Annotated in this window: 125 protein-coding genes, 1 tRNA gene and 1 riboswitch (1 of these 127 running past the window's edge); of the genes, 44 read left to right on the top strand and 82 right to left on the bottom strand. The window is 43.6% G+C overall.

The genetic code is table 11. From position 1 onward, the window contains the following. Positions 1-289: 289 nt before the first annotated feature. From SFC66_RS10850 to SFC66_RS10875, 6 genes are all read right to left on the bottom strand, one after another. Positions 290-1,162, bottom strand: coding sequence for a nucleotidyltransferase-like protein (locus tag SFC66_RS10850; protein WP_411218745.1), 873 nt, complete (start codon positions 1,160-1,162; stop codon positions 290-292). 143 nt (positions 1,163-1,305) lie between these two features. Further along, a complete protein-coding gene (gene perR, locus SFC66_RS10855) occupies positions 1,306-1,749 on the bottom strand; it encodes a peroxide-responsive transcriptional repressor PerR (protein ID WP_411218746.1) in 444 nt (147 codons plus the stop codon). Between the two features lie 121 nt (positions 1,750-1,870). Further along, complete coding sequence (locus tag SFC66_RS10860) at positions 1,871-2,416, bottom strand: cob(I)yrinic acid a,c-diamide adenosyltransferase (RefSeq protein WP_411218747.1); 546 nt, start codon at positions 2,414-2,416, stop codon at positions 1,871-1,873. Further along, complete coding sequence (locus tag SFC66_RS10865; protein WP_411218748.1) at positions 2,416-3,372, bottom strand: D-2-hydroxyacid dehydrogenase; 957 nt, start codon at positions 3,370-3,372, stop codon at positions 2,416-2,418. Before SFC66_RS10865 ends, SFC66_RS10860 begins: the two co-directional genes overlap by 1 nt. A 279-nt stretch (positions 3,373-3,651) precedes the next feature. Next, the gene (gene bcp, locus SFC66_RS10870; RefSeq protein WP_411218749.1) at positions 3,652-4,122 is read right to left on the bottom strand and encodes a thioredoxin-dependent thiol peroxidase; all 471 of its coding nucleotides are present in this window, start codon (positions 4,120-4,122) and stop codon (positions 3,652-3,654) included. A gap of 61 nt (positions 4,123-4,183) precedes the next feature. Continuing rightward, positions 4,184-4,609, bottom strand: coding sequence for a potassium channel family protein (locus SFC66_RS10875; RefSeq protein WP_411218750.1), 426 nt, complete (start codon positions 4,607-4,609; stop codon positions 4,184-4,186). A 126-nt stretch (positions 4,610-4,735) separates the two neighbouring features. Between SFC66_RS10875 and SFC66_RS10880 the strand changes: the two genes are divergently transcribed. The 3 genes from SFC66_RS10880 (at position 4,736) to SFC66_RS10890 (ending at position 8,857) form a co-directional block, all read left to right on the top strand. Beyond that, the gene (locus SFC66_RS10880; RefSeq protein ID WP_411218751.1) at positions 4,736-6,025 is read left to right on the top strand and encodes a glutamate-1-semialdehyde 2,1-aminomutase; all 1,290 of its coding nucleotides are present in this window, start codon (positions 4,736-4,738) and stop codon (positions 6,023-6,025) included. A 141-nt stretch (positions 6,026-6,166) separates the two neighbouring features. Then, positions 6,167-7,234 carry an FUSC family protein gene (locus SFC66_RS10885; protein ID WP_411218752.1) on the top strand — a complete coding sequence of 356 codons (1,068 nt, stop codon included), beginning with the start codon at positions 6,167-6,169 and terminating at the stop codon, positions 7,232-7,234. Positions 7,235-7,444: 210 nt separating this feature from the next. Further along, positions 7,445-8,857, top strand: coding sequence for a hypothetical protein (locus SFC66_RS10890; RefSeq protein WP_411218753.1), 1,413 nt, complete (start codon positions 7,445-7,447; stop codon positions 8,855-8,857). A gap of 94 nt (positions 8,858-8,951) precedes the next feature. Here SFC66_RS10890 and SFC66_RS10895 read toward each other — a convergent pair whose 3' ends face one another. The 4 genes from SFC66_RS10895 to mutY all read right to left on the bottom strand — a co-directional run bounded on the left by SFC66_RS10895 (position 8,952) and on the right by mutY (position 12,934). Next, on the bottom strand, positions 8,952-10,730 hold the full coding sequence (locus SFC66_RS10895) for an ABC transporter ATP-binding protein (RefSeq protein ID WP_411218754.1): 1,779 nt from the start codon (positions 10,728-10,730) through the stop codon (positions 8,952-8,954). Positions 10,731-10,803: 73 nt separating this feature from the next. After that, positions 10,804-11,331 carry a nucleoside tri-diphosphate phosphatase gene (gene ntdP, locus SFC66_RS10900; RefSeq protein WP_411218755.1) on the bottom strand — a complete coding sequence of 176 codons (528 nt, stop codon included), beginning with the start codon at positions 11,329-11,331 and terminating at the stop codon, positions 10,804-10,806. 184 nt (positions 11,332-11,515) lie between these two features. After that, entirely contained in the window at positions 11,516-11,779 is a 264-nt protein-coding gene (locus SFC66_RS10905) for a gamma-type small acid-soluble spore protein (protein ID WP_411219107.1), read from the bottom strand. A 66-nt stretch (positions 11,780-11,845) separates the two neighbouring features. Continuing rightward, positions 11,846-12,934, bottom strand: coding sequence for an A/G-specific adenine glycosylase (gene mutY, locus SFC66_RS10910; protein WP_411219108.1), 1,089 nt, complete (start codon positions 12,932-12,934; stop codon positions 11,846-11,848). Positions 12,935-13,003: 69 nt separating this feature from the next. Here mutY and SFC66_RS10915 point away from each other — a divergent pair, with 69 nt between their 5' ends. Further along, the gene (locus SFC66_RS10915; RefSeq protein ID WP_411218756.1) at positions 13,004-13,999 is read left to right on the top strand and encodes a metal-dependent hydrolase; all 996 of its coding nucleotides are present in this window, start codon (positions 13,004-13,006) and stop codon (positions 13,997-13,999) included. Positions 14,000-14,030: 31 nt separating this feature from the next. Here the strand turns inward: SFC66_RS10915 and SFC66_RS10920 are convergent, their stop codons facing one another. After that, positions 14,031-14,294 (bottom strand): YfhJ family protein, encoded by a 264-nt coding sequence (locus SFC66_RS10920; RefSeq protein ID WP_411218757.1) that lies wholly within the window; start codon positions 14,292-14,294, stop codon positions 14,031-14,033. Between the two features lie 99 nt (positions 14,295-14,393). On the opposite strand from SFC66_RS10920, the gene SFC66_RS10925 reads away from it, so the two are divergent. Continuing rightward, the gene (locus tag SFC66_RS10925; RefSeq protein ID WP_411218758.1) at positions 14,394-14,558 is read left to right on the top strand and encodes a YpzG family protein; all 165 of its coding nucleotides are present in this window, start codon (positions 14,394-14,396) and stop codon (positions 14,556-14,558) included. Positions 14,559-14,588: 30 nt separating this feature from the next. Here SFC66_RS10925 and SFC66_RS10930 read toward each other — a convergent pair whose 3' ends face one another. Next, complete coding sequence (locus tag SFC66_RS10930) at positions 14,589-14,918, bottom strand: YfhH family protein (protein ID WP_411218759.1); 330 nt, start codon at positions 14,916-14,918, stop codon at positions 14,589-14,591. A gap of 20 nt (positions 14,919-14,938) precedes the next feature. Beyond that, complete coding sequence (gene recX, locus SFC66_RS10935) at positions 14,939-15,763, bottom strand: recombination regulator RecX (RefSeq protein ID WP_411218760.1); 825 nt, start codon at positions 15,761-15,763, stop codon at positions 14,939-14,941. A gap of 84 nt (positions 15,764-15,847) precedes the next feature. On the opposite strand from recX, the gene SFC66_RS10940 reads away from it, so the two are divergent. Next, positions 15,848-16,744, top strand: coding sequence for a TIGR01777 family oxidoreductase (locus tag SFC66_RS10940; protein ID WP_411218761.1), 897 nt, complete (start codon positions 15,848-15,850; stop codon positions 16,742-16,744). 317 nt (positions 16,745-17,061) lie between these two features. Then, positions 17,062-18,213, top strand: a complete 1,152-nt coding sequence (locus SFC66_RS10945) for an AI-2E family transporter (RefSeq protein ID WP_411218762.1) — start codon at positions 17,062-17,064, stop codon at positions 18,211-18,213. Between the two features lie 33 nt (positions 18,214-18,246). Here the strand turns inward: SFC66_RS10945 and SFC66_RS10950 are convergent, their stop codons facing one another. Beyond that, a complete protein-coding gene (locus tag SFC66_RS10950; RefSeq protein WP_411218763.1) occupies positions 18,247-19,386 on the bottom strand; it encodes a zinc-dependent alcohol dehydrogenase in 1,140 nt (379 codons plus the stop codon). 411 nt (positions 19,387-19,797) lie between these two features. On the opposite strand from SFC66_RS10950, the gene SFC66_RS10955 reads away from it, so the two are divergent. The 4 genes from SFC66_RS10955 (at position 19,798) to SFC66_RS10970 (ending at position 23,704) form a co-directional block, all read left to right on the top strand. Further along, entirely contained in the window at positions 19,798-19,971 is a 174-nt protein-coding gene (locus tag SFC66_RS10955) for a hypothetical protein (protein ID WP_411218764.1), read from the top strand. A gap of 71 nt (positions 19,972-20,042) precedes the next feature. Beyond that, on the top strand, positions 20,043-20,465 hold the full coding sequence (locus SFC66_RS10960; RefSeq protein WP_411218765.1) for a YkvA family protein: 423 nt from the start codon (positions 20,043-20,045) through the stop codon (positions 20,463-20,465). Between the two features lie 198 nt (positions 20,466-20,663). Then, positions 20,664-22,595 carry a lipoteichoic acid synthase gene (gene ltaS / locus SFC66_RS10965; RefSeq protein WP_411218766.1) on the top strand — a complete coding sequence of 644 codons (1,932 nt, stop codon included), beginning with the start codon at positions 20,664-20,666 and terminating at the stop codon, positions 22,593-22,595. A gap of 101 nt (positions 22,596-22,696) precedes the next feature. Next, positions 22,697-23,704 carry an AEC family transporter gene (locus SFC66_RS10970; RefSeq protein WP_411218767.1) on the top strand — a complete coding sequence of 336 codons (1,008 nt, stop codon included), beginning with the start codon at positions 22,697-22,699 and terminating at the stop codon, positions 23,702-23,704. Between the two features lie 37 nt (positions 23,705-23,741). Here the strand turns inward: SFC66_RS10970 and SFC66_RS10975 are convergent, their stop codons facing one another. From SFC66_RS10975 to SFC66_RS10990, 4 genes are read right to left on the bottom strand one after another with little or no spacing between them, the layout of a single operon-like run. Continuing rightward, positions 23,742-23,891, bottom strand: a complete 150-nt coding sequence (locus SFC66_RS10975) for a hypothetical protein (protein WP_411218768.1) — start codon at positions 23,889-23,891, stop codon at positions 23,742-23,744. A 44-nt stretch (positions 23,892-23,935) separates the two neighbouring features. Beyond that, entirely contained in the window at positions 23,936-25,693 is a 1,758-nt protein-coding gene (locus SFC66_RS10980; protein WP_411218769.1) for an ABC transporter ATP-binding protein, read from the bottom strand. Further along, a complete protein-coding gene (locus SFC66_RS10985; protein WP_411218770.1) occupies positions 25,675-26,124 on the bottom strand; it encodes a hypothetical protein in 450 nt (149 codons plus the stop codon). The genes SFC66_RS10980 and SFC66_RS10985 overlap by 19 nt, the downstream gene beginning before the upstream one ends. Positions 26,125-26,168: 44 nt before the next feature. Continuing rightward, complete coding sequence (locus tag SFC66_RS10990) at positions 26,169-27,056, bottom strand: exonuclease domain-containing protein (RefSeq protein WP_411218771.1); 888 nt, start codon at positions 27,054-27,056, stop codon at positions 26,169-26,171. A gap of 140 nt (positions 27,057-27,196) precedes the next feature. Between SFC66_RS10990 and SFC66_RS10995 the strand changes: the two genes are divergently transcribed. Next, positions 27,197-27,269, top strand: a tRNA-Ala gene (locus SFC66_RS10995). Between the two features lie 371 nt (positions 27,270-27,640). Beyond that, positions 27,641-28,999, top strand: coding sequence for an arsenic transporter (locus SFC66_RS11000; RefSeq protein ID WP_411218772.1), 1,359 nt, complete (start codon positions 27,641-27,643; stop codon positions 28,997-28,999). Positions 29,000-29,273: 274 nt separating this feature from the next. Here SFC66_RS11000 and SFC66_RS11005 read toward each other — a convergent pair whose 3' ends face one another. The 6 genes from SFC66_RS11005 to SFC66_RS11030 all read right to left on the bottom strand — a co-directional run bounded on the left by SFC66_RS11005 (position 29,274) and on the right by SFC66_RS11030 (position 34,523). After that, the gene (locus SFC66_RS11005) at positions 29,274-30,359 is read right to left on the bottom strand and encodes a M42 family metallopeptidase (protein WP_411218773.1); all 1,086 of its coding nucleotides are present in this window, start codon (positions 30,357-30,359) and stop codon (positions 29,274-29,276) included. A 383-nt stretch (positions 30,360-30,742) separates the two neighbouring features. After that, positions 30,743-31,357, bottom strand: a complete 615-nt coding sequence (gene nadD / locus SFC66_RS11010; protein WP_411218774.1) for a nicotinate (nicotinamide) nucleotide adenylyltransferase — start codon at positions 31,355-31,357, stop codon at positions 30,743-30,745. 31 nt (positions 31,358-31,388) lie between these two features. Beyond that, positions 31,389-32,819, bottom strand: coding sequence for a nicotinate phosphoribosyltransferase (locus SFC66_RS11015; RefSeq protein ID WP_411218775.1), 1,431 nt, complete (start codon positions 32,817-32,819; stop codon positions 31,389-31,391). Continuing rightward, a complete protein-coding gene (locus SFC66_RS11020) occupies positions 32,816-33,385 on the bottom strand; it encodes a cysteine hydrolase family protein (RefSeq protein ID WP_411218776.1) in 570 nt (189 codons plus the stop codon). The genes SFC66_RS11015 and SFC66_RS11020 overlap by 4 nt, the downstream gene beginning before the upstream one ends. Before the next feature lie 11 nt (positions 33,386-33,396). Further along, entirely contained in the window at positions 33,397-34,173 is a 777-nt protein-coding gene (locus SFC66_RS11025; RefSeq protein WP_411218777.1) for an NUDIX domain-containing protein, read from the bottom strand. Positions 34,174-34,286: 113 nt separating this feature from the next. Beyond that, positions 34,287-34,523, bottom strand: coding sequence for a hypothetical protein (locus SFC66_RS11030; RefSeq protein WP_411218778.1), 237 nt, complete (start codon positions 34,521-34,523; stop codon positions 34,287-34,289). Positions 34,524-34,609: 86 nt separating this feature from the next. Here SFC66_RS11030 and SFC66_RS11035 point away from each other — a divergent pair, with 86 nt between their 5' ends. Beyond that, positions 34,610-34,870 (top strand): hypothetical protein, encoded by a 261-nt coding sequence (locus tag SFC66_RS11035; protein ID WP_411218779.1) that lies wholly within the window; start codon positions 34,610-34,612, stop codon positions 34,868-34,870. On the opposite strand, the gene SFC66_RS11040 is transcribed toward SFC66_RS11035, so the two are convergent. From SFC66_RS11040 to SFC66_RS11050, 3 genes are all read right to left on the bottom strand, one after another. After that, positions 34,863-35,447, bottom strand: a complete 585-nt coding sequence (locus tag SFC66_RS11040; RefSeq protein ID WP_411218780.1) for an NAD(P)H-dependent oxidoreductase — start codon at positions 35,445-35,447, stop codon at positions 34,863-34,865. The genes SFC66_RS11035 and SFC66_RS11040 overlap by 8 nt on opposite strands. 178 nt (positions 35,448-35,625) lie before the next feature. Further along, positions 35,626-35,856, bottom strand: coding sequence for a hypothetical protein (locus SFC66_RS11045; RefSeq protein ID WP_411218781.1), 231 nt, complete (start codon positions 35,854-35,856; stop codon positions 35,626-35,628). A 114-nt stretch (positions 35,857-35,970) separates the two neighbouring features. After that, complete coding sequence (locus SFC66_RS11050) at positions 35,971-37,395, bottom strand: alanine/glycine:cation symporter family protein (RefSeq protein ID WP_411218782.1); 1,425 nt, start codon at positions 37,393-37,395, stop codon at positions 35,971-35,973. A gap of 135 nt (positions 37,396-37,530) precedes the next feature. Here SFC66_RS11050 and SFC66_RS11055 point away from each other — a divergent pair, with 135 nt between their 5' ends. Beyond that, complete coding sequence (locus tag SFC66_RS11055) at positions 37,531-37,713, top strand: hypothetical protein (protein ID WP_411218783.1); 183 nt, start codon at positions 37,531-37,533, stop codon at positions 37,711-37,713. Between the two features lie 170 nt (positions 37,714-37,883). Further along, positions 37,884-38,192, top strand: a complete 309-nt coding sequence (locus SFC66_RS11060; protein WP_411218784.1) for a DUF3243 domain-containing protein — start codon at positions 37,884-37,886, stop codon at positions 38,190-38,192. 35 nt (positions 38,193-38,227) lie between these two features. Here SFC66_RS11060 and SFC66_RS11065 read toward each other — a convergent pair whose 3' ends face one another. Then, positions 38,228-39,175, bottom strand: coding sequence for a ComEC/Rec2 family competence protein (locus SFC66_RS11065; RefSeq protein ID WP_411219109.1), 948 nt, complete (start codon positions 39,173-39,175; stop codon positions 38,228-38,230). A gap of 79 nt (positions 39,176-39,254) precedes the next feature. Here SFC66_RS11065 and SFC66_RS11070 point away from each other — a divergent pair, with 79 nt between their 5' ends. The 6 genes from SFC66_RS11070 to SFC66_RS11095 all read left to right on the top strand — a co-directional run bounded on the left by SFC66_RS11070 (position 39,255) and on the right by SFC66_RS11095 (position 43,469). Next, the gene (locus SFC66_RS11070) at positions 39,255-39,836 is read left to right on the top strand and encodes a GNAT family N-acetyltransferase (RefSeq protein ID WP_411218785.1); all 582 of its coding nucleotides are present in this window, start codon (positions 39,255-39,257) and stop codon (positions 39,834-39,836) included. Between the two features lie 90 nt (positions 39,837-39,926). After that, positions 39,927-40,784: a glycosyltransferase family 8 protein gene (locus tag SFC66_RS11075; protein ID WP_411218786.1), complete on the top strand. Its 858-nt coding sequence runs from the start codon at positions 39,927-39,929 to the stop codon at positions 40,782-40,784. 57 nt (positions 40,785-40,841) lie between these two features. Beyond that, positions 40,842-41,417: a signal peptidase I gene (lepB, locus tag SFC66_RS11080; protein WP_411218787.1), complete on the top strand. Its 576-nt coding sequence runs from the start codon at positions 40,842-40,844 to the stop codon at positions 41,415-41,417. Positions 41,418-41,560: 143 nt separating this feature from the next. Beyond that, on the top strand, positions 41,561-41,920 hold the full coding sequence (locus SFC66_RS11085; RefSeq protein WP_411218788.1) for a GntR family transcriptional regulator: 360 nt from the start codon (positions 41,561-41,563) through the stop codon (positions 41,918-41,920). Next, positions 41,917-42,777: an ABC transporter ATP-binding protein gene (locus SFC66_RS11090; protein ID WP_411218789.1), complete on the top strand. Its 861-nt coding sequence runs from the start codon at positions 41,917-41,919 to the stop codon at positions 42,775-42,777. The genes SFC66_RS11085 and SFC66_RS11090 overlap by 4 nt, the downstream gene beginning before the upstream one ends. Next, entirely contained in the window at positions 42,774-43,469 is a 696-nt protein-coding gene (locus tag SFC66_RS11095) for a hypothetical protein (RefSeq protein ID WP_411218790.1), read from the top strand. Before SFC66_RS11090 ends, SFC66_RS11095 begins: the two co-directional genes overlap by 4 nt. 40 nt (positions 43,470-43,509) lie before the next feature. Here SFC66_RS11095 and SFC66_RS11100 read toward each other — a convergent pair whose 3' ends face one another. The 8 genes from SFC66_RS11100 to SFC66_RS11135 form a co-directional block, all read right to left on the bottom strand. Beyond that, positions 43,510-45,645 carry an ATP-dependent Clp protease ATP-binding subunit gene (locus SFC66_RS11100; protein ID WP_411218791.1) on the bottom strand — a complete coding sequence of 712 codons (2,136 nt, stop codon included), beginning with the start codon at positions 45,643-45,645 and terminating at the stop codon, positions 43,510-43,512. A gap of 186 nt (positions 45,646-45,831) precedes the next feature. Next, the gene (gene mbcS / locus SFC66_RS11105; protein WP_411218792.1) at positions 45,832-47,412 is read right to left on the bottom strand and encodes an acyl-CoA synthetase MbcS; all 1,581 of its coding nucleotides are present in this window, start codon (positions 47,410-47,412) and stop codon (positions 45,832-45,834) included. 113 nt (positions 47,413-47,525) lie between these two features. After that, positions 47,526-48,398 (bottom strand): DNA-3-methyladenine glycosylase family protein, encoded by an 873-nt coding sequence (locus tag SFC66_RS11110; RefSeq protein WP_411218793.1) that lies wholly within the window; start codon positions 48,396-48,398, stop codon positions 47,526-47,528. Positions 48,399-48,410: 12 nt separating this feature from the next. Further along, positions 48,411-49,298 carry a LysR family transcriptional regulator gene (locus tag SFC66_RS11115; protein WP_411218794.1) on the bottom strand — a complete coding sequence of 296 codons (888 nt, stop codon included), beginning with the start codon at positions 49,296-49,298 and terminating at the stop codon, positions 48,411-48,413. Positions 49,299-49,525: 227 nt separating this feature from the next. Continuing rightward, positions 49,526-50,314, bottom strand: coding sequence for a delta-lactam-biosynthetic de-N-acetylase (pdaA, locus tag SFC66_RS11120; protein WP_411218795.1), 789 nt, complete (start codon positions 50,312-50,314; stop codon positions 49,526-49,528). An 88-nt stretch (positions 50,315-50,402) separates the two neighbouring features. After that, positions 50,403-50,549 carry an SE1561 family protein gene (locus SFC66_RS11125; RefSeq protein WP_411218796.1) on the bottom strand — a complete coding sequence of 49 codons (147 nt, stop codon included), beginning with the start codon at positions 50,547-50,549 and terminating at the stop codon, positions 50,403-50,405. A gap of 55 nt (positions 50,550-50,604) precedes the next feature. Beyond that, a complete protein-coding gene (locus tag SFC66_RS11130) occupies positions 50,605-51,399 on the bottom strand; it encodes a YfkD famly protein (protein ID WP_411218797.1) in 795 nt (264 codons plus the stop codon). Between the two features lie 62 nt (positions 51,400-51,461). Further along, complete coding sequence (locus SFC66_RS11135) at positions 51,462-51,854, bottom strand: OsmC family protein (protein ID WP_411218798.1); 393 nt, start codon at positions 51,852-51,854, stop codon at positions 51,462-51,464. A gap of 154 nt (positions 51,855-52,008) precedes the next feature. Between SFC66_RS11135 and SFC66_RS11140 the strand changes: the two genes are divergently transcribed. Continuing rightward, positions 52,009-53,187 (top strand): MFS transporter, encoded by a 1,179-nt coding sequence (locus SFC66_RS11140; protein WP_411218799.1) that lies wholly within the window; start codon positions 52,009-52,011, stop codon positions 53,185-53,187. A gap of 32 nt (positions 53,188-53,219) precedes the next feature. On the opposite strand, the gene SFC66_RS11145 is transcribed toward SFC66_RS11140, so the two are convergent. From SFC66_RS11145 to SFC66_RS11155, 3 genes are read right to left on the bottom strand one after another with little or no spacing between them, the layout of a single operon-like run. Then, positions 53,220-53,909 (bottom strand): amino acid ABC transporter permease, encoded by a 690-nt coding sequence (locus SFC66_RS11145; protein WP_411218800.1) that lies wholly within the window; start codon positions 53,907-53,909, stop codon positions 53,220-53,222. Then, on the bottom strand, positions 53,906-54,790 hold the full coding sequence (locus tag SFC66_RS11150) for a transporter substrate-binding domain-containing protein (RefSeq protein WP_411218801.1): 885 nt from the start codon (positions 54,788-54,790) through the stop codon (positions 53,906-53,908). Before SFC66_RS11150 ends, SFC66_RS11145 begins: the two co-directional genes overlap by 4 nt. Before the next feature lie 23 nt (positions 54,791-54,813). Further along, on the bottom strand, positions 54,814-55,695 hold the full coding sequence (locus SFC66_RS11155; protein WP_411218802.1) for a transporter substrate-binding domain-containing protein: 882 nt from the start codon (positions 55,693-55,695) through the stop codon (positions 54,814-54,816). A gap of 287 nt (positions 55,696-55,982) precedes the next feature. Here SFC66_RS11155 and SFC66_RS11160 point away from each other — a divergent pair, with 287 nt between their 5' ends. Next, a complete protein-coding gene (locus tag SFC66_RS11160; RefSeq protein WP_411218803.1) occupies positions 55,983-56,201 on the top strand; it encodes a hypothetical protein in 219 nt (72 codons plus the stop codon). 22 nt (positions 56,202-56,223) lie between these two features. On the opposite strand, the gene SFC66_RS11165 is transcribed toward SFC66_RS11160, so the two are convergent. Genes SFC66_RS11165 through SFC66_RS11175 form a run of 3 tightly spaced genes read right to left on the bottom strand, consistent with a single transcriptional unit; the run spans position 56,224 to position 57,897 of the window. Next, a complete protein-coding gene (locus SFC66_RS11165; RefSeq protein WP_411218804.1) occupies positions 56,224-57,045 on the bottom strand; it encodes a YihY/virulence factor BrkB family protein in 822 nt (273 codons plus the stop codon). A gap of 31 nt (positions 57,046-57,076) precedes the next feature. After that, complete coding sequence (locus SFC66_RS11170; protein ID WP_411218805.1) at positions 57,077-57,418, bottom strand: hypothetical protein; 342 nt, start codon at positions 57,416-57,418, stop codon at positions 57,077-57,079. Continuing rightward, entirely contained in the window at positions 57,418-57,897 is a 480-nt protein-coding gene (locus tag SFC66_RS11175; protein ID WP_411218806.1) for a low molecular weight protein-tyrosine-phosphatase, read from the bottom strand. The genes SFC66_RS11170 and SFC66_RS11175 overlap by 1 nt, the downstream gene beginning before the upstream one ends. Before the next feature lie 127 nt (positions 57,898-58,024). Between SFC66_RS11175 and SFC66_RS11180 the strand changes: the two genes are divergently transcribed. Beyond that, entirely contained in the window at positions 58,025-59,050 is a 1,026-nt protein-coding gene (locus SFC66_RS11180; RefSeq protein WP_411218807.1) for a S66 family peptidase, read from the top strand. Between the two features lie 19 nt (positions 59,051-59,069). Here the strand turns inward: SFC66_RS11180 and SFC66_RS11185 are convergent, their stop codons facing one another. The 3 genes from SFC66_RS11185 to SFC66_RS11195 all read right to left on the bottom strand — a co-directional run bounded on the left by SFC66_RS11185 (position 59,070) and on the right by SFC66_RS11195 (position 61,929). Next, complete coding sequence (locus SFC66_RS11185) at positions 59,070-60,434, bottom strand: LLM class flavin-dependent oxidoreductase (protein WP_411218808.1); 1,365 nt, start codon at positions 60,432-60,434, stop codon at positions 59,070-59,072. 80 nt (positions 60,435-60,514) lie between these two features. Further along, positions 60,515-60,616: riboswitch (SAM riboswitch) on the bottom strand. A 12-nt stretch (positions 60,617-60,628) separates the two neighbouring features. Beyond that, the gene (locus SFC66_RS11190) at positions 60,629-61,000 is read right to left on the bottom strand and encodes a DnaJ family domain-containing protein (protein ID WP_411218809.1); all 372 of its coding nucleotides are present in this window, start codon (positions 60,998-61,000) and stop codon (positions 60,629-60,631) included. 71 nt (positions 61,001-61,071) lie between these two features. Beyond that, on the bottom strand, positions 61,072-61,929 hold the full coding sequence (locus SFC66_RS11195) for a CAP domain-containing protein (RefSeq protein ID WP_411218810.1): 858 nt from the start codon (positions 61,927-61,929) through the stop codon (positions 61,072-61,074). A gap of 499 nt (positions 61,930-62,428) precedes the next feature. On the opposite strand from SFC66_RS11195, the gene mreBH reads away from it, so the two are divergent. After that, the gene (mreBH, locus tag SFC66_RS11200) at positions 62,429-63,436 is read left to right on the top strand and encodes a rod-share determining protein MreBH (RefSeq protein ID WP_411218811.1); all 1,008 of its coding nucleotides are present in this window, start codon (positions 62,429-62,431) and stop codon (positions 63,434-63,436) included. Positions 63,437-63,677: 241 nt separating this feature from the next. On the opposite strand, the gene SFC66_RS11205 is transcribed toward mreBH, so the two are convergent. The 3 genes from SFC66_RS11205 to SFC66_RS11215 are packed head-to-tail and all read right to left on the bottom strand — an operon-like array spanning position 63,678 to position 64,896. After that, complete coding sequence (locus tag SFC66_RS11205; protein ID WP_411218812.1) at positions 63,678-64,031, bottom strand: VOC family protein; 354 nt, start codon at positions 64,029-64,031, stop codon at positions 63,678-63,680. Positions 64,032-64,043: 12 nt separating this feature from the next. Next, the gene (locus SFC66_RS11210) at positions 64,044-64,685 is read right to left on the bottom strand and encodes a uracil-DNA glycosylase (RefSeq protein ID WP_411218813.1); all 642 of its coding nucleotides are present in this window, start codon (positions 64,683-64,685) and stop codon (positions 64,044-64,046) included. Continuing rightward, on the bottom strand, positions 64,678-64,896 hold the full coding sequence (locus SFC66_RS11215; protein WP_411218814.1) for a YdbC family protein: 219 nt from the start codon (positions 64,894-64,896) through the stop codon (positions 64,678-64,680). Before SFC66_RS11215 ends, SFC66_RS11210 begins: the two co-directional genes overlap by 8 nt. Positions 64,897-64,981: 85 nt before the next feature. Here SFC66_RS11215 and SFC66_RS11220 point away from each other — a divergent pair, with 85 nt between their 5' ends. Continuing rightward, positions 64,982-65,218, top strand: a complete 237-nt coding sequence (locus SFC66_RS11220; RefSeq protein WP_411218815.1) for a DUF2164 family protein — start codon at positions 64,982-64,984, stop codon at positions 65,216-65,218. 10 nt (positions 65,219-65,228) lie between these two features. Here the strand turns inward: SFC66_RS11220 and chbG are convergent, their stop codons facing one another. Continuing rightward, positions 65,229-65,957, bottom strand: coding sequence for a chitin disaccharide deacetylase (gene chbG / locus SFC66_RS11225; protein ID WP_411218816.1), 729 nt, complete (start codon positions 65,955-65,957; stop codon positions 65,229-65,231). Positions 65,958-66,116: 159 nt separating this feature from the next. Further along, a complete protein-coding gene (locus tag SFC66_RS11230; protein WP_411218817.1) occupies positions 66,117-66,467 on the bottom strand; it encodes an IDEAL domain-containing protein in 351 nt (116 codons plus the stop codon). A 280-nt stretch (positions 66,468-66,747) separates the two neighbouring features. On the opposite strand from SFC66_RS11230, the gene corA reads away from it, so the two are divergent. Continuing rightward, complete coding sequence (corA, locus tag SFC66_RS11235; protein ID WP_411218818.1) at positions 66,748-67,704, top strand: magnesium/cobalt transporter CorA; 957 nt, start codon at positions 66,748-66,750, stop codon at positions 67,702-67,704. A 33-nt stretch (positions 67,705-67,737) separates the two neighbouring features. Here the strand turns inward: corA and SFC66_RS11240 are convergent, their stop codons facing one another. The 8 genes from SFC66_RS11240 to SFC66_RS11275 all read right to left on the bottom strand — a co-directional run bounded on the left by SFC66_RS11240 (position 67,738) and on the right by SFC66_RS11275 (position 75,859). Continuing rightward, on the bottom strand, positions 67,738-68,046 hold the full coding sequence (locus SFC66_RS11240; protein WP_411218819.1) for a carboxymuconolactone decarboxylase family protein: 309 nt from the start codon (positions 68,044-68,046) through the stop codon (positions 67,738-67,740). A 126-nt stretch (positions 68,047-68,172) separates the two neighbouring features. Continuing rightward, the gene (locus SFC66_RS11245) at positions 68,173-68,721 is read right to left on the bottom strand and encodes a Rossmann-fold NAD(P)-binding domain-containing protein (RefSeq protein WP_411218820.1); all 549 of its coding nucleotides are present in this window, start codon (positions 68,719-68,721) and stop codon (positions 68,173-68,175) included. A 24-nt stretch (positions 68,722-68,745) separates the two neighbouring features. Further along, positions 68,746-70,398, bottom strand: a complete 1,653-nt coding sequence (locus SFC66_RS11250) for an SLC13 family permease (RefSeq protein ID WP_411218821.1) — start codon at positions 70,396-70,398, stop codon at positions 68,746-68,748. Between the two features lie 141 nt (positions 70,399-70,539). Continuing rightward, entirely contained in the window at positions 70,540-71,793 is a 1,254-nt protein-coding gene (locus SFC66_RS11255) for a metal-dependent hydrolase family protein (protein WP_411218822.1), read from the bottom strand. A 156-nt stretch (positions 71,794-71,949) separates the two neighbouring features. Continuing rightward, positions 71,950-73,131, bottom strand: a complete 1,182-nt coding sequence (locus SFC66_RS11260; protein WP_411218823.1) for a M20 metallopeptidase family protein — start codon at positions 73,129-73,131, stop codon at positions 71,950-71,952. A 248-nt stretch (positions 73,132-73,379) separates the two neighbouring features. Next, complete coding sequence (locus SFC66_RS11265) at positions 73,380-74,558, bottom strand: M20 metallopeptidase family protein (RefSeq protein WP_411218824.1); 1,179 nt, start codon at positions 74,556-74,558, stop codon at positions 73,380-73,382. A gap of 80 nt (positions 74,559-74,638) precedes the next feature. After that, a complete protein-coding gene (locus SFC66_RS11270; protein WP_411218825.1) occupies positions 74,639-74,839 on the bottom strand; it encodes a hypothetical protein in 201 nt (66 codons plus the stop codon). 117 nt (positions 74,840-74,956) lie between these two features. Further along, positions 74,957-75,859 carry an RluA family pseudouridine synthase gene (locus SFC66_RS11275; protein ID WP_411218826.1) on the bottom strand — a complete coding sequence of 301 codons (903 nt, stop codon included), beginning with the start codon at positions 75,857-75,859 and terminating at the stop codon, positions 74,957-74,959. Between the two features lie 180 nt (positions 75,860-76,039). On the opposite strand from SFC66_RS11275, the gene SFC66_RS11280 reads away from it, so the two are divergent. After that, a complete protein-coding gene (locus SFC66_RS11280) occupies positions 76,040-76,990 on the top strand; it encodes a LysR family transcriptional regulator (RefSeq protein ID WP_411218827.1) in 951 nt (316 codons plus the stop codon). Here SFC66_RS11280 and SFC66_RS11285 read toward each other — a convergent pair. After that, positions 76,979-78,166: a GGDEF domain-containing protein gene (locus SFC66_RS11285; RefSeq protein ID WP_411218828.1), complete on the bottom strand. Its 1,188-nt coding sequence runs from the start codon at positions 78,164-78,166 to the stop codon at positions 76,979-76,981. The two genes, SFC66_RS11280 and SFC66_RS11285, sit on opposite strands and share 12 nt — an antisense overlap. A 161-nt stretch (positions 78,167-78,327) precedes the next feature. On the opposite strand from SFC66_RS11285, the gene SFC66_RS11290 reads away from it, so the two are divergent. From SFC66_RS11290 to SFC66_RS11300, 3 genes are all read left to right on the top strand, one after another. Then, the gene (locus tag SFC66_RS11290; RefSeq protein ID WP_411218829.1) at positions 78,328-79,542 is read left to right on the top strand and encodes a hypothetical protein; all 1,215 of its coding nucleotides are present in this window, start codon (positions 78,328-78,330) and stop codon (positions 79,540-79,542) included. Positions 79,543-79,557: 15 nt separating this feature from the next. Then, positions 79,558-80,907 carry a M20/M25/M40 family metallo-hydrolase gene (locus SFC66_RS11295; RefSeq protein WP_411218830.1) on the top strand — a complete coding sequence of 450 codons (1,350 nt, stop codon included), beginning with the start codon at positions 79,558-79,560 and terminating at the stop codon, positions 80,905-80,907. Between the two features lie 190 nt (positions 80,908-81,097). Next, complete coding sequence (locus SFC66_RS11300) at positions 81,098-81,604, top strand: cupin domain-containing protein (RefSeq protein ID WP_411218831.1); 507 nt, start codon at positions 81,098-81,100, stop codon at positions 81,602-81,604. A 45-nt stretch (positions 81,605-81,649) separates the two neighbouring features. Here the strand turns inward: SFC66_RS11300 and SFC66_RS11305 are convergent, their stop codons facing one another. The 11 genes from SFC66_RS11305 to SFC66_RS11355 form a co-directional block, all read right to left on the bottom strand. Beyond that, a complete protein-coding gene (locus SFC66_RS11305) occupies positions 81,650-83,110 on the bottom strand; it encodes an aldehyde dehydrogenase family protein (protein WP_411218832.1) in 1,461 nt (486 codons plus the stop codon). A 14-nt stretch (positions 83,111-83,124) separates the two neighbouring features. Continuing rightward, positions 83,125-83,994 (bottom strand): methyl-accepting chemotaxis protein, encoded by an 870-nt coding sequence (locus SFC66_RS11310; RefSeq protein WP_411218833.1) that lies wholly within the window; start codon positions 83,992-83,994, stop codon positions 83,125-83,127. A gap of 243 nt (positions 83,995-84,237) precedes the next feature. Then, entirely contained in the window at positions 84,238-84,432 is a 195-nt protein-coding gene (locus tag SFC66_RS11315; protein ID WP_411218834.1) for a hypothetical protein, read from the bottom strand. A gap of 326 nt (positions 84,433-84,758) precedes the next feature. Beyond that, positions 84,759-84,941, bottom strand: coding sequence for a hypothetical protein (locus SFC66_RS11320; RefSeq protein WP_411218835.1), 183 nt, complete (start codon positions 84,939-84,941; stop codon positions 84,759-84,761). A gap of 326 nt (positions 84,942-85,267) precedes the next feature. Continuing rightward, on the bottom strand, positions 85,268-86,014 hold the full coding sequence (locus tag SFC66_RS11325; RefSeq protein ID WP_411218836.1) for a class I SAM-dependent methyltransferase: 747 nt from the start codon (positions 86,012-86,014) through the stop codon (positions 85,268-85,270). 147 nt (positions 86,015-86,161) lie between these two features. Continuing rightward, positions 86,162-86,575, bottom strand: a complete 414-nt coding sequence (locus SFC66_RS11330) for a helix-turn-helix domain-containing protein (protein ID WP_411218837.1) — start codon at positions 86,573-86,575, stop codon at positions 86,162-86,164. 180 nt (positions 86,576-86,755) lie between these two features. Then, entirely contained in the window at positions 86,756-87,589 is an 834-nt protein-coding gene (locus SFC66_RS11335; protein WP_411218838.1) for a chitosanase, read from the bottom strand. Between the two features lie 205 nt (positions 87,590-87,794). Beyond that, positions 87,795-88,472: a type 1 glutamine amidotransferase gene (locus tag SFC66_RS11340; protein ID WP_411218839.1), complete on the bottom strand. Its 678-nt coding sequence runs from the start codon at positions 88,470-88,472 to the stop codon at positions 87,795-87,797. Between the two features lie 21 nt (positions 88,473-88,493). After that, entirely contained in the window at positions 88,494-88,928 is a 435-nt protein-coding gene (locus SFC66_RS11345) for a GNAT family N-acetyltransferase (protein ID WP_411218840.1), read from the bottom strand. A 22-nt stretch (positions 88,929-88,950) separates the two neighbouring features. Then, complete coding sequence (locus tag SFC66_RS11350) at positions 88,951-89,547, bottom strand: YdeI/OmpD-associated family protein (RefSeq protein WP_411218841.1); 597 nt, start codon at positions 89,545-89,547, stop codon at positions 88,951-88,953. A 28-nt stretch (positions 89,548-89,575) separates the two neighbouring features. Beyond that, on the bottom strand, positions 89,576-90,331 hold the full coding sequence (locus tag SFC66_RS11355; RefSeq protein ID WP_411218842.1) for an AAA family ATPase: 756 nt from the start codon (positions 90,329-90,331) through the stop codon (positions 89,576-89,578). Between the two features lie 35 nt (positions 90,332-90,366). On the opposite strand from SFC66_RS11355, the gene SFC66_RS11360 reads away from it, so the two are divergent. After that, complete coding sequence (locus SFC66_RS11360; protein WP_411218843.1) at positions 90,367-90,765, top strand: hypothetical protein; 399 nt, start codon at positions 90,367-90,369, stop codon at positions 90,763-90,765. A gap of 689 nt (positions 90,766-91,454) precedes the next feature. Beyond that, the gene (locus SFC66_RS11365) at positions 91,455-92,036 is read left to right on the top strand and encodes a histidine phosphatase family protein (RefSeq protein WP_411218844.1); all 582 of its coding nucleotides are present in this window, start codon (positions 91,455-91,457) and stop codon (positions 92,034-92,036) included. Positions 92,037-92,084: 48 nt separating this feature from the next. Here the strand turns inward: SFC66_RS11365 and SFC66_RS11370 are convergent, their stop codons facing one another. From SFC66_RS11370 to SFC66_RS11380, 3 genes are all read right to left on the bottom strand, one after another. Continuing rightward, positions 92,085-92,507: a hypothetical protein gene (locus SFC66_RS11370; RefSeq protein ID WP_411218845.1), complete on the bottom strand. Its 423-nt coding sequence runs from the start codon at positions 92,505-92,507 to the stop codon at positions 92,085-92,087. A 71-nt stretch (positions 92,508-92,578) separates the two neighbouring features. Continuing rightward, complete coding sequence (bglA, locus tag SFC66_RS11375; RefSeq protein ID WP_411218846.1) at positions 92,579-94,018, bottom strand: 6-phospho-beta-glucosidase BglA; 1,440 nt, start codon at positions 94,016-94,018, stop codon at positions 92,579-92,581. Between the two features lie 12 nt (positions 94,019-94,030). After that, positions 94,031-95,932 (bottom strand): beta-glucoside-specific PTS transporter subunit IIABC, encoded by a 1,902-nt coding sequence (locus tag SFC66_RS11380; protein WP_411218847.1) that lies wholly within the window; start codon positions 95,930-95,932, stop codon positions 94,031-94,033. Between the two features lie 166 nt (positions 95,933-96,098). On the opposite strand from SFC66_RS11380, the gene SFC66_RS11385 reads away from it, so the two are divergent. Both SFC66_RS11385 and SFC66_RS11390 read left to right on the top strand, forming a co-directional pair. Next, positions 96,099-96,806 (top strand): GntR family transcriptional regulator, encoded by a 708-nt coding sequence (locus SFC66_RS11385; RefSeq protein WP_411218848.1) that lies wholly within the window; start codon positions 96,099-96,101, stop codon positions 96,804-96,806. Position 96,807: 1 nt separating this feature from the next. Further along, positions 96,808-96,990, top strand: a complete 183-nt coding sequence (locus SFC66_RS11390) for a hypothetical protein (protein ID WP_411218849.1) — start codon at positions 96,808-96,810, stop codon at positions 96,988-96,990. Between the two features lie 206 nt (positions 96,991-97,196). Here SFC66_RS11390 and fumC read toward each other — a convergent pair whose 3' ends face one another. Further along, a complete protein-coding gene (gene fumC, locus SFC66_RS11395) occupies positions 97,197-98,585 on the bottom strand; it encodes a class II fumarate hydratase (protein WP_411218850.1) in 1,389 nt (462 codons plus the stop codon). A gap of 126 nt (positions 98,586-98,711) precedes the next feature. Between fumC and SFC66_RS11400 the strand changes: the two genes are divergently transcribed. Further along, positions 98,712-99,602 carry a LysR family transcriptional regulator gene (locus tag SFC66_RS11400; protein WP_411218851.1) on the top strand — a complete coding sequence of 297 codons (891 nt, stop codon included), beginning with the start codon at positions 98,712-98,714 and terminating at the stop codon, positions 99,600-99,602. Between the two features lie 37 nt (positions 99,603-99,639). Here the strand turns inward: SFC66_RS11400 and SFC66_RS11405 are convergent, their stop codons facing one another. Together SFC66_RS11405 and SFC66_RS11410 are read right to left on the bottom strand one after the other, a co-directional pair. Then, complete coding sequence (locus SFC66_RS11405; protein WP_411218852.1) at positions 99,640-99,969, bottom strand: hypothetical protein; 330 nt, start codon at positions 99,967-99,969, stop codon at positions 99,640-99,642. Positions 99,970-100,009: 40 nt separating this feature from the next. Next, the gene (locus tag SFC66_RS11410; protein WP_411218853.1) at positions 100,010-101,122 is read right to left on the bottom strand and encodes a hypothetical protein; all 1,113 of its coding nucleotides are present in this window, start codon (positions 101,120-101,122) and stop codon (positions 100,010-100,012) included. Between the two features lie 265 nt (positions 101,123-101,387). On the opposite strand from SFC66_RS11410, the gene SFC66_RS11415 reads away from it, so the two are divergent. Then, positions 101,388-102,587, top strand: coding sequence for a PdaC/SigV domain-containing protein (locus SFC66_RS11415; RefSeq protein WP_411218854.1), 1,200 nt, complete (start codon positions 101,388-101,390; stop codon positions 102,585-102,587). A gap of 103 nt (positions 102,588-102,690) precedes the next feature. Here SFC66_RS11415 and sstT read toward each other — a convergent pair whose 3' ends face one another. Then, positions 102,691-103,941, bottom strand: a complete 1,251-nt coding sequence (sstT, locus tag SFC66_RS11420; protein WP_411218855.1) for a serine/threonine transporter SstT — start codon at positions 103,939-103,941, stop codon at positions 102,691-102,693. A 320-nt stretch (positions 103,942-104,261) separates the two neighbouring features. Next, positions 104,262-105,299, bottom strand: a complete 1,038-nt coding sequence (locus SFC66_RS11425; protein WP_411218856.1) for an SDR family oxidoreductase — start codon at positions 105,297-105,299, stop codon at positions 104,262-104,264. A gap of 200 nt (positions 105,300-105,499) precedes the next feature. On the opposite strand from SFC66_RS11425, the gene SFC66_RS11430 reads away from it, so the two are divergent. Both SFC66_RS11430 and SFC66_RS11435 read left to right on the top strand, forming a co-directional pair. Further along, complete coding sequence (locus SFC66_RS11430; RefSeq protein ID WP_411218857.1) at positions 105,500-105,802, top strand: aminotransferase yhxA; 303 nt, start codon at positions 105,500-105,502, stop codon at positions 105,800-105,802. Positions 105,803-105,832: 30 nt separating this feature from the next. Further along, entirely contained in the window at positions 105,833-106,228 is a 396-nt protein-coding gene (locus tag SFC66_RS11435; RefSeq protein WP_411218858.1) for a DUF350 domain-containing protein, read from the top strand. 48 nt (positions 106,229-106,276) lie between these two features. Here SFC66_RS11435 and SFC66_RS11440 read toward each other — a convergent pair whose 3' ends face one another. Next, entirely contained in the window at positions 106,277-106,741 is a 465-nt protein-coding gene (locus SFC66_RS11440) for an RNA helicase (RefSeq protein ID WP_411218859.1), read from the bottom strand. 78 nt (positions 106,742-106,819) lie between these two features. Between SFC66_RS11440 and SFC66_RS11445 the strand changes: the two genes are divergently transcribed. The 4 genes from SFC66_RS11445 to SFC66_RS11460 all read left to right on the top strand — a co-directional run bounded on the left by SFC66_RS11445 (position 106,820) and on the right by SFC66_RS11460 (position 112,661). After that, positions 106,820-108,058: a glutathionylspermidine synthase family protein gene (locus SFC66_RS11445; RefSeq protein ID WP_411218860.1), complete on the top strand. Its 1,239-nt coding sequence runs from the start codon at positions 106,820-106,822 to the stop codon at positions 108,056-108,058. A gap of 414 nt (positions 108,059-108,472) precedes the next feature. Continuing rightward, positions 108,473-110,440, top strand: a complete 1,968-nt coding sequence (locus tag SFC66_RS11450; RefSeq protein ID WP_411218861.1) for a methyl-accepting chemotaxis protein — start codon at positions 108,473-108,475, stop codon at positions 110,438-110,440. A gap of 114 nt (positions 110,441-110,554) precedes the next feature. Continuing rightward, positions 110,555-111,442 (top strand): WD40/YVTN/BNR-like repeat-containing protein, encoded by an 888-nt coding sequence (locus SFC66_RS11455; protein WP_411218862.1) that lies wholly within the window; start codon positions 110,555-110,557, stop codon positions 111,440-111,442. A 328-nt stretch (positions 111,443-111,770) separates the two neighbouring features. Continuing rightward, positions 111,771-112,661: a glycine betaine ABC transporter substrate-binding protein gene (locus tag SFC66_RS11460; protein ID WP_411218863.1), complete on the top strand. Its 891-nt coding sequence runs from the start codon at positions 111,771-111,773 to the stop codon at positions 112,659-112,661. Between the two features lie 49 nt (positions 112,662-112,710). Here SFC66_RS11460 and rlmD read toward each other — a convergent pair whose 3' ends face one another. The 3 genes from rlmD to SFC66_RS11475 form a co-directional block, all read right to left on the bottom strand. After that, positions 112,711-114,114, bottom strand: a complete 1,404-nt coding sequence (rlmD, locus tag SFC66_RS11465) for a 23S rRNA (uracil(1939)-C(5))-methyltransferase RlmD (protein WP_411218864.1) — start codon at positions 114,112-114,114, stop codon at positions 112,711-112,713. Between the two features lie 558 nt (positions 114,115-114,672). Further along, a complete protein-coding gene (locus tag SFC66_RS11470; RefSeq protein WP_411218865.1) occupies positions 114,673-115,167 on the bottom strand; it encodes a DUF3278 domain-containing protein in 495 nt (164 codons plus the stop codon). Beyond that, positions 115,148-115,343: the 3' portion of a helix-turn-helix transcriptional regulator gene (locus SFC66_RS11475; RefSeq protein WP_411218866.1), read on the bottom strand. It continues 14 nt past the right edge of the window; only the last 196 of its 210 coding nucleotides appear in the window; its start codon lies off the right edge, out of view; the stop codon is at positions 115,148-115,150. The genes SFC66_RS11470 and SFC66_RS11475 overlap by 20 nt, the downstream gene beginning before the upstream one ends.

Raw genomic sequence — 115,343 nt, forward strand, 5'->3', positions numbered from 1 at the left:
GCCGCTCATTTGGCGACTAGAACATCATATCATGTTTCAACTTTCATTGTCAACATGTTTTTTCTTTTCTTTTCGTCAGCCGTTATTGCTCTCTTGGCGACGCATATAAATATAACACGGCACAGAATCACCGTCAATAGATTTTTTATAAAAAAGTTATATCGAACTTTACCTTATAGAAAAGGCTAGAACAGCTTACCATAGATAAAATGCCAGCACCATATATAATAAAGGCTTTCAGAAGAGAATAACCGAAGCTGGACTGCAACTATCCCCCTCCGCCTTTGTATCATAATTCTTTGATTCTATATTCACGATGATACAGTGCTTTGCCTTTTGTCTCCGTCAGCTCTGCTTCTATGATTTCCTTTTCCTCCAGATAATTCAGGAGTGCACTCAAGTCACCAGCATATGCTTCCACTTCCGGTCTGTTTTTCAATTCACCGAAAGTCCATGCCTCATCTTTCATTCGCATGACACGCAGCAGATGCTCTGCTGCGGAGTGGGATCTCGCATTGATGGCTACGTTGACAGCAAGCAGCATAAGCTGCACGCGCTGATCCGTTTCTTCTTTACTTTGAATGAATTCTTCACAAAGCTTATATACTTCTGAATCTATTCTACGCACTTGATTCCAAACGGTTACTTCCGGATGATGTCCTTTTTCGATGATGGACAGTCGAGCCAGATAATGCAAACAGCGGACCATTCGAGTATACGCATCGAGATACTGCCCGCTGTCATGAAGATTCCTCGTTTCAGCATAGGCACTGATCAATTTTGCAAATTCAATCGTCATCTTCAGCTTGCGTTTCTCATAAGGAAAACCGGCCAGTTCTTTTTTTAGATTCTCGATATACTCATTACGATCGAACACGACTTTGCCTTCAAAGATCCATTCAACCGCCCGCCGATATGTACTAGTATCAATCCAATACTGAAGCAGCGACTCCTCGACGATATGCATCGCTGCAATCCTTCCTTCATAACTGTAATGTTTCGTGAACCAAGGTTCGTCAGCCTTCTTGACAATCACCAGTAAAATCACATCAAAATTATCTGTTGTCGGACTTACCGGTCCCGTCTTCTCGATCAGGATGATCCCCAATGTATTCGGCATACTAGCACGTTCTTGATAAATCGGACGAAGAATGTTCTCCAAGGCAATCCCTCCGCTGTAATTCTATATATTTTAGTAGTAATTCAACATATTTCTCCAGAATCCTTTTTTAACTGACAAAAGAAAAGCCTTCATCACAAACGTGATAAAGGCATGTTCCATCTATAGAAAAACTCCGCTCGAGGTTAATGCTTGGTTGTTTGCTGACAATCCGGGCACGTCCCGTATAATTCCAAACGATGATGTGTCACATCGAAGTTTGTAACTTGGGCAGCGAGCTTCTCTACTTCATAAAGACTTGGGTAATGGAAATCGACAATCTTCCCGCATTGATCACAAATCAAGTGATAATGCTCTTCTGTATCACAATCGAATCGGCTGGAGGAATCCCCATAAGTCAACTCCCGCACCAATCCGTTTTCACGGAACACACGAAGATTATTATAGACTGTCGCTACGCTCATATTCGGAAACTTATCCTCCAGCGCTCGATATATATCATCAGCGGTAGGATGGATCTTGGAATTCAGCAAGAACTCAAGCACCGCATGACGCTGTGGTGTAATTCTGACGCCAGATTCTTTTAGTCGCTCCACTGCTGCTTGTAATCTCTGTTCAGACACCGCCATGCACCTCGCTTTCACTTGTAAATAAAACAATCGTCTAAACGATGACTATTATTACATTATACTTCTTCTAAATTGTAAAGGGCACTCCCTGATCTTGTCAATAAAAAACACATTGTTTGCTTTAAATATCCGGGGCAAGCAGTATTTCTTCTGTCTCATGCAGGCGATTAGCAAACCTGGCAGCCACGAAAAGATGATCCGACAAACGGTTGATGAAGCGAATGATATGTTCACTCCGTGTCCCCTCTTCCATCGAAACGATCAATCTTTCGGCACGTCGTACGATTGTCCGCGCTTGATGAAGGGCAGCAGCACTCGGACAGCCTCCCGGCAAGATGAATTGTTTCAATGGGGGAAGTTCTTCTGTCCATCGGTCGACTTCCGACTCCAAGTCAGCTATATGTTTTTCCGTAAGCTTCCATCGCACTTCCTTATCTTGCGGCGTGGCAAGCTCAGCACCTGCATGAAATAACAGTGTCTGCACATGCTCAAGCGATTTACGGAAAGCAACATTTTCCACGGTCATCAGGCTGACTGCTGTCCCGATTGCTGCATTTGCTTCATCCAAAGTGCCGTACGCTTCGACCCGAGGATGGTTTTTAGGCACCCGTGTACCGTAGATAAGAGAGGTTTCACCTTTATCCCCTGTTTTTGTATAAATCTTCATTAGTATCCTCTATCCAAATCAATATTAATTATAAATTGCTTTTCAGCTGTTTCTTCTGTGTAAACGGCTAGGTTCTTGTCGAAGACTTCCATTGCACGTTCTGTGTAGTAAGGTGTATTACCTGCCATATGGGGCGTAACGATAACACGCTCATGATCCCAGAATGGATGATTTTGAGGCAGCGGTTCTTCTTCGAACACATCCAACACAGCTGCCTTGATTTTCCCTTGATTCAGCGCACCCAGCAATACCTCAGTCGCTACTGCGTCTCCCCGTCCCATATTGAGGAATACGGCGTGCTTTGGCATCAAGTCAAAATGCTTCTCTTTATAGAAGTATTTCGTTTCTCTTGTACTTGGCAGGATGGAAATCAAATAATCCGCATAAGGCAGAACCGTTTCGATATCGGTTTGTTTATACGTTTCATCAAAATGCTCTTTAGCAGAGCCGCTTCGGCTGACGCCAATTGTATGCATGCGGAAAGCCTTCCCTAAACGGGCCACTTCCTGACCGATTGCCCCAGCTCCGACGATGACAAGCTTCTTTGCTGTGATCTCATCTATCATCAAATCTTTATCCCACACATGTTCTTCTTGCTTTTTCAAATACTCACGTTCTTTACGTGCTACTGCCAGAATGGACGAGATTGCATATTCCGCCATTTGGATACGGTGAATGCCGTTTGCATTTGTCAGCATGATTCCTTTTTCCGCGATTGTTTGTAAAGGTAAATAATCTACTCCTGCAGAAATGACCATGATCCACTTCAGCTTTTTCGCTGTCTGCAGTGATGCTTCATCGGCTCCATGTCCGTCTGTAACCAATACTTCCGCTTCCTTCACCAATTCCCTTGTTTCTTCCTTGGAAGAACTGAACTGGAATGTCACACCTGGATAAGAGCTTTCGAAATGCCGTTTCAATTTCTCACTTAATTTCACCGCTACAAGGACTTGCATATGTATCCCCTCCAAAAGTGTTTGTTGGTTCTACTCCTACTATAACGTTTTTTCTTTCTCCGCGAGAAGTAACATCCTCCATAAAAAAAGCCCAGGCGTTTTACACCTGAGCCAGTATCATGTAGGGGAGGTTTCATACTGTACTATATGCGCGCAGATTCCACCGGTATATGCGCTTGTCACGATACTTCGGAATTATAAAAGGAGCATAGCTTATTCCATACCGTCCTCCGCCATAACAAAAAAACGACTCAATGCTTATACATTGAGCCGTAAACCTCACTGCAAATTTTCACGAATGAATTGCAGTGCTTCCTCTGTATGTCCGTCTACTTTCACTTTACGGAATTCTTTTTGGAGATTCCCCTCTTTGTCAATGATGAAAGTAGAGCGTTCGATGCCATGGTATTCTTTGCCGAAGTTCTTTTTCAGTTTCCAGCATTCGTAGTCCTCTGCTACAGCATGGTCCACATCTGCAAGCAATAGGAATGGAAGATCGAATTTATTGATGAATTTTTCATGGCTTTCGATTGGGTCCGGGCTGACGCCGATGATGACTGCATCCAAATCAGTGAATTTTTCATGATTATCGCGGAAACTGCATGCTTCTGTCGTGCAGCCTGGTGTATTATCTTTCGGATAAAAATAAAGCACGATGTTCTTTCCTTTGAAGTCCTGCAGCGATACGATATCACCATTTGTCGCTGGCAGGGTGAAGCTAGGTGCTGCTTTGCCAATTTCGGTTGTCATGGATAGGCCTCCTCAGGTTTCTGATATGTCCTAGCGTATCCGATTTCACACACAAGTACAACTAATCTCCTTCACCATTCATTTTCTGCCTGACCACTGTATGCTGCCATACTTTCAGTACAAGTCCGGACGGCAGCAAATAGCCGATCAGCGCCTCTATCAATGCTAGGAAACGACCGACACCAACAGGAATGATATCGCCATAACCGACAGTCAGGAGTGTCACGCCGCTGAAGTAGATGGAGTGCAGCAGCGAACCTGCCAGTGAGGAATCAATCAAGTCCCCGCCTTCTGCAAGGACAATCCCTTCAATAGAAAGGATAAAATAAATCAATCCAAAAGCGAGCATCACACTCACATATAAAAACAACAAAGATAAAAACAAATCAATGGAAAATATCGAGGAGGATTTCACCTCGTGTTTGAAAAATGAATACATACAGCCAACCAAGGCAATGAATATCGCAATCACCAATATAAACAACATGCTCATCCCTCCGCATTATCAGTTTACGAGAGGCATGTCCCAACTATGTCCAGCAAGCCGCATTTTTCGTTGGCACGCGAGCGTGTGCTATACTTAAAGAGAGAAATTAACGGAGGTTTACCTATTATGAATAAGACAAAATCAGAACAATTACATAAAGAAGCACAGGAGCATATCGTCGGTGGTGTGAATTCCCCTTCCCGTTCATTCAAAGCAGTCGGCGGCGGCTCACCTATATATATGGAGAAAGCAGAAGGAGCTTACTTCTGGGATGTGGATGGTAACAAGTACATCGACTTCCTGGCAGCATACGGACCAATCATCACAGGGCATGCGCATCCGCATATTACAGAAGCCATCACCAAAGCTGCCCAAAATGGGGTATTGTACGGAACGCCGACACGTTTGGAAAACCAGTTTGCCCAAATGCTGAAAGAAGCAATCCCTTCCTTGCATAAAGTCCGCTTCACAAACTCCGGTACAGAAGCAGTCATGACGACGATTCGTGTGGCCCGTGCCTATACTGGCCGGAATAAGCTGATCAAGTTTGCCGGTTGCTATCATGGGCATTCGGATCCCGTGCTCGTGGAAGCAGGTTCAGGTCCTTCCACACTTGGAACTCCTGACTCTGCCGGTGTCCCTGCAGCCATTGCAGCAGACATGATCACTGTTCCATTCAACGATCCGGAAGCATTGCACGACGCTTTGGAAAAATGGGGCGATCAGATAGCTGGTATCCTCGTCGAACCGATTGTCGGAAACTTTGGTATCGTAACGCCAGAGCCCGGCTTCCTTGAGAAAGTAAATGAATATGCCCATGCCAAAGGTGCACTTGTCATTTACGATGAAGTCATCACAGCTTTCCGCTTCACTTACGGCAGCGCGCAGCAGCTGCTAGGCGTCGAACCGGATTTGACAGCGATGGGCAAAATCATCGGCGGCGGTCTGCCAATCGGTGCTTATGGCGGTAAAAAAGAAATCATGGATCAAGTAGCTCCTTTAGGTCCTGCATATCAAGCTGGTACAATGGCCGGAAACCCTGCCAGCATGGCAGCAGGTATTGCTTGCCTGGAAGTATTGAAACAGCCAGGTGTGTATGATCGCTTTGAGGAACTGGGCGCTAAACTCGAAGCGGGGATCATCAAGCACGCGGCGGATGCTGGCGTGACGATCACTGTCAATCGCTTGAAAGGTGCACTTGCCGTTTACTTTACGGATGAGAAAGTAACCAATTATGCACAAGCATCTGCCTCTGATGGTGAGAAATTCGCGCAATTCTTCCAGCTGATGCTGGCTCAAGGCATCAATTTGGCTCCTTCTAAGTATGAAGCATGGTTCATCACGACCGCTCACACAGAAGAAGACATCGATCGTACACTGGAAGCGGTAAAAACAAGCTTTGAACAAATGAAATAAGGGTAACCTAAAAGGCATCAGCGTTTTTCGCTGATGCCTTTTTTCTTTTGAAATATTATTCAGTTAATACTTTATTATCTCGGTGCATTCGTGTAACATCATATAGAATAGTTTTCAAGGAAAGATCGGAGGATCCAAGAAATGAAACTTGGTGCCAGAATGCTTAAGACTGGCGTGGCAATCACGATTGCCTTATATGCAGCAACTTGGCTCAACCTGACGCCGGTATTCGCAGCAATTGGCGCTGCATTATCGATGCGGCAGTCTGTTTATCAAACTTATATCGGACTAATGGATCAAGTAAAAGGGAATGTTGTCGGTCTTGTCGTTGCCATTGCAATGTTCTACACATTCGGAACGGAACCTATCATCATCGGCGTCTCGGCTATTTTGACGATCGGGTTATGTGTGAGCTTGAAGATACGGGAAGGTGTCATTGCAATCGTCTCACTCGTTTCCGTCATGGAGAATACAAGCGGCATGGATTTCCTGCCTTTTGCCTTATTGCGATTTTCAACGCTTACATTGGGCATATTATCCGCATTCTTCGTGAACCTTTTCTTCCTTCCGCCTAAGTATGAAGTTGTACTTCTGCAGAAAATCGATCAATTCAGTACAGAGATCCTGCAATGGCTGCGTGTCGCAACCCGCAATTGGTCGGACCAGCCTGCACTGAAGGATGAAATAAGCAGGATCGAATCCGAAATCAAGAAGATTGACGAGATTTATATCCGCTTTAAAGAAGAACGAACGTACACAAAAAAACAAAAGCTGGTAAAAGCCCGCAAGTTGGTCGTCATCCGCCAGCTCATCACAACCTTGAAGCAGTCTCACGGCATACTCAAGGAAGTTTATGAGCTTGGTGAAAAAATGTCAGAGCTTCCGACACGATCAAGCGATACCTTTGTCGAGGAACTCGATAAAGCGATCATGTCACATGAAAAGCTGATTCTCAGCGCCATGGGACGAATCAAGCATCAGCAGGAAGACAGCAATATCCGCGAGACACTTGACCCAGATATACCGGCACTTGTGGACTTGCTCATCCATGTTTTTGAAAACAAAGAGAATAAGGAAAAAATGATCTTCCTTCCGCTCGCATCGCGCCTGATGGAATACCACCGGGAATTGGACAGATTGAAACGGCTATTGAATAGTTACTTGAAGTATCATAATGAAGACTCGACTGTAGTCATGCCGAAAGAATAAGTACATCACGCGCAACAGTGATGTACTTTTTTTATTATGCAGCATTAAAACAAATTCCTATCAAAAAGGATCTCCATCACCAAAGCATCATGATGGAGATCCTTTTTTATACTATTGAATTAGTTGCGCAGATTTGATTCCGTTAAGCAGCACCAGATCCTTCCCCCTTACATAGGCTATGGCACATGATCAGATGAAGGAGGAACCTGCTTGACCGACTTGACGATGGCTCATTGGATGTATCTGGCAGGAACACTTTTGATTATTTTAACAATGCTTATTCGCCAGAATGTGTTGGTACCTGCATTAGTGATGACGTTCTTAGTGGGTTGGACATACTCGGGATCACTTGTGGAGGGGCTGCAGGCAACTTTCAGCGCAAGTTTGACAGCTGCTTCGGAACTATTCAATATCTTCTTGATCATTACCATCATGACTGCACTCTTGCAGTCTTTGAAAGCAATTCAGGCTGATGAACGGATGATTCGCCCTTTCGGCTATATCATGACAAACGGTCATACGTCCTTTTGGGTACTGGCATTCATCACCTACTGTATTTCCCTATTCTTTTGGCCTACACCTGCAGTGCCGCTTGTTGGTGCAATTCTGCTCCCAGTTGCTATCAAAGCAGGGCTGCCGCCACTGGCGACTGGTGTGGCAATGGCGATTGCCGGTCAAGGGATGGCGCTTTCTGCTGACTATGTCATTAAAATCGCACCGATGCTGAGCGCTTCGGCAGCTGGTGTAGAAACTGCCGAGGTGGCAGACAAAGCGCTTATATTATCGCTTATTACTGGTATCACAGCCTTGCTGCTCGCATACTTCCGCATTCGAAAAAAAATCACTTCGCCTTCCATTGCACATCTGGAAAAATGGAATGGGAACGAAGCGTCCAGTGAAGCTCACACAGAAAAAAACACGAAGCTCAGTATCTTATTTGCGATTCTGGTGCCCGCGGTCTTTCTTGTTGTCGTCATCTACATGGCATATACAGCTTTCAGCAATACCGCGTCTCTTGAGGGCGGGGCCGGTGCTGCTTTAATCGGTGGTGCGGCTATCCTTCTCATGATCGCCGCAGCGATCGCGTACAATTGGAAACAGTCTTTGCATAATGTGAGTGAGCACTTGATAGATGGCTTCACCTTTGCTTTTCGGGCAATGGGACCAGTCATTCCGATTGCAGGTTTCTTCTTTTTGGGAAGCGGCGAGATATCAGCCCGGATATTCGGTCTGGAAGATGCTGCTGAGGCTCCTTCCTTTCTCTTTGATTTAGTTGAGGCTGGTCAGCATTATATTCCGGAGAATCCGATTTTCGCCGGATTCGGTTTACTGATAGTCGGTATGGTAACTGGGCTGGACGGTTCAGGTTTTTCCGGGCTTCCTCTCGTCGGAGCCCTCTCGGGTGCCCTCGCACCCGCTGTCGGCATGGATGCCTCAACACTTGCAGCAATCGGGCAAATGGGAGCGGTTTGGGTTGGCGGCGGCACATTGATCGCCTGGTCCTCCATTGTCGCGATTGCCGGGTTCGCACGAGTGCCGGTGATGGAATTAGTGCGGCAATGTTTTTTACCAGTCATTATCGGACTTTTGCTTTCTACTACATTTGGAATTTGGTTATTGTGATAAAAGCAGTCTCTCAATCTTCTATTTAAAGATCCATGACAAATCAAATGAGACATCACAAAAAAGGATAGATAAACAGGTCCTCCCTGTCCATCTATCCTTTTTCTGTTGTGCGCAATGTTCCAGAATCTTCATCCAAATGCTGTATCTGATACAGATTGAAGTAATTGCCTTGAAGAGCCATCAAATCGACATGCGAACCTTGTTCGACGATTTCACCATTTTGCACGACGACGATTCGGTCTGCATGCGTAATCGTTGCCAGGCGATGGGCTACGATGAAGGTCGTCCGGTCTGCTGCCAGCTTCTCGAACGCTTCCTGGATCAAATGTTCACTTTCCAAATCGAGTGCCGATGTTGCTTCATCAAGAATGAGGATCGGCGGATTTTTCAAGAAGATACGGGCAATGGCGATCCGCTGTTTTTGTCCTCCGGATAACTTGACGCCGCGTTCTCCCACAAGTGTTTCATATCCCTCCGGCAGATTCTCGATAAAGTCATGGGCGTTGGCCGCTTTGGCCGCTGCCACTACTTCTTCATGTGTAGCTTCGGGTCTGCCGAGTTTTATATTCATTTCGACGGATTCACTGAACAGGATATTATCCTGCAGCACCATCCCGATCTTATCCCGCAAAGAACGTGACTGTACATCACGGATATCGGTCCCATCAATGGTGATGCGGCCATTTGATACATCGTAGAACCGCGGAATGAGACTGACGATGGTCGACTTTCCTCCACCGCTCATTCCGACAAAAGCGATGGTCTCTCCTTGTTTGACATCAAGCGAGATGTCTTTTAGTACAAGTTCTTCTCCCTCACTGTAGCGGAAAGAAACATTTTCAAATGATACATTTCCATCTACTTTTGTCATTTTCGCTGCTGCAGGTTTATCTTCAATATCGTATTTTTCATCAATGAATTCGAAGACCCGGTCCATGGATGCGACTGCTTGCGTCAATGTTGTCGATGAATTCACCAGTCGGCGGAGCGGGCTGTACACACGATCCATGAATCCGGCAAAAGCAACCATCGTACCCAATGTCAGATTTCCTTGGATGACTTCATAAGCAGCGTACCCGATGACAAGCAGCGGAGCCAAATCAGTGATTGTATTTGTCACAGCGAATGTTTTGGCATTCCAGGTTGTGTGCTCGATGGCACTATCGAGGAAGTTGCGGTTTTGCGTATCAAACAGTTTTTGTTCATAGTCCTCCAGCGCAAAACTCCGCGTCACCGGGATGCCTTGCACCCGTTCATGCAGATGTCCTTGCACTTCTGCCAAAGCTTGCGAACGTTTCCTCGTCAAACTGCGGAGACGCTCATAAAAATACTTGATGGCCACACCATATACAGGGAACAAGACAATCGCCACCAATGTGAGCGATACATCCATTGTGAACATGATGGCGACCGCAATGGCGATCGTGGCCAAATCAAGCCACACATTCATCAGACCCGTCATGATGAAATTTTTTGTCTGTTCGACATCGTTGATCACACGGGAAATGATTTCTCCGGTTTTCGTTTGGGAATAAAAGCGAAGGCTCAGACGCTGAATGTGATCGAACAGCTGATTCCGGATGTCATAGAGCACCCGGTTCCCTGTCCATTGCGCCAAATATTGCCGGTAATATTCGATTGGCGGACGTAAAATGAGAAAGACAATCAACGAACCGCCCAGCAGCCAGAATAGCCGATGCAGCTTGTCAGCTGTAGACATATCCGCATTGACGACATGGTCGACAACATACCCTAAGATAAGCGGAATCAGCAATGGTATCGCGAATTTCACGACACCGATTATAATAGTAAAAATAATTTTCCATTTATACGGTTTCACAAAATGTAAATACCGTCTCGTACTGCTCAACACATATCACCTCTCTGTTGTGCACAATGATAAATCCCTGCCGCTTCCGGCAAGGATCCATAGCTTATGTTATTTATCTGTAGGTTAGGAACAGCTCATACCATGTATCGATGAAATCAGGGGAAAACGGCCCTTTTCCTTGTCTGATCCAACTGATCAGAATATCGACTTGACTCCATAGTATTCGTTCGATTTCGGGCGGATAATTCATTTGTCGCTTGTGTACATTGAATTCATCCTCATCCAGCAGTGTAAACGTCATATCAGGATATATCTTGATATCCAGATCATAATCGATATACTTCAGCGCCTCCCCATCATATACATACGGAGAACTGATATTGCAATAATAATAAATACCATCAGTGCGCAGCATACCGATTATATTGAACCAGTGCTTCGCATGGAAATAAACAATGGCTGGTTCTCGAGTGATCCATGTCCGACCGTCGCTTTCTGTGACCATCGTCCGGTCATTGGCACCGATCAGAACTTCTGCTGTGCTCTTCAATACCGTGCTGCTTTCCCAAACCCGATGGAGCTGGCCGTTATGTTTGTAGCTGTGTATCTGAATTTTCGTTCCTGCCTCTGGGCCAGCCATGCGAATCTTCCTTCCTTTGTTATTGTCCTATATGTAAAACGTTTCTTTTTATTATAAAGATATTTCAGACACAATGGAAATGAAAAACGCTGATTCTTGCCCAGACATCGACAAAAGAGCCCCCCAGCGTGCGCTGAAGGGCTCCGTTCGTACGAAAGTAACAATTCAGACAATATCCGTCTTTTTACTTACGGGACTGTTGGTTTTGCTGCTGAACTTGCTGTACATCCGTCTCAGAAGCAAATTCAGTTCCAAATGATTGGCTGGAACCGCCTTTTGCTTTCTGACGAGACTGCTGGTTCTGCTGTTGAACCTGCTGTACGTCTGTTTCAGAAGCAAACTCAGTTCCGAATGATTGGCCGGAACCGCCTTGACGAGACTGCTGGTTTTGTTGTTTTACGTGGTTTACATCAGTACCAGATTGAGTCTTTTTGTTCATCGTTATCACCTCCGCCACATTACTATCTCCAGAATGTGACGTTGTTATCCAAAAAAGATGAAAAAGCCTTAGACTTCAATCCTGCACATGTATTTGCTGCAAGATTTTCTGGTGCGGAACAGGGAAAGGATAGTCATTGATATCTGTCAGCGCAACGAACCGGCCATTCTCGGCTGCATCATCTTTCGTTTTGGCACGCAAGACAATCAGCTCCCAAATGATATGGGAAAAGATGTGCCGGACAGGCTGTAGCGTCTCTTCCAGCGTGATTTTCATCCCGTATTCGAGCTGAAACCAGTACGCTAACTGCTCCAGGGAAACGTCGCTTGCATCAACCATCGGAAATTGCCATAAATTCGCAAGCAGCCCTTCCTCAGGTCTTTTCTCGATGAGTACTTCGCCTTGTTCATTTTCGACGATGACAGAAAGATAAGGTATCGTCTTTTGCTTTTTGCCTTTTGACTTGATTGGCAGTTCTTCTTGCAGACCTTGCTGGTACGCAGCACAATGCTCCTGTACAGGACATAACATGCAAGCGGGCTTTTTCGGTGTGCAAATCAAGGCTCCAAGCTCCATCATGCCTTGATTGAAAGATGACGGATCATCTTTGGAAATCATTTTCCCGACTGCCGCTTCAAAGATCTTCCTCGCTTTAGGCTTGGCAATATCTTCTGTGATCAGCAGGATCCTCGATAAAACCCGCATCACATTGCCATCGACGGCTGGCTGCGGGATTCCGTAAGCAATACTTAAAATGGCGCCTTTTGTATACGGACCGACACCTTTGAGTTTTCCAAGTTGCTCTACATCATCCGGCACCTTACCAGCATGGATCTCGGCCACCTCACGGACTGCAGTTTGAAGATTTCTGGCCCGGGAATAGTATCCTAAGCCTTCCCATGCTTTTAAAACGTCTTGCTCGTCGGCTTCGGCCAATGCCTGTATGGTCGGGAATCGTTCCATGAATCGATGGAAATAAGGGATCACCGTATCCACTTTTGTCTGCTGGAGCATGATTTCCGATACCCATATCCGGTACGGATCCCGATTTTCACGCCATGGCAGCGATCGTTTTTCCTGCTGGAACCAATTAATTAAATCATTCTGAAATAAATCTATCGAAAAATGCTGAAACTTAACATGTAGATCGTCTAATTGCAAAATCACTCACACTCCGTGTTACAATATTAAATGTATTAGGTGGTTTGGTTTCATCAGAAGGAGGACACATCCATGGACACTGGTACCCATATTGTCATGGGGATAGCCCTCGGAGGGCTGGCCACACTTGATCCTGTAGTTCACCAAGATCCTGTTTTATTCAATGCCGTGCTTGCGGGCACGATCCTTGGTTCACAGGCACCCGATTTTGATACAGTACTGAAATTACGAAACAATGCTTCTTATTTACGAAATCACCGGGGAATCACGCATTCAATCCCCGCTGTCATACTGTGGGGATTGGCGATTTCCCTGCTGCTGTTTGTGCTGGAACCGCAAGTCAATTATCTGCATCTATGGCTGTGGACATTCGGCGCTGTCGTATTGCACGTATTCGTCGATGTATTCAACGCTTACGGCACACAGGCTTATCGGCCTTTCACCAGAAGATGGGTCGCATACGGGTTCATCAACACATTTGACCCCTTCATCTTTACGATGCATCTGATCGGTATCGGACTTTGGCTGATTGGCTTGGAGCCTGGTCCGACTTTCATCGTCATTTACGGTATTCTTGTCTTGTACTATCTGAAGCGTTACTGGGATAAGCGTCGGATCATAAAACAAGTGAAAGCAAAGATTCCCGACGCGCAGATCATTGCCACTTCCCCGACGATGAAGCAGGCATTCTGGCGTGTTGCCATAACGGCACCAGATCGTTTTTACGTCGGCAAAGTGGAGAACTGGCAGCTTCGCATCATCGATGAATTCGAAAGAAAGCCATTGCCTGACAGCAAGCTGATGGCAGTGGCCAGGGAAGATAAGAATATTGCGGCTTTCTTAAGCTTTTCTCCTGTGTTCACATGGGAAGTCAATTTGTATGATGATTTCACCGAGCTGCGACTGATCGATTTGCGTTATCACAACAGTGCACAGCATTATCCATTCAAGGCAGTCGTACAAATCGATGATAATCATCAAGTGATGAGCTCCTACACCGGCTGGATTTTTTCAGAACAGAAGCTGCAGCGGAAACTCGTCACCGATGACAATCCATCCGCATTATAAAACCTGGAGATATGCAGTCTCCAGGTTTTTTTCATTGTTGTCGGCGTTGCTTGAATAAATAGTGATATTTTGGATTTCGTTCCAAAAACTCATCCAGCCTCGGTCCATAATGCTGTATCCACTGGCGCACGATTGATTCTGTCATATCCTGCCCTTGATATTTACGTCCGGCCTTGGCACGGGTTGCTTCAAAATCCTCCCATAGGATTTCGACCCATGTCCGGGACTCATCCATTGTCAGACGCTCGTTTTGCTGCTGCAAAAGTGCCGCAAGCTCACGGAATTTATTTTCCATCCATTCTTCTTCCTTTCCATCATTAAACCAACATATTCTTAAATAACCTGCACAAACTAGAAATCACTGCGGAGCACTTAAACTTGAGGAGGCAGATAAATGTCCAAGTTTGATCGTTTTTCCAGAACAGGTACCATCAATTCCGTTATTCAGTCCCCCCGCGCCACTGCGAAGCATGCGAATAACCAGGTGAATGGGGAAACACAGCAAACACAGACTGATATCATCATCCGTACTCAAGCAGTCAAGAAAAACCGCAGATAAAATATACCTCGGCTTTTAAAGCCGAGGCAATTACATAGTCGACCTGCCGAGTACACTGATCGGCAAAGCTTCCAGATCCTCACCCTTTTCACTGCCTCTGCGGCGATGTCCCCAGGCAAAGACACCGTTCAAGTAATCAATCGTGAAGACATGCGATTTGTCACCTTTTATCTCATACGTCACGCCAGGCTTGAAATCATCTGGATTCATTGTATAAGCCTTGGCCATCTGCCGCTTACGCTCAAGAATCTGATATTCACTGAAATTCCCCATCTGTTCTGCTTTTTGCTGCTGGATCTTCAGCTGTCTCATCTCATTTTTCAGCTGTTCCACTGTCAAGTCACTATAACGTAGTTGCATTTCGCACCAGCTTTCCGTTTCTAAAGGTCTTTTTCTTTCGCTTCTTCTATATACTTCTGAATCAGTTCCATCGGGAAACCTTTTCGGTAAAGCCCCATTTTGACTTTTTGATATAGTTCGTAGCCTTCCGCTTTTTGTGCATATTTGCGCCAAAACTTGTCCCCTTGATATCGGACAGCGTCCAGTTCCGCATCGGAATCGGCGTCCTGTTCTGCATCCGCCAATGAGACAGCTTCCCTGGCAGCGGCACTGGAGAATCCTTTGGAAATCAATTGCTGCTGAGCCTGCTGCACTTTCTCGTGATGCGATTTCTTCGCTTTCGTGTGCAATTTACTGCCGGCAAGCTTGATTGCTTTCTCAAGCTCTTTATCGAACGTATAATAGGCCATCGCTTGATCCGCAATGATTCCGGTGATGCCCTTTTCCTGCAATTCTTTTCGAATGACAAGCGGTCCTTTGCTCGTTGTATTCACCTTCGTCCGGACAAATGCACTAGCAAATGCAGCATCGTCCACATACCCTTGCTCCTCCAGCCTGTTCAATGCTTCTTCGGCATGTGAGGGGTTCTGTTCCTTTTTAAGTAAATACGTTCTGATTTCTTTTTTTGAACGCATCCGGTAGCTTAAATATTGTAAAGCTAGGGTAAAACACTTATGAGCAGCATCTTTTTCAATGATGGATTGCAGCGCTTCTTCGGATATGTCCTGTCCTTTCGTGATACCGCTTGAGATCAGGACGTCTTCATCAAGACCAAAGCCGAACTTCTCACCTTTCCCATCATCAATAAAAATGTTATAACGTCCGATTGTATTTTTCTGGGTCGTGATTTTTGTGATTTTCACCATATTCGACACCTCTTGTGTCTCTATTCTATCACGAATCGGCAACTTTCAAAATCGTAAGCTTCAGTTATAAAAGGAGGAATCCAAATGAATATCATCATCAGCGGCGGAACAGGTTTCGTCGGGAAGCAACTATCAGAATCGCTCATCGAAAAGGGGCATCATGTATACATTCTGACTCGTTCGCCCGAGAAAAAAATCGATACAAAGCAAGTCACTTATGTAGGATGGCTGAAAAAAGGTTTCAATCCCCTTGCAGAGCTCCCAGTTATAGATGCAGTTGTCAATTTAGCCGGTACAAGCCTCTTCGGCAAATGGACGAAAGAGAAAAAAGAGCAAATACGGAGCAGCCGATTGGAGGCTACCGAAACACTTGTCGATATGATCGGGAAGATGACAAAAAAACCGAAAGTATTCGTAAGCGGATCTGCTGTTGGCTACTACGGCACCAGTGTACAGGACGCTTTTACAGAGGATACGAAAAAACGCGGGCATGATTTCCTCGCTGAGGTGACATATGATTGGGAAGAAACAGCGAAACAAGCAGAAGACCTCGGCGTTCGTACTGTCCTTGCACGCTTTGGAATCGTCTTGGGGGACAAAGGCGCACTGCCGCTGATGCAGATGCCTTTCCGTTATTTCGCCGGCGGAAAAATCGGCAGCGGCGAACAATGGCTGTCTTGGGTCCACGTCCAGGATGCTGCGGGCATGATTATTCACTCAATCGAAAATGAGTCGATCAAAGGACCGCTGAACATCACTGCCCCATCGCCTCGCCGAAACAAAGATTTCAGCAGGGCACTTGCCAAGTCGCTGCATCGCCCTTATTGGACAAAAGCACCTGCACCAGTGATCGAAAAAGCATTGGGCGAAATGAGCACCTTGGTACTGGAAGGACAATGCGTTTACCCAAAGAAAGCACTCGAGAATGGATATCAGTTCCGCTATTCCAATTTATCTGAAGCACTGGAACAAATATTATAAATTCTCATTCCAGCAAAACGAAAGCAATGATGGAATCACCCTTACCGACTTGTGCACAAACCTCCCTCCATTCGTTGTGGATAATGTGCATAAGTCTCATTTTTATCTTTTTTTAAAGGTTATGGATGTTGATAACTATGTTGATAATCATACAGATACTCAGATTGATCCTAATACCTGTCATGATGAAGTTCATGAGTAGATTAATTCGATACATAGGATTAAAATAAATATAACGGTTATAAGCCTTTATATTAGGCTATAATGATAGAACACTAGAATCACGGAACAGAGGGCCAAAAGAGGAGAGGTTTGCCATGCCAGATATGCAGCGCACCACACAGGGGAAATTCAAAAAATTCTTCCTGAATAATAAATTTGTCATCGCGATGCTGATTCTTTTCATCATCGGACTGAATATATTGGTCTATTCAAGCGTATCATTCATTTTCACGCCTATTGTCGTTATAGTGAAAACTGTGATATTGCCCATCATTTTAACTGGGATCGTCTATTACTTGACTGTGCCGATCGTCAATTACTTGGAGAAAAAACGTGTTAAACGTATTTATTCCATCATAGTCCTTTACCTTGTCATCATCGGTTTGCTGACCATTCTCATTGTCTCCGTCATACCTGTCTTGAAAGAGCAGACATTAAGTCTGATCAACAATAGCACAGAATATTTCGATCAAGGGGTTGAGATGGTTCAATCCATAACAGGAAGTAATATCGTCAATCAGATTCAGCAATCAGGAAATTTTGATTTCAATCAAATCCTGAATGAATTGCAGACGCGCGGAACAAGCCTACTAAACAACTTTTTCTCGAACCTGACGAGCTTCGTCGGTGCCGTAACGGAAGTGATCATCGCCATCGTGACAGTTCCTTTCATCCTCTTCTATTTACTGAAGGATGGCAAGAAACTGCCTGTCTATATTTTAAAACTGCTTCCAGTACGCTTTAGAAGCCAGACTTTTGAAGTGATGTCGGAAATGAATCATCAAATAAGTTCATACATACGCGGTCAGATCATTGTCAGCTTTGTCATTGGTATCCTGCTGTATATCGGCTATTTGATCATCGGTCTTGAATACGCCCCGGTACTCGCTGTCATCGCAGCGTTCACCAGCGTCGTTCCATATCTCGGACCAGCGATCGCCATTACACCTGCCATCATCATCGCAATTGTCACATCGCCTTTCATGCTATTGAAACTGATCGTTGTCTGGACAATCGTTCAGTTAGTCGAAGGAAAACTGATTACACCGCAAATCATGGGGCGCAATATTCGTGTCCATCCAATCACGATCATTTTCGTGATTTTGACTGCTGGTAATCTATTCGGCGTCGTCGGCGTTGTCTTAGCTGTCCCGGGGTATGCAATTTTGAAAGTCATCGTCACACATATCTTCCATTGGTTCAAAAAGAGATCGCATCTATATGAAGAGAAAACCAAGACAAATTAAAACAGGAGCTGCATCTCGCAGCTCCTGTTTTCTTTATGGCTTCAATAGGACTTTGATATTATTATCCGTCTTTTCGTCGAATATCTTATATGCTTCTTTCGCTTCACTGATTTTCATTGTATGTGTGATGATGTCTGTTGGGTCGAATACACCTTCTTCCACCATTTGATACAGTTTAGGCATCAAGTGGATGACTGGTGCCTGTCCCATTGTGAGCGTCACATTGCGTGTAAAGAAATCGCCGATCGGGAAGCCATTTGCTTCTGTACCATATACACCTGTCAGCTGTACAGTACCGAATTTCCGCACTGCTTCGCTTGCTGTTACGATTGGCTGTATCGTACCGAATTGGTTATCATGCTCTGATCCGAACTGGACACCTTCAGGCACAGTACCATCCATACCGACGCAATCGATCACAACATCGGCACCGCCATTGGTATCGCTGTGAAGCAGCGAGCCAATTTCCGGGTTATTGGAGAAATCATATGTTTCCACATTGTTCATGCGTTTAGCATGTGCCAGGCGATGGGGCACATTATCGACTGCAATGACTCGCTCAGCACCTTTGAGCCATGCGAATTTCTGAGCCATCTGACCGATTGGACCTGCTCCGAGGATAATGACTGTATCACCCTTTTTGACGCCGCTGTTTTCCACACTCCAATAAGCTGTCGGAATGACGTCTGAAAGGAAGACGACACTTTCATCCTTCAGTTCACTTGTTTCCGGTACCTTGAAAGAAGTGAAATCCGCAAATGGCACTCGTAAATATTCTGCTTGGCCGCCAGGATAGTCACCGAACTGATCTGCGAAACCGAATAATCCTCCAGCGTCTGTATGCGGATTTTCATTTGAGTTGTCACATTGGCTTTCCATCTGGTGTGTACAGTAGAAGCATTCGCCGCATCCGATATTGAATGGGATGACGACACGATCGCCTTTTTTCAAGTTCTTCACATCCAATCCGACTTCCTCGACGATTCCCATCGGTTCGTGACCGATGATGTAATCCTTCTCAGGAGTGATCCCTCCGTGATACAGATGCAGATCAGATCCGCAAATACCTGTAGCTGTGATACGAACGATCATGTCTGTCGGATTTTTAATGGACGGTGCTTCGACTGACTTGACCTCGATATTTTCCTTACCTTGGAACGTGACTGCTTGCATGGTACCAATCTCCTTTATTCGTAGTTGAAGGACTATTCCTGTTGCCCTTCGAACTTAAACCTTCCGAAATTTTTCTTTTAAAAAATGAAACCAATCGGTCGTGCTTTCCGTTTATAGTAATGAGAACGAAAAATGTGTTTTCTAACACCTATACCTTCCGCATATTTCGTTCGTCTTTCCACTTAATTTCTAACATCAGCAGAAAAGCAGGCAGCCCCCGCTGCCTGCTTTTCCCCGTTTAACATGTTCCCACTTCCTCTCGAGGCTCTCTTTCTTTATAATGGATAAAGCGAACCATTGATTTTTATTGAATCATGTCATCATAATGTATCATTCGAGCTGGAAATCCTAAGAACCTCAGCTCTTTTTGACAGTGCCGGATGGTGCTGCCTATATTGAAAGGAGAGCACTATGTTCAAAGTCATCGCAATCGACTCAAATCAAGTGAAGCTCGAGTTCGTCGGACAGGACGGGGAAGTATTCACTTTTGACACATATGAAGCGGCAGAATCCTTCATGCAGGAAGTAAAGGCCAAGGATTCGTTGCCGGAACGCTACCGCGTACTTGTAAAAAAAATAGATTGAGAGCCCTTCCTTGCATGACGAAGAAATGTTCCTCATAATAGAGAAGAGAAGCTCACAAGGAGGCACACCTTATGAAATGGAACTTATCACAGCTCCTGGAAAAACGGCATGCTTATACACCAAAAGCGAAGGCATTGCTGCAGGATAAGGAAAAATCGAAGGAGCTCCTTGCCAATGTATCTACGAAAGCGACAGATAATAAAGGGAAACTTGCAGAAATCTGGTCTGACTTGCAGCTGATGGTGGACATGCTCCGTGACTGGCGCAAAGGCGCTTACAGCCAGCTGCCGAAAAAGTCCTTGCTCATGATAGCTGCAACCTTCCTTTATTTCCTTAGTCCGATCGACTTTGTTCCGGACTTCATCCCGGGCGGACTTTTGGATGATGTTGCTCTCATCGCATTTACATTCAAGCAGATACAGCAGGATGTTTCGGCGTACAAGCAATGGAAGCACCAGCAGCCAATTGATTCACAGACAACGGATGCTTCATGAAAAAGAGTGCTGATGCACTCTTTTTTTTTGCGGATATCATTCCCATTTTGCTTTTTTATGAGAATCTGTTATATTTATAGATTATGAGCCCAAATTTTGTTTGGGTCTTAATTGTTTTGCAAAAAAATAATTTACTAGAATCAATGTCGTTGTTCCATTTTATAGACGCCTGACAAGAAAATGAAGAGGTGAAAGATTATGAAGAAGCTTCTGGCTTCAAGGAAAGGATTTTTTGCGCTGGCCGTGATTTTTTTATGGGCCAAGACGTATTTAACCTATCAAAAGGAATTTAATTTAGATATAACGAATGCCATGCAGGAATTCCTGCTCGTGATCAACCCATTCAGTGCGAGCATCGTATTCCTAGGACTTGCATTTTTGGCAAAAGGCAGACGGATGGGAATATGGCTGCTTGTCATCGATTTCCTGATGAGCTTCCTGCTTTATGCCAATGTCCTGTATTACCGATTCTTTAATGATTTCATCACATTGCCAACCTTGAAACAGACGGATAACTTGAGTTCCGGTATGGGCGGCAGCATCTTCGGGCTGATGGAAGGAATGGACTTCATCTACTTCCTCGATATCATCCTGTTGATTGTATTGTATATTTACACAAGAAAGAATTGGACGAGTGAGCGCCTTGCTTTCCGCAAGACAGCTATGGTCATCATCTCAGGTGTCTGTCTATTCGCAGTCAATCTAGGATTGGCTGAAGCTGATCGTCCGCAGCTATTGCAGCGTACATTCGACCGCACGTATTTGGTGAAATATCTTGGACCATACAACTATACGATTTATGACGCTGTACAGAACGCCAAGACTTCTACACAGCGCGTCATGGCAAGCCCTAATGACGTCAATGAGGTCAAGGAATATGTCGATGAGAATTACGCTGAACCGAATGCCAAATATTTCGGTAAAGCAGAAGGCATGAACGTAATCAAGATTCACTTGGAAAGCTTCCAAAGCTTCTTGATCAATTACAAATTGAATGGCGAAGAAGTAACACCATTCCTGAATTCACTTGTGAATGATAAGCAAATAACTTATTTCGATAACTTCTTCCACCAAACAGAGCAAGGTAAAACAGCTGATGCGGAGCTATTGATGGATAACTCCCTGTACGGACTTCCGCAAGGATCTGCCTTTTCCGTTAAAGGAACGAACACATATCAAGCAGCGCCTGCTATCTTGAATCAGGAGCAAGGCTATACAAGTGCAGTGTTCCATGGTGACGAGAAAACATTCTGGAACCGCGATGAAATCTACAAGCAATTCGGAGTCGATCACTTCTTTGATTCCACATATTACAACATGGAAAACTCCGTGAACTACGGTTTGAAGGATAAACCTTTCTTCGAGGAATCCATGCCGTTGCTTGAATCGCTTGACCAGCCTTTCTATGCACATATGATTACATTGACGAACCATTATCCATTCCCGCTTGACCCAGAAGATGCCACGATCGATAAAGCAACGACTGGTGATTCAACAGTGGATAACTACTTCCAGACAGCACGTTATCTGGATGAAGCATTGGAGCAGTTCTTCCATGATCTGAAAGAATCAGGAATGTACGATAACTCAGTCGTCCTGCTTTATGGAGATCACTATGGTATTTCTACGAATCATAATCGTGCAATGGAACAAATAACTGGAAAAGAAATGACAGCATATCAAAATGCCCAAATGCAGCGTGTACCGCTCATGATCAAGGCCCCAGGTCTTGAAGGCGGCGTGAACCACACGTATGGCGGAGAACTTGATGTCCTTCCGACACTTGAGCATTTGCTTGGCATCGATTCTTCGAAATATATCCAGTTCGGTACCGATCTATTATCCGATGAGCATAACGGTGTAGTCGGACTCCGTAATGGTGATTTCATCAGCAAGGACTATACAGTACTTGGCGACGATTACTACGACACCGAAACAGGTGAAGTGATCAAAGATGAAGCCAAAATCGAAGAAATCAAAAAAGAAAAAGAGGATTTAGCTAAAAAACTAAGCCTCAACGATAAAATCCTATATGGTGACCTACTCCGCTTCTACGATCCGGAAGGCTGGACACCAGTCAATCCGAATGACTATGATTACAACAATCGTTCGGAAAGCAAAGAAGAATGATTCAAGCACCTGCCTGTTACGGCAGGTGCTTTTTTTATACATCGATTATCTTAGACATTGCTAACTTATATCGGTAAAATTAAGCATGCTGCAATACTTACATGCAGTATCTCACCGAAAAGGAGGTTCCGCTTATCGGAAGTTTCATCTATGCTATTTCCATTATTCTTATCGGACTCATCATCGGAAGAGCTGTCCGCGTCGTCGCCGAGAAGTATCGGCTGCCGGAATGGTTCTCGCTCAATTATTTCATGAATGCTTTGATTCGGGTCGTCCTGCTTGTCCTTAACCCCATTATTCTGATCAGCGCTTTCTGGTCGGCGGACTTGACCAATGTAAGACTGATTTACTTGCCCATTTTTGGCATTGTGACAATTTTTCTCGGCGCAGCTCTGGCATTGCTATTCTCAAGATGGAAACAACTGCCGAAAGAACAGATTGGTTCGATGTTTGTCTCAGGTGCGTTTCTGAATTTAGGAAGCTTCGGCGTGTTGTTTTGTACACTATTCATTGGCGAGCAGGCTATTGCGTATGCAGCCATGTTCCGGCTGCTCGAGGAATTTACGTACTATACGATCATCTATCCAATAGCAAAGTCGTACGGCTCATTGAATGACGCAGCTTCAGGTTCACGGGTGATGCGAATCCTAAAAGATCCATTCATCATGATCACATTCAGTTCCATCGTCATTGGAGCTGTTCTGAACGTTTCTCCGATCGAACGATTCGGATGGCTCGGCGCAAGCAATTCAACACTTATAGCATTGGCATCCATCTTGCTTTTGATTCCGATCGGCTTCAGTATGCGCATTGTATCCGTGAAAAAATATTGGACACTCAGTGTCTGGCTGATTCCGATTAAATTTTTGGCAGTACCGCTAGTCATCACCGGTATCGCTTATCTGATCGGTCTTGGCAATTTGTATGACGGTATTCTTTTACAAGTATTGCTCATCATGTCTGCCATGCCGCCTGCAGTCGCCTCTCTCGTACCGCCGCGGCTGTATAAGCTCGATATGGAACTAGCTAACTCCAATTGGATCGTGGCCACATCCTCGCTTGTATTCGTCCTCCCGATTTTATACGTACTCGTAAATTGGATGAATTGAAAAAGCAGCTGCCTCTTTAATAGAGACAGCTGCTTTTTTAGTCTTCCTTGCTTGATATATATTCGTTTTCTGATTCTCCAGGGCCATTGACGTTGTTCTTGAACTGGCTCAATCTGCCGTTCCGTTTTTCGCCATGGTTTTTGTTCTCTTTGAATTGATGGTCATTATTAGGCTTTTTCTTTGGCATGCTGGAACCCCCTTTTTCGCCTAGTATGCGAAAAAGATCGGCGTTTATTCCATTTTGCCAGCCAGTAGCTGCTGCTGTGATGCGAACTCCCGATACAGCTCGTGCTGCTCAAACAATTCTGCATGCGTACCGACACCCGTGATCCGGCCTTTTTCGATGAATACGATTTGATCTGCGTCCACGATCGTCGACAGCCTGTGGGCAATGACAAAGGTGGTGCGATTTTGCATCAGATTCTGCAGTGCTTGCTGCACGTAAATTTCGGAGCTGCTATCAAGACTCGAAGTTGCTTCATCCAGCATCAAGATTTGTGGATCGCGCAGCAGCGCCCTGGCGATGGCTATACGCTGTCTTTGTCCGCCGGAAAGCTTGACGCCCCGCTCGCCTACCTTCGTTTCGAAACCATCTGGCAGATCTTCGATGAACTGCTTCGCATACGCCATCTCTGACACTCGTTCAAGCTCCTCGTTCGATACTTCTCGCTCCAGCCCATAACAGATATTCTCACGGATCGTACCTGATAAAAGTGCTGTTTCTTGGGCTACGTACCCAATCTGCCGTCTCCAGTCATGAAGCTTGAAGTCCTGAATGGGTGTCTCATCCAGTTGGATTGTACCGCTGGTCGGTTCATAATATCGTTCCAATAAACCGAACAAAGTGGATTTTCCGCCTCCGCTCGGCCCGGCAATGGCTGTCACTTTACCTGCAGGTGCCGTAAAGGTCAAATCATGCAGCACCTGCTCTTCCTGATAAGCGAAACTTACATGCTCGATACGAAGATCTCCATCCACCCGCTGAATCGGCTTTCCATTCTCACTATCCTCTGTCTCTTCTCCAAGTACATCATAAATACGCTCCGTTGCTCCCATTGCCTTTTGCAGATGCGTAAAGAACATCGACAGCTGCGTCATCGGCATGATGATCTGGAACAGATAAAGGATAAAAGCAACCATGTCGCCTGCTGACAAAGCTCCGGATGAAACGCGGATGCCGCCATAACCTATGATCGTAACAAGCAGAAGCATCATGATGAAAAGCATAAGCGGCGAAAGCAGCGCCTGGATCTTTGCTTCTTTCAATCCGTACGTAAATAACGTCCGGATTCCTCTATTGCCTCTCTCCAGCTCGACATGCTCTGCATTCGAAGCTTTGACCAGCTTCATCTCCGGCAGCACCTGATTCAATACTGCTGTGAAATTGGCCGTCTCTTCCTGCATCGCCCTGGAGACCTTATACATCTGTCGCCCTAGCACCATGATGATGATGATGGCAATCGGAACAGCCAGCAGCATCACGATTGTCATCTTCCAATCAAGAATCATCAAGATGGTGATGGACCCAACAATGGAAATGATACCAGTGACAAAGTTGGTCAAATGATCGGTAATCAACTCTTTCAGTATGCCTGTATCATTCGTCACGCGGCTAAGTGTCTGTCCTGTTTCATTGTTATGGTGAAAACGAATCGGCAGATGCAAAAGCTTATCCCATAAACGTTCCCGCAGCTTAGCCACGACATGATGCCCTACTTTAGCGAGTAAGTAAATGGACAAGCCGCTCGCCAATGCTTGCAGGACGAAAGCAATGACCAAAATGGCAATCTGTCCCCCGGTAAATGATTGCCCGCTGAACCCGTCCACCAGATTCTTCGTGAACAGCGGTACAGCAAATCCGACACCTGTTGTCAGCAAACTCATGACGAGTGCCGCGATGACTATCCCGAGTGGTGGTTCTGTCCCCTTGACCAATGCCAGGAATAGCCGCCAGTCAAACTTTTTCTTTTCTAATTGGCTCTGCTCCATTTCGTACCCCCAAGTTCCAATAGATATCTATCTTCTGCAAAAAGCATCGCATATCCTTCATGTGCATTCACTGTGAAGTATTCCTCATCCTTTTTCAGGAAGGATATATCCTCCGGCAGCAACGGCTGCTGCCAATGGAAAAAGCTGTCTGCTGCATCCAGGATCAACTGCAAAGATTCTTTGTTAAAATGATAATGATAATTCGGAACGGATATATGCGCCTGAAATGAGTTTGCACGCGTACCATTCGTATATTCCATTTTTTGAAGATAAGGCTGCAGTCTCCCAAGCAGCTGATGCAGCATTGGTTTTTGACCCATCATCTTTTTGGGCAGTACTGCGAAAGTGAACGTATCACAGCGATCACATAATCGCACGGCTATCTTTTTATACGCGGCTGCAGTCATGTCCTTTTCATGTATATCAAACAATATAGCACCTCCACAAAAAGAGGAGCTCTCTTACTGAGAACTCCTTACACCAATGATAGGAATTTTTCTTCCGAGATGATACGCAGCGGTCGTCCATTCTCGATCATCCGCTCCGCTTGGACGAGCTTGCTCGTTTTCTTGCCGGCAGCGAACTTTTCATAGTCCCGTGCTCCGACAACCAGATACCGCGTAGACGCATCCATTTTATCGGTATGCACGCCGCCTACATTGACCAATCTTTGAATGGCATCTTTCCTTTTCAAGCTTTTCATCGTTCCCGTGAACATCACTTGTTTACGGAAAAAAGGATGCGCTGCATCGAATTGATTTGTCTGCGGCTTGATATCCCCATAGCGTGATCTGCTTCCGGATGAGCTTGTGTCATGTATGCTCTTTCGCTGTACTTTCAGCGTTGTCGTCAGATCCTCTATACTCTGCACCCCGGTGTCTGCCATCGCATGCAGGAAGATATTCGCAGCGACCCGTGCATCTTCCATTGCATTATGGTGCTCGAAACTGATTTCCTTGCTGGCAGCCAAGGTGTTCAGCCGGTGATTTTCCATATCCGGCCAAACCTTCTTACCGATGATCCGCGTGCAAAGGTAATCAAAATCAGGCATCTCCAAACCATATCGTGCCACTGCCTTGCGAATCACTCCCATATCAAAACTCGCATTATGCGCAATGACGACGTTGCCAGCCAGATAACTGCCGAGCTTCGGCCAGATTTCTTTGAATGTCGGAGCATCCTCCACATCACGTGGAAGGATGCCATGCACCTGTATATTCTGTTCCTCAAAGTCCATCAAAGGATTGATCAGTGTGTACCACTCATCAATCACGCCCGTCTCGTCTGCAACGGCAACCCCAACCGAACAAGCACTCGACCAATACCGATTCGCCGTCTCAAAATCTATACTCACAAACCGCACTGCCTCGTCCTCCAAATCGACTTATTATTAAGTAGATTATATCACAGCAGCCGATAGAGTCCTGCCAGATGTGCTTGAAAAAAATATTGCCAGTAACAGTGAGAAGCGCTATAATACTTTTGTGACGAATAATTACATACGGGGCATTAGCTCAGCTGGGAGAGCGCTTCGCTGGCAGCGAAGAGGTCAGCGGTTCGAGCCCGCTATGCTCCATCTTTTAAAAAGCCTTCTTATGAGGGCTTTTTTTGTGTTTGATTTAAAAAAATGAACGTCATGCCGGTCCGCTCTACTTACCTATCTGCATAGACAGATATCCTAACCCATCCTGAGAAACACTATGACTTACACCGCTTTGAAATCCGTATGTATGAACACGTAAATCCCTCAAATATACGTCATGCAATTACCTAGTCTTTCTTCGACCCTAGTCATTTCACTCTAGCAGACAAACATACATATTCGACAAATTCAGTATAAAAATCTAGTCCGTCAAATCGAATTTGAATATACATGTTAAAAACAAGCGAGGGGAGGATTAAGCTTGCGACAAAAATTAACAGGAAGGAAAAAGGAGTAGGTGTAAGATGACATTACAAATGGGAATTACCGTATTAACGTTCCTGGCTACTATGCTGGTAATCTTTTGGAGGCCGCGGGGTCTCAATGAAGCTGTTCCTGCTAGTATCGGTGCCGCGATCATCCTGTTGACAGGTATTGTTTCTGGTACAGATGTAGCCGATATATTGGATAAAACCGGGGGCGCTGCGATTACGATCATGGCCACGATCGTCATGGCCGTCATATTGGAGAGTTTCGGGTTCTTTCACTGGGCTGCGGCTAGACTTGCGAGCCTGGCCCAAGGTTCGGGATATCGATTATATTGGTATATCCAGCTTTTGTGTTTTTTGATGACACTTTTGTTCAATAACGATGGCAGTATTTTGATCACGACTCCAATACTGATTTTACTTCTCAAAAACCTCAGCTTGCCAATACAGCAGCAAATACCTTATCTACTGAGCGGAGCCCTCATCGCCACTGCCTCCAGCGCACCGATTGGCGTCAGCAATATCGTCAACTTGATTGCACTGGAAATAATCGATATGTCGCTTTACATGCACACAGCCATGATGTTCGTACCTGCCACACTAGGACTGCTGTTCATGTCTTTGCTGATGTTCATCGTTGTTAAGAAAAAACTTCCTGCATCTTTACCTGAGTCTGTATTGGATATGGAAGAAGCATTTTTCACGACACACTTCAAACCTATACGCGGCAGAAAAATACTTACAGACACTAAGCAAAAACGTACGAGATTCATGCTTCTTTTGTTATTGTTTGTATTCTTGATGCGCTGTCTGTTATTTGTTGCATCTTACCTTTCCATCCCGATCTCGGTTGTGGCAGTTATCGGTTCGCTATGGCTGCTTGCATGGCGATGGTATTACTTACGCACAAATCCCATCGACATCATCAAAAAGACGCCTTGGCATATTCTTGTTTTCGCCTTTTCCATGTATGTCATTATCTACGGGCTGAATAATATCGGGCTGACAGACATGCTTGTAAGATATAGTGAACCAATCGTCAGCAACGGGCTGATGTATGCAAGCTTTGTCATGGGAGGTTTGGTATCCCTTCTGTCCAACTTATTCAATAATCACCCAGCTTTGATGATCGGTACACTCACGCTGACTGAGATGGGACTCGATCCAGTCACATTGAAAACTATCTACCTCGCGAGTATCATCGGCAGTGATTTCGGCGCACTGTTGTTACCAATCGGTACACTTGCCTCCCTGATTTGGCTGTATATCTTAAAGCAGCATGATATCAAAATTAAATGGGCAGATTACCTCAAAGTATCCATCATTGTAATTCCTGCCTCTACCATCGTTGCTTTGCTGCTGCTTTATTATTGGGTGAAGATCGTTTTTATATAGATAGCAGAAACGCTTGCCAGCTTTCACGACATGGGGTAAGAGCTGCCTTCATTTTACTTTATGCAGTAAATATGAAAGCTGAACCAATCCATACACCTAGATTTAATTCACGTACGATTTGCTCTGGCCGCCTCCGTTGATACATTGCTTTATAATTCAAAAAGGCACTTTCAACTGAAAGCGCCTTTTTGATTCTCATGAAGCTCATACTCTTGATTCCATCGAGTATACACATTTCCACATGCGGTTTCTTATAGGAAAGACTACATATCCCTTATATAAAACTCAAACTTTTCTTCCCGTTATCACCAATGATTCCTTTTACCACCTTCAACACATCAACAGCATCCCTTAAATTGACGAGCTCCACAGGAGAGTGCGAGTATCTTCTAGGTATAGCCAATACCCCAACAGGCACACCTTTACCGATGGTCGTTAAAGCAGCTGCATCCGTCGAATAGTTTTCACCGATCAAGGATACGTATTGGATTGGGATTTGGACTTTTTCAGATTGTTCTTCGATCATCTCCCTGACTTTTGGATGTATGTAAGAACCCCAGCCAAATACACCATCACCAACAGGACATGCAGGACCTTTCCCAATGAATACGGGAAGTACTTTTTCCGTATCGATATCCGGTGTATCTCCAGATGGAATCGTGTCCAGGATGATCGCATAGTCCGGGTCTATTGTGAATGCAGCAGAAGCAACGCCGCGCAGCCCAACTTCTTCCTGCACCGTTACCACTCCATATACCGTACCTGCAAAATCTTTCCCTTTCAGCTGATGGAACAATTCTATCAATATGGCACAGCTGATTCGATTATCCACGGATTTTGTTGAAATTAAATCTGTATTGCTAAGCTCCATGAAATCACTCTGAAAAACAATTGGATCTCCTATCTTTATGCCTATCGCCTCTGCTTCTTCCTTTGAGGAAGCACCAATATCTATATAACAATCACGCAAAGGTTTAACTTGCCTGCTCTCCTCCGCTGTTTGTAGATGTCCTGCCTTTATTCCCATGACACCAGGAATTTTCCGACTGGAAATCCATACTTTCCTGCCTTGTAAAAGCTGGTCGGATACGACTCCTATTTTATCAAAGTACAGATAACCATCTTCCTGAATACTTTTTACGCTGAACCCAACTTCATCAGAATGTGCTCCAATCATTAATTTCGGACCTGGTGACGTGCCATGTTTCACAGCTATTACGTTCCCATTATGATCGACGTTCACTTCATCTGCAGCAGCCAGAAGATGTTCATTCATATATCTGACCACTTCTTGCTCAGAACCGGAGACACCGACTAGATTTGTTAAATTCCTCAAATGGTCTTTGATTCTTTCTTTCATGCCATTCACCTCCGAGATTTTGAATTTAGCAACTTTCGTTTGCGTTAAAATATAATAATGGGATAGATCAGTTTTCTCCTCTTATCGACTTAAGAACATTCATCGTTTCCTGATTGGTTGATTCTTTTAACTTACATGTAATTTATAATGATGTCATTGTAAAAAAAGGAATTGGCCGGATTTTGAGAAATTAATGAGTTGGATTATCTGACATGTAATCGTTTATTTGTGCAGTACTTATGTACCATAATTTTTCTTTAGTCTAAAACACTATCCGGGTTTTCACCCTGATTTGTAAAATCAAATAAGGATTGTATCAAAGGTTCCCCGATACAATCCTTTTTCGATCCGATTTTGAAGTACATTTGAATACCCATTGGTACTTATCGATAAATGCCATGCTCCTTGATATACCGGTAGCAGCTTTCCGGCAGCAGGTATCTTGGCTCCCCGCCGACGGCAAATTCATCACGGATGTACGAGGAACTGATCTCCATTGCCAGACCTTTATCAAGCAGATGGAAGGTCCTGCCATCGTCATGGTTACGCAAAAGCGGGGAATGACTGATTTCCTTCAGCATATCAATGCCATTGCGGGCCATGACAATGAAGCGATTGTCACGCACCAGTGCCTCTGTGTTCCCCCACTTGCCAGCACCGATATCCACAAGCAAGTCAGCTCCCATGATGAAATAAATTTCATCATCAGGATAGATTTCCTTAAAGTGTGTCAATGTTTGTTCCGTATAAACATTCCAGGCTTCTTGCTCCATTTCGTATTTATCGGCGATATATCGTTCATTATCTTGGATGGCCATCTGCACCATCTTCCAGCGATGGTCATCTGTTGTATGGAGATGCTTGTCTTTTCGCTTGCTGGAGCATGGCAGGAAGATGACTTTATCCAGTTTGCAGCGATGCGCCACTGTGCTGGCCGTCCAAAGATGAACGTTGGTGATAGGATCGAAAGAAGAACCATAGATACCGATTTTACCCATCTCAACTTTCCTCCAGCTGAGATTTGATACGTTAGATCAATTGCATCTTATTGTTCCAGCAGGCAGTGCTTAAGTCGACAGGATATGCTTCCGGATTATGCGTCCGCTTATATTCATCCCAAAGATATGTGAGGCTGTGTTTCACATGTTCCCGCGATTCCTGCAAGGATGGAATTTCATAGACGAGCTCCCCGCCCTGGAATATCTGATGCTGCAGCTCTTTCGCTTCAAAATTCGTCACGAATTTGCTGATATACGGGTAAGTCGGATGAAACATTTTGAGCCGCTTTTCTTCTTCTGGTTTCTCATCCTCAAGCGCTATATAATCACCTTCGGACTTTTGATTTGTCCGATTGATGATGCGGTAGACGCGTTTAAGGCCAGGCGTGGATACTTTTTCAGGATTTGCGCTGATTTTGATTGTATCTGCCATATTCCCGATGTCATCTTCAATGGATACAATTTTATATACAGCTCCAAGTGCAGGCTGATCATATGCGGTAATCAGCTTCGTTCCGATGCCCCAGCTATCGATCCTAGCTCCTTGCAATTTCAGTGCTCCGATCGTTTCTTCATCCAAATCATTCGAAGCGGTGATTTTCGTTTCTGTAAAACCTGCTTCATCAAGCATTTTGCGCGCTTGCTTTGATAAGTAAGCAAGATCTCCGCTATCCAGGCGAATCGCGTTGAAACGAATTTCATCTCCCATTTCCTTGGCCACTTTGATGGCATTCGGCACGCCAGACTTGAGCGTGTCATACGTATCCACAAGGAAAGTGCAATCTGTATGACTTTCTGCATATTTACGGAAAGCCTCATATTCATCCCGGTAAGCCTGCACAAGCGCATGCGCATGTGTACCAGCAACCGGGATGCCGAATTTCTTTCCTGCCCGTACATTCGAGGTAGCGTGGAAGCCGCCGATATACGCAGCTCTTGTTCCCCAGATGGCTGCATCCATCTCCTGGGCACGCCGGGAGCCGAATTCCATCGCTATATCATCTTCATCCAAAACTTGCATGATACGAGCAGCTTTCGTGGCAATCAATGTCTGGTAGTTCACGATGTTGAGTAAAGCCGTCTCAATCAGCTGAGCCTGGGCAAGCGGCGCTTCCACCCGAATGATCGGTTCCGTTCCGAAAACAAGCTCCCCCTCCTGCATACTGTATAAATCTCCAGTAAACCGCAGCTCGCGCAAGTAAGCGATGAATTCCCGTTCATAGCCAAGTTCCTGTTCCAAATAGGTCAAATCGGAATCGGAGAACCGGAATTCGTTCAGATATTCTATCACACGCTCCAAACCTGCGAATACAGCAAAACCATTACCAAAAGGCTGCTTGCGGAAAAACAATTCAAATACTGCCTTGCGATCATGTTTGCCGTCTTTCCAATATGTCTGTGCCATATTGATTTGATAAAGATCCGTGTGTAACGCCTTGCTGTCATCTTGGTAGTTGGTCATTGTTTCGTGCCTCCTTCTGTAACTTCTGCTCCTAGTACGTTTTTGAAATGATGCAGTGCGTAAGCATGACCTTCTTGATGAAAGCTTGCGACTGCATCTGCGTGGACAACCATTTGAAAACCATAGTTATACGCATCAACCAGCGTGTGAAAGACACAGATATCAGTAGCAACCCCTACGACATGGATTTCTTTTATGCCGCGTACATTCAATCGCTGCAGTAAATCCGTGCCGGCAAACGCACTGTATCTTGTTTTATCCATATAATAGACATTTGATTCCTGTTTGGCTGCTTCATAGACACCAGCTAGCTTCCCGTATAAATCGCGTCCCTCTGTACCTGCGATATTGTGTGGCGGATACAGCTTTGTTTCCGGGTGAAAGCTATCCTTTTCATCATGCTTATCGATTGCAAAAACCACGTAATCGCCTGCTTCGATGAAGCTTGAAGTGATTGCTGTCAGTCGTTCCTCTATTTGCTGACCCGGCACTCCGCAAGTGAGCGCTCCATCTTCTGCTACAAAATCATTTGTATAATCGATAGTTATCAATGCTTTCATTTTCATCCTCCTCTGGATTAATGACGAGCTGTATAGATCGATTGCTTTATTTCTGCATCGATGAAACGGTAAAGCTGGGTCGGAAGCTTGGATGTCCGCTGGGTTTTCTGCCCTTTGGCCGCTTCAATGAAAGGCAGTGACTTAATTTTGCGTGCAAAGGCTTGATCGTTACGAATCGCCTTATCATCTGTCACAGTCAATAAGACAGCCTGCAGCTCTGAGTAAGTGAACAATTCAGGCAGAAACTGTTCGGCAGCCGTAGTCTGCAATAAATCACGTGATATATGAGCGATGGCCTCCTCAATGATCTGCTTATGGTCGAATGCCAATGGCAGCTCATCCAGTTCCCTTACCGAAAACAATTCCACATCGGCGGCATCATCACTCGCTTTTCGGTCAGATAATTTTTGCTCCGGCACAATGGCATAGTGTGCATTCGAGATGATCCATCCGCGCGGATCCCGTCCGGGGCGGTCATATACGCCGAAATGCTTGAGTTGAATCCCACCGATACCCGTCTCCTCTTCCAACTCCCGTATCGCTGCTTCAAAAGCAGTTTCCTCTGGTGTAACGAAACCGCCTGGCAGTGCCCATTTACTTGCTTCGATATTGGGATTTCCTTCGGTATCATGTGCAGCTCGTTTGATGAGCATCAGTTTAAGTTCCATTTTGGGTGGTGCATATGCTTTTGTTACTTCGGACGTGATGGTGAAAACAGCAATATCCGATGTATAGCCATCAGGTGTACGATAACGACTGACATCATAATGATTACCTTCTTTATTCGACTTCAATCATTCAGCCCCCCTTTTAATTAACAATGTGTTAAATGTTAATTGTATTATATGCAATATTGTGTTTTTATGTCAAGGGTAAATAAAAAAAGTCTTCCCCTAATGGAGAAGACTTATGTTTGCATGAAAATCGTGACAGTCGCGCCTGCAGCTATCACGAAGATCACCGCATATAATGCCGCTATCAATTTTCTTTTATTCAGGATTGCCTCGATGGTGAACAATAAGAACATAAGAGATAATAATGGCAGAATCAAGCGGGGATTCACTTCATAGTCATGATCGATATATCGATAGACGCCGATTGCAACTACAATGACGGCGAGCAGAGCATTTATTTTACGTAACATTTGCTTTCTTCCCTTCCAAGGCGCATGATGATTCTTAGACAGTATAACAGGACAGAGCTCCTTGTTGAATAGAAAGGGGTATGTATATGCCAACTTATGACGAATGGCAAACCACTTATAAAGAAACGGCAATCCGTGAGATACAGAAATACTTCCGCATCTACGAAATCGGCAACCTATCAGAATCGGTTTTGGAAGCTGGATCTGCCCGGGTTGCACAGCAGGCCGAACGCATCGACGATAACACATTCGCGTCTTTGCTGAAACAAATCAGCCAGAGCTTGGCCGAGAATGATATCCAGGATGTCAGAAACAAATATTATGAATTGGAACAGCTGCCTATCTAGACAGTTTATGAAAGAACTTTTCAACGCGATTCAAGTATTCTGACTGCTTTCCTTGCTTCTTTTCCATGCCGGGAAATTCGAACATCTTCACTTTTTTGATACCAACAAATCCAAACAGTGCTCGTTTCATCAATTTCTTATGCGCATTTCCTAAATAAAATCGGGTGTAAACAGCAGGCCCCTTCATCGTGGATACACAGACAGCTCGCTTTCCCTTCAGCAATCCTTGCGGCAGCAGCCCCTCATGCCGATAAGCAAAGTTGGCAGCAAACAGCTGATCGATGAAACCCAAAAGCATTGCTGGCGGCCTGCCCCAAAATATCGGATAAATGAAGACAAGCAAATCAGCCTGTTTTATTTTGTCACGATAGTGCTCAAGACCAGGATCTTTGTACATATCACGACGGCGTTTTTTTTTATGAAACACCAAGACTGGATCGAAAGCTTCTTCATATAAATCTATCATATCCACTTTCGTTACAGCTGTATTATGCCGCAGCCCTTCCTGCACGGATTGAAAGAATGCGTAATTCAGCGATGCATGATTCGGATGTGCGTATACTAGTAATGCTTTCATCATCTTCCCCCTGTTTGCAAGTTATCCTACTTACGGATGATAGGTAATTAAGTTACAAAAAATATGGGAGACCAAAAAGCAGAAGGCACTAAAAATGTCTAGTGCCTTCTGCTTTTATCATGAAATGCTCTTTCTTATTCAGAAAACATCGTTGTTCTGCGTGCTGCTCTCTTTTTAATCAAGCTGTTAATACAAGGATCAAGATGGCTACAATCTGATACCCCGCACCAATAACACTTGTTGCCAGGCCGCCGATTGCCATCCCTTTTTCACTCTTCCGTTTTTGCTCTGATTTTCGGATGATATGCAGAGCAAGCACAAAGCCGATGATGCCGAAAAAGATGCCGTATAAAGAAAGAAACAAACTGATGACCCCGAATACGAGCGATAGAAGTGCTGTTTTCTGCATGGATCAAAACTCCTTCTTTCATGTTCTGTTTCCATTGTATTCCTAGAATTCCCTCGCTGTCTTGTTTCTTAACTTATATAAAATATATTTATGTTAAAAAAAAGCACCCTCTTATCAAGAGGATGCCTTTGTCTGATCTGCTTGTTTCGCCCAGACATCTTCATCGACGTTCGGGATACCCGCTACACTATCTGCATAAAATTGTGGGTTCTTACCAGCTCGCTTTTGATTCGTATAATCTTTTAAAGCACGGAAGGCAATTTTTCCAAGCAACACGATAGCTATCAAGTTGATGAATGCCATCAGTGCCATGAATAAATCCGCCACACCCCAAACAAAGTCAAGACTTGCCATGGAACCTACTGCAACCATAGCTACTACCGCTACACGATAGATGAATAGCCACAATTTGCTGCGCTTGATGAAATTAATGTTGGATTCGCCATAGAAGTAATTTCCGACTACGGATGAAAAAGCAAACAAGAAAACAATCAAGGCAATGAATATACCTGCCCAAGATCCTACAAGGGAGCTTAACGCATTTTGTGTCAAAACGATTCCATCCGATTCAGTGCTTGTATAAAGACCAGAAAGAATGACGATGAATGCTGTAGCAGTACAAACTCCAAAAGTATCAACATATACTCCAAGAGATTGGATGAAACCTTGTTTCACCGGGTGGGACACATTGGCTGTAGCAGCTGCTTGAGGTGCACTACCCATACCTGCTTCATTAGAGAACATGCCTCGTTTGATACCTTGCATCATGGCCACACCGACAGCCCCGCCTGCTATTTCTTTGATACCGAATGCATCTTGGAAAATGATTGCGAAAGCATGTGGTATATCCGATATATGGAAGATTATGATACCTACAGCTAACAGGATATATCCGCCAGCCATGACCGGAACGATAATTTCAGATACTTTGACGATTACCTTTGTGCCCCCGAAGATAATGAGCGCACTAAGGACTGTCATTACGACTGCCAATAATCCTTTGCTGATGCCAAAAGAACTGTGGAAGGCACTAACGATTGTATTAGCCTGTACAGAGTTAAATGCAAGTCCGAAAGTCAACGTGATGATAATTGCAAAAGTGACTCCTAACCAACGCTGCCCCAAAGCTTTCTGCATATAGTAAGCCGGACCGCCCCGGAAAGATGCTTCCCCATCCTTCGTTTTATATATCTGGGCAAGCGTTGCTTCGACAAACCCAGACGCTGCACCAAGGAATGCCATCAGCCACATCCAAAACACTGCACCTGGGCCACCGACAGAAATTGCCAATGCTACTCCAGCTAAGTTACCAGTCCCTACACGTGCAGCCGCACTGATACAGAAAGCTTGAAATGAACTAACGCCTTTCCCATCTGCTGTCTTTTCACCAATCAGTTTGAACATATGCGGTATTTGTGTAAATGTCGACAGTTTAAGTCGAAGAGTAAAATAAAGTCCAACAAGGAGCAATAAACCCATCATAATATACGTCCACATAAAATCACTGGTGGACTGTATTATTTTCAACAAAATATCCATATCTTTCTCTCCCCATAAAAAATACACGATGTTAACTAATGTAACAAAATCTCACATGTTGCGCAATGTTTTTTCTTCTTATGTAGTACATCATCCATGTTATACTGAAACAACAAAGACAAGGTGGGTTATGAATTGAAGCAATCTAATGAGAAAAAACCTTTTCGCTATCCTTTAGCCTTTACGGTAGGTATCATTACAGCAATATTATTTGGAATCGCTTTTCAAAGCGTTGCTGTAGGACTGGCGGCAGGCTGTATGCTAGGTATCATTTTCGGTACCATGCCAAAAGGGACGAAAAAGGAAGATGAAAAATGATAACGATACTTCCCTATGAAGCAAAAGATATGTCAGTTTTTATGGTTTCCGAAAAACGAATAGGGAATAATCGCGCTATCTAGTACATTTGATATATTTTTTCGATTTGTCGTTTGTCTGTGCGCAGTCTGGGAATACACTACTAACTCAACAAGAGGAGGTAATGAAAAATGGCACATGAAGATCGCGCACAGCATGCTGTGGAAAATTTATCACAAGAGGATAAGAACGAGATTCTAAACAATTTCCAGAACTTCCAAGATTATTTAGGCAACAAAGTAAAACAGGGTGAAAAACTCGGCTTGAGCGAAGAGGCACTGACGAAAGCTGCCAAACGCGTTGCTGATTATTTAGCGGATAAAGAAGAACCGCGCAACCGCGAGGAATATCTGCTCAAACAGCTATGGCAAGCTGCTGATGAGGAGAACAAAAAGCCGCTCGCGAATACACTCGTGAAGCTTGCAAATCAAACAAATTAAAATGAAAAAAAGCGGATCCGAGGATTCGCTTTTTTTCATTTATACCCGTATATCGGGTCAGGTTTTTCGCTGCTGATCCTGCAGGACAAACCATTCGATTCGATACTGATCGTTCCGCCTTTAGCTGTCGCATAAATCACTGCTCCTGCTTTTCGCAAGTTGCGCACCACTTCTTTTGTCGGATGCCCCAGCTTATTATCCCTTCCATATGATATAACTGCATAATCTGGTTTTACTTCATTCAAAAAGGCACGTGTGTTACTTGTACGGGAACCATGATGTGCCACCTTATAAACCTCTGATTCCACTTCGAAATTATATTTCATCTTTAATTCCTGCTGTGATTCAGCATCGCTCATGAGCAGAAAATCGACCGTCCGGTAAGTGAGACGTAAAACGATGGAGGCCTGATTGTTCGCCGCGCCAGGTTGGTTGGCGTTCAGTACTTGCAGTGAAAGAAGCGGGTCGATTGATAGATAAGTTCCTTCTTTGGCTATACTCACTGGTATTTTCTTTTCGGTCAATATTTCTGTATAACGCTGATATGTCTTGGTCGTATATAACTTTCCGCTATCCAGCACTCTCTTTACCTTGAACTCCTCAAGCACAGGAAGCAGCCCGCCGATATGATCGATATCAGGATGCGTCGCCACTACAAGATCTAACTCCTCTATACCTTTGGCCCTCAACAAAGCAACAACCTTCTCTCCCGCTTCCCCGTCCCCTCCGTCGATCAGTATTGTATAATGCGAAGGTGTCTCGATCAGCATGCTGTCCCCCTGGCCGACATCCAGGAAATGAATATGGAGGTTATCAGATTCTTTCGTTTGCGCAACTATATAATCCCACACACCATCACTGCTCTTTGCCGCAGTATGCACCGGCAAACCAAAACCCAAGCAGATACATGCACATAAAATCATCCATTTCTTCACTGCATTCCAGCTCCCTTTTCCATAGGATGCTGTCAGCTGCATATTCATATGCGCCAAGGTCGGACTCCTAATTTTAACAATTGGCAGTACATGCTATACTAGTAGCAACAGAAAGGAGCGACGAATCATGTTCACACATCGCATTGACTCAGCCACCTATATGAAGCTTTTGGAACCGCAGGACAGCGAAAAGCTGTTTCAGCTGATCGACAGCTCACGCGAACATCTGCGCCAATGGCTGCTTTGGGTGGATCAAAACACGACTGTAGAACACAGCAGACAATTCATTCAGCATACACTCGAGCAATTCGCATCCAACAACGGATTCACCGCAGGTATATGGTATCAGGGCGCTTTGGCTGGCGTGATTGGTTTCCATGAAATCGACTGGCAGAATCGTTCCACCGGACTCGGGTACTGGCTTGGAGAGGAATATACAGGTCTTGGACTGATGCGCAAGGCTGTCAGTAAATCACTGGACTATGCCTTTCTCGACCTTCGGCTGAACCGGGTTGAAATCCGCTCGGCAATCGGCAATGTACGAAGCAGGAGAATTCCGGAAAAACTCGGCTTTACCCATGAGGGAACGATACGCCAAGCAGAAAAGCTTGTCTATGGATATGTAAATCATAATATTTACGGGATGCTACTGGAAGAATGGGAAGCAAAAGAAAACAGCAGCATAAACGATGATGAAGAACAAAGATAACGAGAAGATTTCAATTTAATTACAATTGCATTCTGCATGTTTATAATCATTTCCCACCGGTTATATAACAACCAAGGAGATGAGAAAAAAATGGAGAAGAAAATGCATATTGTATCATCAACAGACGACAACTACGCACAGCATTTGGGTATGACATTGAGTTCTTTACTTGAAAATACTTCAAACCCTGAGGATGTTGTCATTTCGATTATCGATGGAGGAATCAGCCAGCAGAAGAAACAGCTGCTGAAGGAAACTGCAGCCTCTTACAAGACGCCGCTTCATTTTCTTAATGTGAATATGGAGGAATATGGTGGCGCAATCGCCAGCCGTCATATTTCAAAAGCAGCTTATTACCGTATTTCGATACCAGAAATGATGGATCCAGCTATTGAACGGACGCTATATGTTGATTGCGATATGCTAGTATTGGATGATGTCAAAAAGCTTTTCGATATTGATTTGAAGGGTAATATCGTTGCTGCTGTCAGTGACTACGGTGAGCTTCGCCGCCTGGAGAAAATGGGGATCACCAAAGAAGACCGTTACTTCAATTCCGGTATGTTCCTCATAGACATGAACGCATGGCGTGAAAATGATATCACGAACAAGGTGCTGACATTCATCAATGAAAATCCAGACAAGCTGGGCTGGCACGACCAAGATGCATTGAACGCCATCCTATGGCAGGATTGGCTGATGCTCCATCCTAAATGGAATGCCCAGACGCATGTTATCTTGAAGGAATATGAAGCTAAATCACTCAAGGAAGAACGCGTGTTACGCACAGTGAGGGAAACACCTTCCATCGTCCATTTCTGCGGAGAAGCAAAACCTTGGCAGGAAGGTTCGATTCACCCTTACACAGCTGGTTATTTCGAATACCTGGCAAAAACACCGTTTGGCAAAAAGCAAGCTGCCGCATCCAATAATTCCTTATCAGTATAAACTGTTTGTAAAACCGGAGTTAAGAACACTCCGGTTTTTTCTATGGGCTCTTTTTATATGTTACACTGTTGTCAAAAGGAGGTGCTTCCCCTGAAAGCTAGACGCAAGCTGTACGCTGTACTGCTGCCAATTGGTATCGTTATAGCTGCCCTATTCATTTTTCGTTCTTATTTTTATTTTCCAAGCACCGTTTACGGTGAATCAATGGCTCCGACTTTGGAAGACCAAAACAAAATCATCATCAGCCGCATCGGGGAAATCAATCGTTTTGATGAAGTCGTCTTTCAAGCACCGGATCAGGATGCAAGTTATGTAAAACGCGTAATCGGCGTTCCCGGGGATAAGATCGAATATAAAGATGATGTGTTATACGTAAATGGCAAAAAGTTCAGCGAACCTTACCTCAAAGATATGAAGGAATCCATGCAGGGTAATATGTTGTTTACGAATAATTTCAAACTTCGTGATGTCATCGGAGAAGATACGATACCTGAAGGTAACCTGTTCGTCATGGGAGATAATCGCAGAAATAGTAAAGACAGCAGGATGTTCGGCTTGATCCCACAAAGCTCCGTGATCGGTGAAGTCAAATTCCGTTATTACCCGCTTCCTGATATTGGATTGACTAAATGAATATTCATTCTGACGAACAGTGCAGGTTATTGCACTGTTTTTTATTTTCTCCAAATTTTGGTTGACTTCCCTCTTTGTCGGTTATATAGTTAGTTACATAAGTAATGAACCAATTCACCCTTAACTTATAAAGGAGCAATTTTATGCTAGATGAATCAAAACCAATTTTCATCCAGATAAAAGAACAGCTGGAAGATGCCATCCTGAACGGCTCCATCCAAATCGGCGAAAGAGTGCCCTCCACAAATGAATTCGCCCAGCATTATAAAATAAATCCAGCCACTGCCGGAAAAGGTATCAACCAGCTTGTGGATGAAGGAATATTATTCAAGAAAAGAGGCGTAGGTATGTTTGTAACAGAAACAGCCCTTGAGATTCTTTTAGGCAAACGGAAGCAGCAATTTTATGATTCTTATGTCATTCCATTGAAACAAGAAGCGAATAAGCTGAGTATTTCCCCAGAAGAAATCATTCGTATGCTGAGAGAGGATGAACGAAAATGACAATCGTCGCAGAAGCTTTAAAGAAAGAATATAAGTCAACAAAAGCTTTGAATAATATCGATATCCGCATCACGGAACCGAAAATTTATGGTCTGCTCGGTCGTAACGGTGCCGGCAAAACGACATTCATGCAGCTTTTGGCTGGTTATGACAGACCTTCAAGCGGCAATTTGCTGGTCAATGGTATGCAGCCCTTCGATAATCGATCCGTAACTGAAAATGTCTGCTTGATCAAGGAAGCGGATAACTTCAAAAAAGACCTTACCATTCAGCAAGTCCTTAAAATTTCCTCCATGCTCTATACAAATTGGGATAACGAGTTGGCCGCAGACCTGTTGGAAGGATTCGATCTAGATAAAAAACGCCGCGTGAAAAACCTCTCCAAAGGGATGGAATCCGCCCTTGGCATCATTGTCGGACTGGCAAGCAAAGCACCCCTTACAATGCTTGATGAACCCTACATCGGACTGGATGCCGCTTCCCGCGCTTATTTCTATGAGGTGCTACTGGAAGAATATCAAAACCATCCACGAATCATCATCCTGTCCACCCATTTGATTGACGAAGTCAGCAATTTGTTCGAAGAAGTAATCATATTCAATAAAGGCAGCATCCTCCTCCACAAAAGCGCGGAGGAATTAAGAGCAGAAAGCTTTTGCATCTCTGGTCCGGCCGCCCAGGTCAAAGCTTATACGGACGGAAAACATGTCATCAAAGAAAAGAGCTTTGCCGGAACGACAGAAGCTTTCCTCCTCACCGCAGAAGAACCACAGTTAACTGGTGATCTAACGGTTTCAGGAGTTGCACTGCAAGACATGATGGTTCATTTAACAGAAAAAAGAGGTGTTCGGGCATGATGAAACAAATACAAGCGTTGCTTTATTTCTATATTGTCGACAGCAAAAGGACGGTTGCCATCTTCTGCTCCATACTGCTGTTCAGCATCGTAATATTATCTGTTCTAGCTGCTGTCACAGATGTCATGTACATCACGATTACAGCACCAGCTTATATTTTCATGGTAATCTTTGGGTTCAGGACAGTCCAAGAAAGTCTCCCATTCGCCATTAAGAGAGGTGTCACGAGGAAAAGCTATCACATAGCCGTGGGAATTTTCATTTTGCTCATCAGTTTGGTCATGATCACATTTCTCACCGCAGTGCAATTGCTATTGAACGCCATTTTCCAGGCTGCGCATATATCGAATATCAATATAATACGTCCTGTAGCTGCAAGTACCGAACTGAAAAGTATACTGCACAGTTTGCCGATTGATTTTGCTCTCCTGCTTTCATTCTTTGCTGTTGGACTCTTACTGGGTATTATCGTCTATAAGTTTGGTTTTCTTGGCGGAGCAATACTGGGAGGAATCGTCTTAATTGCAATAACAGTCACTCTGGCCAGCCGCGAGCGTCTGATCGACTTGCTTACATGGATACAGGAATTAGCCATACTGCCTGCATTTGGAATGATATGCGCAATCGCTATTCTTTGCTATATGATAAGCTGGATTTTCATCCGCACCAGCAGTACCCAGCATACAGCATAAAAAAAGAGACTCACGCCTAAGGCATGAGTCTCTTCCCCGTTTATTTACTTACTACCACAATCTGTTCATCAACCAAATCCACTATCATGCTGCTCACATTCTCTTCTTCAAGGATGTAATCAGTGATTTTATCTTCTACTTGATCCTGGATGACACGGCGCAATGGGCGTGCACCAAAGCGTGGATCGTAGCCTTTTTTAGCCAGGAAGTGTTTCGCTGCTTCTGTCACTTCAAGCTGGTAGCCTTCTTCTTCCATATTCTTGGTCAAATCAGCAAGCATAAGCTCGACGATTTGAACCAAGTCATCCTCTTTCAATTCATCAAAGCTGATGATGGAATCAAAACGGTTCAAGAATTCCGGTTTGAAGTATGCTCCGAGTTTTTCGATGACAGATACTGCTTCATTGCTGGATTTCGTGAATCCGACAGAAATTTGTTTATCCCCTGTACCTGCGTTGCTTGTCATGATGATTACAGTATCTTTGAAGCTTACTTTACGCCCTTGGCTGTCTGTCAAATGACCGTCTTCCATGATTTGCAGGAACATATGCTGTACATCCGGGTGCGCCTTCTCGATTTCATCCAATAAGACGATTGTATACGGATTACGACGCACACGTTCTGTTAGCTGACCTGCTTCTTCATGTCCGACATAACCAGGAGGTGAACCAATAAGTTTGGCAACGGAATGGCGCTCCATGTATTCGCTCATATCCAGACGGATGAAGGATTCACGCGTGCCGAACATTTCTTCTGCCAAAGCACGGGTAAGCTCGGTTTTACCGACACCAGTCGGTCCGACAAACAAGAAAGACCCGATTGGACGCTGTTTGGATTTCAAACCAGCCCGGCTGCGGCGGATCGCTTTGGCAACCCGATCGACGGCCTGCTGCTGTCCGATGACCTTGCTGGAAAGATTAGCAGCCAAGTTTTTCATTTTGTTTTGTTCTTCAGATTGGATCTTCGTTACAGGAATACCTGTTTTCTCTTCTACAATCTGCTGTATGACCTCAACTGTCACTTCCGCTTTGTCTTCACTTTTTGGTTCTTCAAGCTTCTGCTCCAATTGAATCTCTTCTTGGCGAAGATATGCGGCACGTTCATAATCCTCACGCCCAGCAGCTTCTTCTTTTTCTTTCGCAATCTGCGTAAGACGTGTTTGGATTGCATCCTCATCCGTCGTTACTGTAAGCAGATTGATACGGGATCCCGCCTCATCAAGCAAATCGATCGCTTTGTCCGGTAAGAAACGGTCCTGAATGTAACGCTGTGACAAGCTGACACTCGCTTTGACTGCTTCTTCTGTATAAGACACTTGATGATAAGCTTCGTATCTCTCCTGCAAGCCTTTCAGGATCTCAATCGCTTGCTCAGCTGTCGGTTCTTTCACGATTACCGGCTGGAAGCGGCGCTCAAGCGCAGCATCCTTTTCGATTTGACGGTACTCTTTCAATGTTGTAGCACCAATCAGCTGCAATTCCCCGCGGGCAAGTGCTGGTTTCAAGATGTTCCCTGCATCCATTTGGGAACCTTCCGCCGTACCTGCTCCGACCAGTAGATGAATTTCATCGACAAATAGGATCACATTTTTACGCTGCTGCAATTCGGAAATAAGCTGTTTCATTTTCTCCTCGAATTGACCGCGTACACCTGTATTCGCAACAAGGCTAGCAACATCAAGCAAGTAAATCTCTTTGTTTTGCAGCTTCACAGGCACATTGCCTTCTACGATCTGCAAAGCCAGTCCCTCTGCAATCGCAGTTTTACCTACCCCAGGTTCCCCGATCAGGACTGGGTTATTTTTATTGCGTCGGTTCAGTGTCTCGATGACACGTTTCACTTCTTGCTCACGGCCGATGACTGGATCGATCAGACCAGCACGTGCACCGTCAGTCAAATTCTTACCGAGTGAATCAAGCAATCCGCCACGGCCATTACCGCCAGCTTGTGCTTGGCTGTCTGCGCCTGCCTGGAAGCCGGATTGCGCCCCGCCAAACATATTTTTAAAGAAATCATCCATCGTTCCGCCGCCAGCAGCGAAACCGGCAGGATTTTTAGACATATTTTTCATTTCATTATAGCAAGTATGACAGAGCTGTAATTGCTGTTTTTGATTATTGAATTGCATTAACAAGTTCACGTTAGCTTCTCGTTCACCACAATGTTGGCATTTCATAATTACAATTACCTCCCCAATAGGTTGTTTTTAATTTGGCCAAGTGTCATTTTGACTTTGACTATCTTTGACCTTGTGACTTTATTATAGTCTGACCTTCTTTGACTTTCAAGTGTTATGCTTCTATTTTTTTAAAAAAGGAGAAATATACAAAAAAGCATCGCCTGTAATAGGCGATGCTTCTGGTTATTTTGCATTTTGTTTTTCTTGGTTGCGCAGTTCCACACGTCTGATTTTGCCAGAAGAAGTCTTCGGAAGATCTTTGACGAATTGTATTTTACGCGGGTACTTGTAAGGTGCAGTCGTATTTTTTACATGCGTCTGCAATTCCTTCACAAGGTTGGGATCATTCTCATCCACACCTTCACGCAGGATGACGAATGCTTTGACGACATTACCACGGATTTCGTCCGGACTCGCGACAACAGCACATTCAGCAACAGCGGGATGTTTCACTAAGGCATCCTCCACTTCGAATGGTCCGATTGTATAACCAGAGCTGATGATGATATCATCGCTGCGGCCTTCGAACCAGAAGTAACCATCTTCATCGATTGATGCTTGGTCACCAGTCACGAAGTAGCCGTTGCGTTCCGCTTGCTTACGGCGTTCAGGTTCACGGAAGTATGTTTTGAACAACGCAGGGCTGTCGAGTTTCAAGGCGATGTCCCCGACTTCACCCGTTTTCACGCGATTACCATCTTCATCGATGACAACCACCTCGTTACCCGGTGTCGGTTTACCCATTGAACCTGGTCTTGGTTCCATACCTTTCAGGATACCAAGCAGCAATGTGCTTTCTGTTTGTCCGTAACCATCACGTACGATGATGTTGAAATGCTTTTGGAAAACATCGATGACTTCACGATTCAATGGCTCCCCAGCTGATACCGCACTGTGCAGAGCACTCAAGTTATAGCTGCCAAGATCGGATACTTTAGCCATTAAACGATATTCTGTCGGCGTACAGCAAAGGACGTTGATTTTGTAATCCTCCAATAAGGAAAGATACGTTTTCGCATCGAATCGTCCCATGTATACAAAGCCTGTTGCTCCTGTTCCCAAGACGGAAAGGAATGGACTCCACACCCATTTCTGCCAGCCTGGTGCAGCTGTCGCCCACACGATATCTCCCTTGGAAGCAGACAGCCAATTCTCAGCAGCTGTGCGCAAATGTGCATACCCCCAGCCATGTGTATGTACGACACCTTTCGGATTGCCTGTCGTACCGCTTGTATAAGACATCAATGCAACATCATCCCTGGAAGTCTCAACTGTTTCCAATTCTGCGGAAGCTGTCGTTTTAAGTTCCCCAAGATCTTTCCACCCGTCAGCAGAGCCGCCGACTGCAAGTTTAATCAAACTGTCTTGATTTTCGATATCGTCAAATTGTGCAGTAAAGCTATGGTAACTGATGATACTTTTCACTTTTCCATGATCGATACGGTATTGCAAATCCTTCGTCTTCAGCATTTCGGAGCCAGGAATGATCACAAGTCCAAGCTTCAAGGCTGCAGCATAAATATGATATGCCTCCACGACACGCGGCACCATTACCAGTATCGCATCACCTTTTTTCAAGCCCAATCCTTTCAGAACATTACCGGTGCGGTTTACATCCTGGAATAACGCTTTATACGTCACTTCCTTCTTATTACCCGCTTCATCCATCCAAATGAGCGCTTTACGTTCTTCGTCTGTAACGAATCGCTCCATTTCATCAACGATGTTGTACTGCTCTGGTGCAATCAAATCTTTTCTTTCCATAATACTTACGCCTCCTAAATGGCTGCCTTTTTAACTAATGGACTTATTATAGCAGACGAAAGCACGATATCCCAGTAATAATTGTTACCAAATTATAAAACTTGATATTAGTATCAGGTCTCAATGCTTCTCCAAAGCGTTACAGTCGCATAGCTGCGGTAAGGAGACCATCGTTCCCCTCGTTCATAAATTGCCGCTGGTTTCGGCTTTTTATCAAGATTGTCATAGTATTTCAAAGCATTTTGTACCCCGATATCAGCAGCTGGTAGTAAATCTGCACGACCTAAACCGAATAGCATCCAGTTTTGAGCGGACCAGCTTCCAAGACCGCGGATTTTTGTCAGTGCGGTTGCGATTTCTTGATCCGGGTGATTGGCAAGCTGTTCAAAATCAAGTTTTCCTTCCATGATAAGACGGCTTGTATCGATGACATACTCTGCTTTCCGCTGCGAAAATTGCATCTGACGCAGATCTTCATATGATAAGGAAGCAACACGATCAGGCGACGGATAAAACCAAACATCATCCTGCTTTGTTCCAAATGCTTCGACAAATCGATTCGTCAGCGTGTAGGCAAACTTCAAATTAAGCTGCTGGTGGATGATTGTTTTCATCAGACAATAATATAAATCAATGTCTTTTACGATTGGTGTCCCTGCATGAGCGTAAAACAGCTTCTCCAAATCCGATCCGATGAAATGGGCAGCAACACCAGCAAGATCTACATCCCACTGAAGCCAATTCTCTATCCACTTAAGAATTTCTTCCTGCTTGGAAGAATCTGCAGAAGCTACTGTAACTGCAGGGGACGTTATTGGGCCGCTGAACTGGAGTTGTGCAATATGCCGCGATCCATCAGGCAAAACAACAGGAAGCTTCATGCTATGATTTTCCGTATCAACGACATTCAACCGATCCATGCTCCATCTTTTCAGCAAATAATGATAATCGTATGTTTGTGTCCCAGAAAGCTGTTTTTCCCACATAATCATTCTCTCCTATCCAACATATTTTATTGAGAAATCAATGACATCCTGCATCACTTTTGTGATTCGTTTGTTTTTGTGCCAAAGCAGCCTTGTTGTCGGCTGGCTCAGTTGCATTTCAAGCTTGACGAAACTCAATTCCTCTTTTTGCAATTCCTTCTCCACTGTCATAAGCGGCAAATAAGACAGCCCCATCCCTGCTGTTACGCATTGCTTGATTGCCTCGATACTGCCGAACTCAATAATGTTCTCTGCATGCAGATTTTTCTCCTGCATCGCTCTTTCCAGTTCAGCTCTATAAGCACAATCCTTCTCGGTCAAAATTAAAGGATGCTGGACCACTTCATCCAAGCCAACGGACGGGCGAGCCGATAACGGATGACTCGGAGCTCCGACCAGCACAATTTCTTCCTGAAATAATGCAACCGACTTCAGTAAGTCATAGTGTTGATTCTGATCCATGATGAAAGCTAAATCCAGCTCACCTTCCTGCAGCATTTTTTCGGCATTTTTGCTGGATTGTACAGGTTTCAAGATGACTTGTACTTGCGGATAATGGTCACGGATGAAATGAAGCAATGCAGGCAGGCGATAAATGCATTGACTTTCACAGGCACCAATGAGGATTGTCCCTTTTTCTTCTGTTGACTCACTGAATTCCTGCTCCATCTCATCATGTATTGTCAGTATTCTTTTAGCATACTGCTCCATTTTCACTCCTGCCTCGGTTAAATAAATCCTCTTTCCCAAACGTTGGAACAATTCTGTATCGTATTCCTTCTCCAATGCCTTTATTTGGGCAGTGACACTGGATTGGGCGTAATCGAGCAGCTGCGCTGTCTTTGTGAAATTAAGCGTCTTTGCTGCCATAGCGAAAGTTTTCAAATGATTGATTTGCATTTCCAATCCTCCTAAATCACTTTTTTCGATCATAAACATCAAATAATTCAGCTTTTTCTATCTACATATGCAGTATACAATTTTCATATAAATTTTGGAAAGAGTGTGGCTGAGGAGGGGACTACATGAAAGAAGAATCTAAAAAAACATGGCAAGACTACTTTATGGAAATAGTGCATGCTATCATAAAGACCAAATAAAAAAAGCTGATCCTCATTCGGATCAGCTTAAAACTGTGTAATTGCCTGCGGCAGGATGTCCTGCTTGACCAAATCATCAAGCGTACGGAAAGAGTATCCTTGCTTCTTTAGTTCGATGATCAATTTCTCCAATGCCACGGCATTATCCTTGGATACAGAATGAAGCAGCACCACTGCTCCCGGATGCATTTGCGCCATGACCTGATCATAGGCATGCTGCCAGCCTTTTTGTTCACCGGTCTTCCAGTCAGCATAAGCCAGTGACCAGAATACATTCGTATAACCAAGATCTTCGGACCATTTCAGCGAGCGGGCACTGAATGTGCCACGGGGAGCCCGTAAATAGTGCATGTCCTTCTGTTCAGTCAAATCAGCAACAGCATCCTCAAGCATCTCGAGTTCCTTTTGCATTTTTTCCTTGGAAACCTTCGTCAGATCTGGATGATGATATGAGTGGTTACCGACGATATGACCTTCCTCCACCATCCTTTTCACTAAATCAGGTGCCGAGGACACATAATGACCCGTGATAAAGAAGGCAGCTGGTACGTCATGCTTTTTCAGTACGTCCAGGATGTCTCCTGTATAACCTTGCTCATAGCCATTATCAAATGTGATATAAACGGTTTTCTCCCCGGAATCATCAAGATAATAACTATGGTATTCGTCCAAAAGCTGCTGATATTTACCGATTTGAGGTATACTTCCATTTTTGCTTTTTACAAAGCCCCATCCGTAGCTCACCGAACTTTCCGCCGAAACCAAAGATGGTATGACCAGCAGAAGGCACAGCAAAATAATTGATTTCCATCGCATTTGACACACACTCCTTACCGATAGATTGTGTCAAACCGGCGGCTGCTATGCGGTGAAAAATAAGAAAAGACCGCGCGTCTGCACGGTCTTACTTTAGTTTATTTTCCATTTCATCAAGCATTCGGAGCATTTCATCGATTTCATCCAACGAAGTTTGTTCTGGTTCGATATTGTCCAAATAGTCCATGAACGCAGCCAGACGCTGCTTCAAGTCATCCACTTTATTTGCTGCCAAAAGATAAAACTCCTTTACCACATTATCTGGCTTCAGTATATCACAGCGCTGTTCTTTATTGAACGTTGAAGGTGAAGGATAGATGGTCTTGAATCGGAATCCATGCCCCGATTCCCTGTTTGGTTACATTTTTGACTACAATCTGTTTTTTTGAACCTTTCAATTCAAGATAAACTTCCCCAAAAGTGATGGTACCTTTTTCATTCACTGCCGGTGCATAGGCAGTGAGGATGCCCGCTTTATTCAATGGAACACCGTAAGCATTATCCTTATTTGTCCCTTTCCCGATTACAGTCTGAAAAGAAAGCGGCAGCTTCGTATTTTTCTGAGCCTGCTGCAGCATCATCAGCTTGATGTCTTTCGGGTTTTCGATTTCGGCGGTCAATCCGCCTTTGACATAACGCTCTTCCTGCTGTTCATAATTCATCTGTTTTGCTGATTCTCCCCCAGCATTGCTAAGCTGGTTCGTATTCACCTTTTGATATTGCCAATTGATATTCGTTTCCGCAGACTGGTATTCAAGCGGCCAATGTCCCATATAAATCATACCGCGATACCCGATCGCAAGTGGTGATGGTTTCAATGTGGATTCATTCAGGATACGGATCAGTTCAGGATTCTGAATGACAATAGCACTGTTTTCAGTAAGGTCTCTGACAAGCTCACTTGGTTCAAGTACAATTTGATCTTTATTGGAGTTCGGATACGTATTTTCCTTGGAAATATTCAATACATGATTCGGTATTTCAGTATCCTTTTTCTGTACATTCTCCGCTTTCCCCGAAATGGAGAAAGGAAGGGTCAGCAAAGCCAGTAGCATGACGGCTATCAGAATTCTAGCGAATTTCATAAGAAAAGCCCCTGCCTTTCAGATTTTTTCCTAGTATCTGAAGGCAGGGACTATCCTATACATCAATATTGATTCAAATGTTTGAGATGGACTATTTCCAATCGTTCTTCAATCTCAATACTATTCTTTACCGTTTGTACCATGGAACAGTTGTCATGTGCAAGCTGCAGCGTTTTCTCAAGCTGCCCTTGATCCAAGTGATAGCCGCGCACGATGAAAGTCAACGTTATCTTGGTAATACGATTCGCTTCCAATTCGTCGCGTTCCACTTCTGCTTCTACTTCCATATCCGCTAGTTCAATTCGCTGCTTTTCAATGATTTTCCGAAAAACAGCAGCACTGCATCCTGCTATGGAGGAAACCATCAGCTGATAAGGCCGGATACCAAAAAGTTCGTTGCCGTCTATGTCTAGAGTTTGATGGGGTAGTTCTGTACGGAATCCATGCTGTTTCATTGTCAGCCTCAAATTCCTCACCTCTCCTTACTATGTCTTTACAGCTATATTCCCGTTTTTGTCACATTTTAATCCATGAGCTTGTTTGACCAAATACAGGAAAAACTATACATTAAGTATGGTAAATCATCTTACATACAGAGGTAATGACATTATGAGAAATAGGTACAGTTTTTGGATTCTTGTCAGTATCGTTGCAGTTTCCGGTTTCAGCCAAGGTTTGCTGCTTCCGCTTATCGCCATTATTTTTGAACAAGACGGCTTATCGTCATCCATGAATGGATTGAATGCTGTCGCAATTTATATCGGAATTTTACTTGTATCTCCTTTCATGGAAGCACCTTTACGCAAATTCGGTTATCGGCCGATCATCATTGCAGGTGGACTGATCGTTGTCTTGGCACTGTTTGCTTTCCCTTTATGGAAATCATTTTGGTTCTGGTTCATTCTCAGGCTTTTGATCGGAATAGGGGATAATGCTCTTCATTTCGGTGCCCAAACTTGGATCACAACCTCATCTGCCGAAAACGTGCGCGGCCGGAATATTTCCATTTACGGACTTTTCTTTGGCATTGGTTTTGCTGTCGGACCGCTCATGACATCATTAGTCAAGATTTCAGAATCTTTGCCTTTTATTCTTTCAGGCGGACTATGCTTGATCGCTTGGTTCACTCTTTTCCAGCTGCGTAATGAGTTTCCAACCGAAGAAAGTGATCAGGCATCCCATCAGCAAGGACTGCTGCAGCGGTTCGGTTCTACCTTGAAGTATGCATGGGTAGCTTTTTTGCCGCCGCTTGGTTACGGCTTTTTGGAATCATCTTTGAACGGAAGCTTTCCTATTTATGGATTACGTCAGGAAATCGGTGTATCGGAAGTATCTGTCCTGCTAACCAGCTTCGCCATCGGAGGTATTGTTTTCCAGATTCCCCTCGGAATGCTCAGTGATAAATTCGGACGCAAATATACTCTGCTGACTGCCATGCTGCTCGGTACGATATGTTTTGGGACAGCGATATTCATGGAACAGCATTATATAGCTTTGCTTATTTGTTTGTTTGCAGCAGGCATGCTGCTTGGATCGACGTTCTCGCTCGGTATAAGCTATATGACCGATTTGACACCGCGTCATTTATTGCCGACCGGGAATTTGCTTTGCAGCATCACTTTCAGTATCGGCAGTCTTGGCGGACCTTATCTTAGTGGCATATTCATTGAAAAGATGCCTGATTTGAGCTTTTTCTTCATCATGACAGTCATCTTCGCCGCCATTTTCATGACACTTCTCCTGCATGCCATGTTCACCAAACGTGCAGTCGTCACAGAGCAACATTAAAGGGATGCGCCCGCTGGGCACATCCCTTTTTTTTAATTGATATAACGTGAAAATCGTTTTTCCAGACGTTCCTGAAAATAAGAAATGATGATACATAGCGGCCAGTATACAAGTGCCACTGTAATGTACATCGTCATCGAATCGAATGTACGTCCAGCCACAATCTGCGCTTTTTGGAACATTTCCGGAACGGTGATGACTGCCGCCAGACTTGTCGCTTTCACCAAGTCAAGAAACACATTCGTAAGCGGCGGCATTGCAACACGAGCTGCCTGGGGGACGATGACTCTGGTCAACGTCTGCCAATAATTGAGACCAAGCGCATAGGAGGATTCCCATTGTCCATATGGAATGCTATTCAGTGCCCCTCTATTCACTTCGGCGATGTATGCGGCACTATTCAATCCAAAGGCAAGAACTGCACAAGTCAAAGCATCAAGCCTTACTTGTACAACAGGCAATCCTTGATAGAGAATGAACAAAAATACGATTATCGGCGTCCCGCGCATAAACGATATGTAAAAGCGCGAAGGCCAGCGAAGGAAAAAGAATCGGGAACTGCGTCCGATTGCCAGAAAAAAGCCCAGGAGAAGTCCGATTGCCATACCAGCAAAAGCAACTGCTATCGTCATCGGCAGTCCTTCGAGTATGAAAGGCAGGTTTTCCCACGCCAATTTTGCATCAAAGAACTTGCCGATATTCACCATCTCAAAAGGTATCATTTATTCTCTTCCCGCTGCTGTTCCAATACTTCCTCTATTGTCGGAATGTCATCTTCAGGCTGCTTGGAAACATCCGCTCCACCGAAGAATTCTTCGGAGAGCTTTGTCAAAGTGCCATCTTCCCGCATTTCAGCCAAAACTTTGTCTGCTTGTTTTTTCAATTCCGTCGCTTCTTTCGGCATGATGGCAGCATTTGCTGTTTCGTCGAATTTAAAGTCAGGATGAATCGTGATATTCAAATCAGGGAAAGCCTGCAATGCCAGGGACTGCAAATAATAGTCGTTGATGATCAAATCAGTTCTGCCATTATCGACATCACCCAAGTAGACATCATTTGTCGTATTACCATAAGCGACTACCTCAGCACCTAATTCCTCAGCGATATCACTATAGCCTGTCGTAGCTTCTCCACCAGCCTTTTTACCTTTCAAGTCTTCAAGTGAATGGATACCAGACAAGTCGTTTTTGCGCACAATCATCGTTGTATAAGAGTATTTATATGGTTCACTATATGTGAATTTATCTTTTCTTTCCTCTGTCACACCAATATCATTGGCTGCCATATCCACCCTTCCATTCTGGACGGATGCAAGCATATTATTGAAATCAGAAGTTTTGAATTCCACTTCCAGATCCAACCGTTTGGCAATTTCTTTGACCACTTCCACATCATATCCAGTAATTTCATCCGATCCCTCTGGATAATAGCTTGCCGGATATAATGTCCCCGAAGTTCCAACAGTTATCTTCCCTGAATCTTGAATGGATTCCCATACATTATCCTCGGACGCTTGATCCGCGTTTTCACTCTCAGAAGAACCGCAAGCGCTCAGAACAAGTACGAACAGTATACTGCATAAAACAAGTAATCGTTTCTTCATGATATTGTTTCTCCTTTATGATTTCACTTATTGCCTTCTTGTTCCAACAATTCATCGACTGTCGGCAATTCTTCTTCTGGCTTTTTGGAAACATCAGCACCGCCATAGAACTCTTCGGAAAGCTTCGTCAATGTACCGTCTTCTTTCATCTCTTCCATCGCCTTGTCCATTTGTTTCTTAAGCTCTGGTGCATCCTTTGACATGATGGCGCCTTGTTCGATTTGATCGAACTTGAAATCAGGATGGATCGTGATGTTGAAGTCAGGGAAAGCCTGTAAAGCCAAAGACTGCAAATAATAGTCATTGATGATAAGATCCGTCCGGCCATTATCGACATCCCCTAAGTACACTTCATTCGCAGCGTTGCTGTATGTGACAACTTCAGCTCCAAGCTGTTCGGCAACTTTGCTGTGATTTGTCGACGCTTCGCCGCCGGCGCGTTTCCCTTTTATATCCGCCAAGCTGTGAATCCCGGACAAATCATCCTTTCTGACGACCATGGATGTATAAGAATATTTATAAGGTTCTGTGAAAGCAAACTGCTCTTTTCTTTCATCAGTGATTTCGATATCATTCGCAGCTACATCGATTCTGCCATTTTGGATCGAAGCAAGCATATTATTGAAATCGGAGGTCTTGAATTCAACATCCAGATCCAAACGTTTGGCAATCTCCCTGATTACCTCCACATCATATCCTGTCAGCTCATCCGAACCATCCGGATAATAAGACGCTGCAAACAAAGTACCCGATGTACCAACAACCAATGTTCCCGACTCTTGAATCTTTTCCCACGTCTTATCATTGCCAGCGCTTTCAGAATTATTTTCTCCACTGCTTCCGCAGGCCCCCAGAAGAAATACAATCGCTAATAAACTACTTATAATGCCCCATCTTTTCCCCATGAAGTTAAACACTCTCCCCTTGTTATATTTTCGTATATCCTAAAAGATAACAGGTAGTTGTTAGTATTTCAACATTTTTCTAAACTGTTTCATTATTTAATTCATGCTGTTATATATACGGTTAGAAATTATTTCTTGCTTATATTGAAATTGGAAGGTAATCATAATGTAATTAGCATTTATGATCATTATAAACAAACCATTCACAAGCTGTAGGTTTCCAATACATAGAAGAAACATTGCCGCTTTGTCCAGTGGAGTACTAAAACAAAAATGATTTAGAGCAGTTGGCGGAAGCTATCCAGCGCTCAAAACGAATGCTCAGAACCATCAAACAGAATGTCCTCTTCTCTGCTGCTCATATCGGTAATTATCTGCCAACAACTGTTTGGCCACTCGGGACAGTCAGCCACGAAGGAAGTACCATCCCAGTCATAATGAATGAATTGAAATTGCTGAAAAAGAAAATCAAAAAGCAGAAGGCTGCTATGCCTTCTGCTTTTTGATTTGACTTCAATGCCTTTCTTTTCATGCAGCTTTCTTCGCTTGTTTGCGCTCATCCAGCATGGCATTGATTTCACCGCCGGTAATGATGATGATACCCGAAAGGTAAAACCAGATCATCAGGACGATGACCGCCCCAAGTGAACCATAAGTAGCAGAATAATTACCAAAGTTATCTACGTAGAAGGAGAATAACAAGGAAGTGATCATCCAGCCGATTGCCGCAAATGCTGCGCCGACCATTGATTCTTTAATTGAAATTTTCTTACTCGGTGCCAGTACATACAATGCAAGTAAGACAATGAAGAATATGACAAACGAGATAACCCAGCGCAAAGCACCCCACACCGTAAGGAAACCTTCATCCAAACCAAAAATCGAAAAGATATAAAGACCGATCGATTTCCCGAAAATCGGAAGCAAAAATGCTACAGCGATGACAAGTACCATTGCAATAGTCAATACTACAGCCACTCCCCTGGCTACGATGAAAGAGCGTTCTTCATTGACATCATAAGCCTTATTCAAGGCACGAATGATGGCATTGACACCATTAGACGCGGACCATAGTGTTGCCAAGATACCAATGGACAATAATCCGCCATTTCGTTCATTGACAAGCCCCGTTATGTTTTCTTCTAATAAATCCATGGTTGATTCCGGTGCAAATTGTGATACTGTATCCATGATATCTTGCTGGCTGACAGGCAAGAATGCAACCAACGATACCAGGAAAATGATAAATGGAAATAGTGATAGCAATAAAAAATAAGCCAGCTGGGCAGACAAACCAGTTACTTCATCATTACCGATCCGCTGCCCAAGCTGTTTAAGAAAGCTCCCCATGGCTTCTCCTCCTCAACAACTTTTTCTGTTTTTATCTGGCTGCTGTTCCTGCTCCGGTCAAATGCTTCTGACTTCCCCCAGCAGGCAATTCGATTTGATCATCCAGCTTACTCACCTTCTGCAAGGCATGCTGGACTTCTTCCAGACCTTTCAGCCCTTTATCGGCTGTAGTGGAAATACTGGTCGCCACACGGGCATAAGATGTTTTTACATCATTGACCAAGACGCCCGGATTGCGGAGGTAAAAGACCGTTTCAGAACCTGCACGCATCAGGTTCCCTCGTACATGAGCCCTTGTCTGTGCATCACATAGAGAAATCAAGCCGCCGACTGTAGCACCAATAGTCAAACCTAACGTAAATTTACTCTTCATCAAACCGGCTCCTTCCATTGCGTTTGTTGTTTTATTGTCTGGCATAATTCCGCACACCCTGCATCCAGCAATTCATATACAACCTCAAATTCACCCGTGAAGAACGGATCTTCGATATCCTTCCCTGCATATTCTGGAATGAATTCCGAAAAAAGCTGATACCGCGAAGAATAGACAGGAGCTAAAGCTGATAAATCCTGCAAATTAAGCTGATCCATGACAAGGATATAATCATATGCATCCAATCGATCTGCCTGCACTTGCTTAGCCGGCTTCTCGAGTAAAGGGATACCCTTTTGAACGAGAAGTTCACGCGCTGAAGGATGCATATACTTGCCTTCATGCCAGTGACCAATTCCAGCTGAGTCGACAGCAACCATCCCGGAAAGACCTGCTTCCTCTATCCGTTTGCGGAATATTGCCTCAGCCATAGGCGTGCGACAAATGTTGCCTAAGCAAATAAACAACACATTTATCATTCACTCAACTCCCTTGTTTTATAAATCCGAATATGTGCGGATATCTGCTATTCCATTCCCCATAGAACATCTGTTCAAACGGCACTATCAGCATGCTATAATATGGAAAATGAAAGGGGTGCCTCCAATGTCGATCATCTATCCAAATATGTTGACCCCCGACTCCACTTTTGCCATCACAGCACCTTCAAGCGGAGTCCCTGATTCTCTCCATGACCAGCTGCTTAAAGCGAAAAATCAGCTGGAAAAGCTGGCAGGTCGTGTGGCCATAGGCGATACCGTCTGGACACAGCAAGCTTCAAGAAGCAGCTCGGCTGAAAAAAGGGCAGCTGAACTGATGACTTTTATGACCGACCCAAATATAGATGCCATCATGCCGCCATGGGGCGGAGAGCTGCTTGTCCAAGTATTGCCGAAGCTGGATTGGGAGAAGCTAGCTGTAAGTAAGCCGACGTGGCTGATCGGCTATTCCGATACGAGCACACTTCTATGCAGCTATACACTACAAACAAATATCGCTTCTGCCCACGGAACTAATTTCTTTGATTTGCATATGGAAGCACTCGACGAAACGACAACGCAATGGCATAAACTTTTATCTGCACCGTCGCGTAAACATTTCATGCAACACGCTTCCAGCATGTATCAGTCTTCCTGGGACAAGCTTTTCGCACAAAAGAATGCAGCAGGATTTGACCTGGATAGCAAAACAGAGTGGAAATCAACCACCGGAACAACCATTTCTTTCACCGGCCGTTTGATCGGCGGCTGTTTGAACACATTGACCAGCATCGCCGGAACGAAATATGCCCCAATCAAGAAGTGGTCTGATTCCTTTGCTGAGAATACAATCATCTATTTGGAATGGGCAGATTGGGGAACGGCAGAGGCTTACCGGAATTTATGGCATCTGAAAGAGCATGGCTGGTTCAACCGGGCGAGCGGCGTACTGTTTGGAAGACCTGCGCGAAGTACACCTTCTCAGGATTACACAGACAAGCAAATGATTCATGAATTCGCCGATGAAATTGGACTGCCAATCATTTATGATGCAGACATCGGGCATTTGCCGCCGCAGTTGACGATCATCAATGGCGCTTTGGCAACAGTTTCATACCGAGATGGTAAAGGTACTTTGACTTATTTGGAATAAGAAAAGAGAAGCTGATGCTTCAGCTCCTCTTTCCTTGTTTTGCCGGATGCGCTGCCGAAAGATGCGGCTCTCCGTATAGTTTTTCCCTGAATGTCCCTTGTTCATAGTCCTTTTTGTATAACCCACGATCCTGCAAGATAGGCACAACCAACTCGACAAAGTCTTCCAAGTCACCTGGCGTGATGTAATGCGTCAAATTGAAACCATCCACACCGCTTCGTACAAAGAAATCTTCTATTTTATCTGCTACTTGTTCAGGGCTGCCGATGATGATATCCATCTCAGCCGGCTGACTGAATTTTTCCTGTATCTCTTTGACGGTAAATGGCTTGGCGGCATCCTTCGTCAAATAAGCTGCTCTTGATTGCCCTTGTTCGGTATGTTTGTAGGTGAACAGTTCTTCTTCATTTTCATAAGACGCTAGATCATAACCAGTGGATCCGCCATACTGGGCTTTTGCTGCATCAGCACTCCAATAATTCTTGATTTCATCATACTTTTCCTGTGCTTTCTTTTCTGTTTCGGCAACGACCACATTCAGGAAAGTAAATGCTTTGATTTCGTCACGGCTTCTGCCATACGTTTCAGCCCTGGTTTTTATATCCTCGATATAGTATTGGATCTTTTCTGGTGTAGGTCCGCCAACGAAAACACATTCAGCATGCCTGGCTGCGAAATCCCGGCCCTTTTCAGAAGTGCCAGCTTGATAAAGAACTGGCGTACGCTGCGGTGATGGCTCACTGACATGAGGACCTTCGACTGAGAAATAGTCACCCTTGTGCTTGATACGGTGCACCTTATCCGGATCTACAAGTACACCTTTCTCCGGATCTGCAACAACAGCATCTTCTTCCCAGCTATCTTCGAGCAATTTATAAGATACTTCCAGGAATTCCTCCGCTATTTTGTACCGTTCATCATGCTTGACCATATTCTCCAGCCCGAAATTCTGGGCTGCATTCGGCAAATAGGAAGTCACGATATTCCATGCAATACGTCCATTGGTCAAATGATCCAGCGTCGAGAATTTCCTTGCATTATGAAATGGCTGCTCGTACGAAGTGCTTACGGTCACTGCGAAGGAAAGGTTTTTCGTGACAGCTGCCATAGCTGGTATGACAAAGGCTGGATCATTCAGTGGTACTTGGACTCCATCACGCAGAGCAGCACTTTCATCCCCGCCGTACACATCATAAACACCGAGCACGTCTGCGAAAAATACCGCATCGAACTTCCCTTTTTCCAATAGGCGCGCAAGCTCGGTCCAGTATTCAAGCGATTTATACTCCCGATGCCTTCTGCTTCGGGGATGCTTCCATAAGCCATGAGCATTATGCATTGCTGAGGTCATATCAAATGCTTGCAGGATGATTTGTTTCGCCATTGTCTATCCACTCCTTTAAGTATGTAAAAAAGCCTCTTCCGTTATATACAGAAGAGGCTCCTTATCCAAGGTAATCGTCCCTCTTATCTGTCAGACTTCTTGTCTGCTGGAATTGGCACAGTGCATCACTGCCTGCTGCCGAGGCTTCCTAGGGCCAGTCCCTCCACCTCTCATGATAAGAAAATACTATGTGATTATGTTAAATTGTTTTCAATTTGTTCCCGGTATTGAGCTAGAGTGCCAGGTGAATTCTTCCTCAGCTTCTGAAGTAATGCTTCGTATTGAATCTCCTTTGCGCTAATCCGTTTTTGATAAGCGGATCGCTCTGCATCATCCGTACAAGCACGCAGCAAGTCGCGTAAAGATACTATCTCCTTTTGCAGTTGCATTTCTGGCGGGATATAACCGGCATTCTTCAGAACCTTATAGCTCATCCGCATATCTTCCGGTACCCCGGACAAATCTTCCAATTCCAGCGGCTTTCCAGCTCCAGGAAGGTTGCGGAATTCTCCATTTGCTTCCGCCTTTTTAATCCGTTCTTCCGCAAGCAGCGAGATCAGATCCATACAATCCCTCCAAAAAATAAAAAAGAACAGCCGAATCAATATCGACTGTCCTCATTATACAATAATCTGAATTATTTACCAATGAATTGCTGTGTCCAATAGTTACCGTTTTCTACATAACCTACACCGATATTCGTATAATCAGCGTTAAGGATGTTTTCGCGGTGACCTTGGCTGTTCATCCAAGCTTCAACGACTTCTTCTGGAGTCTTTTGACCTTGGGCGATGTTTTCACCTGCAGTTTTATAAGAGATTCCGAAAGATTTCATCATGTCGAATGGAGAGCCGTAAGTTGGGCTGTTATGATCGAAGTAACCATTGTCAGCCATATCTTTGGATTTCGCACGTGCTACTTTGCTAAGCTCAGTATCAGCTTTCAAAGGCTTAAGACCTGCTTTTTCACGCTCTTTGTTAGTCAAGTCAACTACTTGCTGTTCGAATGCACTCAAACCTTCAGTAGCTTTCTTGTCTTCTGTCTGCTTGCTGTCAGCAGCAGTTTCTTGTTTCTGTGCTGGTGCTTGAGCTTTTTGCTCAGTTGCTGGTTCAGCAGCTTTTTCTTCTTTTTGAGGAGCAGCTTTTTGCTCTTCTTTATTAGCAACTGGTGCTTTTGCTTCCTCTTGCTGTTGAGGTTGAGGTTGAGCTTGAGCTGGTGCTGGAGTCTGTACGTTCTGCTGAGCAGGCTGTTGTACATTATATTTAGCTAGCAAGCTATCAACGTTGATGTGAATGTTATAAGCTGATAGATAATCATTCACCCATTTATTCAAATCTTCGATAGAAGAGAAAGATCCGCTTTTCACTACTTGTACAACTTGTGTTTGTGCTTCTTCTTTTGTTGGCTGAGCTGGTGCAGCATTTGCTGTTCCTGCCAAAGCGCCTCCCGCTAGAATAGCTGTAGATAGAGTTGTTACCAGTACCTTCTTGAACATGATGTTGCCCCTTTCGAGATGTGTGTTTTCTTGTTGCAGCAACATCATAGCATGGAGTTTCGTGTAATATTACAGCCTGGATTTTCCAAACGGTACTTCTTCCCGCACTTCTGTGGCAAAAGTAAGTCTTTATGCGAAATAGTACCCGCTTTACTTGCTTTGAAACTAGCAATAAACAGACACCTTTCTATTTATTGGATGTAATTTGGGCTTGACATCTTTTTTCTTTCCTAGTTTTTGTAACAATACCTCAGTATTTGTAATCTATCTGTAAATTGACTTCAACCTCCTCCTCTCATATAATGCTTTTCTCCTACTCCAATTAGGTTAATCTACCAAATTAGGATAAAGGTATCTCTTTAACACCTCTATACCAGGTGATAGAATGAACTATGTCGAATATGGAAGCTTTTTAGCTCTTTGACGGACCTACCCCCATAAATGATGGAACGGGGGAGAATGAATATAATAGAAATATGTCATCATTGGAGGAAATATAATGTTTTCTAATCCCGAAATCGGTATAGACCTTGGAACTGCTAATATACTTGTGTATACAAAACAAAAAGGAATCGTATTGAATGAACCATCTGTTGTTGCAATTGACTTGGAAACAAAAAATGTAGTAGCTGTCGGAGCTGAAGCAAAAGAAATGGTCGGAAAGACTCCGAAAAATATCGTACCGATCCGTCCGTTGAAAGATGGCGTCATTGCTGATTACGATGTCACTGCCCAGTTATTGAAAGAAATTTTGAAAAAAGTAAGCAAAGTGATGGGTGCTTCCCTTCGCAAACCTACCATTGTTGTCTGCACACCATCTGGCAGCACATCTGTCGAAAGACGTGCCATCCATAATGCAGTCAAATCTTATGGCGCTAAAAATGTTCATTTGATCGAAGAACCTATCGCTGCTGCTATCGGAGCTGATCTTCCAGTTGATGAACCGGTGGCGAATGTGATCGTAGACATCGGCGGCGGTACAAGTGAAGTCGGCATCATCTCATTTGGCGGCGTTGTTTCCTGCCGTTCCGTCCGTATCGGCGGGGATTCCATGGATGAAGAAATCATCCAATATATCCGCAAACAGTACAACATCTTGATCGGGGAAAGAACTGCTGAAATAATCAAGATGGAAATCGGTCATGCACTAATCGAGCACGACGAATTGATGATGGATGTCCGCGGCCGCGATATGGTGACAGGCTTGCCGAAAACGATCGGTATTTCTTCTAAAGAAGTACAGGCTGCACTAAAAGAATCATTGGAACAGATCCTTGAGACGATCCGTATGACATTGGAAGACTGCCCACCAGAACTAAGCGGGGATATCGTGGACCATGGTGTCATTTTGACAGGCGGAGGCGCGTTGCTTAAAGGCATGCAGCAATGGCTTGCCAATGAAATCAGCGTACCTGTCCACTTGGCTCCAAACCCATTGGAATCAGTAGCAATCGGTACAGGCCGTGCACTGCAAATGATCACAAAACTGCAAAAAGCAGCAAAATAAGAAAACAGGTGTATCAGTCAGCTGATACGCCTGTTTTTTTTATAGAAAAGCGGAAAAGACCGTTTAGAAACGAAGGAATAAGTGAGAAAGCCTGGAGTAAGGTGCCTTCTCCTTACGCAAGGATTTATCGCTTAAGCCGCAGTTTTTGGTCTTTGGAGCTAGACATGAAAAGCGGAAAAGACCGTTTAGATAGGAAGAGTAAGTGAAGCCTTACACGAGGTACGAGTTGCTATTGTTTACACTAAGTCTGATTTTTGGAGCTATGCTGCACTAACCCGATGCCGATACCGACTGGATCAACCAAATAAGCGAGATAAAAAGACTCGAACTCCATTTTCCCTCGAACGATAACTGCCCCTTCTGCTACGGCAGCTTGGATTGCTTCGTCCAAGTCTTCCACTTCTATTTGTATTCTCGTCCCGTGCGGAAAATCATGCGGACCTTTACTGATTCCGCCGTCTGTTCCACCTGTTTCCACATCATGATAACCCCAGTTCGACTCACCGATCTTCCAGCCGAACACGTTCGCATAAAAGCTTGCAGCCTTGGCGGGATCCTGACTATTCAGCTCAAAACCGATCACTTTTCCCTTCACCCATTCCCCTCCTTATCTGTCCAAGAATTCTCGTATAATATAGGCATGTTCCTCGATGACAGGCCGTAACCCTGGATTATAGAATACCGATGCTGGATGGTATGTCGGGAAGATTCGATATATTTTCTCAGATAGAACAAAAGAATCCTCCTCCAGACTTTTCAATCGCTGAATCGGCTGTTCTATCAGCTTGCCGGCAACTTCTGTGATCTTTTCCTTCGAACCAGTCAGCCGTTCCCATCCGATTCTGCCAAGTGTCACGAGGACTTCCGGTTCTGTTTGGTCAATTTCATAATCAAGTACTGGGGCATGGGCAAGAATCTCCGCTTTGGTCGGTGTGCGGTTATATTTCTTTGTAACCGTCTCGCCGCGAATCTGCTTTGTCTTATATTGATAAGGTCTGCTTCTGACCGAGCTCGAGATGAATATTTCCGAGCGATCGACACCAGCTCGCTCCAGGAACAGATCCAGCTCCTTGCCGGCACGCCCGCTGAACGGGATATGCGTATGTATCTCCGTCTCACCAGGTGCTTCCCCGACAAAGAAAAGAACCGGGTGCTTCGGTCCCCGCCCAGGCAGGAAACCTTCACAAGGATATGGGGCGATCCTTTCTTTTGCCAGCTGAATCAATTTTTCCGGAAGCATGTCAGTCATTCCTTCCTAACAGGCTCAGTAATTCCCTGACTTCTTCCTCTGATAATGTAATTCCTTTCCCCATTTTTTCATGACCAGGAGCCCAGTCCCTGATATCATACTTTGGCTCACGACCATTCCAGCTGATCAAATTCAATTCCTTTTGCCAGCCCTTCGGTGACACAGAAAGCACACCGAGCTCTTTCACGATTTCATAAGATAATTCAGCCATTCCGACTCCACCTTTCCCGTTTTCTAAAGTCTAGCAGAATTATTTGTTATAATGAAATGAAATATACAGGCGGAGGGGAATGCCCATGCAACAGCCGATCCAACTGAACGATATACAGCGCAGGGAAATGATCACTTCCTTGCAAAACTACTTTGAACAAGAAAAAGACGAGCAGCTAGGCGACCTGGCCGCAGGTCTGCTGCTCGATTTCATCACGAAAGAACTAGGTCCCATTCTTTACAATGCTGGCATCGAAGCCTCTTATCAATTCATGAATGAGAAGATTGAAGATCTTTTCGGCATACAGGTGCGGGAGCGTTGAGCTCCCTCAGCTAGATGATATCAGCAAATGTCACTAGTCGTACTTTTTGACTTTGTTCCACCCAACCTACCGTTTTAGGGGATGTCAACAGTTCTACCTCATCGAGCCGCGGATAATTATAGGAAGATCCAGTAACGATCGCTTTATCCAAATAACCAGGATGGGACATCACTTCCAATGTTTCTGCATCTCCGAAAATCTCCAGCAGTGAATCTTCATCCGCCAATGCTTTTTCCAAAGACAACTCGAATTGATCTGTTGAAGCAATACCGTTGGGCAGCTTCATATTATGGCGGACGGGCAAGCTGTATTTCTCAGCCAGCTCCAAAAACACGTCGTTCATTACTTTGTGCGTATTGATATGGTGATGGCTATCCAAATGGGTTGGCGTAAGGCCAAATGATAGAAACCTCTCTATTTGCGCCTCCCATTCCGTTTTCACTTCAGCTCTATCAATTGAATACGTACCTTGATAAAAAGCTAGATTCCGGAATAAGCCATCACTATCGACAATTGTTTTATGTGACTTCAGCAGCGGCTCCCCGCATGTAAGCACCAAATGGATACCGACACCGAAACCACGGTGCTCCTTTGCCAGGGCAGCTGCATGCTCCGCTCCTGGCATGTTCGTCATCATCGTAGCTGAAGTTAACACACCATCTGTAAAACAGTCGATGATCCCATAATTCACTGCTCGTGAATAACCGAAATCATCTGCATTGATAATCAGCTTTTTCATTATATCCTCTCCTTTGGTCAGCATAATGCAGTAAGACTTTAATTCACCATAAAGGAGAGGTTTCCCTTCTAAAATAGCAGTCCGATTTAAAAGCCGAACATGACCTCTTAATGCACTAAAGCGAAAAATAAAAAAACCGAGCGCTTGCGCTCGGCCTCCTTAATGCGGAATATATGCTGGATTGGATTCTGATTCCAATTCATCGAGTATCTTCAATTCTTCTGTTAGCTGCAAGAACCAGTCTTTGTCTCCGGAAATAAGGGATAAATCGATCAGGTTCAATAAATGCGCCCTGCTTGGCTCATCCGCTGGCGGAAAATACTTGATTTTGCTCTGGAAGGTTTCGATCGTTTTGCCGATCGTATTTTTATGGTCACTTTCTGTGACGTATACTTTTACCGTGTTCAATTTCGCATTCACCGCTTCCACGAAGCCGGTAAATAATTCATCGTTTATCGAATGTCCTGTTACCCAGTCACCAACAGTTACAAAGCTTTGATTATCAGACATATCGTTGTCCTCCTTCAGCTTAACCGGCTGGCTAAGCAATGGTGATTGTTGTAGGTTGTTGAATACTATAAAAGATTCGGTCCAAAAGCGCAATACTTTTGCGTATAAAGTTTTAAAATATTCAGACAAATGGTCCTTCATCATTTTCCCAACAGTTACGATTAATCGCTGTCTACTCATTTTATACCCCGTAGCCCTTTTCTTTAATCCAGCAGCTTGTCGTTTTCTCTATATCCCGGAATACGTTATAATGTGGCTATCTACTGCAGGAGGTTGTACCATGATACGCAGCATAGCGATAACACGTGACAAAAAAATACGGGAAAATCTGCCGTATCACGAATTAAACAGCCCAGATATTGAATGGTATTGGGTCGATTTCAGTGCCCCGACTGATTCGGAATCGAAGAAGCTTGGGGAAGAGTTCCATTTTCACCCACTCGCAATCGAGGACTGCTTCCATTTTCTCCAGCGTCCGAAGCTGGATGAATACGACGGATATCATTTTCTCGTACTGCATGAATTGAATCATGATACATTCGTTTCGGATGAGTTGGATATCTTCCTATCCGATCGGTATGTCGTCACTTTCCATCTTGAAGATTCGATGGCGGCAGAGCATGTTTGGAAACGGGTCTTGAACGAAGGTCCGGCTGATCATACGCCTTCTAAGATTGTTTATCATTTGATTGATAAGTTGGTCGATGATTATTTCCCGCCTCTATATAAAATGGAGGATAGGCTGAATGAGATCGAAGATGAAGAAAGTCATAAATCACCGCAAACAGTGATCAATGAAGTATTCGATATACGAAGTGATTTGCTTCGGGCGCGCAGGACAATTGCCCCGATGCGTGATTTGATTTACCGATTGCTCAGCATTCAGAAATTCGATTTCGTTCATGAGCAAAAAGCCTATTTCAATGATATCTATGACCATCTGCTGAAACTCACGGAAATTGTCGATTCCAATCGGGAGCTCACTTCGGATATGCGGGACAGCTATGAATCAATCAATAGCAATCGGATGAATGCAATCATGATGACTCTTACAATCGTATCGACAATTTTCATTCCGCTCACTTTCATTGCCGGTGTATATGGGATGAACTTTGCGAATATGCCTGAACTGCGTTGGGAATATGGCTACCCGGTTGCCATGCTGCTGATGGCTGTCATTGCTGTGGTGATGCTTTGGCGTTTCAAACGCAAGGGATGGTTCAATATCTTCAAATAAGAAAATGCGTGCAGATTGTCTGCACGCATTTTTTCATTGGTCGTCAACTACTTCTTTTAGCAACGACATAGCTTTCAGCGAAGGCGGGAACCCATTCAATAATGCACAATGTTGGATTGTCTCCATTATCTCTTGGACAGAGATGCCAGATAAAAGAGCCGCTTCGAATTGCTGCCGGAGTGCACGTTCGTCTCCATTTGTCACAAAAACAGCGATATTCAATAATGCCAGGTACTTACCGTTAAGTCCGGTATATTCCCTCTCTCCACCAGCAGCAAGGTTCTCTTCTTCCTTCATCAGCTTGGCCACCAACGCCCAACCTTGTTCTTTTGCTTCCTTCATGGGGGACCCTCCGCTTAATCCTTGAGCAAAACTAGATCTATTTTCCTAGTTGCACATTTCTATTATCGGTAGAATCCAAAACATATGAACAATTAAGTAGAAAAAAATTCATTTGCATGCGAATTCTCAGTGCTTTGTCTGCGGTCTGGAATTCCAAGGTTCCAGACTTCCAACGATCAAACGTGGCTGTCGGTTTTCCACTGCGTGTATGACTCCGCTGGAAATCTCTTCATTTGTCAGCCACCTGGAACCTGTCTGCAGCACTTTGAAACCTAGAATGACTTCATGATAGATTATATTTTCACCAAAAGCAGGAGTGAAGTTATGCCAGGGATCGGATGCACTGCTTCCTTTGATATGGAAAAGTGATATTTCCTTCTGTAGTTCACTATAAAAGCTGCACATATTTTGCATTGCATCATTGCCGCTTTTATGCATCCAACTAACAATAACATCAGGTACGGGTAGTTTCTCGAGTTGTGCTTGGAAGCTGGCCGGCTTTTGATAATCTGCCTGGATTATTTGTATACGGTCTGGATGGACAGCAGATGCGGATAGACGCTGTAGCTTCTCCTTTGTACGAGCGACTACTGTCACCTTGTTATCCTCCAGATTCCAGGCGTGAACCGCTGCCTGCAGCATGCCCGTTCCGCCTATAACCAAATAATGTTTCATGATATCCTCCTTTTAACAAACGTATCACTTCCATGACTCAGGATAAACATTCAAATCAAGTCCCCATAACGGTCCGACCAGTACAAATACACCCAAAATAAGCAGAATGAGCGTGAAGATATTCAACACAAAACCTATCTTCACCATCTCAGCTATCGTTATTTTACCGGAAGCAAAGATGATGGCATTCGGCGGTGTTCCTACAGGCAACATAAATGCACAATTGGCTGCCATCGCTGCTGGTACCATAATCGCATAGGGATGAACATCCAAAGCCAAGGCCAATGAAGCCATCACCGGCAGAATCATGGTGGCAGTTGCTGTATTGGATGTAATTTCTGTCAAGAACAACACTAGTGTTGTTGATATGATAATGATCAAGAGAATATTGAGTCCTTCCAATACAGTAAGCTGGTCACCTATCCATTGGGAAAGACCAGAGCTGGTGAAGCCCGCTGCAATTGCCAGTCCGCCACCGAACAGCAGCAGAACTCCCCATGGCAATTCCTTGGACACGTCCCAATCAAGAATTCTTTCTCCCTTTTTCATACTTGGAATCAAAAACAGCAAAACGCCTGCAAACACAGCGATGGTCGTATCGCTTATACCTGGTATAGCGATGATTTCCAAGATCGCATCTGCTTCCCAGAGGAAGGTACGGCTCACCCACATGAAGGCTGCGAAAGTGAATACAGCAAGTACAGCTTTCTCTTCGAATGACATCTTCCCTAGATCTTGTTTTTGTTTCAAGATTAAATCCCTGCCACCCGGTAATTCTTTCATTTTGATACGAAATACGAATTTGGTCAGATAAAACCATGTCGAAAACAAAAGTATTATGACAATTGGCACAGCAATCAGCATCCAGCCGCCAAAGGAAATCTCAACGCCGAATAAACTGCTTGCCATTGCTGCAAGGATGATATTGGGAGGTGTTCCGATCAATGTGCCCAGACCGCCAATCGTACCTGCATAACCAATCGCAAAGACGAGTGATTTCTCGAATTTCCGATTATCTTCCCCGATCTCCTGTTTACTGGCTTTGGCAGCCTGGCTCGCTTGATAAATGATGGCGGTCCCAATCGGAAGCATCATCATGACTGCTGCTGTGTTGGAAACCCACATGGAAAGAAAACCTGTAGCTATCATGAATCCCAGGACGATACGGGATGTACTCGTTCCGACCACACTGATGATATTCAATGCAATTCGTTTGTGTAAATTCCACTTTTCCATTGCCATGGCAATCAGGAATCCGCCGAGAAAAAGGAAGACGATTGGATCTCCATAGCTTGAAGCTGCTGTATCTCCATCCAGTCCTTGTGTGACAGGCAGAAGAATCAGCGGGAGCAGGCTAGTTGCCGGAATTGGAATTGCTTCTGTGATCCACCATGTTGCCACCCACAAAGTAGTGGCCAAGACCATACGTCCTTCATAACTTAAACCTTCGGGGTAATAAAACAAAATGACAGAGAGAAACAGGAGTGGTCCTAACAATAATCCAATCAACTGAGGGCGTTTATACGATCGAGGTTCCTTGCTGGAAGTGCCGGATTGTTCAGAGGTTTGGTCATTCGCTGCTTTTTTTGTAGTAGGTACGGCAAATAGCAGCAAACGTTTTGTTTTGTCATGCACATTCCATAGATTGGTCCATAACGACAGTATACTAGCTTTCATCCAATCGCCTCCTTTTAAATTAAGCGCTTACATTCAGTCGTAAGCAAATAAGGAAAATACATGTTAAGCCTATTAGACACTGGGCAGTCCTGTCAAATATTTGCATAAAAAAGCAGCGGGCATTCGCCCGCTGTCCTGCTATCAACCTGTTATTCCAGCCTCAACGGTAAGCTGTTTTTTCAGCTCACCTTCCTGGATTACCGTAATGATATTATCTGTATTGGCAAGTGATGCGATATTTTCCAAAGGATTTTCCCGCACGATGACGATGTCAGCAAGCTTCCCTTCGGTAATGGTGCCAACACGATCCTCCCAGCCCATACATTCAGCAGCTATTTTAGTCGTTGCCAAGATGGATTCCATCGGGCTCATACCGATATCACACATCAGAGCAAGTTCACGCAGATTCGTCCCATGAGCGAATACACCTGCATCTGTGCCCATCGCGATTTTGACACCGGCTTCGTATGCTCTTGCTACGCTCCGCTGGTGAATTTCCATTACTTCTTTCGCTTTATCGACAGCATAGGCTGGCATGCTTTCATTAGCCTCGCTCGCTTCGACGACACTGACTGGTGCAAGCAAGGTTGGAACAAGATAAGTCCCATGCTTCAGCATCAGCTCGATTGCTTCATCATCAAGGAAAATGCCATGCTCAATCGAATGGATACCGGCGCGTACTGCTTGTTTCACTCCTTCAGCACCTTGTGCGTGTGCCATCACTTTGCGACCCTTCCGGTAAGAAGCTTCTTCCACGATGATACGCAGCTCCTCCATCGAAAACTGCGTGAACTCCGGATGATCAGTCGGGCTCATGACGCCTCCTGTTGCATGCACTTTGATGATATCGGCACCAGCACGCAGCATTTCCCTGGTCTTCTGACGTACCTGTTCCGGTCCATCACAAATACCTGAAGGAAAGCCTGGATAAGCTTTATTGGTCAAATCCATATCCGACACCATCCAATTATCACCGTGTCCGCCTGTAATCGTCAGCGGATTGACACTGATCTGCATACGCGGTCCGCTGATAAGACCTTTTTCGATAGCTTGTTTGACGCCTAAATCCGCATACCCAGCATCCCTTACCGTCGTGATACCAGCATCCAGCGTGCGCTTCATATACGTCAAAGCTTCGTAAAAACGCATCGAGAATGGAGTGACCAGAGATTCCCTCATATCTTTGATTTCCATCATCATGTGCACATGCGTATCGATCAAACCAGGCAATATATGGCCGCCCTGTGCATCGATGACCTGCTCGGCATTGATGCCGATAAAATCATCTGCCGGACCGATAGCCGCAATCCGACCATCTTTTATAGCGATGACGGCATCTTCCATCACCTCTCCAGTTCCGTCAATGACAACTCCATTTCGTATTAGCTTGTCCATCTTGCATCCTCCTTTTATTTTTGATTTGCCGTATCGGCAACATTCATCCAATTAATCGGCAGCGGTTCGCTCATATGGCTACATTTTGCCGACCGCTGCTCCACCTTTGCCCGGGAAATATTTAAAAAGCACTTTTGTACAGTTTTGGTGAATCGCTTATTTCAGCACCAAGTCTTCCGCAATCGCAAGGAACATATTAGCCCCGTCCGCCAAAGCTGCTTCATCAATCAAGAATTTTGGGTGATGATGAGGTGCTGGCGTCTCATTATCCAAAGAACAGGCACCAACGAATACGAAACAGCCGGGAACAGCATTCGAGAAAGCAGAAAAATCTTCGCCACCCATGATTGCTTCCCCTTCGACAGCTGCTGTTTCGCCTAACTTGCGGCGGATAGCTTGAAACGCCAGAGCTGTAGCTTCCGGTTCATTGATCACTGAATCATATCCATACGTATAATCCAATTCATACTGGCAGCCATTCGCTTCTGAGACGCCTTTTACGATTTGCTCGATTGCCTCTACTGCCCGCTTTCGAACATCTTGGCTGAAAGAACGCACAGACGCCCCGATCTTCACTTCTTCCGGAATGACATTGACCGCATCACCTGCCTTTAAAGTGGTGACTGATACAACCAACTCCTCCTTCGGGCTCGTGATCCTGGAAACGACTGTCTGTAAACTTGTGATGATTTGAGCGCTGGTCACGACAGGATCGATTGTATTCTCCGGCTGGGAGGAGTGTCCTCCTTTTCCTTTAACCGTTATGTGGAACATATCTGAATTCGATGTTGTGGCTCCTGAGGTTATCGACAGCACTCCTAATGGTGTAAGGGAAGAAAGATGCAAACCGAAGACATAATCCAATCCTTCCGTCACTCCAGCAGCTACCATCTCCCTGGCACCACCAGGCAGCTGTTCTTCTGCATGCTGAAAGAGGAAGCGGATTTCACCATGTATTTTCTCCTGCTGTGAGCTCAGTGCCTTGGCGACACCAAGCAAAATGGCGGTGTGACCATCATGTCCGCATGCATGCATCACGCCATCATTTTGCGATGCAAAAGGAAGATTGGTTTCTTCTTGGATCGGCAAAGCATCCATGTCAGCTCGAAAACCGATTGTTTTACCAGGATGAGCTCCTTTCAACACGGCCAAAACACTGGTCTCTGTCGGTCTAGTCACTTCCAAATTGGGGAAAGTAAGCAATGTTTCATAAAGGAAAGCAGATGTTTTGTATTCCCGAAAAGATAGTTCCGGATGCTGATGCAAATACCTTCTCCAGCTGATGATTTCCTCTATCTGTTCATTGGATAACTCAACTTCGGTTTGTTTCGTCAGCATAAAATCTCCCCTTCGAATATGTAAAAATATTTCAGAAAATTCTTTTATTACATATCATAGCATTCCTTCTGTCTACTTAAAACCCCCGAAACGCATGTTCATGCAGCAAGCACTGTAAATGGCAGTTCAAAGCGGCTATAGATTATTTTTATGTCAAAAGAAGCGACATATCATTTCCAAATTGAAACTATATGCTATCTACACTTTGCTTCGTTTGCACAAAAAAAGAGGAGTTTTGTACTCCTCTTTTAGAAAACAAGCTCCTCCGCTATACCAAGAAAGTATTTCACGCCATCCTCCATCGCATCTTCCTCGATTCGAAACTTTGGATGATGGTGAGGTGCAGGAGACGGATCATCTTTTTCTTTTGCACCAACAAAAACAAAGCAGCCTGGGACACTGTTTGCAAAAGCAGCAAAGTCCTCACCGCCCATGATGGCACTGCCATGAAGCACCGCATCTTCTCCTAATTTCCGCTTGAGAGTACGCTCGCCTATTGCTGTAGCTTCTTCGTTATTGATGACAGAATCATATCCGTAAGCAACGTCCAGTTCATACGTTGCTCCGTTTGCTTCGGTGATCCCTTTCACCAAGCGTTCCACGGCAGTCATCGCATTATTCCGTACATCTTGCGTCAGTGAGCGCACAGATGCGCCGATACGCACTTCATTCGGTATGACATTCACCGCTTCCCCTGCGTGCAGCGTCGTAACAGAGATGACCAGTTCTTCTTTCGGACTTGTCATCCGGGAAACGATCGACTGCAGATTGGTAATGATTTGCGCGCTTATGACGACTGGATCCACTGTCTTATCAGGCTGCGAGGAATGTCCGCCTTGCCCCTTCACTGTTAACTCAAATTGATCGGAATTGGAGGTTGCTGGTCCAAAGATGACGCCAACCTTACCTTTTGGAAGCTGTGAAGCCACATGCAATCCAAAAACCATATCCACACCTTCGGTAACACCTGCTTCCACCATTTCCTTTGCACCGCCTGGGAATAATTCTTCTGCGTGCTGGAAGAAGAAACGAATCTCCCCGCTTAGTTCTTCCTGCTTCGTACTAAGGATTTCCGCCACTGTCAGCAGGATGGCTGTATGTGCATCGTGTCCGCAAGCATGCATCACACCATCCACTTTTGACGCGAAAGGCAGATTTGTTTCTTCTTGGATTGGCAGTGCATCCATATCCGCACGGAAACCAATCACCTTACCAGGCTTTGCTCCCTTCAGCTTTGCCATGACACTCGTCTTTGTCGGTCTGCTCAGTTCCAGATTGCCAAATGACGACAAGGTATCATATACGAATTGAGATGTTTGCACTTCCTGAAAAGATAGTTCCGGATTTTCATGCAAATGTCTTCTCCACTCAACCAAGTGCTGTTTGTTCAGTTGAGTAACAGGTATATCTTTTACTGTCACGTTCATCCGTGATCCTCCTTCAATCTATCCCAAAATTAATTTTACTTAAGTGAATTATTACATTGTATGAATTTTTTATGTCGGCTTCAAGAGACCATGGAACGAGTACAGACGCCCAGTAATTCTTCCATAATTTTCTTACCAGAAGGGCTGAAAGCATTATTAGATACACAAAAAAAGACCCTTCCTTTTTGAAAGAGTCTTTGCTCATCTTTTCCCTTTTCAATAATCAATAATAAAAGGCTGCAGTAGTTACTTAAAAGAACCAAAATGAAGCGGATTTTCATATCCGCCTCCTCAGCGAAAGCCAGCCTGTGGATATAATACACATTTGGGAGCTATTGGCAAAGAAAACACTCATTTTTTCGCAAAAAAACAGAGCAATGTCTGCTCTGCTTTTAAAATTACCTTGATTTAGATGTAAATAACTTCGGTATATCCGAAACGAATCGAAGCGGCATACCATTGACCGGATGTTTGAAATTCAGCTTGCGGGCATGCAGGCAAAGACGTTTCATCGTACGATCCTGGGCTCCGTATTTTTTATCTCCTGCAATCGGATGACCGATATCCTGCATGTGAACACGAATTTGGTTTTTCCGTCCCGTTTCAAGGCTGATTTCCATCAGTGTGAAGTTTTTGTTTCCTTGTAGCACTTGGTAATGCGTCACTGCTTTCAATCCATCATTCTCGTACTTACTGGAATACATCTTATGCGTGCTTGTTTCTTTCAGCCAAGAAGTGATGGTTCCTTCCGACTTGGAGACGTCACCTTCAACGAGTGCCACATAAGCCCGTTCCTTCGTTGTTTGCCATGATTCCTGCATGATTTTCTTGATTTTCTCTGACCTTGCGAACACCATTACACCGGATGTATCACGGTCAAGCCGGTGGACGACAAATATCTTGTTATCACTATGCTGTGCTTTAACATAATCAGATAGCTGACGATAAGCTGTATTTTCTTTTTCATTATCTGAAGCGATGGATAATACTCCAGAAGCCTTCTCGATAACGATCAGCGTATCGTCTTCATACATGATCGAAATGCCTTTCAGCTCTGGTGCTTCCGTCACCATGTCTGTTCGGATGGTCACTTCCTGGCCTGGTTTCAGCTTGTCATTGAATTGCGTGCTGACACGACCATCAATAGCGACCTGACCGCGTGCCAAAATGGATTTCACTGAATTACGGCTCTTGCCTACCACCTTCAGGAGAAAAGGCAATAATTCTTCTGCTTCGGTTACATTATATACTTTCGGCTTGGCAGGTTGAAACCCGCGGGAGCGTGGACGTTTATTTTTCATAGTTGATCCTTTCTGTACCATTCGGAATGGCGTCATTATTGCATCTCTTCATCTTAATTGTTCTTCATTGGAAATACAAGCTCTGCTCAGCTGGATAGTCGGATTTTTTAAAGTTTCCTATACAATTTGTGTCAGAAAATAGTAATATGTAACAGTAAAGAACGGCAGGAGTGACGGAACATGAATATTGACGGACTTGAATCATTTTTAGCAATAGTCTCCAATAAGAGTATTTCCAAAGCATCAAAAGCCTTACATATAACACAGCCAACATTAAGTACACGGATACGGAAACTGGAAGAAGAGCTGGGCTTCATTTTGCTGCATCGAAGCTGGGACGGCATCGAATTGACCGAAGAAGGCTATTTCTTCCTTCCTTATGCAATCGAATTGCTTGGGGATCTGCGGGATGCATCATTTGCATTGACCGGGAATAATCGAATCAGCTATCAGCTGCTCAGCAGTATCGCTGCCGGAAAAGACGAGCTGCGAATTGGCATCAATACTTGGCTGGCGCCTGTATTCAGCTCTGTCATCATTCCATATTTACGGGAAAACTTCCCGCAGACAGCTTTCAAATTCATTACGAGACCGACGAATGTCCTGAAAAAGTTATTGGAGTATAACAGCATACATTTTTCCATTCATTTTGATAATAATGCTGTTATCCCTTATGATCATGAACTGCTGCTCCAGGATGAGTTTCTTATCATTTGTCATAAGGATGATGTAGCGTTAATGGACGGCAAGTTAGCCAATGCCGCAAAGCTGGATAAAAAACTGCTTGTCTTCGAGCATGCAGCATTGACGAATAATTTGGATAAAATCAGCACTATATTAGGTCAATTGAAAGCGCAAGACTATCAAATGGTTGATGATGTGCAGAACATGTTTTCCTTTGTAGAAAACGGATATGGATACACTGTATTACCTCGTTCGATCATTTACCACATGAGTGAGCAGCGCATGGCCAATATTGCAACCGTTCCCATCGATGATTTGGAGCTCACTGCTCCGGTGACACTTGAATATCGGCAAAACAGTCTGTTCCAGGAACCTATCAGCGGATTGATAAACGAATTGCATCGGTTCATCCAGGATATGTACAAAGAGAAAGAGCTAAGCGAATGACTCGCTTGGCTCTTTTCTTTGGACCACAGTATTCCTCCCGCTGCGCTTTGCCTCGTACAGAGCCTCATCCGCTTGGCCCAGGAAGTCAGGCAGCTGCTCCCAACTCGAAATGACTGCACTGTATATTCCCATACTTACCGTCACCTTATCAGCTGCCGGTGAATAAGCGTGTTCCATATGGAGCTTTTTCACAGCCTGTCGAATTGCTTCAGCCAGCTGAACAAGTTCATCAGCTGATCGATCGAATACAGCGAGCACGAATTCTTCCCCTCCATATCGTGCCCAGCCGTCCGATGGAATCGCTGTATCCTGATAAACACTTTGTGCAATCAGCCGCAATACTTCATCACCGCGTAAATGACCGTAATGATCGTTGTAGCTTTTGAAAGCATCCACATCCAGCAGGAATACAGACAGCTTACGCTCTGCATCATCTATTAATGCCGCACGGATATACGATTGAAATCCCCTTCGATTCGGGACTCCTGTCAATTCATCCTGCATAGCCTGTTTCTTCAGCTGCTCATTCATACCTTCATTCTGCGCAATCTGCGCTTCCAAAGCTTCATTCATCTCCGTAAGCAAAAGCTTATTGTAGAAGTTTACAGCGAATCCTTTGTAAAGCAGCTGTGAAGCGAGCCAGCAAAAGAAGATAAACACAGTAAGATTCGTATAATGACCAGACAGCATATCAGCTGAAGTTTGAAAGAATGGCAAACCAACGTAAAGGAAAAGGACATTCGGAATTGCAAATAGCAAGTAATGTTTTCCATTGGCTAAGAATAATGTCGATACACACATGTAATTGACCACGAAGGCCATGACATGACCATAATGCAGCTGGTCGAACAGCGTGATCATCGTTCCCCATGTCAAGAACAAAAATACAATCATATGTACCAATAGCATCCTGTAACGGATCGATACCTGCTTTTTTCTCATCATGTATAAACTGAACAAATAGATTGCAGCGATACTGAACAGAACGACATATAATCCAACATACAAATTGATCCCCTTTGGCAGATGCATCACAATCAAAAGAGCTTCAAAGACAATGACGATCAACGCGAAAAGTTTCGTCCTTTTTATATTCTCCTCGAGGACGACTTCCTTGAGCTTTCGTTTGTTTTCCTTAGTGGCAGACGGCAGTGTAAAGGCATGGAAGATACCCATACTTCTCCTCGATTCTCCATAGAATGAGATAATTATACATAAATCGTGACATTTAGCCTAGCCGATTCAACGGTTTTCAATTGATTATTTTATTGACAATTTTCAGAATATAGTTTAGTTTTTATTAATATTCTTACATAGATACTTGGAGGAGGATGCGTATGTGGAGTGAAATAAGTAGCAACCCTGTCATGATCACCTTATTATTGATTGCCGTACTAGGTGCAGGAGAACTCATCTCCATCTGGACGAAAGCCCGCATACCGATGCTGCTGGCAGCACTGCTGCTTTATATTGCACTTCTATGGACAGGAATCATCCCAAATGGACTGATGTCCGATTCTGTCATTACAGCATTTGGTTCGCTGATTGTTGCTCCATTCATCGTCCACCTTGGTACGCTCGTCCCTTTTTCTTTGATAAAAGGACAGCTCAAACCCATCCTGATAGCGTTATTTGGTTCCCTTACTGCGGTAGCACTTGTGTTGGCAATTGTTCCGATTTTCTTCGATTATGAGACTGCCGTAGCTGGTGCTGGTCCGGTTGTCGGCGGAATCGTAGCATATCTCGTTACGAGCGAGAAATTGACCGAGTTAGGATTATCCAGCCTCGTCATCATTCCAGCACTTGTACTGAGCATCCATAAGTTATTCGGAATCCCGCTTGCTTCCTTCTTCTTGAAAAGGCATGCGCTTGTTGTTAAACAGCAAGTACAGACTCGCCTGCACAGTGGCGCGGCTTTAGAAAAAGATGAGGTCACAGAAGAACGTCCGAATAAAGTAGTCAAAGCACAAAACGAGCGTAAATTGCTTTTGCCGGAAAAATATCAAACATCCCTTATTTTCATCCTGCAGCTGTATCTGGGCAGCGGTATCGCCGTGATTCTTGATGCACTTACAGGTGTCAATTACACGATTTTCTGTCTGATCATCGGGGTGATCGGTGCTTATATCGGCTTTTATCCAGCAAAAACGATGGAAAAAGCCAATGCAACCGGGATTGCCATGATCGCTGTGATTTTCATCGTCATCTCTTCCATGGACGATGTGACACCAGCTGATTTGCTCAGCAATATTCCAGTCATCTTATTAATCTGCGTACTTGGTACAGCAGGTGTAACGATCGGAGGATTGCTTGCTTCCAAGTTTCTCGGTGTCGGTAAATATCTTGGTATGCCTGTTGCACTTACAGCACTTTTCGGTTTTCCAGCAGACTATATCCTCTGTGAGGAAATCAGTCGTGAAGTAGGAGAAACAGATGAAGAGCGAGAAGCAATCATGAATGAGATTGTCACTCCGATGCTCATGGGCGGCTTCACAACCGTGACAACTTGCTCGATTCTGATTGCCACTGTATTGATTGGTACACTCAATTAAGGAATAAAGGAGAATATGATGGACACAAATGCATTAAAAGACTATATCCAAGTAAATAAACAAGACTTCCTGGATCAGCTTTTCACCCTGCTCAGACAGCGGAGCATCAGTACGCAAAATGATGGCATCGACGAATGCGCAGCGCTTTTAAAAGACATGATGCAGGAACTAGGTATCAAGACGAATATCATTCCCACTGCCGGACATCCTGTCGTCTACGGCGAGCTCATCCATGACCCGGAAGCTTTCACATTGCTCGTTTACGGTCATTATGATGTACAGCCTCCCGAGCCTTATGACGCTTGGGATTCCCCGCCATTCGAACCCGAAATCCGCAACGGCAAAATCTATGCCCGCGGTGTCGGCGATAACAAGGGGCAGCTGATGGCACAGCTCTTTGGTGTAAAAAGCTATCAGGAGACAGTCGGCAAGCTGCCGATCAATATCAAATTCGTCTTTGAAGGAGAAGAAGAAAAAGGCAGTACGAATCTTGCGGCATTTGTGGAAAAGCACAAGGATTTGCTGAAGGCCGATTTAGTCTACACATCCGATGGGCCGTCCCATAACAGCTCTTCCCCGCTTGTTCTGCTCGGGGTACGCGGCATGTTATCCATTCAGTTCGATGCTAAAGGCGCTGATCGGGATAACCATTCCGGCAACACCGGGAATATCGTTCCCAATCCAGCCTGGAAACTGATTAATTTGATGCAGACAATGCGTGATCCTGATGGCCATGTGAAGATTGCAGGATTTTATGATGCCATTCGCCCCTTCACATCCTATGAGGAAAAGCTGCTGACGAAGCTTCCTTATGACCAGAGAACACTTGGTGAAAAGATCGGCTACCCTGATTTGTCATTGGACGGACCATCCTATTACCAGAAAATGACCGGTGAACCGACTTTCAATATCTTTGGAATGGAAAGCGGCTATACAGGTGAAGGAACCAAGACCATCATCCCTTCCACTGCCAGATTGAAAATGGATATCCGCCTTGTCGTCAATCAGGATCCGCAAGATATTTTCGAGAAGATCAAAAAGCACATTGGGATCCATGCACCAGATGTGGAAGTCACTTATCTTGGCAGCATGCGGCCATCCCGGACAGAAGCAGAGCTGCCGATCATCCAGAAAGTCGTCGGCGCTGTCGAGAAAGCATACGAAACAGATGCCCTCATCCAGCCAAGCATGGGCGGCTCCCTTCCGGATTATGTTTGGACAGGGATACTCGGATTGCCGTCCGTCATCGTTCCTTATGCGAACTTTGATCAGCACAATCATTCCCCGAATGAAAACATGGATGTGGATTATTTCTTGAATGGCATCAAGTGCACGGCTCATGTGATTCATACATTGGGCAAATAATATAAATCACAAAACAGACGATATTATTTCTCGGGAAATGATGGATAACGTCGAAAGATTGCATGGGTTCTTGCATGCTCGATAAAAAGTCAAAGCGTACAGGAAACTACTCCTGTACGCTTTTTGTAATCCTGAACCTATAATGGGTATTTGCCATACTATAAGATATATCTGCTTCAAAGGAGAAGAAATGATGTATCATAATAACCCATACTATCCTGGGCGCCAGGTCCCAGATTACGGCCGTAATCATCAGTGGCCGCAACAGAACTACCATCAGCATTCGTCTCATGATCATGGAAACTCGCCATATGTGGTCGATATTGAACAGGCTACCGAGCAAAACCAATCTTTCCGTACAGCTTTGTGGACAGGAAAACACCTCCAGCTGACTTTGATGAGCATTCGTCCTGGAGAGGATATCGGATTGGAAAGACATCCGAACGTCGATCAATTTCTGCGTATCGAATCTGGTCAAGGATTGGTACAGATGGGTGCCAGGAGAGAGAACTTATATTATCAGCAATATGTTCAGGATGATTTTGCGATTTTCGTCCCTGCTGGAACATGGCATAACGTCATCAATACTGGTTACAGACCCTTGAAGCTTTATACAATCTATGCACCGCCAGAGCATCCATTTGGTACCATCCAACAAACAAAGCAGGACGCCATGGCGGCTGAAAGGCATATTTAAGCAAAGAGACCCACAGCCTGATAAAGGCTGTGGGTCTTCTGCTCTTTAGCTGTATGGATATTGTCTGTGATCGTGCTGGATGCTGATCCATTTTGTCGTAGTGAATGCATCCAGGCTCCAGTCGCCGTTCAAGCGTCCAAGACCGGAATTCTTCACTCCGCCAAATGCAACAGTCGGCTCATCATTGATTGTGCCATCGTTGATATGGATCATTCCAGTGTCCATTTGCTTCGCAAGCTCTGCGCCACGCTCGACATCTTTCGTGTGAATGGCGCCGCTTAAACCGTAATCGCTGTTATTCGCATATGCCAGTACTTCTTCATCACTTTTCACTTTCATGATAGACACAACTGGTGCGAATAGTTCTTCGTTCGAAAGTGTCATGTCTGGTGTAACATCACCGAAGACAACCGGTTCGACCACGTTTCCTTCCACTTTACCTTTGATGAGTGGTGTCGCTCCTTCTTCGATCCCTTTTTCGATCAAAGCGACAGTTGTTTTTACTTGCTGCTGGTTGATGAGCGGTCCGATGATGGTGCTTGGATCTTTTGGATCGCCGCAAGTCAGTGTGGAAACCTTCGCTAGATATTTCTCAACGAATTCATCATACACATCTTCATGCACAATCAATCGGTTGGCAGACATACAGATTTGACCTTGGTGCGTGAAGCGGCTGAAGACAGCTGCACTGACCGCAAGCTCCATATCTGCATCTTCCAAAACGACCAACGCACTATTGCCGCCTAGCTCCAAATGCGCCTCTTTCAGGTTTTTTCCGGCTACCATTCCGATATGCTTGCCGACTTTAGTTGAACCTGTGAAGGAAACGGCACGCGGGATCGGATGCTCAACGAAATTATCACCGATTTCACTGATTTCCGTCACAATGACATTCAATAAACCTTCTGGAAGTCCTGCTTCCTCAAATAGCTTCGCAATCATTGTACCGCCAGTGATTGCAGTATGTTCATGAGGCTTCAGCACGACGCCATTTCCAGCTGCCAAAGCAGTAGCAACAGATTTCATCGATAAGAAGAATGGGAAGTTGAATGGTGAGATAACGCCAACCACACCGACGGGCACGCGATATACCCGATTTTCTTTCCCATCGATCGGGGATGGCAGGATCTGACCAGTCATGCGGAATGGGAAAGTGGATGCTTCTTTGATGATATTGGTCACAAGACCGATTTCGAATTCCGCTTTTAACCTAGTACCACCAATTTCTTCGATGATGGTTGCAACAAATGCTTCATGGTTCGCTTCAAGATAGGCCACTGCTTTTTCAAAAACAGCACGCTGTGCCACCGGATTGGTTTTGGACCATTGCTTCTGGACACGCGCAGACGCTTCGTACGCTTCATTCAGATCATCCAAATTGGCAGCTTGGTACGTTGCGATAAGTTCACCGTTATATGGATTGCGATTCTCCATTTTTACGCTGCTGTTTCCTTCGCGCCATTCTCCGTTGATGTACTGGCTGTTCAAATGCTTGAAATTTTCCATGTTGGTCACCTCTATTAGTCTTTGATTGAGATATTCTCTTTTGCTAGATTTGCTAGAGTTTGTACATTTGAGTTTATTTCTTCCATTGTCGCTGTCAACTCTTCGATGGCAGCAGATTGTGTATCGGATTCAGCATTCGCTTCTTGAATCGAATTGCTTAATTTGCTGATGACAGTCTTGATTTTTTCCGTGATCTGATGGATTTCCGTTACCTGTTCCTTGGAGCCGGATGCCATTTTACGTATTTCATCGGCAACCACACTGAAGCCGCGCCCATGTTCCCCGGCCCGTGCTGATTCTATGGCAGCATTCAGCCCCAGAAGATTGCTTTGATCTGCTATGCCTTTGACGACGTTGGATACCTCTTCAATCGTATCCACACTTTCCGTAACTTCCGATGCTTTTCTTGATATGTATGTCATACTTTCCGCAAGTCCTGATATAGACTGTGCCATATCTTGAATAGTAGCGGTTACATCGCCGATGACATCAGATAGATTCGTAGCAATCGAAGAAAGCTGATTTGCACTTTCGATGCTCAACCCAACACCGACACCACCAATGACGTTACCCGCCTCATCATGAAGCGGAATCGCTCTGGCGATGACAGCGACGCCAAACAACTCTTCCGGCACAACTGCATACTGATTTTTATTTTGACGGATTGCTGCAGTGACGATATCCCCATCCATCAATGGATCTCCAGGTGTCACATTCAAAGAAAAGGTTTTGGCAGGAAAATTGATGATCAGCTTTTCCGTATTATAGATACCGATTGTGACATCTTCATTGATCAAATCTTGCAGAAAAGGCCCTATCTTTACAAATGCGCCTAACATCGGATGCAATGCCTCTTCTGTCTGATTCTGTAATTGCGTACTCATCTACATCAAGCTCCTATAATTAAAATTAATAACTCTATTACTATATATCGATAAAATTCCATATTTGTAAAGTAGTTTGGTAATTTTGGAATATTTAATGTGATGATAGGATAAGTAATTTTATCCAGATAAATTAAGAATGATAGAGAGCCTTTGTGCCTATCACTGTCATCAACGCAGCTAAAAAACAGATACCCTTTGTAAAAATTCGCAGTAAAAAGGCCAGCTGTTATGCTGACCTTTTTACCTTTTTCTATTCTCTTTTATACGGCGCTCTTTGACAATACGCCAGTATCCAATCTGGAAAAGCACAATCCCGATTATGATAATCGCTATCCCTATGATGATGGCGAGCATATCATCAATTCGCCAGAATAAAATCAATAAAATACCGAGCACTTCCAGTAATACGCCAACTATGAGCAACCATTTGTTCATCACTTTCCCTCTCCTTTACATGAGGTCCCGAGGGTTAATGATAGCAAGAGTTTGATGATCCTGCCACTTTCCATTGATTTTGACATTCTGTTTCGAAATTCACTGCATTATGTAAACTCTTCATCTGAGATAATTATCTAGGTTGTTTTAAAATTTTTACCGTTTTCAACCCCATAAAGAAAGCCCATATACTATACATCGCAAGAATCGGCCACTCCAACCATTTTATGTGACTGATATCGACAGTCGTCATAAATAAGATGAAAGTGAGTAAAATAATTCTATCCGTCGAGTTAAAATGCTTCAATATATCCCTCCTTGCAAGTCTAGTATTCATCTTTCTCCGAAAAGCGAAACACATATGCAACCAGTGACAAAACGATTGCTGCACAAATAAGAAAATCTGGCACCCACAATATATAACCATCAAGATTTTGCCGGATTCCGATCAGATAGATCATTGCAAAGACCCAAAAACCTATTTCCTTTAACACATGGATTGCCCGCAACTTGCAACTCCTTCCGCATCTCAATAGTTTATGTACAGAAATAAATTGGAAATAGTTTCAATCTTTTCTTTTTACTTTTCAGGGCTGCTCTACGCAAACAGTTAGTGCTTTCCTATTCAACATACAGAGACGAATAATCGATAAACAGAAATTCGCTTTGGCTATCACACCGATTGACAAGACAAATCGATATTATTATGAGGATTCTGCTGAATCCACCTATTGCCAGCGCCTTTTTCCCGGCGCGATACGTGAAGAATCAAGGTATGATTGAAGAAGGTTTTTTAACAAAAGCTGATCTCCAGACTGCATCTCGCATCTGTCCATTAAGGATGGGCTGTCTTTCTCGCCTTTAAGATCAGAAAAGATGGTCGTCGCAATTCATGGGCAATACGTGGAAGCTTAGCAATCGCTGCTTCATCCGGAATTGGCTCGTTGATTTCTTCCAGGTAAAACCCATTCTGTAGAAGTCCATTGCATAGCGCTGCAAAAGATCGGTGGTAATAAACAACTCCATCCACATACCATTTTTGCTCACGTCTCCCTTGATCCTGATAGTCATCCACGGCAAAATGAAGCCGATGCCCTTCTGCATCCGTTATCCATTTATCGCTTGCCTTCCTGGCAGTTATGATTGGATGCTCACAGGAAAATAAGAGAATACCATCTTCCTTTAGGGCACTATGAATAGATCGGATAACTGCTTCATAATCAGCCACATAATGCATCACAAGCAAACTGACGACAATATCATAATTTTCCCTTGCAAACACAGCATCCTCCAATGTCGTTTGAATATATTCTATTGCGGCGTGTGCATTTCTCTTCTTTGCTTCTTGCAGCATATTCCTGGATGGATCTATCGCAGTTACACTCGCGGCCCCATTCTCCGCACAATAATATGCCAGACTTCCCATGCCACAACCAATATCCAAGACTCGCTTATCGTTCATATCCGGCAGCATGCGTTTGATTTCCGGCTGCTCTAAAAGTTCATTGTAATTCACTGGATTTTCCCGAAGAGCTCTGTAATTCTTAAAAAACACTTCATTATCATAAATATTTTGTGTCATGGAAACTACCTCCCAATCTATAATCGAATACAATTTCATTTTGGCATCAAATTAAAATAATACTAGACTTATAATTCTGATTTTTGTATCATTTAGATTGAGGCGTAAATTCTTTAACCAAAAAAAGAGATCACAGCCGTGACCTCATCAAGATTTATTATTCAGCTTTTCCCGTTCTTTTTTCATCTGTTTCTTCAGCTGCTTGAACAGCTTTTCCCGCTCTTTCTTCACTGCTTTTTTTACCGTTTGCGAGACAACCTGCTCCAGGTCCTCCATGGTAATATCCAACTTTTCCGGTTCTTCCTTTTTCTCTTTGGTTTGGTTATGACCAGTCAGCTGCTGAATGGCATCTGCAAAAGATAGCTTTTCGCCAAGCAATCTTTTTAACTCCTCAAACGTCGCTATATCTTGTTCCCTGTAAATCCGCTGCCCTTTTTCATTTCGCTCGAATGGATAATGAGCACCTTCCAAAGCAATTGCCCATCTTCTGAGCGTCGAGGTTGTCACATCCAATGAAGCAGCCAAATCTTTTGCCGTGTAATGCATATCTTGTTCGGACAAGTTCATTCCCCCTTGCTATATGTATACTGGAAACACTTTCCTAAAGTATACTATAGGAAAGGTGGAAAGCCTAGGCAGACTGTATAGCTTGATATTGAATCTTACATTGCCTCTTCCTATCCATGCCATATCGAAAGGACTGACCATTTTCACACCGACAAAATAAGAGTATAAGTATAATTACTTCCCTGCATCTTCTTCCGTCAGCTCAAACGTGTCACCATACATCACCCACGAAATAGGTAATGCAATATCATAGTTTTTTTCATCGATTAATCGTTGTTGAAAATCTATCCTTGATAGATCTTCATGCGCTTCCTCTTTTTGCATTATCTTCGTTCTAGCTTGCAGGAAAGCTGATAAATACTCAGCTTCATCTCTCTGCTGTGATGGTGCTTTGCTGGCTTTTAAGGCTTCTTTTCTTATTCCATTGAAACTGTCTGGATCCTCACCCGGTCCGTGTACGACCAGAGCATCATAGTAAATATATTGCCCTAATAAACTCAAATGATCTTTTTCTGCATACTTTACAGCAGGTGAAAGATACATCTTATCAACAATTTCATCTTGAGCTTGTATCAGTTCTTCCGTCTGCCCTGCCTTTTTCCAATCATCCTCAAAAGACGTTCCTAGACCTTCATGAGAATCAGAACCATCGACATTTTCTAAAGGATCCAGGTATTTCACCAAACTATTATTTTCTGGTTTTATCCTTTGATATTGTTTTATTACCTCAAGCAAATCACCTGTTCCAGATGTAAAACCAATAATTCCAGCGGTGTATCCTCGTCCGTCTTGGATATCTTCTATGTATGAATACTGTTGTTCATAATCAGTCGAGGAATTCTCAGCGCTTGAGACAAATGCATAAACAATATCACGATAAGGACTATCTGCTATTGTTTTTTCAGCAATGCTATTTCGGGTACTTGGATGGTCTTTCCCTTGAAAACAGAAGTAGATACATCCAATGCTAATCAATAATGAAACTAACCCTAAAATCGTTTTCTTCATACCATCACTTCTCTCTATACTTGCATAAATGGTATTATAACAAGTTTGCCGACTATAAACTTCATTTTTATAGCGTTCCATAAGTAATATTATATTGAATTACAGCAACAAAAAAATGCCAAACAGGTATGAGTGGCATTTGATCCTTATGTAGGTTTTATTACAATTTGCAGCTCTCTTTCTGTCTATTCATAATTGCTTATTATCACTTAATCTCTTTTTTAAGCAGATAATCAAGCAGCTGAAACAATACTTCTTTATTCTCAGGCGGAAGCTTTGCTGTCTTCATAGCCTGCTCACTTTGGACAAACGGGCCATCATCCAAATAATCCCTATCATGCGATATCAATTTATGCATACTTTCCTTAGTGGTCTCAAAATGAAACTGCAACCCTATACAATGATCTTTATAACTAAATCCTTGATTCCTACAGACTTCGTTTCCGAAAAGTCGGATAGCACCTTCTGGTAAGGTGAACTGTTCGCCATGCCAATGAAAGACGGTCATCTCGCTGGGGATGAAAGAAAAATGATTGCTGACAGTCTGGATTGGATGCCAGCCAACTTCCTTTTGTCTCCCCTGAAAGACAGACGCTCCTAGCGCCTTTGCAATTTGCTGGGCACCGAGGCAGATACCGAATACAGGCTTTTGATCATCAATCAGCTGTCTGATTAAGATACGCTCATCTTCTAACCATTGTTCTGGGTCATTGCTGCTCATCGGTCCTCCCAGCACGATGAGAAAATGAATATCCTTTGCCGCGGGCATGATAGCTGACTTGTACAGTTGATGCACGCGGAATGTATGTCCCCGCACTTCGCCCCAGTCGTATATAGCAGCAAGATCCTCAAATGGAACATGCTGCAACACATCGATCATCATACTGATTCCCCCTCTATAAACTCAGCTCATAATGATAAAACTGCTGATCCCGCTCATACCCTTTTCGTTTGTACAGACGCTGTGCTTTGTTATTGTCTGGTGCTGTACTGAGAGTGCTATGCTGCATGCCCCAGACTCCCTGGCAAACGTCTCGGCCATTTCAAGTAACGCTTCACCGACACCCTGCTGTCTGGCACTTTCTGATACGTAAAGGTCATTGAGGATCCAAGCGTGCTTCATACTGATCGATGAGAAAGTAGGATAAAGCTGCATGAAGCCAACATATTCATTTTCAGCTTTTGCGAGGAAAATAGCAGAATCACCTTTTTGCAACCTATCTGTTATATATGTTTCCGCTCCGTCCAAATCAGGAGCTTGCTTATAAAACTGCCGATAACTATCGAATAATGTTGCTGCTTGTTTTATATCTTGAACTGTCGCTCTTGTTATGATCATTGTTTCCCCTCTGTTAAATGCGTTATCGATCATTCAATCCTTTTCCATCAAGAATATGCTGTGTATATTTTTCAATTCTTGCCTGCCTCGTTTTTGATTGTTTCGCTTGCGAGAAATAAAGGAGATAGGCCCTTTGCCGCCCTGGTGTCAATGCTTCAAAAGCCGTTTTTAACGTAGGTGTTTCTGTGAATGCCAACTGAAGCTCTTCAGGGACGTTATATTCCGTCTCTTTTTTTAAAGCCACTTCCAAGCCAAGCATTTCGACCTCGATTGCCTCATGAATATAAGCTTTCAAGATGGTTTCCATTTCATTTATTTCCCTGACATTGGTAAAGCGGATCTGGCGTGCCGCCTGCACATTCTCCGTCTGCTGAATCAAGATGCCATCCGGATCCTTCAGCAATGCTCCTTTATGAAATAAAAGCACACAATATTCCTTGAATCCATGTATCAGGACTACGTTGCGCCCATTAAGCGTATAACAAGGATGATTCCATTTGAATTCTTCCGTCAGCTCAGACTCAAAAGCGATTTCTCTCAGCTTTTCGAATTCTTCCTTCCACTGCTTTGTTTTACTAAGATATTCATCAACCTTAGGGTGCTTTTCTTTCTTTGTCATGCTCAAGTATTCCTTTCTGATTATGAATTCATCTTTGGAACAAGTGATGCAATAATCTGCCCCGGTCCTCAAAAAACTGCTTCATGATACTGTAGTGCTGTGTCTGTTCAAGCTGCACCTCATCTATTCCTTCTGCGTCCAACTGAAAAATCTTCGCATCAGGATAGGCCATCAGCAGCGGCGCATGTGTGGAGATGATGAACTGTGATCCTTGCTCCACAAGCTCGTCGATTCGCGCAAGCATCGACAGCTGGCGGATCGGCGATAAAGCAGCTTCCGGCTCATCAAGTATGTACAGGCCTTTGCCGCCGAAGCGCTCCATGAATGCGGCGAAAAAGGCTTCTCCATGGGATTGTTCATGCAGAGATTTCCCACCATAGGAATCAATGATCCTTCTGCCCCCGCCACCTCGATCCAGCTCCTCGATATACGTCGCTACATTGTAGAAAGTCTCGGCACGAAAGAAATAACCATCTTTTGGACGATTTCCGCTGCGTACAATCCTTACTAGCTCATGCAGCTCCGAATGCGATTCATAACTGGAAAATGTGAAGTTCTTCGACCCGCCTTCCGGGTTAAATCCGAGTGCGACGGCGAGTGCTTCAAGCAATGTCGATTTGCCCATTCCATTTTCACCGATGATATACGTGACGTTGGGATGAAAAGAAAGTTCGCCTAAGTTTTGAATGACTGGCAGTGTATAAGGGAATTGATTAGGAAGAGATGCAGCTTCTTCCTTCAGACTCATTTGCCTCACATATTGATCTGTTACAGTTAGTTTCACACTATCATTCCAATCTCTGAAAAGGAGGATATATCATGCAGGAATACATTCTGTTGGTCATATTGCTAGTCTTGTTTTTGGCAGTCATCATCTTTACAAGGTATTTGAATAAACCTGTTAAGACCCTATTCATCATTTACTATCTGGCACTTGGCTTCCTCTTTATTTTAGTCAAAGAGCGCATTGATAGCGCAGATGGTAACGTAACAACACCCAATATCAATTGGATTGTAAATAATGAATGGATCGCAGATATCCGCCATCTACTGTTTGTTCCGATGATCGGACTAGTGATATATCTGCTGTATAAAGGTTATACAGATCCGAAAGGGCCTTGGAAACGTTCTAATATCCTGGGTGTTACCATTCCGTTAGCCGCTTTACTGGCAGCTCTTTATTTTCTATTTTCGTATACGTATGGTTATCATTTTTAATCGTTCTTAAGTATGCTGTAAATCCCTCCATACTGTTTTTAGGCGTATATGTTCGCGAATATACTCCTCCTCCTGCATGCCAAGTTACTTCATGCACTGGAGGATGACAAACTGGGGAAGTTGGTTTTATATATAGACGATTGTATCACAGAGAATAGGGATATTGTGGAAAGTGATAGGTGGATAATCCGTAAGCCCAGACTGGAGTCACGATGGTTTCCTGCGTGCGGATGGATAAACTTATCGATATTTCACAATACATGTAAATGAAAGTGTTGAAAAGAATAAAGCAATATCTATTTTATGGTATATTTAGGAACGGATTACTTTATTAAATCGGGAAATTTATAATTGATGAGAGGGAAAAAGAAATGCGCGGACCAGCATATTCTCTGCTGCTTTTTTATCTAGTTATCACGATACTTTGGATTAATAATTCCAAGTACTTATTCTCACTTTTTGGTGTAATTGTATGGCTGATTTCTATTGGTTTAGGCTCAATGACATATTTAAATTTAAAAAAGAAAACTATGATAAAGCTGCCTCTATTGTATGCAATCTTATTTATGGTCTTTTTGCTTATTCTATCCGGGCTCATAGAACTTGCAGTGAACTCGATGCCATAAAATTAAAACCAGATTCTCTAATAACGTATTTAGTGAGTTTTCCATCAATGTAGGAGGCGAATTATGAGCACATTCGTTTATATGGTGAGACACGGCGATTCACCTAAAGAAGCTGAGGAAAGAACAAGAGGATTGACCCCTAAAGGTCGATTGGATGCTGATAGATTAACTGAGATTCTAATAGATGAAGAAATCGATGCAGTTGCTTCCAGCCCCTATACACGCTCGATACTGACTGTCAGCAAGATAGCTGAGCATATCGGACAAGAAGTTTATGTTTACGAGGATTTAAAAGAGAGAGTTTTCTCTTCTGGAGATAATCGAATACCTGATAAAGAATTGGTTCCACTCCTGGAAAAGTCATTTTCAAATACTGATTTCTCAATGGATGGCGGAGAATCAAATGCCGAAAGTCAAAAGAGAGCAATTGCGGTACTAAACAAGCTGTTAGATTCCTTTAAAGATAAAAAGATAGTGATAGGTACACACGGAGCTATTATGACTTTAATGATGGGATATTTCGATAGCAAATATAACTTGGATTTTTTATATAGCACTTCCAAACCTGACATATATAAATTAGAGTTTCAAGGCAAGCAATTGGTACAGGTTCAAAGATTATGGAAGATATCAGGTAATAATTGACTACAAACTAAATTAATTATGAAATTCCCAGCTTCTATTTTTGAATTCTTAATCAAATATGTTAATGATGAAAAACACCATCAGGCTTCCTGTATATATAAGACCAGCGACCAGCGGAAAAATAATATGTACATCATCTGATGGAACAGATGAGTTCAGCAATATATAAGCTATTAATCCAATCAGAAAACCAAAACCAAGCTTTTCAGACAGCCTGTGCATCATCTGCCTTTTCACCATACTTGTTCCGAGAACACAACCCAGTAAAAGAAAAGGGGCCCCTAAGATGGCTTGATAGACAAATCCTTCAGTTATATCAGTCATTTTTAATGATGTTGTCAAAACCATTACCATGTCCATAATAAAAATCAAGACTAAAAGTGTAATCATGGAACCTGCTAATGCGAGTAAAAATTGTAATAATCGGCGGATAGTAACCCTTCTTTCCTTTTCAAACTCTGCTTTACTCAATTTAACATAGGTTTCCCTTCTTTAACAAAAAGACCCCAGAAGGAGTTTCCTCCATCCAAGGTCCATCAATTTTAAAGTTCTTCCCCGTTTGAACCAATCACTTTTTTATACCAATCAAACGAATCTTTCTTCGAGCGTTTCATCGAACCATTTCCTTCATTATCACGATCAACGTGAATCATGCCGTAGCGTTTCTTCATTTCACCAGTTGTGAAGGACACGATGTCGATGATCCCCCATGGTGTATAGCCTAACAGATCGACGCCATCGTAGTTCACAGCTTTTTTAAGCTCTTCCACATGTGAGCGCAGATAATCGATACGCTGCGGGTCGTGGATAGACCCGTCTTCTTCTACAGTATCAACTGCGCCGAAGCCGTTCTCAACGATGAACAACGGAATCTGGTAGCGGTCATAGAAGCGGTTCAATGTATAACGCAAACCTGTCGGATCGATCGACCAGCCCCAGTCACTTGCCTTGATATAAGGATTTTCTACACTCTGAGCCAATCCGCCGTTAGTGTTATTGGTATTCTGTTCCACTCCTTTATTACTATCAACAGTCGTACTCATGTAATAACTGAAGCCAAGGTAATCAACCGTACCATTGCGTAGAATTTCTTCATCGCCATCTTCAAATACGATGTTATAGCCTTCCCGTTCAAATTCTTTCAGCACATAGCTTGGGTAGTAGCCGCGAACATGTACATCCGGGAAGAAGTAACGCTCACGCATCAGCTCTTCTGCCAGCATCACATCGTTTGGATTGGAGGAATACGGATAGATCGGTACATGAGATACCATGGCGCCAATCTGGAATTCCGGATTGATTTCCTTCCCTTTGCTGACAGCAAGGGCACTGGCAAGCAGCTCGTGATGACCAGCCTGGTACATCACTTCGCGGGCATTTTCGCCCTCTTTCACTGTGACACCAGAGTTTGTCCAAAGGAATAATGGATTATCGGTATCCATCTTGTTGTTGATTTCGTTGAATGTCATCCAGTATTTGACCTTGTCTTTGTAACGGTTGAAGCAGACTTCTGCGAAACGAACAAAGTGGTCCACAACCTCTCTGCTGCGGAATCCGCCGAATTCACGTGCCAAGTGCAATGGCATCTCGAAGTGAGATAGTGTAATGACCGGCTCGATGCCATGCTTCAGTAGTTCATCGAAAAGATCATCATAGAATTTCAGACCTGCTTCGTTCGGCTCCGCTTCATCACCTTTCGGGAAGATACGTGTCCAGCCGATGGATGTACGCAAACATTTGAGACCCATTTCTGCGAACAGTGCAACATCCTCTTTGTAGCGATTATAGAAATCAATCGCTTCATGGTTCGGGTAGAATTTATCCGCTTCAACCGTTTCTGTAAGTTCACGCGGCACACCATGTGCACCAGCAGTCAGAACATCGATGACGCTCGGGCCTTTGCCGTCCTGATTCCAGCCGCCCTCGAATTGGTGGGCGGCAAGTGCGCCGCCCCATAAGAAGTCCTTCGGTAATGTAGTCATAGTTTTCTCCTCCTATTTCACAACTGTCAGCAAGTCGTTGCCTTGTGTTGTTGTCTCTGTCTCATCAATGATGATTTCTTTATAGTTAGCTGGATTGGTTAAGATGATTGGTGTAATTGTCTGCACTCCTGCAGCTTCAATCGCATCACCATCAAACTCGCTCAATACATCGCCCTTTTTCACGCGGTCTCCCTCTTTCACATGCAGCGTAAATGGCTCCCCATTCAGTTTAACTGTATCAAGACCTACGTGAATCAATACTTCTGCACCAGCATTAGAACGTAATCCGATCGCATGCTTTGTCGGTGCAAGCATCACAATGGTTCCGTCAAATGGCGCATAAACTTTGTTTTCACTAGGTTCAATAGCCAGCCCTTTACCCATAGCTCCTGAACTGAACACCTCGTCCGGTACTTCTTCCAATGCAAGCAATTTACCGTTTAATGGTGCATAAACTACTTCTTCATTGTTTGCTGCTGCAGAAGCTTCTGCTTTCGCTTCTCCCTTACCTGCTGCTGCAGTGCTGTCAGCTTGTTCTGCAGCATCTTCTCCGAAACCGAAAATTTGGATTAAAATGATTGGCAGTACAATAGCGATTGTAACCCCAATCACAATGCCCCATATACTCATTGGGTACTCTGAATTGATACCATTTACAATAGTTAATGGTCCTGGAAGTCCCGCATAGGCAAAGTAGTATGGATTGAAGAAACTTGCGACAATCGCTCCTACTGCACCAGAGATACAGCCAATGATAAATGGTTTCTTAAATCGCAGCGTTACACCATAAATTGCTGGTTCCGTGATACCGAAGATCCCGGTGATACCTGCAGAAGTACCAATCCTTTTCACTTCTTTACTTTTTGCTTTTAATATAACGCCGATAACAGCTCCGACTTGTGCAATAACGGCAATTGTTTGGTAAGCCTGGAATGAATCACGACCGTATAGATCATAGTTCGCCAACGCAAGCGGCGTGATACCCCAGTGAACGCCGAAGATTACGATAACCTGCCAAAAGGCTCCGATGATTGCTCCCGCAAGCCATGGTGCATATTCAGCCAAGAAGTTGTATCCGTTCGCAATTCCGTTTGCACCTAATGTCGTGATTGGTCCGATTACAACTAATGTCAGCGGAACCATCACTAAAATACTTAGTAATGGCACAATAATTGGACGAACCACTTCATGGATCCGTTTGTTCAAGAAGCGTTCCAAGTAAGAAAGAATCCATACTAGGAATAGCGGCGGCAGTACAGATGACGTATAAGTTGTCTCTGTAAGCGGCAGGCCGAGGAAGCTCATGCTGTTTCCTTCTCCAATGCTCGCTGCCATGGTTGCCCAGTCAGGGCTTACAAGTGCCGCAGTAGCCGCAACAGCAATATACATGTTCGACTTGAAATGCCTGGAAGCTGTTATGGCAATGAAAATCGGCAAGAAAGTAAAAGGCGCCCAAGATATAAAGCTTATTACCTGATACGTACTTGTATCTGCAAAGCTTGGGAATGGCAAGTTGATTAAAATAAGTGCACCTTGCAGAATACCTGCAGCAGCCAATATATAGATGAATGGCGCAAATACAGCAGACATTGTTGCAATAATACGATTCAAGATCGAGCCTTTAGGCTTATCATCTTCGTCATCGGCTGTATCTAAATTTACGAGTTTAGCAAACTCATCATATACATCACCGACATGCTGACCGATAACGACTTGGAACTGACCATTGTTTTCTACCACAGTAATAACACCTGGAAGACTATTAACCTCTTGTTTAGCAGAAGGCTTGGATCGTTTAAGTACCAAGCGCAATCGCGTCGCACATCTGGTAGCGTTTACAATATTTTCTTCACCACCGACAGCCTCCAATATATCTCCAGCAAGTTTTGGATAATCCCTTACTTTTTCAGCCACTTGAAACACCTCTTTTTCTTTAGTATACGCTTACATTATAATTATACCGGTACAATTTATCAAGTGTAAACTAATAAAATTAATAGAGCATTTTAAAAGAGTAGGGTTTTCGTTATAGACTTAGTGTGCTAAAATCGCTCTATCTAAACAAATAAGGACTGTAGCTATGCTTAAATATCAGCAGATTGCCAATGAAATCCAACAGGATATCGAGATGAATGATCTCCCGCAAGGCACCAAGCTGCCTGTGCTGGAAACTTTGATGTCCCAATATAAAACAAGCAAAAGCACCGTCATCAAGGCTCTCAGCTTGCTTGAACGAAAAGGACTAGTTTATCAAGTACGCGGCAGCGGTATTTTCGTACGGCGCCGCAGCCGTAAAGGCTACATCAGCTTCTCGAACCAAGGCTTCAGTGACGAGCTGAGCGGCTTCGATATAACTGCGAAGGTCTTGGAACTCGATGTCCGAAAAGCAACAGCAGAGGTTGCCTTCAATCTAAAAATCGACCCAGAAGATGACGTTTATTACGTCAAACGGATACGTTATATTAACGGACAAACACTTTGTCTTGAAGAATCCTATTATAATAAAGCAATCGTAACCTATTTGAATAACGAAATTGCGACTGGATCAATCTTCGAATACATCAGCAATGGCTTAGGTGCCAAGATAGGCTTCTCTGATTTATACGTGCATATCCAGAAGCTGAATGAAGATAATGCACAGCATCTCGGACTCCAAACTGGTGATCCAGAACTGTTCGTGGAAACAATCTTCTATCTGAATAATGGAGTCCCGTTCGACTTTTCACGCATCTCTTATAACTACGAGCAGTCACAGTTCTTTTTCCAGTCGACGGGGTATTCGCTGTAAAATGAAAAATGAATTGTTAAGGGTATTTGAAAATTGGGAAGCTGAGCTGGGTAAGGATGAGTGGTATTTTAGTCATTGCTATGAGGAACTCACAAAGGATCTCTCTTCTTCAGATGCGTTTACGGCTATACCAGATGTCATCTCTGTGCTCCTGACAGTTAAAGATGCTTATTTGTTAAAATGAATCTCTTGAGTTTTTAGGAGTTGTATATAACAGAGCTGATACGACAGAAGTACATCCTTTACTACTAAAAGAATGGATTATTAAAAACAGCATATTAAAAAAGTCGGTGACCATTATAGCCAAGATGGCTGGAATGAAATCAAAGCAATGCTGCGCATGACAAAATGAAAACAGCCAAGACCGCGACAAGCGGCTTGGCTGTTTTTTTATATAGTCGGTTTGACCATATCTTCCGGCTTCACCATCTCATCAAACTGCTCTTCCGTCAGTAATTCAAGCTTAACTGCAGCTTCTTTCAATGTCAGACCTTCTTTATGGGCAAGCTTCGCGATTTTTGCAGCATTTTCGTATCCGATATGCGGATTCAATGCAGTTACCAGCATCAAGGAATTCTTCAAGTTATCCTCGATTACCTGTTCATTCGGCTCAATGCCTGCTGCACAATTATCATGGAAGGATACCATGCTGTCACTCAATAGCTGCACGGACTGCAAGAAGTTATAAATGATCACTGGTTTGAATACGTTCAGTTCAAAATTACCCTGACTTGCTGCAAATCCGATCGTTGCATCATTCCCCATGACTTGGGCTGCCACCATAGTCAATGCTTCACATTGAGTTGGGTTGACTTTCCCTGGCATGATGGAACTTCCTGGCTCATTTGCTGGAATGGTAATTTCGCCGATGCCGCAGCGAGGGCCGCTCGCCAGCCATCGTACATCATTAGCAATCTTCATCAAGTCAGCAGCAAGGGCCTTCAATGCACCATGGGCATAAGTCATTTCATCATGGCTCGTCAAAGCATGGAATTTATTTGGTGAACTGATGAATGGTTGATTTGTAAATTTGGAGATTTCTTCCGCTGCAGTGTCACCAAACATCGGATGGGCATTGATGCCTGTTCCAACAGCTGTACCTCCGATTGCCAGGGCACGCAGTTTTTCCGTCGCTTCTGTAACCATTTCTTTGGACCGATCCAGCATATGGACCCAGCCGCTGATCTCTTGTCCGAGCGTCAACGGCGTAGCATCCTGGAGATGTGTACGACCTATTTTCACAATGTTATGGAACATTTCAGCTTTTTCATGAAGCGTATGGCGAAGCTGTTCCACTGCAGGTAGCAGCTGTTCATAAACAGCCAACACACCTGCAACGTGCATTGCCGTCGGAAATGTATCGTTTGAACTCTGACTGCGGTTAACATCATCATTCGGATGTACCACTGCATCCGAACCTTTTTCTTTCAGCAAAGCAGTAGCAAGATTTGCAACGACTTCATTCATGTTCATATTACTTTGCGTGCCGCTTCCTGTCTGCCATACAACAAGCGGAAAATTATCATCATACTTACCAGTCAGGATGTCATCGCATACTGTTACGATACTGTCAGCTTTTTCACTGTCCAAATTCCCAAGGCGATGATTGGCAATAGCAGTACTGCGCTTCAATATAGCAAAAGCCTTCACTACACGCTCAGGCATTTTTTCCGAACCTATCTTAAAATTTTCTTTACTTCGTTGTGTCTGGGCTCCCCATAACTTATCGGCTGGAACTCTTATTTCTCCAAAGGTATCTTTTTCGATTCTATAATCCATGTTGATCCTCCTTAAACTTACCTATCTTCCATAAAAATCGTAACACTCCCTTCATATAATGTATAATGCATAATAAATATGTTTTTGATTACTCTATGTAATACATAATAATCGGAGGCCTTTCTTATGGAATGGGAACAGCTCGAATATTTCCAGACACTTGCACGCGAACAGCATGTGACAAAAGCCGCTCAAATCCTGTCCATCACCCAGCCAGCTCTATCCCGCTCGATTGCGAGGCTGGAAAGCCAAATCGGCACACCACTGTTCGACAGACAAGGCAGAACAATCAAATTGAATAAGTACGGAGAATTGTTATTGAAGCGAGTCGACCTTATTTTAAAAGAATTCGACGAAGGAAAAGAAGAAATCCAGTCTTTGCTGGATCCCGATAAAGGAGAAATATCACTAGGATTCCTGCATACACTCGGCACTTCAATCGTTCCAAACATAATTGGTGCCTTCAAAGAGGAATACCCCAAAGTACAATTTCATTTGAAGCAGAACCATTCGAATTGGCTGCTGGAGAACCTGCAAACCGGTGATTTGGATCTTTGTCTGCTTGCATCCTTTCCGGTTAAGCCCAGGATGCAGTGGACACCTTTATGGCAGGAGGAACTCTTTTTATTCCTGCCGAAAACACACCCGCTGGCCAATCGAAAATCCATCACATTGGAAGAAATCGCCGACGAACCCTTTATCCTCATGGAAGAAGGATATGCTTTGCGCGTCACAATAGATTCTATCTTTGATCAGGTCGGAATCCAACCCAAAATCGTATTTGAAGGAGAAGAAGTGACAACCATTGCCGGTTTCGTTGGAGCAGGTCTCGGCATCTCAATTCTTCCCGATGTGAAAAGCCTCGATCAAATGAAAATTGCAAAGGTTAGAATCAGCTCACCAAAGTGTGTACGTACAATCGGCATCTCTAGTATGGAAGGAAAGTTTTTATCTCCTATTGCAGAGAAATTCAAGCAATATATTGTGGAACATTTTAATCGAACAACTATCAAATAAAAAGAAGAAGCATGTGTAAAATGACATGCTTCTTCACTCAGTCAATTATAGTAGCCTTTATTATAACAGCTTCTTTTCCATCAATAGCACTTTCATCTGCCATACGGTCATAACCACTTTTGGAGTTTCTTTCGTAAACACCAACGATTTCCTCATTTTCTTCAGGTGTATAACTAACGGAGATATACTTTCCAGACTGATAAACCGCAACCTCAGAGTCGACTTCACCTAACTTTAAGGCATGCTCTTCTTCTGCATAATTCTTCTCAGATGAAAATACTTCTTGCATCTCTTCCTCATAATCGGAATTACAGGCAGTCAGAAACAAAAGGGCAGTAAATACGAAAACGATCATTTGTTTAGACAAAGTGTCTTTCCTCTGCAGTTTATGGAAACAAAGACTGCTCTTATTCTCTCCACACATATCTATACGGCGTTATCTCCTCTTCTTTCCCTGGAACATATAAGGATATCGTCGGCCCGCTGACTGAACCAAGAGAAGGCGGATAAATCTCCCCTTCTGCCGACACGTACTGCAAATTATCAGGAAGCGCCCAATCACGCACCCCTTTATACAGAATAGCGTTGTGTTTTTCATCTGTTTGCTCGACAACTTCCTGCACAGGAATGTAGCGCATCATAGCCAGCACATACTTCAGGTCATTTTCTGGTAGGAATGGATATCGATCATCATCCCATTCCTGTTTGTCGACTATAACGCTATTGCCGCCATCATTATTATAAATAAGATAATCATGCCGATGGACTTTGTCCTCGTCATATCCGTTTATAAAGGCATAGATACTCGTCATCGTCCCATCCTTATCAAATTCTATTTCCAAATTATCCGTCATCAAATAGGGTTCCATCCCTACTTTTTCATCTGCGGCGTCAATGATACCCTGAATTCCGACTTCATAGAAATTATCGCTGCTTAGTTTTACTCTTTCTTCTGACGCCATGCGATTCAGCTTCCAGCTGAGTTCACCATGAAAATCCGTTGCGTTGTAATAGACTTTATACGCCCCCATTACCGTTATTAGTAAAAACAGAGCTAATGCTAACAGCCAAAGACCCGGTATTTTCTTTTTTTCCTTGAGCGAAGGAATATTATGATTCCTCGAAACCGGAATCAGTATATTATTCCTGAAATGAAAAACAAAACCCTTCCTATACGTGCGAATATACTTCAGATTCACTAACGGGAATTCCTTTTCGCCAATATGGAGATTCTCATCTGATATCACAATGGAATGATTTGATTCATCCAAAGATTGCTGTTTTGACTGTTTACGATATAACAAAATCACTCTGCATAATAAGAGCATAATAACGACAGTACATAAAGCCAGCAAAGGAATATTTATATGAAGCTGTCCAATATACGTGATAGTATCTATCAACCGCCAAGCCAGCCAATAGAAAAACAGCAGCAGGATGGTATAAAGGCTATCGAAAAGCAGATTTTTTAACAGGAGCGGCGAGTGTATCTTCTTTACATGCTTTTTTAATTTAGACAAATCATGACCTCTCTTACTATAAATGAAACCCCAATAGAAAATAATACCATTTCACAATATCATAAAATACTATCTTTTGATATTCACTCAAGCAATACAATTTTTAATTGAAAATCATTCTATTGGACATTTCCCCTTCCTATCTATTCCTTTAAATTTAACAACGAGTCACAAAATATCATTACCATTACTTCCAATCACACCCTTTAATGGTACAATATACTCAATTAGAAATGAAAAAAGTATATTATAGAGGAGTTATGGAGTGAAATTTTTAAAAGTAATTATGACCATCGGCCTAATACTTGTATTAATGATAATGGCAGGCTGCAGTACTTCTAATACGACCAATGCCATTTCTGAAGTAAAAGATGAAAGCGAAGAAGAAAAAGGTCAGAAGCAGGAAACTGAACAAAAAATGCTTGCCAAGAAGCTTTCAGACTATGAAACGATAGAACTGAAAGATAAAACTGAACAAAGTGACCTACATGTTAATTACCCAAACTTTAATTATGAACCTTTGGATAAGCTCATCGAACCAAAAACAACTGATTTATTTGAACATCACATGAAAGAAAAAGATGATGAAGCCTATTACTCGGATGCCATCCAAGTAATCTATACATATACAAGTGAATTTGATGAGCCTATCATTACAGATGACTTTGTATCGATACTATTCAATGATTACATTTATGCTGGAGGTGCGCATGGTTCTCCCGGCACCAGCAGTATTTATTTTGATTTGAAAGATAACAGGGAACTAACCATCGATGAAGTGCTGGAAAAGAATGAAGTGTCACTTGAAGCGTTAGCGGATCTGACAGCAGAGAATATCATCACAGATGAAAGGTATAGAGACTACCGGGGAGATCCCGCTTCAGATCAATTCAAGATGGATGTCATTGCAACCATCACACCGGAATCAAACAATTTCAGCACCTTCAAAGTCACAGAAGAGAGTATCACCATTTATAATACCTACTATGGTTTCCTTCCCATGGCTGCAGGAGTTGTGGATACAGAAATAAGCTGGAAAGACTTGCAAGAAAGAACAAAGAAACTGGAACAAAGCTCGACTGCTGAAGGCGATAGCATTCAATATAAAAACAAAGATTTTGGATTCGACTTAACACTTCCATCTTCTTGGCGTGATAAATTCACTGTAGAAAAAGACTCCGCCTTTTCACCATTAGTAGAAACAAGCTATAACTTCAACTTTATGGTAGATGGAGAAGAAATATGTAATATCTTTACTATCTACGTTTATGACGAAGAGGATTATCATGACGGACCTTTAGAACGTTACATTACGACAAAGGACGGAAAAGTCTTCACTTATGGGACCATCATGGAATTGCCAATCGAATTCAGTACAGATCCTTTGTTAGATAATGAGACGGATGTATTCACGAATATGGTAAATGAAGAAGTGCCTGAATTGATTGAAAGTTTCACTTTTTAATAAATCAAGTAAGGTTCACTTCTCTTACTCCCCACTATCAAATGAAACACAAGAGTCAGATTACAAAAAAACTGCATCTCCTCGAAGATGCAGTTTTTTTGATTCATGCAGTTTTTATTTTTTTATTTAGATTAACTTCTTCTCCAGCTTTCCTTTTCTTCCGATATTCAGCAGAAGCTGTAAAGACGACGTCCGTCGAAGAATTCAATGCTGTTTCTGCTGAATCCTGCACAACGCCGATGATGAAGCCGACACCGACCACTTGCATGGCTACATCGGCAGGGATTCCGAACAGACTGCATGTGAGCGGAAGCAATAACAATGATCCGCCGGCAACGCCAGAAGCTCCGCATGCACTGATTGCTGCCAGTACACTGAGGATGATGGCAGTGAAAATATCGACTTGGATATTGAGTGTATGGACTGCAGCAAGTGTCAGGACCGAAATAGTCACTGCTGCTCCTGCCATATTGATCGTTGCCCCCAATGGAATGGAAACAGAATAGGTATCCTTATCAAGTCCAAGTCTTTCGCTAAGCTTCATGTTCACTGGGATATTGGCAGCAGAACTTCTTGTGAAGAATGCTGTAATACCGCTTTCCTTCAAGCACATCAGCACAAGCGGGTACGGATTCTGCCTTGTTTGCAAGAATACAATGAGCGGGTTGACGACAAGTGCAACAAAGAACATGCAGCCAAGCAAGATTGCCAGCAGCTTCCCGTAGCTCAGCAAGGAAGACAAACCATTTTCCGAAATGGAAGTGAATATAAGCCCCATGATTCCAAGCGGTGCCAACTTGATGACCCAAGTCACGACCTTCGATACAGCATCTGATAAGTTAGAAATCACTGTCTTCGTTGCATCCGAAGCACTGCGAAGCGCCAATCCGAACAAAATCGCCCACGCCAGGATACCGATGTAGTTTGCACTGATCACAGCATTGACTGGGTTATCTACGATGCTCAGCAGCAACGTTTGCAGGACTTCCGCAATTCCTCCTGGAGCAGTTGCCACATCTTCCGGAGGATTTGCCAATGATAATTCAGTCGGGAATAAGAAGCTTGCTACCACCGCTACAACCGCTGCGGCAAATGTACCAACAAGATACAGCACAATGATCGACTTCATATTCGTCTGCTTGCCTTTTTGGTGCTGAGCGATTGCCGCTGTCACTAAGAAAAGGACCAAAACGGGTGCAATCGCCTTTAACGCCCCCACGAACAAAGTACCCAGGATTGTAACTGGCTTGGCAGCATCCGGAATCGTGAGTGCGAGAATGATACCAATAATAAGACCAATGATGATTTGCTGCACTAAGCTTAACCGATTCCATAATTTCAAAGCATTTTTCACGAAAATCCCCTCACTATCTTATGCTGTACTAAGGGAGAAGTAAGTATAGTCCACCCCAAAAGGACAACTGTCTTTATAATAAGAACAATTATAGTGTTATTTTTAGGAGATTACAAGATGAATTTCTCATTTTTCAAATATTGTCTGAATGATTAAAATATGTACCCTTGAAGAGAGGCTGCTTTTTCGATTAAAGACGCTTAGCAAAAAAGAAATTTTCACTGATGCAATCCCTGTTTATTTTGCTGCTGTTCCATTTCTGTGTGAGAGATCGCTTGCGAATACAGCGCTTCATCATCTCCCTCACCACGACGTTCTATTTAGTCTTCATCCCTTTTCAGAATGTTTGCCACTGCCCATCCGCTTAACCCAGCAACCAAAATACGCGTCAACACAGGGTGCTTCGCAGCTTTTACGAACAAACTTCCCCTTCGCTTCCACCCCATATTCGTGCCACGTTCATGCATTCCATAACCAGCATGATACAAATTACTTTCTTCCGGCCGATTCGATTTTCTATTCTTGTCATATTGGGTACGCGGAAAAACAATTTCCCATACCTTATCTGTTAGGCTCGGAAAATTAGACCCTAAAAATTGCAGCATTTTCGCCTGTGACCCGACATAAATATCCCTCTTAGGATTAGCGGCTGCATATAAAATGGCTTCTGCAACCGCTTCTGGAGGATACATCATGCCTTTATGGATTGGCTGATATTCCTGATAGCTCCTTGCATGCTCGTTATATGGCGTATCGACCCTGCCCGGATGGATGAGCGTAATCGATACTGGCGCTCCCTCTCTTTCCATCTCCATCCGCAAGCTTTCCGTCCAACCATGCACGGCAAATTTCGAGGGTGCATATGCTGACTGCACCAGCGTTCCCCGATCACCGAACACGCTGCCGACATTGATCAAAGCTCCCATATATCCCCTTTCCCGAAAATGATGTACCGCCACTCTCGAGCCATATACAACACCCCAGAAATTCGTAGCAAACAGCCGCTTCATATCTTGGTCACTGACATCCATTGCATTGCCGTAAATAGTTACTCCTGCATTATTCACCCATGTATCAAAACGACCGTAATGCTTCTGTGCAGCTTCTGCAATCCTGATTACATCAGCTTCGATACCAACATCTGCTTGTACATAAATTGCTTCATGACCAGCCTGCTGTAATTCATCCGCCAATTCCCTAAGCGCGGATTCATTCCTTGCAGCTAATACCACTTTCGCGCCTTTAGCCGCTGCCATCCTTGCTGTCACCAAACCGATACCGCTGGATGCACCTGTTATGACAATGACTTGATCTTTCATCTGCTTCAATTTAGATGATTCTTGGTTTTTTTGCATCATTTGTTTTCCGCCTCCGTAAGCATCTTATGGTTAGTATGAAGCCGAACAGAAAATACATGCATGAAGGAGGAACCATAGTGAATAAAATTAACAGAATGCGAAACTTAACCTTTTTTTATTCGTACAATAAAACGTCAGATATGCGATGAAAATTAAATATCGCTTCCTCTGGATAAAACAATGAAAAGGATGAATCGCTTTTGAGTAAATCAACGAAATGGATCACTGGAATCTCCGCTGTTGCCCTTATCGCAGGAATGACAGGCTGTTCCAGTAGCACAAAAGCCAGTTCTCCCCCTAAAGACACAGACTGCAAGGAATGGGAACAGGAAGGAGATGCCTGGGAATGTGAAGACTCCAATTCTTCACACTACAGTCATTACTTCTACAATGGCTCTTTTTATAACAGCAGCAGCAGTGTGAACAGTGCCATCAAGAAAAACAATGCAAGCTCGAAGGCCAGCAAAGGCTTCGGCAGCGGCTCTAAATCTTTCGGCGGATAATACTTGATCAATTAAAGGAGAAAATCAAAAATGGAATTATTTTTAAACTTTATATCTTATTTAGGGGCTGCAATCGTCCTGCTTGCCATCGGCACAGCACTTTTTGAAATCACGACGAAAGCAAAGGAATTCAAACTGATTACACAGGGCAATCAAACTGCCGCTTTAGTGCTTGGCGGTAAAGTTGTCGGTCTGGCCTTGGTCCTGGGCTCCTCCATCGCTCATTCCATCAGCATGATCGATATGGTGATTTGGGGGGCAGTCGGTATCATCAGTCAGATCATCCTCTATTATATCGCCGAGCTCGCCACGGTTCGTTTCAGCATCAACAAAGCAGTCGAAGATGATAATAAAGCCATTGGGATTTTGATGTTCCTGCTCTCCCTATCGTTGGGCTGGATCATCGCACAATGCCTTACCTACTAAGAACAAAAAAGGCCGGAAGTCAGTGACTTCCGGCCTTTTGCATCCCTTTCATTCTTCATCAACATAAATCACATAACAAGATCGATCTTCATCAATTTCTGTAGAAGTCACGCGCATTTTTCCAAAGCCAGGTATTTCAACGGCATCTTTTGTCAGGTACCGCAGCACATCCCAGTGTCTATCCACTTTAATCGTATTCAGATAGGTGTTCGCTGTATTCCCAGCACTGCCAGGATACAATACTTTCCTGAACTCCACCGGTATACCATGAACAGGATCGTAACTTCTTTCATCTGTTTGTTTGGGGTTCTCACCAAGATCCTTCAATGTGAGTTCTTCTTCTTTGCCGTTCATTTCATTGGCCAGCAATTCATATTGACGACCTTGTAAAATATGATAAGTACATAACTGCCGGGCAAGCATTTCATCCTTTTCTATCGACGGAACCGTATATTCCAACAAAGGGTCGTATGTATGTAATCCTCTATCTATATAATACGTGAGTTTATTCATTTCCTGCCTCCTGCAAAATTCCATAATCTAGTATAATCATGATAAACAATTAATTCATTTCCCGAAAGGTGATCTGTAGTGAAAGAGTTCCAACAAAGACGAAAAAACTTCTACAAAACAATCCCGGATTTTTGGTCAGATATGTACGGGGAAGAATATAGTCTATATGATATACGGACAATATCCGAAAAAGATACAGAACGCAAGCGTCTTTTTGCATATCGCTGCGGAAAAATCCTTTTCAAGACTGCTGACCTGTTAGCACAGCAGGAAATTGATGATGACTCCTTGATCCGCATCGGTTTCCCACAGGAGACACTGCATTTCATCCGCATGCAAACGATGAAAAACAAAACCATCATAGGACGCTTTGACTCTGTCGAAGTTGATGGTGAGGAAAAGCTGCTGGAGTTCAATAGTGATACGCCAACATTCATCAAGGAACTTTTCCATGTCAACGGATTCGTGAGTAAGGAATTCGGACAAACCGACCCAAACCAAGAGGAAGAAAAAAGGCTTCAAGCCGTATTAAGAGACGCAATCATCGGTGAAGCGCGCAAAACAAATACCAACGCACCAAATATTGTATTCACTTCCCATAGTGAAAATATAGAAGACAGGAACACAGTCCTTTATTTAAAAGAACTCGCAAATCTTCCATCACGCTATACACCATTGGACAAACTGACCATCCGCAAAGGAGAAGGACTTTACGACGATCTTGATAATAAAATCGATGTCCTATACAGACAGACCTTTCCCATTGAAAGTTTGATTGAAGATGAGGATCCGGATAGCGGAGAAAGAATCGGTATTTTACTGCTTGAGCTTGTGGAGCAGAACAAACTGCGGATCATCAATCCTCCAAGCGCCTTCCTGCTCCAAAACAAAGCCATCATGGCAATTGTCTGGGCGTTGTATGAAGAAAATAACCCTTTCTTCACCGAAGAAGAACGCAGTTGGATCAAAAGTTATTTCCTTCCCACTTATTTAGATCCCGCTCCCTTCCTCGAGTCAGGCTCCTACTATGTAAAAAAGCCTGTGTTTGGAAGAGAAGGGGATACAGTCGAAATATACAATGAAGATGGCGAGAAGCTGCTGGAAGATCAGCACAAAAGCTACACAAATTATATTTCAGTCTATCAGGAGTATGTCGATCTGCCCGTAGTCAGTGTCAACACAGTCAAAGGCCGGAAAGAATTACATGTGATGACAGGCACCTTTTTACTGAACGGGAAACCAAGTGCTATCGGATTCCGGGTAGGAAACCAAATAACTGATAATCTATCTTATTTTTTGCCATGCGGTTATATATGAAATACAGAAATCCGGACATTTGTATGTTCGGATTTTTTTATGTCTATCGCTCATTTCTCCACTTATTTTTTCTCAACCTGCTTTCCTAAATCCCCTCCTTGCCAATTAATTTCATACAAATCACACTATTAGTTATATTTACCTATCCTCGCAACCCTCTTTACATTCGTTTTACATACATTTTTCCATTTAGTTACCTATACAACTATGGAATCATAGTAAATTTCTCTTCTGAAATACGAATTTAATAATTAAAAGCCATAAAATCTTGTATAAAAGTCACAAACTTTATTAACTTAAAGATGCTTTTCTACTTTCTTTAATTTAAAAAGTAAACATTCTTAATTCCTTACCGAAATTAGATAAGGGATTAACAGTTCATATAAAGAATTATAGAGAGAAGGACTTGAAGGAATGAATAGATTTGCATTCAGCATCAAAAATAAACTTATAATTGCTTTTATAGCAATACTCATCATCCCAAGTGTACTTGTTGGGGTCATATCTTATGTGAGCGCAAAAAATGAGCTTTCAGATCAGCTCATCGGCAGCGCCAGCGGAAATGTCGATATTCTGAATGGAATCATCGATGATACTATTCGACCACGAATGCATGATACAGAATTTTTTGCCAAGAGCATAAATCAGTCTATGTATGACGGGACGAAAAGCCCGGAAGTGAAAAGCAAATTAGATCAGTATATCGAATTACGCCCAGATCTTGAAAGTGTCTATGTCGGGACTACCGATGGTCTTATGATTCAATCACCAAATAAAAAGAAAGATAAAAACTATGATCCTCGCGAAAGACCTTGGTACAAAGAAGCAATGGAAAATAAAGGTAGCGTCATCATAACCGAACCTTACGAATCCAGCTCTACCAAAAACACAGTTGTTACCATTGCCAAGACTACAGAAGACGGTTCTGGTGTAATGGCCATGAACGTCGATTTGAACCAGCTCCAAGACACAGTCGGTGAAATCAATATAGGAAAAAGTGGTTTTGCCGTAATATTGGATGAAAACCAAAATGTCATCACTCACCCTAATGAAGATTCCGGAACTAAAGCAGAAGGTTCTTATTATGATAAGCAGTATGATAGCGAGTCTGGCGGATTCCAATATGAAAAAGATGGCGAAGCAAGGGAATTAGTCTTCACGACGAATGAAACGACTGGCTGGAAAGTTTCCGGTATCATGTCCCGTTCCGAAATTGCGGATGCTACTGCCCCAATTCTCATTACAAGTATCATCGTCATCGTCGTATCTTTACTTGTCGGAGCATTTGTTATTTTCTCTGTTATCCGATCTATCATCAAACCTTTGAATGTATTAAAGAATACTGCTGAAAAAGTCAGTGATGGTGATCTTACAGAAAAAGTCGACGTAAAATCAAATGATGAGCTAGGCCTTGTAGCCAGCGCATTCAACAAGATGATTGATAATCTGGGCAATTTGATCAGAAAAGTGGAAGATGAATCCGGTCATGTGGCTGCATCTTCAGAAGAGTTATTGGCAAGTGCTGAACAAACTACTTCCGTGACAGAACAAGTAGCTGCAGGCGTGCAGGAAATCACCAATGGCGCCGAGGTTCAAAAGAAAAACGTGGAAGATACTGCCCTTGCTTTAAACGAAATTGCAACAGGTATCAATAAAGTAGCTGAAAGTGTGCAATCCGTGACAGATCTGACGGCTCAAGCTGCCGACCAAGCCAAGGATGGCGGGGAATCGGTCAGTAAGACTGTCCAGCAAATGAACACTATTTACGAATCCGTGACCGAATCGAATAAAACGATTCATTCTCTACAAGACCGTTCCAATGAGATCGGCAGCATCGTAAGTGTGATAGTTGGAATTGCCAATCAGACGAATCTCCTTGCATTGAATGCGGCTATTGAAGCTGCAAGTGCCGGTGAACACGGGAAAGGCTTTGCAGTTGTCGCTAGCGAAGTAAGGAAACTAGCTGAACAATCCCAAACATCCGCTACACAGATCGAAAAATTGATCCACTCCATCCAGGAAGATACACAGGTATCCGTACGAGTGATGGAAGCTGCGACGCAGAGTGTCGAAAACGGTATTGCCGCATCCAATGAAACAACAGAGAAATTCGATAAAATCATGCAAAGCGTGTATGAGATTTCACCTAAGATGGAAGATGTAGCAGCCATTTCAGAACAAATCGCTGCCAGCATCCAAGAAGTTGCGGCACGTGCAAATGAACTTTCCACCATTGCAAGAGAAAGTGCATCCGCGTCCGAAACAATGGCTAATTCCACCGAAGAACAATTAGCTTCCATGGAAGAAATCGCAGCTGCCGCTAATTCCCTGTCATCCATGGCAGAAGAATTGCAATCTTCTTTGCGGATATTTAAGCTATAAAATCCGAGCCCTTTTTTAAGGGCTTTTTTTTGGTGCATAAAACCTTATTAGTCTGCAAGGTTGCACTCCTTTTTCCATATACCATAAAATAGAATAATAGAAAGGAAGTAGAAAATGCGATATGTGTTGGGTATTTGTCTCTGTTTACTTCTATTAGCCGGCTGCCAGGAAGAAGAAGCTCCAGCAATCATAGAGCCGCCTCCGCAAACGCAAACTGGTCCAGCTATTTCGTATACAATCGACCAGGCAGGCCTGCAAGTAACGGCAAATAGCGGAAAGGATTGGACGAAGGTTCCAGTTGAGGTTGGCGAGCTTTTTGGAGGAGAATACCAAGGTTCTAAAACAGAACTGATAGATCAAAGTTATATATTGACCGAGGACAGATTTGCTTTTATTACCGGCGGGTTTGAGCAAACTTCCGTAATATCATCAACAGATGAAGGTAAGACATGGGAGACAGCGGTATTGCCGGATGCAATCGATGGTGTCCGCTTGCGGATCATCGGCTTCACCAGTGAACAAGATGGCTTTGTCATTTTGTCAGGCGGCAGGACGACGTCAACCGAAGGCAACCAAGTGTTTCAAACGTCGGATGGTGGAAAAACCTGGACTCTGAAAGGTGATGGACCTAGCGGACGAATTGTCCAGACCGGAACATTCGCCTCCAAGGACATAGGCTTCATGAGCTTCGGCGCAACAGGTCCAACTGAATATTATCGTACAACCGACGGCGGCTTAAACTGGGATGAATTTGAGGTTGTCTTACCAGGCATATACAGCGATGTCTTTACGGTCATGGATTCTGCAGCTTACGATGGTGACCAGATTGTCATGACAATGGGACAAGGCGCAAATGGGGATTATTACGGCGGAAACGTCAAAGCTACGCTTGTTTCGGACGATAATGGAGCTACATTTGAGATGACCGGATTGATCGATCCTGATGATGTGATGTCGGATGCAGAAGAAGAAAATTGGCGGGAAAATGATTCTTATTATTAATTGCGAAAAAGGCTTATCTCTATTTTTTAGGTATAAGCCTTCTCTGCTTTTATAGAATAATTCCATAAAAGATAACGCAGCAGATTTAGGTATTGAAAAGCGTCAAAATCAACTACCTGTCTCCTTTTTTATTTCCCACCATTAACCAATTTGAATGCAATTTCAAGTAAATCAGACCATTAAGGTGTATTTCTACGGATCAGTTAGATAATTTTATTTTAACTCTGTTTAACAGCACCACAAACAGGTTTATACAGTTTAAACTGAATTTACTGTACATTCTGTATACGGTAGAATGAGGCTTGTATTTAAAGAAGGGGGAATTTTTTTGATAAAAAAGCAGTTGATTGGAATTGTAACGGTCTTATCTTTAATACTTGTATTAACAGGATGCGGCAGCTCCCAAAGTAATGGAGAACCTGAAAATCTAGGGGAAGAATTGAATTATACAATTACTGGTATTGAACCAGGTGCAGGTGCAATGGGACTTGCTGAAGATACAATAGAAGGTTATGAGAACCTGAATGACTGGGACCTTCTTGAAAGCTCCACTGCTGGAATGTTAACAGAGTTAGGTGAAGCAATTGATAATGAAGAACCAATTGTGATAGTTGGCTGGAACCCGCACTGGATGTTCGCTTCTTATGATCTGAAATACTTAGATGACCCCAACGGCACATTCGGTGAGGATGAAAACATACATACAATAGCAAGAAAAGGGTTAGAAGAAGATATGCCTGCTGCTTATGAAGTACTTGATCGTTTTAGCTGGGAAACAGAAGATATCGAAGCCGTGATGGCTGATGCACAGGAAATGGAGTTTCAAGAGGCCGCAAGTAAATGGATTGATGCAAATCAAGATAAAGTAAAGGAATGGACAGATGGTGTAGAAAAGGTACAGGGACAAGAGTTGGAATTGGTTTCTACTCCATGGGATTCGGAAAGAGCATCTGGAGAAGTTGCGAAACAAGTATTAGAACAACAAGGATTTGAGGTAACCCTTACCCCTGTCGATCCAGCTGTAATGTTCCAGTCCATTGCTCAAGGGGAAGGTGATGCATCGGTAGCTCCTTGGTTACCGATAACACACGGCTCATTCTTTGAGCAGTATAAAGATGATATTACTGATTTAGGTCCAAACTTGTCAGGTGCAAAATCTGGTTTGGTTGTACCATCCTACATGGACATAGATTCAATTGAAGACTTACCAGCAAAATAGTGAAAAGGACCAGATTACCGTGATATTGTAATCTGGTCCTTTTTAGCATTTAATTCAGAGTCAGCACTGCAACACACTCTACGTGCATTGTATGTGGGAACAAGTCGACCGGCTGCACTTGATCAAGTGTATAACCGAATTGCTCCAGTTCCTTGACATCAACAGCAAATGATTCTGGGTTACAGGATACATAAACAATCCGCTTCGGCTGGGATCGGCCGATTTTACGCATTACTTTACCACCAGCGCCAGAGCGAGGCGGGTCAAGCAGTAGCAAGTCAGGTGTGCCAAGCTGGTCGAGCACTCGGTCAATACCATAGCGGGCGTTTTCCGCTAGAAAATAAGTGTTGGAAATACCATTGTCCGAAGCGTTGCGTTTTGCTGATTCAATGGAACTTTCTACAATCTCGATGCCGGCGAGCTTTTCCACTCTGCTGGCGAACGGAAGGGAAAAGGTTCCGACCCCGCAAAATAGCTCCAGCATTTTTTCATCTTTCTTAGGCTGTGCCATTTCAAGAGCAAGGTCGATCAGTTTCTGTGCTTGGACCGGGTTGGTCTGGAAGAAAGTATCGTACCAAAGACGGTAACGGTAGCCGCTGATTTCATCATAAATGAAATCACGTCCTGATAACAGATGTGTATCCTCTGACTGTGCACGGTCAGCCCAGTCCGTATTGACTAGCCATAACAAGCTTTTCACTTTGGGATACTTTTCTTCGATGCGCTGGACAAGATCCCCAACTTCCTTAGCCAGGTCTCCATCAGGAGTCTCAGTGGCAAACAACCCCAACATGATTTCGCCAGTGATGAATGATTGTCTCACCATCAAATGACGAAGCAGACCCTCGTGTTTTTCTTTATTGTAACCACTCAATGCATGGTCCTTGGCCCATGCTGCCACTTCCATGACGGCATCCTTCATCTCGCTGCCTGCGATCAAACATGTTTCAAGCGGGATGATATTGCGGAAATTCCCTTGTTCATGTAATCCCATCGAGCCATCCGCCGCAAATGTGAATTCCATCTTATTGCGATAATGCCAAGGGTTCCCTTCCATACCAATGGTGTCTTTCACAAGTTCCGGGTCAAAGCCCTGACTGATGAGTGACTCTTTTACATGAGTCGTTTTTTGTCTCAGCTGTCCTTCATACTGCCAATGCTGCCATGCACATCCGCCACAAAGGTCAAAATGGGGACAAGGAGCAGCAACACGTTCCGGATGCGCCTCCACGACTTCTTCCAAAGTAGCTTTCGATCTTTTCGCATGCGGCCAAGCAACCATCGCCCGCACCTTTTCACCTGGTAATGTTTTCGGTACTGTCAGCTTTACTTTACGCGGCTTATCCTGCCCCGTCTCAATCCGGACAGAAGCTATACCAGAACCTTTATTATCTAAATGATTGATTTCAGTTTCCATGACTCTTGGTTCCAAAATTTCACGTGTACTCTTCATTACTTTTCCTCCTTTCTTACGGAATCGATTAATCTATCATATATAATGAAAGCCAAATTATTAAATTGATTCCTCTCCTTTTTTATCATGTTTTCGGGCAGGATACCAGATAAAAATTATATTTGTTGTTTTTATTTCATTATCACGGTCACAAGGAGGGATATTTTCAAGGATTCTACGCTGTACGATACCTACTACTTCCTGTTTAATATAGAAGAAACTCTATTATTAGCGTACCTTTGCAAGGAAGCTAGGAACAAATATGCAAAGACCCGGCATTCGATAAGATGCATACCGAATGCCAGGTCAGATTACGGATTTTTTTAATATATGTTACAAACAACAAAGCACTTAATTTCTTCCGCCGCGTGTATTCGATCTAGCTTTGCCTCTTCTTTGTTCATCTGGCTTCTTACCTTCGCCATTTTTCTTCTCACGAGGTGCATAAGAGTCTTTGACCATGGAATATCCCTCCAAAGTAGAATTTGTACAAAGTTAGGATTACCCTAATCAGATGCGTTATTCCGACTATTGATGCGACATTCGAGCATAAAACAATCAGAAGTGTTTCTTCAGTTTCATTTTGGAAAAAGCATACATCGTCATACCAAAGAATACTCCGCCGCAAACCCAAACAATGGACTCCCAGCCGATGCTTACTTCTTCCTTTGAAAGAAACGGGAGTATGTAATCATTGGTAATGAACATAGCCGTTCCCCAGATAATACCTATGAATGCAGTGGATTTCTTTATTTGGCATTTTTTCTGTTCGTATTCTTCTTGCGTCATGCAATCTGTTTCATCAAGGTGTTTCTTTCTGATTCTGGTCGTGATTATTGCTGCATAAACCATATTGATTATAAAAAGACAGACAGTGACTAATGATACATCGCTTTGAATAGTATCATTGATCAAACTTACTAACATCACCAGCATAGTCAGGCACCATAATAAAATACCGGAGAAAGCTAATTCCTTATGTATTTCTTGTTTTTGATACTCATCTCTATTGTCCATTACACCAATAAAATGATTAAGTATTTTGTCTTTCATCCTCTACCTCCCAAAATAAAGCATTCAAATCTGTATGAAGTTCTCTTGCCAGAGATTTACACAGAGACAATGAAGGGTTATATTTATCGTTTTCAATTAGATTAATCGTTTGCCGAGCCACACCAACTTTTCTAGCAAGCTCAATCTGGGTCAAGCCTATCCGCTTTCTGTATAGA

Origin of the sequence: Terribacillus saccharophilus (genome assembly GCF_046592895.1) — a bacterium.
GTDB classification, from domain to species: Bacteria; Bacillota; Bacilli; order Bacillales; family Amphibacillaceae; genus Terribacillus; species Terribacillus saccharophilus_D.

Excerpts from the sequence above, each read along its gene's own strand:
- perR (WP_411218746.1), bottom strand. The coding sequence starts at position 1,749 with ATGGCGGTGTCTGAACAGAGATTACAAGCAGCAGTGGAGCGACTAAAA.
- SFC66_RS10860 (WP_411218747.1), bottom strand. The coding sequence starts at position 2,416 with ATGAAGATTTATACAAAAACAGGGGATAAAGGTGAAACCTCTCTTATC.
- SFC66_RS10865 (WP_411218748.1), bottom strand. The coding sequence starts at position 3,372 with ATGCAAGTCCTTGTAGCGGTGAAATTAAGTGAGAAATTGAAACGGCAT.
- bcp (WP_411218749.1), bottom strand. The coding sequence starts at position 4,122 with ATGACAACCGAAATTGGCAAAGCAGCACCTAGCTTCACCCTGCCAGCG.
- SFC66_RS10875 (WP_411218750.1), bottom strand. The coding sequence starts at position 4,609 with ATGTTGTTTATATTGGTGATTGCGATATTCATTGCCTTGGTTGGCTGT.
- SFC66_RS10880 (WP_411218751.1), top strand. The coding sequence starts at position 4,736 with ATGAATAAGACAAAATCAGAACAATTACATAAAGAAGCACAGGAGCAT.
- SFC66_RS10885 (WP_411218752.1), top strand. The coding sequence starts at position 6,167 with ATGAAACTTGGTGCCAGAATGCTTAAGACTGGCGTGGCAATCACGATT.
- ntdP (WP_411218755.1), bottom strand. The coding sequence starts at position 11,331 with ATGGCTGGCCCAGAGGCAGGAACGAAAATTCAGATACACAGCTACAAA.
- SFC66_RS10915 (WP_411218756.1), top strand. The coding sequence starts at position 13,004 with ATGGACACTGGTACCCATATTGTCATGGGGATAGCCCTCGGAGGGCTG.
- SFC66_RS10920 (WP_411218757.1), bottom strand. The coding sequence starts at position 14,294 with ATGGAAAATAAATTCCGTGAGCTTGCGGCACTTTTGCAGCAGCAAAAC.
- SFC66_RS10925 (WP_411218758.1), top strand. The coding sequence starts at position 14,394 with ATGTCCAAGTTTGATCGTTTTTCCAGAACAGGTACCATCAATTCCGTT.
- SFC66_RS10930 (WP_411218759.1), bottom strand. The coding sequence starts at position 14,918 with ATGCAACTACGTTATAGTGACTTGACAGTGGAACAGCTGAAAAATGAG.
- recX (WP_411218760.1), bottom strand. The coding sequence starts at position 15,763 with ATGGTGAAAATCACAAAAATCACGACCCAGAAAAATACAATCGGACGT.
- SFC66_RS10940 (WP_411218761.1), top strand. The coding sequence starts at position 15,848 with ATGAATATCATCATCAGCGGCGGAACAGGTTTCGTCGGGAAGCAACTA.
- SFC66_RS10945 (WP_411218762.1), top strand. The coding sequence starts at position 17,062 with ATGCCAGATATGCAGCGCACCACACAGGGGAAATTCAAAAAATTCTTC.
- SFC66_RS10950 (WP_411218763.1), bottom strand. The coding sequence starts at position 19,386 with ATGCAAGCAGTCACGTTCCAAGGTAAGGAAAATATCGAGGTCAAGTCA.
- SFC66_RS10955 (WP_411218764.1), top strand. The coding sequence starts at position 19,798 with ATGTTCAAAGTCATCGCAATCGACTCAAATCAAGTGAAGCTCGAGTTC.
- SFC66_RS10960 (WP_411218765.1), top strand. The coding sequence starts at position 20,043 with ATGAAATGGAACTTATCACAGCTCCTGGAAAAACGGCATGCTTATACA.
- ltaS (WP_411218766.1), top strand. The coding sequence starts at position 20,664 with ATGAAGAAGCTTCTGGCTTCAAGGAAAGGATTTTTTGCGCTGGCCGTG.
- SFC66_RS10970 (WP_411218767.1), top strand. The coding sequence starts at position 22,697 with ATGCAGTATCTCACCGAAAAGGAGGTTCCGCTTATCGGAAGTTTCATC.
- SFC66_RS10975 (WP_411218768.1), bottom strand. The coding sequence starts at position 23,891 with ATGCCAAAGAAAAAGCCTAATAATGACCATCAATTCAAAGAGAACAAA.
- SFC66_RS10980 (WP_411218769.1), bottom strand. The coding sequence starts at position 25,693 with ATGGAGCAGAGCCAATTAGAAAAGAAAAAGTTTGACTGGCGGCTATTC.
- SFC66_RS11000 (WP_411218772.1), top strand. The coding sequence starts at position 27,641 with ATGACATTACAAATGGGAATTACCGTATTAACGTTCCTGGCTACTATG.
- SFC66_RS11005 (WP_411218773.1), bottom strand. The coding sequence starts at position 30,359 with ATGAAAGAAAGAATCAAAGACCATTTGAGGAATTTAACAAATCTAGTC.
- nadD (WP_411218774.1), bottom strand. The coding sequence starts at position 31,357 with ATGGGTAAAATCGGTATCTATGGTTCTTCTTTCGATCCTATCACCAAC.
- SFC66_RS11015 (WP_411218775.1), bottom strand. The coding sequence starts at position 32,819 with ATGACCAACTACCAAGATGACAGCAAGGCGTTACACACGGATCTTTAT.
- SFC66_RS11020 (WP_411218776.1), bottom strand. The coding sequence starts at position 33,385 with ATGAAAATGAAAGCATTGATAACTATCGATTATACAAATGATTTTGTA.
- SFC66_RS11030 (WP_411218778.1), bottom strand. The coding sequence starts at position 34,523 with ATGTTACGTAAAATAAATGCTCTGCTCGCCGTCATTGTAGTTGCAATC.
- SFC66_RS11035 (WP_411218779.1), top strand. The coding sequence starts at position 34,610 with ATGCCAACTTATGACGAATGGCAAACCACTTATAAAGAAACGGCAATC.
- SFC66_RS11040 (WP_411218780.1), bottom strand. The coding sequence starts at position 35,447 with ATGAAAGCATTACTAGTATACGCACATCCGAATCATGCATCGCTGAAT.
- SFC66_RS11045 (WP_411218781.1), bottom strand. The coding sequence starts at position 35,856 with ATGCAGAAAACAGCACTTCTATCGCTCGTATTCGGGGTCATCAGTTTG.
- SFC66_RS11050 (WP_411218782.1), bottom strand. The coding sequence starts at position 37,395 with ATGGATATTTTGTTGAAAATAATACAGTCCACCAGTGATTTTATGTGG.
- SFC66_RS11060 (WP_411218784.1), top strand. The coding sequence starts at position 37,884 with ATGGCACATGAAGATCGCGCACAGCATGCTGTGGAAAATTTATCACAA.
- SFC66_RS11065 (WP_411219109.1), bottom strand. The coding sequence starts at position 39,175 with ATGAATATGCAGCTGACAGCATCCTATGGAAAAGGGAGCTGGAATGCA.
- SFC66_RS11070 (WP_411218785.1), top strand. The coding sequence starts at position 39,255 with ATGTTCACACATCGCATTGACTCAGCCACCTATATGAAGCTTTTGGAA.
- SFC66_RS11075 (WP_411218786.1), top strand. The coding sequence starts at position 39,927 with ATGGAGAAGAAAATGCATATTGTATCATCAACAGACGACAACTACGCA.
- lepB (WP_411218787.1), top strand. The coding sequence starts at position 40,842 with ATGTTACACTGTTGTCAAAAGGAGGTGCTTCCCCTGAAAGCTAGACGC.
- SFC66_RS11085 (WP_411218788.1), top strand. The coding sequence starts at position 41,561 with ATGCTAGATGAATCAAAACCAATTTTCATCCAGATAAAAGAACAGCTG.
- SFC66_RS11090 (WP_411218789.1), top strand. The coding sequence starts at position 41,917 with ATGACAATCGTCGCAGAAGCTTTAAAGAAAGAATATAAGTCAACAAAA.
- SFC66_RS11095 (WP_411218790.1), top strand. The coding sequence starts at position 42,774 with ATGATGAAACAAATACAAGCGTTGCTTTATTTCTATATTGTCGACAGC.
- SFC66_RS11100 (WP_411218791.1), bottom strand. The coding sequence starts at position 45,645 with ATGAAATGCCAACATTGTGGTGAACGAGAAGCTAACGTGAACTTGTTA.
- mbcS (WP_411218792.1), bottom strand. The coding sequence starts at position 47,412 with ATGGAAAGAAAAGATTTGATTGCACCAGAGCAGTACAACATCGTTGAT.
- SFC66_RS11110 (WP_411218793.1), bottom strand. The coding sequence starts at position 48,398 with ATGTGGGAAAAACAGCTTTCTGGGACACAAACATACGATTATCATTAT.
- SFC66_RS11115 (WP_411218794.1), bottom strand. The coding sequence starts at position 49,298 with ATGCAAATCAATCATTTGAAAACTTTCGCTATGGCAGCAAAGACGCTT.
- pdaA (WP_411218795.1), bottom strand. The coding sequence starts at position 50,314 with ATGCGATGGAAATCAATTATTTTGCTGTGCCTTCTGCTGGTCATACCA.
- SFC66_RS11130 (WP_411218797.1), bottom strand. The coding sequence starts at position 51,399 with ATGAAATTCGCTAGAATTCTGATAGCCGTCATGCTACTGGCTTTGCTG.
- SFC66_RS11135 (WP_411218798.1), bottom strand. The coding sequence starts at position 51,854 with ATGAAACAGCATGGATTCCGTACAGAACTACCCCATCAAACTCTAGAC.
- SFC66_RS11140 (WP_411218799.1), top strand. The coding sequence starts at position 52,009 with ATGAGAAATAGGTACAGTTTTTGGATTCTTGTCAGTATCGTTGCAGTT.
- SFC66_RS11145 (WP_411218800.1), bottom strand. The coding sequence starts at position 53,909 with ATGATACCTTTTGAGATGGTGAATATCGGCAAGTTCTTTGATGCAAAA.
- SFC66_RS11150 (WP_411218801.1), bottom strand. The coding sequence starts at position 54,790 with ATGAAGAAACGATTACTTGTTTTATGCAGTATACTGTTCGTACTTGTT.
- SFC66_RS11155 (WP_411218802.1), bottom strand. The coding sequence starts at position 55,695 with ATGGGGAAAAGATGGGGCATTATAAGTAGTTTATTAGCGATTGTATTT.
- SFC66_RS11165 (WP_411218804.1), bottom strand. The coding sequence starts at position 57,045 with ATGGGGAGCTTTCTTAAACAGCTTGGGCAGCGGATCGGTAATGATGAA.
- SFC66_RS11170 (WP_411218805.1), bottom strand. The coding sequence starts at position 57,418 with ATGAAGAGTAAATTTACGTTAGGTTTGACTATTGGTGCTACAGTCGGC.
- SFC66_RS11175 (WP_411218806.1), bottom strand. The coding sequence starts at position 57,897 with ATGATAAATGTGTTGTTTATTTGCTTAGGCAACATTTGTCGCACGCCT.
- SFC66_RS11180 (WP_411218807.1), top strand. The coding sequence starts at position 58,025 with ATGTCGATCATCTATCCAAATATGTTGACCCCCGACTCCACTTTTGCC.
- SFC66_RS11185 (WP_411218808.1), bottom strand. The coding sequence starts at position 60,434 with ATGGCGAAACAAATCATCCTGCAAGCATTTGATATGACCTCAGCAATG.
- SFC66_RS11190 (WP_411218809.1), bottom strand. The coding sequence starts at position 61,000 with ATGGATCTGATCTCGCTGCTTGCGGAAGAACGGATTAAAAAGGCGGAA.
- SFC66_RS11195 (WP_411218810.1), bottom strand. The coding sequence starts at position 61,929 with ATGTTCAAGAAGGTACTGGTAACAACTCTATCTACAGCTATTCTAGCG.
- mreBH (WP_411218811.1), top strand. The coding sequence starts at position 62,429 with ATGTTTTCTAATCCCGAAATCGGTATAGACCTTGGAACTGCTAATATA.
- SFC66_RS11210 (WP_411218813.1), bottom strand. The coding sequence starts at position 64,685 with ATGACTGACATGCTTCCGGAAAAATTGATTCAGCTGGCAAAAGAAAGG.
- SFC66_RS11215 (WP_411218814.1), bottom strand. The coding sequence starts at position 64,896 with ATGGCTGAATTATCTTATGAAATCGTGAAAGAGCTCGGTGTGCTTTCT.
- SFC66_RS11220 (WP_411218815.1), top strand. The coding sequence starts at position 64,982 with ATGCAACAGCCGATCCAACTGAACGATATACAGCGCAGGGAAATGATC.
- chbG (WP_411218816.1), bottom strand. The coding sequence starts at position 65,957 with ATGAAAAAGCTGATTATCAATGCAGATGATTTCGGTTATTCACGAGCA.
- SFC66_RS11230 (WP_411218817.1), bottom strand. The coding sequence starts at position 66,467 with ATGTCTGATAATCAAAGCTTTGTAACTGTTGGTGACTGGGTAACAGGA.
- corA (WP_411218818.1), top strand. The coding sequence starts at position 66,748 with ATGATACGCAGCATAGCGATAACACGTGACAAAAAAATACGGGAAAAT.
- SFC66_RS11240 (WP_411218819.1), bottom strand. The coding sequence starts at position 68,046 with ATGAAGGAAGCAAAAGAACAAGGTTGGGCGTTGGTGGCCAAGCTGATG.
- SFC66_RS11245 (WP_411218820.1), bottom strand. The coding sequence starts at position 68,721 with ATGAAACATTATTTGGTTATAGGCGGAACGGGCATGCTGCAGGCAGCG.
- SFC66_RS11250 (WP_411218821.1), bottom strand. The coding sequence starts at position 70,398 with ATGAAAGCTAGTATACTGTCGTTATGGACCAATCTATGGAATGTGCAT.
- SFC66_RS11255 (WP_411218822.1), bottom strand. The coding sequence starts at position 71,793 with ATGGACAAGCTAATACGAAATGGAGTTGTCATTGACGGAACTGGAGAG.
- SFC66_RS11260 (WP_411218823.1), bottom strand. The coding sequence starts at position 73,131 with ATGCTGACGAAACAAACCGAAGTTGAGTTATCCAATGAACAGATAGAG.
- SFC66_RS11265 (WP_411218824.1), bottom strand. The coding sequence starts at position 74,558 with ATGAACGTGACAGTAAAAGATATACCTGTTACTCAACTGAACAAACAG.
- SFC66_RS11270 (WP_411218825.1), bottom strand. The coding sequence starts at position 74,839 with ATGAAAATCCGCTTCATTTTGGTTCTTTTAAGTAACTACTGCAGCCTT.
- SFC66_RS11275 (WP_411218826.1), bottom strand. The coding sequence starts at position 75,859 with ATGAAAAATAAACGTCCACGCTCCCGCGGGTTTCAACCTGCCAAGCCG.
- SFC66_RS11280 (WP_411218827.1), top strand. The coding sequence starts at position 76,040 with ATGAATATTGACGGACTTGAATCATTTTTAGCAATAGTCTCCAATAAG.
- SFC66_RS11285 (WP_411218828.1), bottom strand. The coding sequence starts at position 78,166 with ATGGGTATCTTCCATGCCTTTACACTGCCGTCTGCCACTAAGGAAAAC.
- SFC66_RS11290 (WP_411218829.1), top strand. The coding sequence starts at position 78,328 with ATGTGGAGTGAAATAAGTAGCAACCCTGTCATGATCACCTTATTATTG.
- SFC66_RS11295 (WP_411218830.1), top strand. The coding sequence starts at position 79,558 with ATGATGGACACAAATGCATTAAAAGACTATATCCAAGTAAATAAACAA.
- SFC66_RS11300 (WP_411218831.1), top strand. The coding sequence starts at position 81,098 with ATGATGTATCATAATAACCCATACTATCCTGGGCGCCAGGTCCCAGAT.
- SFC66_RS11305 (WP_411218832.1), bottom strand. The coding sequence starts at position 83,110 with ATGGAAAATTTCAAGCATTTGAACAGCCAGTACATCAACGGAGAATGG.
- SFC66_RS11310 (WP_411218833.1), bottom strand. The coding sequence starts at position 83,994 with ATGAGTACGCAATTACAGAATCAGACAGAAGAGGCATTGCATCCGATG.
- SFC66_RS11315 (WP_411218834.1), bottom strand. The coding sequence starts at position 84,432 with ATGAACAAATGGTTGCTCATAGTTGGCGTATTACTGGAAGTGCTCGGT.
- SFC66_RS11325 (WP_411218836.1), bottom strand. The coding sequence starts at position 86,014 with ATGACACAAAATATTTATGATAATGAAGTGTTTTTTAAGAATTACAGA.
- SFC66_RS11335 (WP_411218838.1), bottom strand. The coding sequence starts at position 87,589 with ATGAAGAAAACGATTTTAGGGTTAGTTTCATTATTGATTAGCATTGGA.
- SFC66_RS11340 (WP_411218839.1), bottom strand. The coding sequence starts at position 88,472 with ATGATGATCGATGTGTTGCAGCATGTTCCATTTGAGGATCTTGCTGCT.
- SFC66_RS11345 (WP_411218840.1), bottom strand. The coding sequence starts at position 88,928 with ATGATCATAACAAGAGCGACAGTTCAAGATATAAAACAAGCAGCAACA.
- SFC66_RS11350 (WP_411218841.1), bottom strand. The coding sequence starts at position 89,547 with ATGACAAAGAAAGAAAAGCACCCTAAGGTTGATGAATATCTTAGTAAA.
- SFC66_RS11360 (WP_411218843.1), top strand. The coding sequence starts at position 90,367 with ATGCAGGAATACATTCTGTTGGTCATATTGCTAGTCTTGTTTTTGGCA.
- SFC66_RS11365 (WP_411218844.1), top strand. The coding sequence starts at position 91,455 with ATGAGCACATTCGTTTATATGGTGAGACACGGCGATTCACCTAAAGAA.
- bglA (WP_411218846.1), bottom strand. The coding sequence starts at position 94,018 with ATGACTACATTACCGAAGGACTTCTTATGGGGCGGCGCACTTGCCGCC.
- SFC66_RS11385 (WP_411218848.1), top strand. The coding sequence starts at position 96,099 with ATGCTTAAATATCAGCAGATTGCCAATGAAATCCAACAGGATATCGAG.
- SFC66_RS11390 (WP_411218849.1), top strand. The coding sequence starts at position 96,808 with ATGAAAAATGAATTGTTAAGGGTATTTGAAAATTGGGAAGCTGAGCTG.
- fumC (WP_411218850.1), bottom strand. The coding sequence starts at position 98,585 with ATGGATTATAGAATCGAAAAAGATACCTTTGGAGAAATAAGAGTTCCA.
- SFC66_RS11400 (WP_411218851.1), top strand. The coding sequence starts at position 98,712 with ATGGAATGGGAACAGCTCGAATATTTCCAGACACTTGCACGCGAACAG.
- SFC66_RS11425 (WP_411218856.1), bottom strand. The coding sequence starts at position 105,299 with ATGATGCAAAAAAACCAAGAATCATCTAAATTGAAGCAGATGAAAGAT.
- SFC66_RS11435 (WP_411218858.1), top strand. The coding sequence starts at position 105,833 with ATGGAATTATTTTTAAACTTTATATCTTATTTAGGGGCTGCAATCGTC.
- SFC66_RS11440 (WP_411218859.1), bottom strand. The coding sequence starts at position 106,741 with ATGAATAAACTCACGTATTATATAGATAGAGGATTACATACATACGAC.
- SFC66_RS11450 (WP_411218861.1), top strand. The coding sequence starts at position 108,473 with ATGAATAGATTTGCATTCAGCATCAAAAATAAACTTATAATTGCTTTT.
- SFC66_RS11455 (WP_411218862.1), top strand. The coding sequence starts at position 110,555 with ATGCGATATGTGTTGGGTATTTGTCTCTGTTTACTTCTATTAGCCGGC.
- rlmD (WP_411218864.1), bottom strand. The coding sequence starts at position 114,114 with ATGAAGAGTACACGTGAAATTTTGGAACCAAGAGTCATGGAAACTGAA.
- SFC66_RS11470 (WP_411218865.1), bottom strand. The coding sequence starts at position 115,167 with ATGAAAGACAAAATACTTAATCATTTTATTGGTGTAATGGACAATAGA.